The 115343-nt window shown below is 40.8% G+C and carries 101 protein-coding genes, 1 tRNA gene and 1 pseudogene (2 of these 103 running past the window's edge); 57 read left to right on the top strand and 46 right to left on the bottom strand.

Translation table 11 applies throughout. The annotated features are described in order from the left end of the window. Nucleotides 1–2043, bottom strand: partial view of an elongation factor G gene (gene fusA / locus PING_RS01910; RefSeq protein WP_011768779.1) — the 5' portion only. It extends 54 nt beyond the left edge of the window; the window shows 2043 of its 2097 coding nt (coding positions 1–2043); its start codon is at nt 2041–2043; its stop codon lies off the left edge, out of view. Nucleotides 2044–2270: 227 nt separating this feature from the next. After that, nucleotides 2271–3185, bottom strand: a complete 915-nt coding sequence (menA, locus tag PING_RS01905) for a 1,4-dihydroxy-2-naphthoate octaprenyltransferase (protein WP_011768778.1) — start codon at nt 3183–3185, stop codon at nt 2271–2273. Between the two features lie 102 nt (nt 3186–3287). On the opposite strand from menA, the gene PING_RS01900 reads away from it, so the two are divergent. The 13 genes and pseudogenes from PING_RS01900 (at nt 3288) to ilvD (ending at nt 13709) form a co-directional block, all read left to right on the top strand. Then, on the top strand, nt 3288–4586 hold the full coding sequence (locus PING_RS01900; protein ID WP_011768777.1) for an isochorismate synthase: 1299 nt from the start codon (nt 3288–3290) through the stop codon (nt 4584–4586). Between the two features lie 13 nt (nt 4587–4599). After that, a complete protein-coding gene (locus tag PING_RS21560) occupies nt 4600–4731 on the top strand; it encodes a hypothetical protein (RefSeq protein ID WP_269571556.1) in 132 nt (43 codons plus the stop codon). Then, the gene (locus PING_RS01895) at nt 4682–4888 is read left to right on the top strand and encodes a chorismate-binding protein (RefSeq protein ID WP_041765813.1); all 207 of its coding nucleotides are present in this window, start codon (nt 4682–4684) and stop codon (nt 4886–4888) included. Before PING_RS21560 ends, PING_RS01895 begins: the two co-directional genes overlap by 50 nt. 13 nt (nt 4889–4901) lie before the next feature. Beyond that, nucleotides 4902–5033 (top strand): hypothetical protein, encoded by a 132-nt coding sequence (locus PING_RS21555; protein ID WP_269571555.1) that lies wholly within the window; start codon nt 4902–4904, stop codon nt 5031–5033. Continuing rightward, nucleotides 4984–5190, top strand: coding sequence for a chorismate-binding protein (locus PING_RS01890; RefSeq protein ID WP_041765811.1), 207 nt, complete (start codon nt 4984–4986; stop codon nt 5188–5190). Before PING_RS21555 ends, PING_RS01890 begins: the two co-directional genes overlap by 50 nt. Nucleotides 5191–5204: 14 nt before the next feature. Beyond that, nucleotides 5205–6950 (top strand): 2-succinyl-5-enolpyruvyl-6-hydroxy-3-cyclohexene-1-carboxylic-acid synthase, encoded by a 1746-nt coding sequence (gene menD, locus PING_RS01885; RefSeq protein WP_011768776.1) that lies wholly within the window; start codon nt 5205–5207, stop codon nt 6948–6950. Further along, nucleotides 6937–7734 (top strand): 2-succinyl-6-hydroxy-2,4-cyclohexadiene-1-carboxylate synthase, encoded by a 798-nt coding sequence (menH, locus tag PING_RS01880; RefSeq protein ID WP_011768775.1) that lies wholly within the window; start codon nt 6937–6939, stop codon nt 7732–7734. The genes menD and menH overlap by 14 nt, the downstream gene beginning before the upstream one ends. Nucleotides 7735–7761: 27 nt before the next feature. Next, nucleotides 7762–8604, top strand: a complete 843-nt coding sequence (gene menB / locus PING_RS01875) for a 1,4-dihydroxy-2-naphthoyl-CoA synthase (protein ID WP_011768774.1) — start codon at nt 7762–7764, stop codon at nt 8602–8604. Between the two features lie 278 nt (nt 8605–8882). Beyond that, a pseudogene (locus tag PING_RS01870) lies at nt 8883–9489 on the top strand (peroxiredoxin C). 7 nt (nt 9490–9496) lie between these two features. After that, a complete protein-coding gene (locus tag PING_RS20365; RefSeq protein ID WP_157035286.1) occupies nt 9497–9733 on the top strand; it encodes a hypothetical protein in 237 nt (78 codons plus the stop codon). Between the two features lie 78 nt (nt 9734–9811). After that, complete coding sequence (ilvG, locus tag PING_RS01865; RefSeq protein ID WP_011768773.1) at nt 9812–11458, top strand: acetolactate synthase 2 catalytic subunit; 1647 nt, start codon at nt 9812–9814, stop codon at nt 11456–11458. Next, nucleotides 11455–11712 carry an acetolactate synthase 2 small subunit gene (ilvM, locus tag PING_RS01860; RefSeq protein ID WP_011768772.1) on the top strand — a complete coding sequence of 86 codons (258 nt, stop codon included), beginning with the start codon at nt 11455–11457 and terminating at the stop codon, nt 11710–11712. Before ilvG ends, ilvM begins: the two co-directional genes overlap by 4 nt. Nucleotides 11713–11870: 158 nt before the next feature. Next, complete coding sequence (gene ilvD / locus PING_RS01855; RefSeq protein WP_011768771.1) at nt 11871–13709, top strand: dihydroxy-acid dehydratase; 1839 nt, start codon at nt 11871–11873, stop codon at nt 13707–13709. 58 nt (nt 13710–13767) lie between these two features. Here ilvD and PING_RS01850 read toward each other — a convergent pair whose 3' ends face one another. The 10 genes from PING_RS01850 to PING_RS01805 form a co-directional block, all read right to left on the bottom strand. Next, nucleotides 13768–14772 (bottom strand): substrate-binding domain-containing protein, encoded by a 1005-nt coding sequence (locus PING_RS01850; protein WP_011768770.1) that lies wholly within the window; start codon nt 14770–14772, stop codon nt 13768–13770. Between the two features lie 24 nt (nt 14773–14796). Further along, on the bottom strand, nt 14797–15723 hold the full coding sequence (gene rbsK / locus PING_RS01845) for a ribokinase (protein WP_011768769.1): 927 nt from the start codon (nt 15721–15723) through the stop codon (nt 14797–14799). 163 nt (nt 15724–15886) lie between these two features. Then, the gene (gene rbsB, locus PING_RS01840; RefSeq protein ID WP_011768768.1) at nt 15887–16765 is read right to left on the bottom strand and encodes a ribose ABC transporter substrate-binding protein RbsB; all 879 of its coding nucleotides are present in this window, start codon (nt 16763–16765) and stop codon (nt 15887–15889) included. A 70-nt stretch (nt 16766–16835) separates the two neighbouring features. Further along, a complete protein-coding gene (gene rbsC, locus PING_RS01835) occupies nt 16836–17810 on the bottom strand; it encodes a ribose ABC transporter permease (protein ID WP_011768767.1) in 975 nt (324 codons plus the stop codon). After that, entirely contained in the window at nt 17807–19312 is a 1506-nt protein-coding gene (rbsA, locus tag PING_RS01830) for a ribose ABC transporter ATP-binding protein RbsA (RefSeq protein WP_011768766.1), read from the bottom strand. Before rbsA ends, rbsC begins: the two co-directional genes overlap by 4 nt. 26 nt (nt 19313–19338) lie before the next feature. Further along, the gene (gene rbsD, locus PING_RS01825) at nt 19339–19755 is read right to left on the bottom strand and encodes a D-ribose pyranase (protein WP_011768765.1); all 417 of its coding nucleotides are present in this window, start codon (nt 19753–19755) and stop codon (nt 19339–19341) included. Nucleotides 19756–20073: 318 nt separating this feature from the next. Then, the gene (tkt, locus tag PING_RS01820; protein ID WP_011768764.1) at nt 20074–22077 is read right to left on the bottom strand and encodes a transketolase; all 2004 of its coding nucleotides are present in this window, start codon (nt 22075–22077) and stop codon (nt 20074–20076) included. Between the two features lie 272 nt (nt 22078–22349). Beyond that, nucleotides 22350–22700 (bottom strand): DUF6572 domain-containing protein, encoded by a 351-nt coding sequence (locus PING_RS01815; RefSeq protein ID WP_011768763.1) that lies wholly within the window; start codon nt 22698–22700, stop codon nt 22350–22352. 153 nt (nt 22701–22853) lie between these two features. Then, nucleotides 22854–23156 (bottom strand): thiosulfate sulfurtransferase GlpE, encoded by a 303-nt coding sequence (glpE, locus tag PING_RS01810; RefSeq protein ID WP_011768762.1) that lies wholly within the window; start codon nt 23154–23156, stop codon nt 22854–22856. Between the two features lie 676 nt (nt 23157–23832). Then, a complete protein-coding gene (locus tag PING_RS01805) occupies nt 23833–24918 on the bottom strand; it encodes a glycosyltransferase family 4 protein (protein ID WP_041765807.1) in 1086 nt (361 codons plus the stop codon). A gap of 168 nt (nt 24919–25086) precedes the next feature. Between PING_RS01805 and rfaD the strand changes: the two genes are divergently transcribed. The 5 genes from rfaD to PING_RS01780 all read left to right on the top strand — a co-directional run bounded on the left by rfaD (nt 25087) and on the right by PING_RS01780 (nt 30562). Then, nucleotides 25087–26022 (top strand): ADP-glyceromanno-heptose 6-epimerase, encoded by a 936-nt coding sequence (gene rfaD, locus PING_RS01800; RefSeq protein WP_011768760.1) that lies wholly within the window; start codon nt 25087–25089, stop codon nt 26020–26022. A 14-nt stretch (nt 26023–26036) separates the two neighbouring features. After that, complete coding sequence (gene waaF, locus PING_RS01795) at nt 26037–27068, top strand: lipopolysaccharide heptosyltransferase II (protein WP_011768759.1); 1032 nt, start codon at nt 26037–26039, stop codon at nt 27066–27068. 6 nt (nt 27069–27074) lie between these two features. Further along, the gene (locus PING_RS01790; protein WP_011768758.1) at nt 27075–28325 is read left to right on the top strand and encodes an O-antigen ligase family protein; all 1251 of its coding nucleotides are present in this window, start codon (nt 27075–27077) and stop codon (nt 28323–28325) included. After that, nucleotides 28326–29570: a 3-deoxy-D-manno-octulosonic acid transferase gene (locus tag PING_RS01785; RefSeq protein ID WP_011768757.1), complete on the top strand. Its 1245-nt coding sequence runs from the start codon at nt 28326–28328 to the stop codon at nt 29568–29570. A gap of 155 nt (nt 29571–29725) precedes the next feature. Beyond that, nucleotides 29726–30562, top strand: coding sequence for a glycosyltransferase (locus tag PING_RS01780; protein WP_011768756.1), 837 nt, complete (start codon nt 29726–29728; stop codon nt 30560–30562). A 45-nt stretch (nt 30563–30607) separates the two neighbouring features. On the opposite strand, the gene PING_RS01775 is transcribed toward PING_RS01780, so the two are convergent. Further along, on the bottom strand, nt 30608–31303 hold the full coding sequence (locus tag PING_RS01775; protein ID WP_011768755.1) for a 3-deoxy-D-manno-octulosonic acid kinase: 696 nt from the start codon (nt 31301–31303) through the stop codon (nt 30608–30610). A gap of 125 nt (nt 31304–31428) precedes the next feature. Here PING_RS01775 and PING_RS01770 point away from each other — a divergent pair, with 125 nt between their 5' ends. Continuing rightward, entirely contained in the window at nt 31429–32475 is a 1047-nt protein-coding gene (locus PING_RS01770) for a glycosyltransferase family 9 protein (RefSeq protein ID WP_011768754.1), read from the top strand. A 4-nt stretch (nt 32476–32479) separates the two neighbouring features. After that, on the top strand, nt 32480–33253 hold the full coding sequence (locus PING_RS01765; protein ID WP_011768753.1) for a glycosyltransferase family 2 protein: 774 nt from the start codon (nt 32480–32482) through the stop codon (nt 33251–33253). Nucleotides 33254–33301: 48 nt separating this feature from the next. On the opposite strand, the gene PING_RS01760 is transcribed toward PING_RS01765, so the two are convergent. After that, nucleotides 33302–34321 (bottom strand): glycosyltransferase family 9 protein, encoded by a 1020-nt coding sequence (locus tag PING_RS01760; RefSeq protein ID WP_011768752.1) that lies wholly within the window; start codon nt 34319–34321, stop codon nt 33302–33304. Nucleotides 34322–34518: 197 nt separating this feature from the next. On the opposite strand from PING_RS01760, the gene PING_RS01755 reads away from it, so the two are divergent. Continuing rightward, a complete protein-coding gene (locus PING_RS01755; RefSeq protein ID WP_011768751.1) occupies nt 34519–35328 on the top strand; it encodes a glycosyltransferase family 32 protein in 810 nt (269 codons plus the stop codon). Then, complete coding sequence (locus PING_RS01750) at nt 35309–35962, top strand: DUF1919 domain-containing protein (RefSeq protein ID WP_011768750.1); 654 nt, start codon at nt 35309–35311, stop codon at nt 35960–35962. The genes PING_RS01755 and PING_RS01750 overlap by 20 nt, the downstream gene beginning before the upstream one ends. Before the next feature lie 79 nt (nt 35963–36041). Here PING_RS01750 and pgi read toward each other — a convergent pair whose 3' ends face one another. Next, on the bottom strand, nt 36042–37694 hold the full coding sequence (gene pgi, locus PING_RS01745; protein ID WP_011768749.1) for a glucose-6-phosphate isomerase: 1653 nt from the start codon (nt 37692–37694) through the stop codon (nt 36042–36044). Between the two features lie 488 nt (nt 37695–38182). Here pgi and ubiE point away from each other — a divergent pair, with 488 nt between their 5' ends. The 8 genes from ubiE (at nt 38183) to hemB (ending at nt 44644) form a co-directional block, all read left to right on the top strand. Then, the gene (ubiE, locus tag PING_RS01740) at nt 38183–38938 is read left to right on the top strand and encodes a bifunctional demethylmenaquinone methyltransferase/2-methoxy-6-polyprenyl-1,4-benzoquinol methylase UbiE (RefSeq protein ID WP_011768748.1); all 756 of its coding nucleotides are present in this window, start codon (nt 38183–38185) and stop codon (nt 38936–38938) included. An 80-nt stretch (nt 38939–39018) separates the two neighbouring features. Next, a complete protein-coding gene (locus tag PING_RS01735; RefSeq protein WP_011768747.1) occupies nt 39019–39651 on the top strand; it encodes a ubiquinone biosynthesis accessory factor UbiJ in 633 nt (210 codons plus the stop codon). Beyond that, complete coding sequence (gene ubiB / locus PING_RS01730) at nt 39648–41288, top strand: ubiquinone biosynthesis regulatory protein kinase UbiB (protein WP_011768746.1); 1641 nt, start codon at nt 39648–39650, stop codon at nt 41286–41288. The genes PING_RS01735 and ubiB overlap by 4 nt, the downstream gene beginning before the upstream one ends. Nucleotides 41289–41345: 57 nt before the next feature. Then, complete coding sequence (tatA, locus tag PING_RS01725; RefSeq protein ID WP_011768745.1) at nt 41346–41612, top strand: twin-arginine translocase TatA/TatE family subunit; 267 nt, start codon at nt 41346–41348, stop codon at nt 41610–41612. Nucleotides 41613–41636: 24 nt separating this feature from the next. Next, nucleotides 41637–42047 (top strand): Sec-independent protein translocase protein TatB, encoded by a 411-nt coding sequence (tatB, locus tag PING_RS01720; protein WP_011768744.1) that lies wholly within the window; start codon nt 41637–41639, stop codon nt 42045–42047. After that, nucleotides 42044–42820 carry a twin-arginine translocase subunit TatC gene (gene tatC / locus PING_RS01715; protein ID WP_011768743.1) on the top strand — a complete coding sequence of 259 codons (777 nt, stop codon included), beginning with the start codon at nt 42044–42046 and terminating at the stop codon, nt 42818–42820. The genes tatB and tatC overlap by 4 nt, the downstream gene beginning before the upstream one ends. Nucleotides 42821–42826: 6 nt before the next feature. After that, the gene (locus PING_RS01710) at nt 42827–43624 is read left to right on the top strand and encodes a TatD family hydrolase (RefSeq protein WP_011768742.1); all 798 of its coding nucleotides are present in this window, start codon (nt 42827–42829) and stop codon (nt 43622–43624) included. A 12-nt stretch (nt 43625–43636) separates the two neighbouring features. Then, nucleotides 43637–44644: a porphobilinogen synthase gene (gene hemB, locus PING_RS01705; RefSeq protein WP_011768741.1), complete on the top strand. Its 1008-nt coding sequence runs from the start codon at nt 43637–43639 to the stop codon at nt 44642–44644. Nucleotides 44645–44749: 105 nt separating this feature from the next. On the opposite strand, the gene PING_RS01700 is transcribed toward hemB, so the two are convergent. Together PING_RS01700 and tsaD are read right to left on the bottom strand one after the other, a co-directional pair. After that, the gene (locus tag PING_RS01700; RefSeq protein ID WP_083761710.1) at nt 44750–45847 is read right to left on the bottom strand and encodes a Wzz/FepE/Etk N-terminal domain-containing protein; all 1098 of its coding nucleotides are present in this window, start codon (nt 45845–45847) and stop codon (nt 44750–44752) included. 162 nt (nt 45848–46009) lie between these two features. Further along, complete coding sequence (gene tsaD, locus PING_RS01695; RefSeq protein WP_011768739.1) at nt 46010–47035, bottom strand: tRNA (adenosine(37)-N6)-threonylcarbamoyltransferase complex transferase subunit TsaD; 1026 nt, start codon at nt 47033–47035, stop codon at nt 46010–46012. A 266-nt stretch (nt 47036–47301) separates the two neighbouring features. Between tsaD and rpsU the strand changes: the two genes are divergently transcribed. The 10 genes from rpsU (at nt 47302) to PING_RS01650 (ending at nt 57323) form a co-directional block, all read left to right on the top strand. Further along, entirely contained in the window at nt 47302–47517 is a 216-nt protein-coding gene (gene rpsU, locus PING_RS01690; RefSeq protein WP_011768738.1) for a 30S ribosomal protein S21, read from the top strand. Nucleotides 47518–47550: 33 nt separating this feature from the next. Further along, on the top strand, nt 47551–47994 hold the full coding sequence (locus tag PING_RS01685; RefSeq protein WP_011768737.1) for a GatB/YqeY domain-containing protein: 444 nt from the start codon (nt 47551–47553) through the stop codon (nt 47992–47994). A gap of 213 nt (nt 47995–48207) precedes the next feature. Then, nucleotides 48208–49959, top strand: a complete 1752-nt coding sequence (dnaG, locus tag PING_RS01680; RefSeq protein WP_011768736.1) for a DNA primase — start codon at nt 48208–48210, stop codon at nt 49957–49959. Between the two features lie 111 nt (nt 49960–50070). Beyond that, nucleotides 50071–51924 carry an RNA polymerase sigma factor RpoD gene (gene rpoD / locus PING_RS01675; protein WP_011768735.1) on the top strand — a complete coding sequence of 618 codons (1854 nt, stop codon included), beginning with the start codon at nt 50071–50073 and terminating at the stop codon, nt 51922–51924. A 226-nt stretch (nt 51925–52150) separates the two neighbouring features. Next, nucleotides 52151–52227, top strand: a tRNA-Ile gene (locus PING_RS01670). 1158 nt (nt 52228–53385) lie between these two features. Further along, entirely contained in the window at nt 53386–53598 is a 213-nt protein-coding gene (locus PING_RS01665; protein ID WP_011768734.1) for a DUF2061 domain-containing protein, read from the top strand. Between the two features lie 205 nt (nt 53599–53803). Next, the gene (locus tag PING_RS20360; RefSeq protein ID WP_157035285.1) at nt 53804–54076 is read left to right on the top strand and encodes a hypothetical protein; all 273 of its coding nucleotides are present in this window, start codon (nt 53804–53806) and stop codon (nt 54074–54076) included. Between the two features lie 36 nt (nt 54077–54112). Then, nucleotides 54113–54532 carry a hypothetical protein gene (locus PING_RS01660; protein ID WP_011768733.1) on the top strand — a complete coding sequence of 140 codons (420 nt, stop codon included), beginning with the start codon at nt 54113–54115 and terminating at the stop codon, nt 54530–54532. A 342-nt stretch (nt 54533–54874) separates the two neighbouring features. Continuing rightward, the gene (locus PING_RS01655; RefSeq protein WP_041765786.1) at nt 54875–56029 is read left to right on the top strand and encodes a PQQ-dependent sugar dehydrogenase; all 1155 of its coding nucleotides are present in this window, start codon (nt 54875–54877) and stop codon (nt 56027–56029) included. Nucleotides 56030–56237: 208 nt separating this feature from the next. Then, a complete protein-coding gene (locus PING_RS01650; protein ID WP_011768731.1) occupies nt 56238–57323 on the top strand; it encodes an HD domain-containing phosphohydrolase in 1086 nt (361 codons plus the stop codon). A 121-nt stretch (nt 57324–57444) separates the two neighbouring features. Here PING_RS01650 and PING_RS01645 read toward each other — a convergent pair whose 3' ends face one another. From PING_RS01645 to PING_RS01635, 3 genes are all read right to left on the bottom strand, one after another. After that, nucleotides 57445–59370, bottom strand: coding sequence for an amylosucrase (locus tag PING_RS01645; protein WP_041765783.1), 1926 nt, complete (start codon nt 59368–59370; stop codon nt 57445–57447). 464 nt (nt 59371–59834) lie between these two features. Beyond that, nucleotides 59835–61430 carry an isocitrate lyase gene (locus tag PING_RS01640; protein ID WP_011768729.1) on the bottom strand — a complete coding sequence of 532 codons (1596 nt, stop codon included), beginning with the start codon at nt 61428–61430 and terminating at the stop codon, nt 59835–59837. A gap of 67 nt (nt 61431–61497) precedes the next feature. Continuing rightward, on the bottom strand, nt 61498–63666 hold the full coding sequence (locus PING_RS01635) for a malate synthase G (RefSeq protein ID WP_011768728.1): 2169 nt from the start codon (nt 63664–63666) through the stop codon (nt 61498–61500). A gap of 194 nt (nt 63667–63860) precedes the next feature. On the opposite strand from PING_RS01635, the gene PING_RS01630 reads away from it, so the two are divergent. Beyond that, on the top strand, nt 63861–65417 hold the full coding sequence (locus PING_RS01630; protein WP_011768727.1) for a DUF3612 domain-containing protein: 1557 nt from the start codon (nt 63861–63863) through the stop codon (nt 65415–65417). A gap of 128 nt (nt 65418–65545) precedes the next feature. Here PING_RS01630 and PING_RS01625 read toward each other — a convergent pair whose 3' ends face one another. Further along, a complete protein-coding gene (locus PING_RS01625) occupies nt 65546–65926 on the bottom strand; it encodes a PaaI family thioesterase (protein ID WP_011768726.1) in 381 nt (126 codons plus the stop codon). 413 nt (nt 65927–66339) lie between these two features. On the opposite strand from PING_RS01625, the gene putA reads away from it, so the two are divergent. Together putA and glgC are read left to right on the top strand one after the other, a co-directional pair. Beyond that, nucleotides 66340–70134 (top strand): bifunctional proline dehydrogenase/L-glutamate gamma-semialdehyde dehydrogenase PutA, encoded by a 3795-nt coding sequence (putA, locus tag PING_RS01620; RefSeq protein ID WP_011768725.1) that lies wholly within the window; start codon nt 66340–66342, stop codon nt 70132–70134. Between the two features lie 1002 nt (nt 70135–71136). Further along, nucleotides 71137–72411, top strand: a complete 1275-nt coding sequence (gene glgC / locus PING_RS01615; protein WP_011768724.1) for a glucose-1-phosphate adenylyltransferase — start codon at nt 71137–71139, stop codon at nt 72409–72411. Nucleotides 72412–72573: 162 nt separating this feature from the next. Here the strand turns inward: glgC and cysG are convergent, their stop codons facing one another. From cysG to PING_RS01600, 3 genes are all read right to left on the bottom strand, one after another. Next, nucleotides 72574–73992: a siroheme synthase CysG gene (gene cysG / locus PING_RS01610; RefSeq protein ID WP_011768723.1), complete on the bottom strand. Its 1419-nt coding sequence runs from the start codon at nt 73990–73992 to the stop codon at nt 72574–72576. A 266-nt stretch (nt 73993–74258) separates the two neighbouring features. After that, nucleotides 74259–75218, bottom strand: a complete 960-nt coding sequence (gene mdh / locus PING_RS01605) for a malate dehydrogenase (RefSeq protein ID WP_011768722.1) — start codon at nt 75216–75218, stop codon at nt 74259–74261. Between the two features lie 261 nt (nt 75219–75479). Next, nucleotides 75480–76262, bottom strand: a complete 783-nt coding sequence (locus PING_RS01600) for a transporter substrate-binding domain-containing protein (RefSeq protein WP_011768721.1) — start codon at nt 76260–76262, stop codon at nt 75480–75482. Nucleotides 76263–76470: 208 nt separating this feature from the next. On the opposite strand from PING_RS01600, the gene argR reads away from it, so the two are divergent. Next, complete coding sequence (gene argR / locus PING_RS01595; RefSeq protein ID WP_011768720.1) at nt 76471–76923, top strand: transcriptional regulator ArgR; 453 nt, start codon at nt 76471–76473, stop codon at nt 76921–76923. Between the two features lie 240 nt (nt 76924–77163). Next, a complete protein-coding gene (locus tag PING_RS01590; RefSeq protein ID WP_011768719.1) occupies nt 77164–77565 on the top strand; it encodes a type IV pilin protein in 402 nt (133 codons plus the stop codon). 57 nt (nt 77566–77622) lie between these two features. Here the strand turns inward: PING_RS01590 and PING_RS01585 are convergent, their stop codons facing one another. From PING_RS01585 to PING_RS01565, 5 genes are all read right to left on the bottom strand, one after another. Next, complete coding sequence (locus tag PING_RS01585) at nt 77623–79536, bottom strand: transglycosylase SLT domain-containing protein (protein WP_011768718.1); 1914 nt, start codon at nt 79534–79536, stop codon at nt 77623–77625. Nucleotides 79537–79807: 271 nt separating this feature from the next. Further along, nucleotides 79808–81400, bottom strand: a complete 1593-nt coding sequence (locus tag PING_RS01580) for an ABC transporter ATP-binding protein (protein WP_011768717.1) — start codon at nt 81398–81400, stop codon at nt 79808–79810. Continuing rightward, complete coding sequence (locus tag PING_RS01575; RefSeq protein ID WP_011768716.1) at nt 81397–82446, bottom strand: ABC transporter permease; 1050 nt, start codon at nt 82444–82446, stop codon at nt 81397–81399. Before PING_RS01575 ends, PING_RS01580 begins: the two co-directional genes overlap by 4 nt. Nucleotide 82447: 1 nt before the next feature. Continuing rightward, nucleotides 82448–83524, bottom strand: a complete 1077-nt coding sequence (locus PING_RS01570; RefSeq protein ID WP_011768715.1) for a microcin C ABC transporter permease YejB — start codon at nt 83522–83524, stop codon at nt 82448–82450. Next, nucleotides 83524–85239, bottom strand: coding sequence for an extracellular solute-binding protein (locus PING_RS01565; RefSeq protein ID WP_198134731.1), 1716 nt, complete (start codon nt 85237–85239; stop codon nt 83524–83526). The genes PING_RS01570 and PING_RS01565 overlap by 1 nt, the downstream gene beginning before the upstream one ends. A gap of 420 nt (nt 85240–85659) precedes the next feature. Between PING_RS01565 and hpf the strand changes: the two genes are divergently transcribed. Continuing rightward, nucleotides 85660–86070, top strand: coding sequence for a ribosome hibernation-promoting factor, HPF/YfiA family (gene hpf / locus PING_RS01560; protein WP_011768713.1), 411 nt, complete (start codon nt 85660–85662; stop codon nt 86068–86070). Nucleotides 86071–86156: 86 nt separating this feature from the next. On the opposite strand, the gene tyrA is transcribed toward hpf, so the two are convergent. The 4 genes from tyrA to selD all read right to left on the bottom strand — a co-directional run bounded on the left by tyrA (nt 86157) and on the right by selD (nt 90641). After that, nucleotides 86157–87284, bottom strand: a complete 1128-nt coding sequence (gene tyrA, locus PING_RS01555; protein WP_011768712.1) for a bifunctional chorismate mutase/prephenate dehydrogenase — start codon at nt 87282–87284, stop codon at nt 86157–86159. A gap of 9 nt (nt 87285–87293) precedes the next feature. Continuing rightward, complete coding sequence (locus PING_RS01550; RefSeq protein ID WP_011768711.1) at nt 87294–88355, bottom strand: 3-deoxy-7-phosphoheptulonate synthase; 1062 nt, start codon at nt 88353–88355, stop codon at nt 87294–87296. A gap of 116 nt (nt 88356–88471) precedes the next feature. Next, nucleotides 88472–89584 (bottom strand): tRNA 2-selenouridine(34) synthase MnmH, encoded by a 1113-nt coding sequence (mnmH, locus tag PING_RS01545; RefSeq protein WP_232279397.1) that lies wholly within the window; start codon nt 89582–89584, stop codon nt 88472–88474. A gap of 1 nt (nt 89585) precedes the next feature. Then, nucleotides 89586–90641 (bottom strand): selenide, water dikinase SelD, encoded by a 1056-nt coding sequence (gene selD / locus PING_RS01540; protein ID WP_011768709.1) that lies wholly within the window; start codon nt 90639–90641, stop codon nt 89586–89588. A gap of 285 nt (nt 90642–90926) precedes the next feature. Here selD and PING_RS20355 point away from each other — a divergent pair, with 285 nt between their 5' ends. The 8 genes from PING_RS20355 (at nt 90927) to PING_RS01515 (ending at nt 95976) form a co-directional block, all read left to right on the top strand. Next, complete coding sequence (locus PING_RS20355) at nt 90927–91073, top strand: hypothetical protein (protein WP_157035284.1); 147 nt, start codon at nt 90927–90929, stop codon at nt 91071–91073. A gap of 188 nt (nt 91074–91261) precedes the next feature. After that, a complete protein-coding gene (locus tag PING_RS01535; RefSeq protein ID WP_011768708.1) occupies nt 91262–91528 on the top strand; it encodes a PepSY domain-containing protein in 267 nt (88 codons plus the stop codon). Between the two features lie 42 nt (nt 91529–91570). After that, nucleotides 91571–92263: a response regulator transcription factor gene (locus tag PING_RS01530; protein ID WP_011768707.1), complete on the top strand. Its 693-nt coding sequence runs from the start codon at nt 91571–91573 to the stop codon at nt 92261–92263. Beyond that, nucleotides 92263–93690 carry an ATP-binding protein gene (locus PING_RS01525; RefSeq protein ID WP_011768706.1) on the top strand — a complete coding sequence of 476 codons (1428 nt, stop codon included), beginning with the start codon at nt 92263–92265 and terminating at the stop codon, nt 93688–93690. Before PING_RS01530 ends, PING_RS01525 begins: the two co-directional genes overlap by 1 nt. Before the next feature lie 462 nt (nt 93691–94152). Further along, a complete protein-coding gene (locus PING_RS01520; protein ID WP_011768705.1) occupies nt 94153–94800 on the top strand; it encodes an OmpA family protein in 648 nt (215 codons plus the stop codon). A gap of 257 nt (nt 94801–95057) precedes the next feature. Beyond that, on the top strand, nt 95058–95309 hold the full coding sequence (locus PING_RS21715; RefSeq protein ID WP_157035283.1) for a cation-transporting P-type ATPase: 252 nt from the start codon (nt 95058–95060) through the stop codon (nt 95307–95309). Continuing rightward, entirely contained in the window at nt 95237–95437 is a 201-nt protein-coding gene (locus PING_RS19695) for a cation transporting ATPase C-terminal domain-containing protein (RefSeq protein WP_083761709.1), read from the top strand. The genes PING_RS21715 and PING_RS19695 overlap by 73 nt, the downstream gene beginning before the upstream one ends. A gap of 332 nt (nt 95438–95769) precedes the next feature. Further along, complete coding sequence (locus tag PING_RS01515) at nt 95770–95976, top strand: cold-shock protein (protein WP_011768704.1); 207 nt, start codon at nt 95770–95772, stop codon at nt 95974–95976. 689 nt (nt 95977–96665) lie between these two features. Here the strand turns inward: PING_RS01515 and eat are convergent. From eat to PING_RS01500, 3 genes are read right to left on the bottom strand one after another with little or no spacing between them, the layout of a single operon-like run. Further along, nucleotides 96666–98057 (bottom strand): ethanolamine permease, encoded by a 1392-nt coding sequence (gene eat / locus PING_RS01510; RefSeq protein ID WP_011768703.1) that lies wholly within the window; start codon nt 98055–98057, stop codon nt 96666–96668. Between the two features lie 21 nt (nt 98058–98078). Beyond that, nucleotides 98079–98915, bottom strand: a complete 837-nt coding sequence (gene eutC, locus PING_RS01505; protein ID WP_011768702.1) for an ethanolamine ammonia-lyase subunit EutC — start codon at nt 98913–98915, stop codon at nt 98079–98081. Further along, a complete protein-coding gene (locus PING_RS01500) occupies nt 98912–100312 on the bottom strand; it encodes an ethanolamine ammonia-lyase subunit EutB (protein ID WP_011768701.1) in 1401 nt (466 codons plus the stop codon). The genes eutC and PING_RS01500 overlap by 4 nt, the downstream gene beginning before the upstream one ends. 189 nt (nt 100313–100501) lie before the next feature. On the opposite strand from PING_RS01500, the gene PING_RS01495 reads away from it, so the two are divergent. Further along, complete coding sequence (locus PING_RS01495; RefSeq protein ID WP_011768700.1) at nt 100502–101557, top strand: helix-turn-helix domain-containing protein; 1056 nt, start codon at nt 100502–100504, stop codon at nt 101555–101557. A 144-nt stretch (nt 101558–101701) separates the two neighbouring features. On the opposite strand, the gene PING_RS01490 is transcribed toward PING_RS01495, so the two are convergent. The 7 genes from PING_RS01490 to PING_RS01465 form a co-directional block, all read right to left on the bottom strand. Beyond that, on the bottom strand, nt 101702–101887 hold the full coding sequence (locus tag PING_RS01490) for a hypothetical protein (RefSeq protein WP_041765770.1): 186 nt from the start codon (nt 101885–101887) through the stop codon (nt 101702–101704). Between the two features lie 145 nt (nt 101888–102032). Then, nucleotides 102033–102209, bottom strand: a complete 177-nt coding sequence (locus PING_RS20345) for a hypothetical protein (RefSeq protein WP_157035281.1) — start codon at nt 102207–102209, stop codon at nt 102033–102035. A 31-nt stretch (nt 102210–102240) separates the two neighbouring features. Next, entirely contained in the window at nt 102241–102531 is a 291-nt protein-coding gene (locus PING_RS01485) for a winged helix-turn-helix domain-containing protein (RefSeq protein ID WP_011768699.1), read from the bottom strand. Nucleotides 102532–102734: 203 nt separating this feature from the next. After that, a complete protein-coding gene (locus tag PING_RS01480; RefSeq protein ID WP_011768698.1) occupies nt 102735–105971 on the bottom strand; it encodes a PAS domain S-box protein in 3237 nt (1078 codons plus the stop codon). Between the two features lie 586 nt (nt 105972–106557). Next, on the bottom strand, nt 106558–108780 hold the full coding sequence (locus PING_RS01475; protein WP_011768697.1) for a PepSY domain-containing protein: 2223 nt from the start codon (nt 108778–108780) through the stop codon (nt 106558–106560). An 18-nt stretch (nt 108781–108798) separates the two neighbouring features. Beyond that, nucleotides 108799–109272, bottom strand: coding sequence for a DUF2271 domain-containing protein (locus PING_RS01470; protein WP_011768696.1), 474 nt, complete (start codon nt 109270–109272; stop codon nt 108799–108801). Next, on the bottom strand, nt 109269–109634 hold the full coding sequence (locus tag PING_RS01465; protein WP_011768695.1) for a PepSY domain-containing protein: 366 nt from the start codon (nt 109632–109634) through the stop codon (nt 109269–109271). The genes PING_RS01470 and PING_RS01465 overlap by 4 nt, the downstream gene beginning before the upstream one ends. A gap of 767 nt (nt 109635–110401) precedes the next feature. Between PING_RS01465 and PING_RS01460 the strand changes: the two genes are divergently transcribed. Continuing rightward, nucleotides 110402–110725 carry a DUF1840 domain-containing protein gene (locus tag PING_RS01460; protein WP_011768694.1) on the top strand — a complete coding sequence of 108 codons (324 nt, stop codon included), beginning with the start codon at nt 110402–110404 and terminating at the stop codon, nt 110723–110725. A gap of 194 nt (nt 110726–110919) precedes the next feature. Here the strand turns inward: PING_RS01460 and PING_RS01455 are convergent, their stop codons facing one another. Next, nucleotides 110920–112047, bottom strand: coding sequence for a M14 family metallopeptidase (locus PING_RS01455; RefSeq protein WP_011768693.1), 1128 nt, complete (start codon nt 112045–112047; stop codon nt 110920–110922). A gap of 516 nt (nt 112048–112563) precedes the next feature. On the opposite strand from PING_RS01455, the gene PING_RS01445 reads away from it, so the two are divergent. Beyond that, nucleotides 112564–113445 (top strand): DUF2608 domain-containing protein, encoded by an 882-nt coding sequence (locus PING_RS01445; protein ID WP_011768692.1) that lies wholly within the window; start codon nt 112564–112566, stop codon nt 113443–113445. 94 nt (nt 113446–113539) lie between these two features. On the opposite strand, the gene PING_RS01440 is transcribed toward PING_RS01445, so the two are convergent. Together PING_RS01440 and PING_RS01435 are read right to left on the bottom strand one after the other, a co-directional pair. Beyond that, nucleotides 113540–114226 (bottom strand): exonuclease domain-containing protein, encoded by a 687-nt coding sequence (locus PING_RS01440; RefSeq protein WP_011768691.1) that lies wholly within the window; start codon nt 114224–114226, stop codon nt 113540–113542. Then, on the bottom strand, nt 114226–115343 hold the 3' portion of the coding sequence (locus PING_RS01435; RefSeq protein WP_011768690.1) for a DUF294 nucleotidyltransferase-like domain-containing protein. It continues 727 nt past the right edge of the window; 1118 of the gene's 1845 nt are visible here — the last part of the coding sequence; its start codon lies beyond the right edge, outside the window; the stop codon is at nt 114226–114228. The genes PING_RS01440 and PING_RS01435 overlap by 1 nt, the downstream gene beginning before the upstream one ends.

The following is a 115343-nucleotide window of genomic DNA, read 5'->3' as shown; positions in this document are numbered from 1 at the left end:
AACATTGTTTGGACAAGGCATATAGTTTTTAAACAGCATAGAGAACTGACCACGGCCTGATGTCATTGTACGTAGAGAACCAATGTAACCAAACATTTCTGAAAGAGGTACGTCAGCTTTAATACGAACACCACTAGTTCCTGCTTCTTGGCCGGCAATCATACCACGACGACGGTTAAGGTCACCGATAACATCACCCACGTGATCATCAGGCGTAAATACATCTACAGCCATGATTGGTTCAAGAAGTTGTGCACCCGCTTTTGGAATTGACTGACGGAATGCACCACGTGCTGCTAATTCAAATGCAACTGCAGATGAATCGACGGCATGGAAACCACCATCATAAACTTCAACTTCAACGTCAAGTACTGGGAAGCCAGCTAGTACACCGGTATCCATCATTCCCTTAAAGCCTTTCTCAATCGCCGGGAAGAATTCTTTTGGTACGTTACCGCCAACAACTTTAGAAGTGAAGACGAAACCACTACCTGGTTCACCAGGCTTGATACGGTAATCAATTTTACCGAACTGACCAGAACCACCAGACTGTTTCTTATGTGTGTAGCTATCTTCAATTTCTTCGGTGATAGTTTCACGGTAAGCAACTTGAGGTTCACCAACAGCAAGGTCAACACCGTAGGTACGCTTAAGGATATCAACTTTGATATCCAAGTGAAGCTCACCCATACCAGACAGGATAGTTTCACCTGAATCAACATCAGTTTCAACTTTAAAGGTTGGATCTTCTGCAACCATTTTACCGATAGCAATACCCATCTTCTCAGTTGAACCTTTATCTTTAGGTGTAACAGAGATAGAGATTACCGGGTTAGGGAATACCATTGCTTCCAGGATAATCGGGTCTTTAGGATCACATAAAGTGTGGCCCGTTTGAACGTTGTTCTTCATACCAACGATAGCCATGATATCACCGGCTTGTGCTGCGGATAGCTCTTTACGATCATCTGCCTGCATCTCAACCATACGGCCAACACGCTCAGTTTTACCCGTAAAGGAGTTAAGGATGGTATCGCCTTTCTTAAGCGTACCGGAATAGATACGTATAAAGGTTAAAGCACCAAAACGGTCATCCATAATTTTAAATGCTAAGGCTTTAAATGTTTCTTCTGTAGAGACAGTTGCAAACTTACCAGTTGGTTCGCCTTCTTCATCCGTAAGTGGTTGTGGATCAACTTCTGTTGGAGAAGGCAGGTAATCAACAACAGCGTCAAGAATATTTTGAATACCTTTGTTTTTGAAGGCAGAACCACAGTAAGCTGGGAAGAATTCCATAGTACGTGTTCCTTTACGGATACAACGTTTAAGTTCTTCCATAGAAGGCTCAACACCCTCTTCCAGGTACGCTTCCATTAGATCATCGTCTTGCTCAACGGCAGTTTCGATCAATTTTTCACGGTATTCTTCAGTCAATTCAAGCATATCAGCTGGAATATCAGTAATTTCATAGTTTTCTGGAAGACCAGTCGCATCCCAGATATATGCTTTACGTGTTAATAAGTCAACAACACCACTGAATTCATCTTCAATACCGATAGGTAAAACCATGACTAGCGGGTTAGCACCTAGTACTTTTTTAGTCTGCTCAATCACGCGGTAAAAATCAGCACCCATACGGTCTAATTTATTAACAAAGATAATACGTGCAACTTTTGAGTCATTCGCATAACGCCAGTTTGTTTCTGATTGCGGTTCAACACCACCACTACCACAGAATACACCGATGCCGCCATCCAATACTTTGAGAGAACGGTAAACTTCTACTGTGAAGTCAACGTGCCCAGGAGTATCAATAACGTTAAAACGGTGGTCTTTCCAGAAACAAGTTACCGCTGCAGACTGGATAGTAATACCGCGCTCAGCTTCCTGTTCCATAAAGTCAGTTGTAGATTCACCATCATGCACTTCACCGGTTTTGTGGATTGTACCAGTCAGTTTTAGGATACGCTCTGTGGTTGTTGTTTTACCCGCATCAACATGGGCAAAAATACCAATATTTCTGTATTTACTTAAATCTTTCATTTTATATACTCTTTAGTAAAAAATTGAATCAATATTCCGGCAGCATTATACAAGTATTAGCGTTAAACAGAACACGGAATTAAAAATAAAATAAAATATGTTGCTTTTTTAGCCATCTTTTTAGTGGTTTTTATAAAAACAGCTAAGCTCCGGTTAAAATAAGCGTACAAAAGCGCGCTTATCCAAGTTCTGAAAGTGGTAAGAAACTAAAAATGGGTTTAATGCATCTAAATTAATACCAGCGCAAATAAAAGACTAAAAACAAAGGTGGATAATGCCGTGTTTTTAAGCTCATCATTAAATACCTGACCGTCACGAATATCTTTGGAGATCGCCTCCTTTAATATCAGACAACTCTTGATTAGCGGACTAAAGCTAAGCAAAAAAATAAATTGCCAGGCTTGTACATTTTCAAGCTGACTAAAATAGTAAACGGCACAGATAAAAGCACCGACAATAAGGGACAAGTGATAGATAAAAGCATTTTTCAGCCCCCATAAAACCACCAAAGTTGTTTTATGGGCCTCTTTATCCGTATAAATATCACGCATATTATTAATATTTAAAACAGCTGCGGATAAAAGCCCGACACTGGTTGCCGGTAAAAGTAAGGACCAGCTAAAAGTTAAACCATAAAGGTAATAACTGCCGACTACTCCTACTAAGCCAAAAAACAGAAACACAGCAAGATCGCCCATCGCTCTGTATCCATAATGTAATTTTCCCATTGTATAGGTTATCGCAGCGACAATAGCTAATAAACCAAGCAACAAAAAAACTACCCAACTCGTTGAATTTGAACCTAATGCAATAACCAGTAAAGTGATGCCCGACACCACCACTAAACTAGTCGTTAACAGGATCGCAATTTTCAGGCTTTTTTGGCTGATAGCACCGCTCTGCATTGCGCGTAACGGACCAACACGCTTGCCATTGTCTACCCCGGAGATGGCATCACCATAATCATTGGCAAGATTTGATAAAATCTGTAATAACAAAGCGGTAATAAGCGATAAACTAAAAATCAACAGGTCAAATATTTGTGCTTGAATGGCTATCCCAGCCCCTAAAATAATTGAAGCTGCTGCAAGCGGTAATGTACGTAAACGTAATTCGCTTAGCCAAACTGAAATATTACTCATCTAAATATCCTAAAAAAGTGTGGTTATACGCGGTTCCGCTAGGAATCGGCTGTTAATCGCGCTACATTAACAAACCTTAATCCGTCAATATATCATGAGCCCATGTTAACTGCTGAGCATAATTTCAATTTAATGGTCATTTTTATTCGTGAACAATTACAACAGTTTGCAATAAAACAGGGCGACAAACCAAGCTGCAATCTGGTTATCCCGCTTACCCCGTTTGATTTACTTGGTTTATTAAAAGGGCAATCATTAGACAGCGATGCACTTTATCCAAGAATTTACTGGGAGGATATAGAGCATCTGCAAACTATTGCCTGCTTTGGTGCTATTGATGAATGCACCTATATTCCCGAGCCCATTGGCGAGGCTTGTTACTTTGGCGGCTTGGCTTTCCAGCAGCAGGGGGTGCAATGGGCAGATTTCCCCGAAATACTTTTTATTCGCCCAGCCTTAGAATTTACATTAGAACAGCAAAAATTAAGATTAACCTGTCATTTTAACGGCGCTAACAGTATTGAAAAAAGCTTATTATTAATAAATTGCCTGCAAAAGCCAGTCTCTCCCGATGCGGTCAACAATATCGTTGTCTCAAGAGAGGATCTGCCGAATCGACAACAATGGGCTGAGCTGGTTGAATCGGCCATTGAGTATAAGGCGTTAATCCCAAAAGTTGTTTTATCAAGGCAGACGGAACTTATCTGTGAGCAGAAAGTTAATCAATGGGATTTAATTAATCAATGGCAGGAAGCAAACCCAAATAGTTTTCATTTTGCCTTTCAGTTTTCTACAAACCATACTTTTATCGGTTGCTCTCCGGAACGGCTTTTTTCTCGAGAAAACAACAGACTTAAAACCGAAGCCTTAGCTGGAACAGTCAATCGGGGAAGGGAGCCGCGTGAAGATGCCATTCTGCGACAAAGTTTGTTAAGTGATAAAAAAATTGACCGGGAAAACTATTTAGTACAAGAATTTATTGTCTCTAGTCTTAAGCGTTTAAAGGCAGAGGTTACCTGTTCCGAGCCGCATGTCATGCAACTGCTTAATGTACAGCATTTACGGGTGGAAATTAATGCTAAATTAAATGCGCAAACCAAGGATGCACATCTTTTACATAATTTACATCCCACCCCGGCTGTAGGGGGCTGCCCAAAACTCCCCGCGCTGCAGTTTATTAATGATAAAGAGCATTATAATCGTGGTTGGTATGCGGGTACTGTGGGTTATTTGCGCGTCGATAAAAGTGATTTTAGTGTTGCCATCCGCAGCGCTCTGGTATCAAGCAATAAGATCAAATTATTTGCCGGTGCCGGCATTGTGGTAGGTTCAATTGCAGATCAAGAATGGCAGGAATTAGAAAATAAAATTCACACTATTTTAGATATTCTATCGGTGTAATTTAAGGTGAAAAATGATCACTACATTATATAAAGAGCCGGCTTCATTTGCTCATGAGTTTTCTAATATCAACCTGTTGTGGGTATCACTGTTTATTGAAGAGCTGGTACGCAACGGTATTTCAGGGTTATCTGCGCGTCGATAAAAGTGATTTTAGTGTTGCCATCCGCAGCGCTCTAATATCAAGCAATAAGATCAAATTATTTGCCGGTGCCGGCATTGTGGTAGGTTCAATTGCAGATCAAGAATGGCAGGAATTAGAAAATAAAATTCACACTATTTTAGATATTCTATCGGTGTAATTTGAGGTGAAAAATGATCACTACATTATATAAAGAGCCGGCTTCATTTGCTCATGAGTTTTCTAATATCAACCTGTTGTGGGTATCACTGTTTATTGAAGAGCTGGTACGCAACAGTATTTCAGGGTTATCTGCGCGTCGATAAAAGTGATTTTAGTGTTGCCATCCGCAGCGCTCTGGTATCAAGCAATAAGATCAAGTTATTTGCAGATGCCGGCATTGTGGTAGGTTCAATTGCAGATCAAGAATGGCAGGAATTGGAAAATAAAATTCACATTATTTTAGATATTTTATCGGTGTAATTTAAGGTAAAAAAATGATCACTACGTTATATAAAGAGCCTGCTTCATTTGCTCATGAGTTTTCTAATATCAACCTGTTGTGGGCATCACTGTTTATTGAAGAGCTGGTGCGCAACGGTATTTCAGATTTTTGTATTGCCCCCGGATCCCGTTCAACCCCTTTAACATTAGCGGCTGACCAGCATACAGAGGCGCATACCCATGTCCATTTTGATGAACGGGGGTTAGGTTTTTTAGCACTTGGTCTGAGTCTCTTTAGCCATAAACCCGTGGTTATTATTACCACCTCCGGCACCGCGGTCGCAAACCTTTATCCTGCCGTTATTGAAGCCAAACTAAGCGCGATTCCCTTAATAATTTTATCTGCTGACAGACCCGTTGAATTAATCGATTGTGGCGCGAATCAAGCCATTGACCAATATCGAATCTTTTCCCATTATCCGGTTTTTTTTGCACAAATACCCAGTGCTACGACACACATTAAACCTAATTACCTGTTAACCACTATCAATCAAGGGTTACAGCAGCAGCGGCAGACCCCCGCAGCGATTCATTTTAATATCGCGTTTTCAGAGCCGTTATATCCGCAAACAGCAACGCTTAATTATCAAGGCTATTTACAATCATTAAAACAGTGGCTAATAGATAAACAACCCTTTAGCCAATATTTTCAGAATAAAGACTCTTTTCAAGCGGCAAGCAATACTCAGCTTAGGGATAAAAAGGTGCTGGTTATTGCCGGTCGCGTCACTGGTATCAATCAAGCTCAAGCCATTGCTGAATTTGCTGCATTGAATAATTACCCACTTTTAGCCGATCTGCAATCCGCATTAACAGGCAATGCAAATAACCTGCACTATTATGACCTGTTATTGGTCAATAAACAGTTTACTGAAAACCTGCAGCAGGCCGATATTATTGTACAGTTTGGGGGTAAGCTTATTTCCAAACGCCTTAGTCAATTTATTGAAGGATTTGCAGGCGAGTATTTGTTGGTCGATCCAGGTAATACTAGAATCGATCCTGCTCACAGCTTAAGAAAAAGATTTGTATGCTCAGCCACGCAATGGATAAAAAGTCTACAGAATAAAATACCAGATATTGATAAACACTGGTCACAGGTACTGCAACAGCAAAACAATTATATAACGAAGCAGATAATAAGCCCTTTTTTGGACAATAATCTCATTAGTGAAATATCTGTCATCTCTGCACTGGATAAGTTGCTGCCTGCTGACAACCCGGTATTTATCGGTAACAGTATGCCGGTTCGTTTGAGTGATATGTTTTTCAGACAAAACGCAGCATTGCCCTTTAGCAATCGAGGGGCAAGCGGCATTGATGGTTTGCTGGCAACGGCAAGCGGCATTGCAAAGTCTTGCGCGAGTATTACCACACTCTTAATTGGCGACACCTCTTTTCTTCACGATTTAAATTCCCTGGCTTTATTAAAACAACTGCAAGGGCCCTTTGTGATCATTGTGTTTAACAATGATGGCGGCGCGATATTTAATCTTCTGCCGGTGCCTACCCAGCAAAAACAAGATTATTACCAATTACCCCATGGTTTAACCTTTGCCGACAGCTGCAGGCAATTTTCAATCGATTATTACCAACCCGAAAGTCTGGATCAATTTGTCGGTGATTATCAAAAATCATTACAGAATCGTCTTTCTTTAATTGAGATCTGTGTCAAAAACGACCAAACTTACAACCATCTTGAATACATCAAAGAGCAGATAAAGTATGCCACTTTTTAGCCAAACGCAGGGGTCGCCTCAATCTCCTGCTTTAGTTTTTTTGCACGGTTTTTTAGGTAGTCATCAGGATTGGTGTGAAACTATCAAGCAGCTGAAAAAATCTTTTTATTGTATCTCTATCGATCTGCCCGGGCATGGAGATTCCGCCTCAGTAACAATACCTAAAGATAAAGGCTTTGAGACAACACATCGGTTGATTAAAAATGTATTAAACGACTTAAAAATCAAAGAATATATTCTTATTGGTTATTCCTTAGGTGGCCGTATTGCGCTTGATTACGCACGCACACAACAGGATCAGCACTTAAAAGCCTTGGTCTTAGAATCTTGCCATACCGGTTATCAAACTCAGGATGAAAAAGATAAACGTTTTGCACATGATCTTAGTTGGGCGAAACGCTTTGCCACACAAAGTATTAGACAAAGTTTAAATCAATGGTATGAACAGGATATTTTCAACGATCTTTCCTGCGAACAAAAAAATAATCTGTTTAATAAGCGCAGTCGTAATTACGGTGTCTGTTTAGCAAATATGCTGCTGGCAACCAGTCTCGCTGAGCAAACCGATGCATTGCCTTTTTTACAAAAAAATACTGCACAAGCAAAACCCTTATCCATTTATTACTGTTTTGGCGAAAAAGATAATAAATTTAAAACCCTAGGCCGCGCATTAGCCAAGCTTAAAAATATCCAACCAACTGAATTTGCCGGGGCAGGTCATAATATTCACCAACAGAGTCCTGTGCAATATGCGCGCTTTATTAAGCAGCATTTTAGTCAATAATTTTTAGATAATAATTAAGAGAAAAATATGCCTGAAAAAGAGGGTTATGCACCCATTGCATGGAAAAAAAGCGCGTTAAACTTCACTGACATTCTCTACCACAAAGCCGATGGAATCGCCAAAATAACGATTAACCGTCCGCATATTCGTAACGCTTTTCGTCCAAAAACAGTGAATGAAATGATGCAGGCACTGCAGGATGCGCGTTATGATGGTGATATTGGTGTCATTATTCTTACCGGTCAAGGTCCCTTATCTTTTTGTTCTGGAGGGGATCAGAGCGTCCGTGGTGACTCCGGTTATAAAGATGAGAGCGGCGGTCATCATCTTAACGTTCTGGATTTTCAACGCCAGATTCGCACTTGCCCCAAACCTGTCATTGCTATGGTAGCGGGTTACGCAGTGGGTGGCGGTCATGTCTTACATATGATGTGCGATTTAACCATCGCGGCTGACAACGCACAGTTTGGTCAAACTGGCCCTAAAGTAGGCTCCTTTGATGGTGGCTGGGGGGCCAGTTATATGGCGCGCATCGTTGGTCAGAAAAAAGCACGCGAAATTTGGTTTTTATGCCGCATGTATGATGCGCAAGAAGCGCTGGATATGGGGATGGTCAATACCGTTGTTCCGCTTGTTTATTTAGAAAACGAAACCGTAAAATGGTGCAGAGAGATCCTGCAAAACAGCCCGATGGCATTGCGCTGCTTGAAAGCTGCATTAAATGCGGATTGTGACGGACAGGCCGGATTACAAGAGCTGGCCGGTAATGCCACTATGCTTTTTTATATGAGCGAAGAGGGGCAGGAGGGACGTAATGCTTTTAATGAAAAGCGTAAACCCGATTTTTCAAAATTTGGCCGAAACCCATAATTATTGCTGAGCACTCTTCTCTTATATTATCGTGCCCCTTGAGCGGGTAAACATAGGCAAGTCCTTTGGGTATAACAGAAAATTTTATAAATTTGCTCTAAACACCTAACCGTGTTCAGAGCAAATTGTAACTTCCCATTATTTATACCAGGCATTATTTTGATAGCCTTTTCCTATCAAAATAATTGGTAAAAACAATTCGAATCTTGTTATCATTTGACGCGTGATACCGGGTTAGCAATGTTTGAAAGCACTTTTTTTATTTTTAAAAGGAATTAATTATGGTGTTAGTAGGCCAACAAGCCCCTGATTTTACAGCAGCAGCTGTTCTCGGTAATGGTGAAATCGTTGATAGTTTTAACCTGAAAGAATTTTCTGCTGGTAAAGAAACAGTTATTTTTTTTCTACCCTCTTGATTTTACTTTTGTATGTCCTTCTGAGTTAATCGCATTCGACAAACGTTTTAGTGAATTCCAAGCACGTGGTGTTGAAGTAATTGGTGTTTCAATCGATTCACAATTCACTCATCACGCATGGCGCAACACGGCCATCAACGATGGTGGTATCGGCCAGGTACAATACTCACTAGTTGCCGATGTTAAACATGAGATTTGTAAAGCCTATGGTGTTGAATTAAAAGCTGCGGGTGTTGCACTACGTGGATCTTTCTTAATCGACAAAGAGGGTGTGGTTCGTCATCAAGTAGTCAACGATTTACCCCTTGGCCGTAATGTTGATGAAATGTTACGTATGGTTGATGTGCTGCAGTTCCATGAAGAGCACGGCGAAGTATGTCCAGCACAATGGGTTAAAGACAAAGCCGGTATGGAAGCATCTCCAGAAGGTGTTGCTAAATACTTATCTGAGCATAACGACGACCTATAAAATTTAAATGAAAAAATGGCATTTCTGTATTGCACCAAGATATAGGGATACAAAAATAGCCCGATTTCCCGATTATTATTTAAATAAAAACGGCTTTTTTATTGAAGCCGTTTTTATCTCCAGCATAAAATTCCTCATTCCAACAAGCGCTCTTTTTTTACAATATGTAAAAGTCGATGACTTTTTATCTGCATCAACAATAGTTGAGGAAGTCACTTTTATTTGTTATAAAGACACACTCTAAAATGTTACTCATTACTTGTTTTGATTTTTTATGATTAAAACAAAAACGATAAGTATTCACTAAATTCAGGAATAAACTATGAATGGTGCCCACTCTGTCGTTCAGGCATTAAAGCAGCAAAACGTAACGCAAGTTTTTGGTTATCCTGGCGGGGCAATTATGCCCTTGTATGATGCACTCTATGATGGCGGTGTGGAACATCTTCTCTGCCGTCATGAACAAGGTGCGGCAATGGCCGCTATCGGTTATGCACGCGCAACCGGGAAAACTGGAGTCTGTATAGCCACTTCAGGCCCAGGCGCAACCAACCTGATAACAGGACTTGCAGATGCATTATTAGATTCAATTCCCATTGTCGCTATCACCGGTCAAGTGGCCAGCCATTTAATTGGCACCGATGCTTTTCAGGAAGTTGATGTACTGGGCCTTTCTTTAGCCTGTACCAAACATAGTTTTATGGTACCAAGCGCAGAACAGTTAGGGCCGATAATTGAGCAGGCGTTTCAAATTGCTCAGTCGGGCCGCCCCGGTCCCGTCCTAATAGATATTCCCAAGGATATTCAACTTGCAGATGCGGTTATCCATCACTTGACACAGACCGAAAGCGACTCAAAACCCTTAGATAATTCATTGCTGAGAAAGGCAAGGTCAATGATTCGAGCGGCCGCTAAACCCCTTGTCTATGTAGGGGGTGGTGTCGGTATGGCCGGCGCTGTCACAGAATTACGCAGTTTCCTTAAAAAATCTAAAATTCCCAGTGTCTGTACATTAAAAGGCATTGGCTGTATTCCCTATAACTCCGATTATTTTCTCGGCATGGTGGGAATGCACGGCAGTAAGGCGGCCAATATAGCCATTCAAGAGTGCGACCTGCTGATTGCTGTTGGCGCGCGATTTGACGATCGGGTTACCGGAAAACTAGAAGAATTTGCTCCCCATGCAAAAGTTATCCACCTTGATGTCGATGCCGCCGAAATAGATAAGTTACGGGTGGTTGAGCTGGCCATGAGTGATGATTTGAAATTAATTTTACCGTCAATAGAAACCACCTCCAGCATACTCAACTGGCGAACTCACGTCGCCAAAATGAAAGTGGATTTTGCAAATCGTTATGACCATCCCGGAGGAGCTATTTTTGCTCCCGCCCTGCTTAGACAAATCGCAAAAATAATGCCTAGAGACACGGTTATCTGTAGTGACGTAGGGCAGCATCAGATGTGGGTTGCACAGCATATGTTTGTCGATCGTCCTGAAAACCATATTTCCAGTTCAGGTTTGGGGACTATGGGTTTTGGAATTCCAGCAGCTGTTGGCGCACAAATGGCGAGACCTGATGATACCGTTATTGCGGTTTCAGGTGATGGTTCATTTATGATGAATGTACAGGAACTTGGGACTATCAAACGTGGCAAACTACCAATTAAAATCGTTCTGATTGATAATCAGCGCTTAGGGATGGTACGTCAATGGCAGCAGTTGTTTTTTGATGGCCGCTATAGTGAAACGATTTTAAGCGATAATCCAGATTTTGTGACTCTGGCAAGTGCCTTTGATATTCCCGGCGAAACTATTGTGGCAAAATCGCAGATCCACGATGCATTGACCAGACTGCTTAACAGTAAAGGTGCCTATTTGTTACATGTGTCTATTTCAGAAACAGAGAATGTCTGGCCATTGGTGCCACCGGGCGCTGCAAATCACAAAATGATGGAGAGTTTAGAATGAAATACTTGATGATAATTCAAGGTGAGAATAGCCCTGAATTATTGGAACGACTGTTACGTGTTATTCGCCATCGCGGTTTCTTTGTGCAAAAAATAAATGCCGAATGTACCGGGAATGGTAAATTATTGCATATTACCGTGACTGTGAGCAGTGATCGCCCGGTGAGTTTATTAAGCAAGCAAATTGAAAAAATATTTGGCATTACGCAAGTTGCAGTACTCGGGCAGGCACCGCCAGTAAAAGAAAGTGCCTAGAGTCTTCGAAATTCAAGTTACCTTTTCTGTCAAAATAAGTTAATTTTTGCTCATTAAGTCACTCCATAACAGACAGTTTCTGCGCTCGATTAAACAGCTTTTATTTTCTGTAAAGCAGTACTAAAGAGCCATTAGTTATCAACCAGTAAGGAATTTAAATGCCACAGTATCGTTCAAAAACATCAACCCATGGCCGTAATATGGCGGGTGCTCGTGCACTATGGCGTGCAACTGGCGTGAAAGATGATGATTTCGGAAAACCAATCATTGCCATTGCTAACTCATTTACCCAATTTGTTCCCGGCCATGTGCATTTAAAGGACATGGGACAGCTTGTTGCAGGAGCCGTTGAAGCTGCAGGCGGTATCGCCAAAGAGTTTAATACTATTGCCATTGATGATGGTATTGCGATGGGTCACTCGGGCATGCTCTATAGTCTGCCCTCTCGTGATTTGATTGCTGATTCGATTGAATATATGGTCAATGCACACTGTGCCGATGCTATTGTTTGCATTTCCAACTGTGACAAAATCACGCCGGGAATGTTAATGGCGGCATTACGTTTAAATATTCCGGTTATTTTTGTTTCCGGTGGTCCGATGGAAGCGGGTAAAACCAAACTTTCAGATCAGATTATCAAGCTCGACTTAGTTGATGCGATGGTGATGGGACCGGATAAAAATGTTTCCGATGAAGATCTGGCTAAAGTTGAACGCAGTGCCTGCCCGACTTGTGGGTCATGCTCCGGTATGTTTACCGCCAATTCAATGAACTGTTTAACCGAAGCACTGGGGCTTTCATTACCGGGTAACGGCTCAATGCTTGCGACCCATGCTGACCGTGAACAACTGTTTTTAGAGGCCGGTGAACGTATTGTTGATATTACTAAACGTCATTATGAACAGGATGATTATTCAGTATTGCCGCGTGCAATTGCCTGCCGGGAAGCTTTTGAAAATGCAATGGCACTTGATATCGCCATGGGCGGCTCAACCAATACAATTTTACATCTGTTAGCCTGTGCTCAGGAAGCTGAACTGGACTACACAGTAGCCGACATGGATGAAATGTCCCGCCGTATCCCTCAGCTTTGTAAAGTTGCGCCTTCCACTCCTTTGTACCATATGGAAGATGTACACCGTGCGGGTGGTGTGATGGCTATTTTAGGGGAATTGGACCGTGCGGGTTTATTAAACAGTGATATTCCAACTATCCTTAGCCCGACCATGAAAGAGCAGTTGGCAAAATACGATATTATGCAAACTGACGATCCAAAAATCATTGATTTTTATCGTGCCGGGCCCGCTGGTATTCGTACGGTAAAACCCTTCAGTCAGTCTTGTCGCTGGGATACCGTTGATAATGATCGCGCAGCAGGTTGCGTACGTTCACTGGAGCATGCTTTTAGTACTGAAGGTGGTCTTGCGGTGTTATTTGGAAATATGGCCGTTGACGGTGCCGTGGTTAAAACTGCTGGCGTTGATAATGATAATCTTACCTTTACCGGTCCGGCTAAAATATACGAAAGCCAGGATACTGCGGTAGCCGCTATTTTAGGGGGTAAAGTCGTCGAAGGTGATGTAGTTGTTATCCGTTATGAAGGCCCTCAAGGTGGCCCGGGTATGCAGGAAATGCTTTATCCAACCAGTTACCTGAAATCCATGGGACTCGGCAAAAAATGTGCATTAGTTACCGATGGCCGTTTCTCCGGGGGTACCTCGGGACTGTCAATCGGTCACGCTTCACCAGAAGCCGCCGCCGGTGGTGTTATTGGTCTGATTGAGGATGGCGATATTATCGATATCAATATTCCAACACGGACAATGGACTTAAAAGTATCTGACGAAATATTAGCTGAACGTCGTATCGCAATGGATATTCATGGCTGGAAACCCGTCAGCCGTGAACGCCACGTGTCAACGGCACTAAAAGTTTATGCTTTAATGGCAACCTCTGCCGATAAAGGCGCAATACGCGATATAAGCAAGCTGAAATAGAAACTGACGGCTGTTGGCTGACGGCTATCGGCTGACAGCTGACAGCTGACAGCTGAATTTAACCTATCTGCTTTACACTGTCCCGCTCAATTAATGTCGGTTCCAGCTTTATCTCTAAATCATTTTCTCTTTTGCTTTGAATCTTATCTAACAGGGTATCAAAGGCTTTTCGCCCTAAATTAAATTTAGGTTGATGGATAGTGGTCAATGAGGGAGTGAAAAATCGGGCTATTTTTATATCATCATAGCCAATAATAGATAAATCATCGGGAATCGAGATGCCATGTTTGCTGGCGCTGTTAATAACACCCAATGCCATCATATCGTTGCAAACAAAAAGTGCGCTGGGTAAAGTGCCCCTACTCAACATTTTATCTAAGGCTTGTTGACCCCCTTCACATTCAAAATTGCCATCCACCAGCCAATCAGGATTGATAATAAGCCCGGCATCTTGCATCGCTTTTTGATAACCCGCCCAACGTTTTTCAGCCATGGGTTTATTGATAGGTCCAGTAATACAGCCAATTTTTCTATGACCTTTTTTTATCAGATACTGGGTTGCTAAGTAACCACCGAGATAGGAATTATCTTGGATTTTATCTGCCGGAAAATGCGTTTTACCACAATCCATAACAACAGTCGGCACGGCTTTATGGCGGGCAAAAATATCTAAGTTTTGACTGACGATTTCATCACTCATCAGTAATAGTCCATCCACCCTTTTTTGGAGCAGCATATCGATATTAAAACGTAAGCGCTCTAAATCGCCTTCCGTATTACACAGCAGTAAATTATAACCTTGCTCATAACAGCGGCGCTCAACCCCCTTTACCACTTCCGCAAAAAAGGGGTTCGCTGAGGTTGTCACTAACATACCAAAGGTATGTGTATATTTAAGCTTAAGGCTTCTCGCTAAGGCCGACGGCGCATATTGCAGCTCATCGACCGCCTTTTTTACGCGAGCCGTGATATCTTCGCTGACATAACGTGTTTGATTTAAAACATGGCTGACCGTTGAAGTAGACACGCCCGCATGTTTTGCTACATCTTTTATGGTTGCCATTTGCTTGTTCAAATCCTTAAATAATCATTTATTGTCCATCTGCTGTAAAAATTTCTCTACACTCTGGCGATCTGGAATCGATGTTTGTGCCCCTTTACCGGTGACCGTGATCGCGGCAGCCGCATGGGCAAAACGAATCGATTCTTCCACGCTTGCCTTTTCCAGCAAGCGGGTCAATAGCGCACCGTTGAAAGTATCTCCTGCGGCTGTTGTATCCACAGCTTTCACGGTAAAGCCTTTTATCTGCTTACCCTTACCAGCCTGGCTCAGCCATACCCCCTCACTGCCTAGGGTTATCATTACCATTTCGATACCCTTGTCATGTAACTTTTCAGCGGCTTGTTGTGCCGAGGGCATATCCTTGACTTGAACACCCGTAAGCTGCTCAGCTTCGGTTTCATTGGGGGTGATAATATCAACAAGTTTTAACAACTCATCGCTTAATGATTGCGCAGGTGCCGGATTTAAGACAACCACTGTCCCGGCGAGTTTTGCCGTTTCAGCAGCGGCCTGGATCGTTTCAATAGGCGTTTCCAATTGCATCAGTAATATTTCAGCTGCGCTAATAAGAGAGGAAAAAGGTTTTATACGTTCAGGTGTGAGGTGATTATTGGCTTCGGCTGAGATGCAAATACTGTTCTCTCCGGTGGCCGATACTTGAATCATTGCGATCCCTGTTGGGGTGTTTTTTTCAATCATCACCCCATCAACATTGATTCCATCGCTTTTAAAAGCGTCACGAATATTAATCCCGAAACTATCATCACCCAAGCAGGCAATAAATGCCACATCGGCGCCCAAACGCGCAGCTGCGACAGCCTGGTTGGCGCCCTTTCCCCCGGGAATAACAGCATAGCCTGTGCCGTGCAGAGTTTCTCCGGGACGCGGAAAAGAGGGAACTTGTAAAACATGATCGGCGTTAACGCTGCCCAGAACGACTAATTTATTCATAAATAAACCATTTTAATTAAAGTTAAAACACATTGTTTAAAATACATTGTTTAAGGCTGTTTTAAACAAGCTTAAACAATTTATTTTAGATTTTAAGAGTAAAAATACAGCCTGAGAATAAAATCATCAGGCTGCTTGATTTAATTTAAGTAAGCATTTTAAATTATTTAACAATCATCATTAATGATACTGGAATGTATTTTTCAACAGCTTCACCTTTAAGTACTTTTGCTGCAGATTCAACTCCGAGAGAACCAATCATACGAGGCTGTTGAGCAATAGTTGCGCCAAGCGATCCGCGTTTTACAGCGGCAATACCACCTTCTGTTCCATCAAAACCAACCACTAATATTTTTTTGCCCGATGCCTGCACGGCACGAATAGCCCCTAATGCCATTTCGTCATTTTGGGCAAATACAGCTTGGGTGTCCGGATTAGAGGCAAGAAGATTTTCCATTACATTCAGACCTTTGGTACGGTCAAAATCGGCAGGTTGGCTGGCTAACAAATCCATGTTGTAGGTGCTAACAGCTTTCATGAATCCTTCACCACGCTCACGCGCAGCCGATGTACCGGCAATACCTTCCAGCTGTACCACTTTGGCATTTTTGCCGATTTTATCATTAATAAATTTACCAGCCATTTCGCCACCGGCTATGTTATCCGATGCAATATGAGTAACAACATCACCGCCTGCTGCACCACGGTCGAGTGTTAACACCGGAATATCAGCTTGATTAGCAATGCGAATCGCATTGGTCACCGCATCGGAATCAGTCGGATTGATTAAGATCGCTTTGACGCCTCGAACAACAAGATCTTCAACATTTGATAACTCTTTGCTGGGGTCATTTTGTGAATCAAGCACAATCAGCTCATAGCCTAGTTCCTTTGCCTTATCCTCAGCCCCCTCTTTCATACTCACAAAAAAGGGATTATTTAAGGTTGAAACAACCATAGCAATAGTATCTTGAGCCATCGCACCGGCACTGAAAGAAGCTGAAATAACAGCTGCGGTAATCAGTTTAGTAAATATTTTCATGTTATATTCCTTTGCTTTTGTTAATAATATTACGGCGTTTTACAACGTCCGCGGGGGGTAAAATAAAATTTTATTTCTGTTTATTATCGACCAGTACAGCCAGCAGAATGACCAGCGCTTTAACAATCATCTGAAAATAGGATGAGACGTCCATTAGGTTTAATGCATTGTTTAAAACACCAATTATCAGAGCCCCAATCAGGGTGCCCGTAATTCGTCCTCTACCACCCGCTAAACTTGTCCCGCCGACCACTACCGCGGCAATAGCATCTAACTCATAGCCCATTCCGGCTGTCGGTTGTGCTGAGGATAAACGCGATGTAATAATAATCCCAGCAAGTGCCGATAATAATCCGCAAATGGCATAAACACCGATCTTAACGCGATCGACATTTATCCCGGATAATCGTGTTGCTGACTCATTACCGCCTAAGGCATAAACATAACGGCCGAAACGGGTGTGATTAAGCAGATACCAGATGGCGGCAAAAACCGCAATCATTATCCAAACTGGCACCGGAATACCAAATACATAACCCGTTCCAAACCAGGCAAAATTATCCGCAACATCGGTATACCCGGCCGAAATAGGCCGTCCATCTGTGTATACCATGGTCACCCCACGGAGTAAGGTCATCATTACCAGGGTTGCAATAAAGGCTTGTACTTTGCCTTTGGCAATTATCCCTCCCGTTGCACAACCCAGTAATGCACCACCCAATAATGAGATGGGGACGGCAATGGCAATAGGTATTTCCAAGCTGATCATACTGGCAGCAAAGGCACCACATAAAGCGAGAACAGACCCCACACTTAAATCAATACCGGCGGTTAATATGACCAATGTCATACCCGCCGCAATAATCGCGATGACCGAGGTTTGGCGCAGAATATTAAGCAGATTATTGACAGTAAAAAAATATTCATTCATAAATGCCACAACGACAATCAGTAAAATCAATGCAATCAGTGATTTTTGTTCAATAAACCATTCTTTATTGAACAGCTTACTGTTGGCTTGTGTCTTGCTCACTTTGTTGTTCATGCTGCTACCTCGTTGCTGACTTTACCAACAGCACAAGCCATTAGTTTTTCCTGATCAGCATCTGCGTGGTTAAATTCACCGCTGATTCGACCTTGATGCATTACAATAATACGATCGCTCATACCGAGTACCTCGGGCATTTCAGAAGAAACCAGAATAATACTCATCCCTTCCGCTTTAAATTGGTTAATAAGTTGATAGATCTCTTTTTTAGCACCGACATCCACACCCCGAGTCGGTTCATCCAGAATCAATACTTTGGGCTTAGTCATTAATCCCTTAGCAATCGCGACTTTTTGCTGATTACCACCGGATAAATTACCGATAATTTGATCCATTGACGGGGTTTTAATATTAAATAAACCGATGAAGTCTTCAACAGCGATTGTTTCTGCCTGGTGATCCAGCTGTATCCCTTTTGAAAACTGTTTTAATGCACAAAGTGACATATTTTCTTTAACGGATAATCCAAGAACCAGTCCATCACCTTTACGGTCTTCGGAGATATAAGCAATACCATAATCAAGCCCCTGCTGCGGAGTGTGAGCATGAATAGATTGTCCTTCTAAAAGCAGTTCACCTGAGTCGCGTTTTAATGCACCATAAATCACCTTCATCAGTTCAGTGCGTCCCGCTCCCATTAAACCTGAAACACCCAATATTTCACCGTGATTAAGAGAAAAATTAACATTATGAATATCAGCAGCCGATAAGTTTTTCACCTCTAAACAAGTAGTACCATTTACACTGTCTATACGGGGATACTGCTCATCTAATCGCCGTCCAACCATTAATTCGATTAAGGTATCCTCATCTATCTCTGACACTTTGCGCTCTACAATAAATTTTCCGTCACGTAACACGGTGATATCATCACAAATCTCAAAAATCTCTTTTAAGCGATGTGAAATATAAACAATGCCGTAACCCGCGTCCCGTAATTCGTTAATCACTTTAAACAGGGACGCCGTTTCCGTATCCGTTAATGCATCTGTCGGCTCATCCATAATAATAACTTTGGATTTAAACGACAGTGCTTTGGCTATTTCAACCATCTGCTGCTCACCGAGACTAAGATCACCGAGTAGCTGTGAGGATTTATGTTTTACATTTAAACGCTGCAGCAAAGCATCAGCTTCGTCGAACATAACAGACCACTTAATGCCGCCAAAAGCATTGGTTATTTCACGCCCAAGAAAAATATTCTCAGCAATGGTTAATTCTGGAATCAGGTTCAACTCCTGATGAATAATACCAATGCCCGCCTCCTGTGACTCTCGGGGTCCAGCAAAATTAACTTTGTTGTTTTCATAACGCACTTCACCTTGATCAAGCGCGTAAATACCGGTTAATACTTTCATTAAAGTTGATTTACCCGCACCATTTTCCCCTAATAACGCCATGACTTTACCGGGATAAACATTTAAACACGCATTATCAAGGGCTTTTACGCCTGGGAATGATTTATGAATGTCTTTTAGTTCTAAAATTGGCTGATTCATCTCAGCTCCTTAATCATTATTTGTAACTAAAAAACCACACCAGATTGGAAAATAACATTGGCATAAGGAGTACATTCACCCGTGCGAACCACCGCTTTGCTGTTCGATGTTCTTTCCTTAAAGGCTTCGTGGCTGATATAGATAAGTTCTATCCTGCTGCCAGCAAGCTTTTCCTGTTCGACAAGTTCAATTAATGCCCGGTGTAAATCAGGGCTGACTTGTTTGAATTCACTGGCTAATAAAACGCCTGTAATTTGCATTTCACTTAAGATCACGCGAACCGTATCAATAAAGGCGGGTACACCATGGGTTAAGGCAAGATCAATTCGCTGTGTCTCATTTGGAATAGGCAATCCCGCATCACAGATAGTTATTTCATCAAAGTGCCCCAGCGAAGCGACCAGGTAAGATAATTCAGCGTTGAGCAGTGCGGTTTTTTTCATGGAGTTCGCCTTAATAATTCATTGTATTTTTAAGATTATGAATATATTTAAATATTATTTTTTTGTAAATTTTTACAAACGAAACGATTGCGCAAACGTTTCGATGGCGTTAATTTAGAACAGAATAAGGTGGTTTGCACTTTAATTAAAGTAAATATGTGACCGGGATCTGACAGAAAGGCTTAATATTTCATGCGGCGAGCATTCAATATGTTATTTGGAAAGGAATCTATTATTAATCTAATCAACGCTTAAAACAAAAAAGCCGCGATAAACGCGGCTTTTATTCCCCTAATAAACAGGGTTGATTAACTAATATTATAAAGTCTGAGCGGACTCAACAACGTTTTCTACGGTGAAACCAAACATTTTAAATAACTGTTCAGCGGGTGCTGACTCACCAAAGGTGGTCATACCAATAACTTTTCCATTTAGGCCAACATATTTGTACCAGTAATCAGCAATACCGGCCTCTATTGCCAGACGTTTAGTCACAAGGGCAGGTAGAACAGACTCTTTATACTCGGCACTTTGAGTTTCAAAAATATCTGTACAAGGAAGAGACACAACACGTACCGCTTTACCCTGTGCTGTTAATTCGTTGTAGGCTTCAACAGCAAGTTGTACTTCAGAACCCGTTGCAATCAGCATAATCGACGCTGAATTTGCACTGTCAAACTCTTTACTTTCAAGTAAGACATAACCACCTTTAGCGACATCGCTGAGCTGCTGTGCATCACGCGCTTGAGGTTGCAGATTTTGACGACTGAAGACCAGTGATGTTGGACCATCGATTCGCTCAATGGCTGATTTCCAGGCAACGGCAGACTCTACGCTGTCACAAGGGCGCCAGGTGTTCATATTTGGAGTTAAACGCAAGCTGGCAATTTGTTCAACGGGTTGATGAGTGGGCCCATCTTCGCCCAGACCGATTGAGTCATGGGTGAATACTTGAATCGCACGCTGCTTCATTAAGGCCGACATACGTAAACCATTACGCGCATATTCCATAAACATTAAGAAGGTTGCGCCAAAGGGCACAAAACCTTTATGCAAAGCAATACCGTTAACAATGGCTGACATTGCAAACTCACGTACACCGTAGTGTAAATAGTTGCCCGACGCGTCATCAGCAGTAATCGCTTTAGTACCAGACCACATAGTCAGGTTCGAAGGGGCTAAATCGGCAGAGCCACCTAATAATTCAGGCAACATTGTGCCAAATGCTTCGATGCAGTTTTGTGACGCTTTACGGGTTGCAATATTCGCCTGACTCGCTTGTAATTCCTCGATATACTGCGTTGATTTAACTTCCCAGTCGCTTGGCATGTCGCCATTGATACGACGCTTATATTCAGCGGCTAATTCAGGGTACGCGCTTGCATATGCGGCAAACTGTTCATCCCATGAATTTTCAAGGGCTTGCCCCTGTTCTTTATTATCCCAACCGGCATAGATATCTGCAGGAATTTCAAAATCACCGTAGTTCCAGCCTAATGCTTTACGTGTTGCGATTATTTCATCGGCACCAAGTGGCGCACCGTGACAGCCATGTGTACCCTGTTTGGTTGGCGCACCAAAACCGATAATGGTTTTACAACAAATCATCGTTGGTTTAGATGTTTCAGCTTGAGCTGCGATAATCGCCGCTTTAATCTCTTCGCTGTTATGGCCATCAACAGAAATTACCTGCCAGCCGTATGCTTTAAAACGTGCCGGTGTATCATCCGTAAACCAACCATCAACGTTACCATCGATTGAAATTCCGTTGTCATCCCAGAATGCAATCAGTTTTCCGAGTCCTAAAGTACCCGCTAATGAGGAAGCTTCATGTGAGATCCCTTCCATTAAACAACCATCACCTAAGAAAGTATAAGTAAAATGATCAACGATATCGTGCGCTGGACGGTTAAATTGTGCTGCTAATGATTTTTCAGCAATCGCCATACCCACCGCATTAGTCAGACCTTGACCTAACGGACCTGTTGTTGTTTCGATACCCGGTGCGTAACCGTATTCAGGATGTCCAGGTGTTTTAGAATGCAGTTGACGGAACGATTTAAGATCCTCAATTGACAATGCATAACCGGTTAAATGCAGCAGCGAGTAAATCAGCATTGATCCATGGCCATTAGACAGAACAAAACGGTCACGATCGGCCCACTGCGGGTTAGTTGGGTTATGTTTTAAGAAATCACGCCAAAGGACTTCGGCTATATCAGCCATCCCCATTGGAGCTCCAGGGTGACCTGAATTGGCTTTTTGTACGGCATCCATACTGAGTGCACGAATCGCGTTAGCTAGCTCTTTACGAGGTGGCATGTCTTTCTCCTGATAGGTTGCAATTGAGTTCAATTGCTGAAAATTTAGTGATGTGGTGTAGAGCGCCGCGATTATCCCAAATATTGTGGGGTACTGGCAATGAAAAAGATGACAATTGAGTACATATTTTTAAAAAATATTTCTCATTTTTTGCCTTACGCATAAAATTACAGGGGCACGCTCCACAACTTTCTCTGCAACAGAGGAAAATTTAAAAAAAAAGCGACTTACGTCGCTTTTTTAATATTTTTTATAATAAAGTCAAAAACAGATTAACTTTGTTGTTCCACATAACCGCTATCTCGATTCGGTCCAAAAACAAAAATAATACCTTTATCGAGCAATATTTGCGTGGTTTTATCAAAAAAAGTAATGGCTGGATCGCTGGGCATATGTTTTAAAATAAGCTCAATGGCAATATCAAAACCTTTGCCATCGGGTAATGCTTTATCTAATTCGCCTGATTCAATAAAATGCAGGTAAGTATTAATTTTTTCCTGAAGGGTATAGAGATGTACATTTTCAGCATCCCATACCAGAGCATCTATAATACTTAAAAAAACCCGTTGCGCTTCTTTCTCCAACCCAATAGCATCAATAACATCAGTATCAACTACGCTCATATTTTTGCCTTTCTATAAAAATAACAGTTAAATAATTTATACCAATTCCATTAATTAGAGATTCTAACCTATAGAATAATTTTGAAAGTCAGCCTTGATTTCAACCCCAGAAACCTGATATAAAATCAATCAGTTGCTATTATTTTATTCCTACTACTCAACAAGCTGCCAGCCCTCAAATCCACCATTCACACTATACACATCTAAATAACCCTGAGTACAAAGGTATTGTGCAACACCTTTACTGCTATTGCCATGGTAACAGATGACAAAGACAGTCGTATTAACCTCTACCTCTTCGATAAAGTCAGCAATAGTATCGTTAGTAAGGTGGAAAGAGCCTTCTGCATGGGCTATTTCAAACGAATTAGCATCTCGAATATCAACGAGTTGAATATTTTCTTTTAGTGAGCGTTGTTTCGCATCATAAGCATTAATTAACTGATAGCCTGACATAGTGATTTCCTATTAAAAGTAACTTGTACAGACTCAATCTAACAAATAGTCGCAAATAGTTGCAACATTTCATTTACATGCTTGATAAATAATTATCCCTTAGCTTTTTGACTGGCATCTCTCTGAGATGTTTATAAATATATTCAAAATACATTACGATTTGAGGGCGTTAAGTTTAATCCTTTTATTGCATTGACGCTTGAAAATGCAGAGCAAACAAGGAACGATAATATTCATGGATATTATCAAGCGGCACGGCTTAGGTCGGCCAACGTTTTAAATAATGGCATAGTGTAATGTACGCTATTTTTTTGATTGCTTTTTTAATATTCCCATTAAGAAGTGAAAGATATTTATAGTGGCCTAGTGCAGGTTTTATCGGCAGCAATATCGTCAAGTTTCTTAATGAAGATATTTAAAACCGTTGCACAGGCTACTGTTCTTTATTTAGCTGAAATAAATAATTGCAGTAAATAGCCCAAATAACGAACAACGAAAAATAAAAGCCGATTACTGAAAATACCGGGTATGGGTCAAAGATCCGTTGCTTTAACCCGCGGTTCTACAATCATGATAGGTCTCAGGCTCAAAGGGGTGGGCTAAATATCCCCTAGCCCAAAATAACGTCCCAAATAGTGCTTTTTAAATCTGGAAACTTTCAAAAAATATCGATCTTTCATTCTTCTAAATTTAATAACTTTTCTTTAAACGCTAAAAATTGTTTTTTCTTTTCAAAGCGCTGTAATGCTTTTTGTTGTCCTTTCAATGCTAATTTTTCTTTTAACTCGCTGGATAAATCCAATAATTGAATCTGTTTGGACAAATCTTGAGGATCAAATACATTGAACAGCAATCCATTTTCAAGATGATCAATAATTTCAGGCACTCCGCCTGAATTGGAGCCAATAGCAACTACCCCCGCCATCATAGCTTCAATCATAATCAAGCCAAATGTTTCGCATTCAGTGGTTAATACCACAGCATCCATCGCTTGAATAAGGACTGGAATATCATCACGATGACCAAATATTTTCACTTTAAGCTGGTGCAGCTCAATATAATCTTCAAGCTGTTTTACATATTGAGGGTCATCCGTCCCACCGGCAATGACGCCGGCCACTTGAATTCCTTTATCTTTTAATTGCTTAATAGCATCTAAAAAAACATGTTGGCCTTTACCATGCTGAATGCGCGCAATATTAGCCAACCATAACCCCTGATGCTCAGAAAAAATATTATCTTTCAGTTCAGAAAGTTCAGTCTCACTGCAGCGCTCAACAACAGCAGTTCCCAAATTTATTTTATGAATTTTTTCAGGCGCGAGAGGTAAATTATTAATCACCTGTGATTTCATCCATTCTGTAATCACAAAATAAGCATCTACTTTGCCATACAGCCAGCTATGGTAAAAATCACGTTTCCCCCCCGGTAAAGACATATGGCGAGTATGCGCAAGTTTAAACGGGTAAGAACAGATTGATTTGACCAAAGCCAGCAAAGGCAGATCTTTTTTATCATGAATATGTACAACGTCAATTTTATTTGCTGATATAAATTTTGACAATCTGGCGGCATGCCATAAGTTACGGTTAGTTAAGCAAAGATCACTTTCCATTCGGCTTGCTAAAGGTGTTTCTGATCTTGTTGCAACAAAAATTCGCCCCTCAGAACTCTGTTGTTCATCTAACCAAACAGAAAAATCTCTGAAATGCAGCTCTAAGCCACCTAACGAATCTGACAAACAAAGTTCAAGAATATTCATATTTAATCCACTCATAATTAAGGTATACACATATACCTTACCTGTTTGGAAAAACATCTTTGGTATATATGAACTTACAGGTCTAAGTTGAGATCCCACTTTAAATAATTGCATGGTATAATGACAACAATTTTTATATTAAATTAGATTCCATGCGGAGGTGAGAACATGTTTATAGTTACAGGTGGTGCAGGTTTTATCGGCAGCAGTATAGTTAAATCCCTTAATGAACGTGGTATCACCGACATTCTGGTTGTTGATGACCTAACTGACGGTGCCAAATTTGTTAATCTGGTTGATTTGCAAATCATGGATTATATGGATAAAGATGAATTCATCACCCAAATTGTCTCCGGTCAGGATTTTGGTGATATTGAAGCGATTTTCCATGAAGGTGCCTGCTCGGCAACCACTGAATGGAACGGCAAATTCATGATGGAAAATAATTATGAATATTCTAAAGATCTGCTGCATTACTGTATTGAGCGTGATATTCCATTTTTATACGCTTCATCTGCGGCAACCTATGGCGGTAACGATACTTTTAAAGAAGAATTAAAATATGAAAAGCCATTAAATGTTTACGGCTACTCTAAATTCCAGTTTGACCAGTATGTGCGACGTATCTGGGAAGATGCTGCAGCCCATGATGAAACACTGCCGCAAATTGTAGGTTTTCGTTATTTTAATGTCTACGGCCCACGCGAACAGCATAAAGGCAGTATGGCAAGTGTTGCCTTCCATTTAAATAACCAGCTTAATGCCGGTGAAAATGCTAAATTATTTGAAGGTGAACATAAACGTGATTTCGTTTATATTGGAGATGTCTGCAAAGTAAATCTATGGTTTTTTGATAATAATGTTTCAGGTATTTATAATCTGGGCACAGGGCAAGCAGAATCTTTCCTTGAAGTAGGTCAAGCCGTTGTTGCTTATCACCAGAAGGGCGAAGTTGAACGCATCCCTTTTCCTGAACATTTAAAAGGTCGCTACCAGAGTTTCACCGAAGCTGATTTAACAAATTTGCGGGCAGCGGGTTATAAAGATACTTTCAAATCTGTTGCACAAGGTACTGCTGAATATATGGCTTGGCTAAACAGATAAGTTGAATAAATAAAATGAAAATATTAGTTATCGGTCCTTCTTGGGTCGGCGATATGGTGATGTCGCAATGTTTATATAAATTATTAAAACAGCAATATCCCCAGGCACAACTTGATGTTTTGGCACCAAATTGGTGCAATGCATTATTGACCCGCATGCCAGAAGTCGATAACGCCATCGCCATGCCAATCGGCCATGGCGCGTTGCAGATTGCGCTGCGCTATAAAATGGGCAAACAGTTGGCGGGCGTCTATGACTGGGCGATTATCCAGCCTAACTCGTTTAAATCTGCCTTTATTCCTTTTTTCGCGGGAATAAAAAAACGCACTGCATGGAAAGGTGAATCGCGTTATTTTATTATTAATGATTTACGTAATAATCGCGATAATTTTCCCTTAATGATTGAACGTTACAGTGCGTTAGCTTTTGATAAAAAAGAGATGACGGATAGCAAAGCGTTACCCGTCATTCCTTTTCCTTCATTAACGGTAAACCAGAAAAATCTTGATAATACCCTCAATAAATTAACCCTGTCTGTGGATCAAAAAATCCTAGGATTATGCCCTGGCGCTGAATTTGGCCCGTCTAAACGCTGGCCTGACAGTTATTATGCAAAAGTGGCGCAAGAGCGTATTGAAGCAGGCTGGCAAGTGTGGGTTTTTGGCGGAGAAAAAGACCATCAAGTCGGTGAACTTATTCGCAGTCAGCTTAGCCCGGATTTACAAAAGCAGTGCATTAATCTAGCGGGAAAAACAACGTTGTCGGAAGCGGTTGATCTGCTTTCACTGCCTAATATTGTTGTCAGTAATGATTCTGGTCTAATGCATGTTGCAGCGGCGCATAATCGACCATTGGTTGCCGTATATGGATCGAGCTCTCCAAAATACACTCCACCACTTAGCCAACATGTTCGCGTTTTGCATACTGATATAGGGTGCCGCCCCTGCTTTAAGAAGCAATGCAAATTTGGTCATCTTAAGTGCTTAACCGAACTTCTCCCTTCACGCGCTACCGCAGCGGTTCATTCATTAATTAAAGAACAGTAACAACTTATGCTAAAAAAATGCCTGTTCACAAAAGCGCAATATATCCAGTTTTTTGTTTTTATCTTTTTTTCGATGACTTTTGCCGTCCGCTCCGGCACTGGCTACGGCGCCTTCCCTTTGTTATTTATTGCACTGATAAGTCTTCCCTCCCTTTACCGATATATTAAGGCACACCCTTTAACTTTATTGGAAAAAAGCCTATTAACCGCCCTTATCGTGTTTGCTTTACTGCCCATGCTGTCCGCTTATTTTGAAGGATTGTCAGGTAGCGCCTATGATAAACCTTCCCGTTATCTGCTTTGCGCTCTGACCTTTTTGCTTTTATTGCGTTATAATGTCTCTTTACTCAGCATTGCATTAGGTGCATGGCTGGGGGCAATATTCGCCGGGACAAATGCGTTATATGATGTTTTTTATCTCGGTATGGAACGTGCCGGCGGACGTTTTACTGTCGTTATTGAATTTGGTGATATCAGTTTACTCTTAACCGCCTTTGTTCTTCTTTCCTATCAAAAACTAAAAAATAAAATACCCCAATTTCTGATTATTACCAGCATATTGCTTGGGCTTACCGCGGTTATACTTTCTCAATCTCGAGGTGGTTGGATTTTCATCCCCCTTTTAGTTATTATTATCGCCACTCATTATCGCAATATTTGCTTTGATTTAAGTAAAAAAAAGTGGCTTGGCACAGTGTTTTTATTAACCACTATTTTAGTTGCGGGTTGGTTAAGTGCCGGTGAACTGGTAAGCCAACGCATTAAGCTGGCTGAAGATGCAATTATTTCCTACCAAAAAAATGACAATGTGACACCTGCTGTTGGAGTGCGCTTTGAGATGTGGAAAGGGGGCATACAGAGTATTAAAAATGCGCCCTTATTCGGTGGTGGTGACAAAGGTATTATAACAGGCAAGCAGCAATTGATTGATCAGAATAAAATCGCACTCTCACCGGGCATTATTCAGTGGACAAGTGTGCATAATCAATATTTAGATACCTGGGGGAAATATGGTTTTTTCACTTTTATGGCTTTCTTAGCTATCTTTTTTATTCCACTGACCTTCTTTATCACCCAGCGGAACAAAGGTGATGCCGATACGCGCTGCGCATCTTATTGCGGCATTACACTCTGCACCGGTTACCTTTTCTTTGCATTGACTGAATCTATATTTACAATCAATTCAACGGTTATGTTCTATAGTTTTTCACTGATTATTTTTTACTCTTGTGCAAAAACAGCAAGAGATGAGACCTAGATGCTTTTTATTTTATACCAGCTATTACAATTTTTATTTTTCCCTTTTATCTGCTTTACGCTGATCAAAAAAGCCAAGGGAAAACTGCCCCTTAGCAAGCTGTTAGAATATTTAGGAATAGCTAAAAAACAGCCGTTCCCCGTCACCTGTTTTCACTGCGTTTCTGTCGGTGAGGTATTAACCGCACTGCCTTTAATTAAGCAGTATCAAGTCCAGTACCCTGAGCAAAAACTGCTGATCACAACCACCACTTTTACCGGTTATCAGGAAGTTAAAAAAGCCTTTGGCGATAATATTGAGCACCGCTTTCTGCCGCTAGATTTTATCCTTTTCAGCAAACTGTTTTTTTCATGCCACAATATTCAGCGTATTAATATTATTGAAACAGAGCTCTGGCCAAGTCTACTGCAACAGGCTAAACGACATAATGTACAGGTCTCTTTAATCAACGCCAGACTCTCAAAGCGCTCTGCCAAACGCTACCTTAAATTTCCCCGCAGCGCATGCTGGCTGGTTAGCCACCTTGATAAAGTATTAGCCCAACATCAAGATGATGCGGATCGTTTTATTCAGCTGGGTGTCAGTAAAGACAAAATAACCATTACCGGCAGTATTAAATTCGATATAAAGATAGATCCGGAAAAACAACAAAAAGGGGAATTATTAAAAAAAAAATGCAGCCACTTCCCTATTATTTTGGCGGCGAGCACCCATAAAGGGGAAGATGAAATAATGCTAACTGCGTTTAAAACGCTACAGCAGACGGAGAAAAATGCACTGTTAATTATTGTCCCCCGACACCCGGAACGATTTGACAGTGTTTTTCACTTGGCAGAAAAAAAACAATTTAAAACCTGCCGGAAAACAGAGTACTCCCAGCCACCTCAGGACTGCCAGGTTTATATTGGCGATACTATGGGTGAAATGATTATCTACCTAAGCCTAGCCGATTTAGTTATTATGGGCGGCAGTTTTGTGCCTGTCGGCGGGCATAATTTACTTGAACCCGCGGCCTTAAAAAAACCGGCCATAACCGGTCCTTTTAATTTTAATTTTACCGATATCACTGAACAATTGATTAATGTGAAGCACACAATAAAAGCGGAAAATCCGCAGCAATTAACCCAGTTACTACTTAAACAGTGCTGGGATCCTGATAAATTAACCGAGCAGGGTGAGCAAGGATTAAAAGTGGTCAAAAATAATCAAGGTGCATTAGAGAAAACATTAACATTGCTAATATGAGCAAGTTAATTTAAAAATTTTACGCCTGAACAAGACTATCGTCGACATTGTACTTATGCACAGATATATTTGCAGGCAACATTCAAACTATCTTTTTAACATCCGCCGTTGTTAGATATTATTTGAATACAAAGTGCAATGTAAAAAGGAAATATATGGCTAATAATCAACCTGAAAACTATAAGGCATCAATAATTATTGCTTTTTACAATAATATTGAGGCGTTAAAACTCGTTTTTAAAGCGCTAGAAAAGCAAACTGAAAATAATTTTGAAGTGATCATTGCTGACGACGGTTCAAAAAGTGAAATTGTAAAAGAGTTAAATACACTTAGCGAACAGAGCACTCTAACTATTCAGCATTTATGGCAAGAAGATATCGGCTTTAGAAAAAATAGATGCTTAAATAAAGCGGTACAAGCCTCTCGAAGTAACTACTTAATCTTTATAGACGGAGATTGTATTCCTCAATGTTATTTTATTGAAGACCATTTAAGCGAAGCTGAGCAAGGTGTTTGCCTTAATGGACGCCGAGCAGATCTTTCCCATAAAATGTCTCAGCTTTTGAGAGAGTGTGATAATCCGGCTTGCTTCATATCACAACATCGCACTAAACTGTTATTTGATTATTTGTTTGGTAATGGTAAAAATATTGAGAAAGGCTTTCGAATTACTAATACCCCATTAAGAAAGGCCATTCAAAAGAAGAATAAAGGGCTGGTTGGTTGTAATTTTTCTTTATTTAAACAAGATTTATTTAACATTAATGGATTTGATCAGCGCTATGAAGCGCCGGGGATCGGCGAAGACAGTGATATAGACTTTCGTCTAGGTATTGCAGGAATTATGATTAAGCCACTTTTTTATAAAGCGAATCAGGTTCACCTTCAACATAAAGAATTGCCAAGATCTGATGTTAATTCTGCTTTATTTAAAAAAATTAGAAAAGAAAAAAAAGCGTGGACAAATTTTGGCATAGTGCAAAATAAGTAGCTTACAACTCGTTAAGTGAACTGACGTTAAAAATCAACTTACAAGCTAATTTTGATAGCCAAAAATTAAAGAAAGCCAATCCTGTTCAGACCAATTTAAGTGGTTTTTTTTCGATTTTTCTTTGCGCAAAGAGCGTAATAAGCGCGCTAGCGTCTTTTCTTTCCAAACACCCGTTTTTATTTGCGCACATTTATCAAAATCAATTAACCAGACCTTATTGTGCTTGTCCAGCATAATATTGTGGCTGTTCAGATCGCTGTGATAAATATTATTATCATGAAATAAACGGATCACCCGGCCTATTTCACGCCATTGCGCTTCGCCTATTTTCCGCTTATTGAGAACGGCCACCAAATCATGCGCCCCGTCAATCAACTCAATAATAAGATCCGCTTGATAAAAGAGACCTTTGCGGCTAATTCTGCCCGCATAGGGCAACGGCACAGGTAAATTTAATTGTGCCATTTTATCGAGTAATATAAACTCGTTATAAGCACGAGTACGTTTTAAACCGGCATAAAAAAAATTATCAGGATTTATTTTCCCAATAAAACCGCCACGAAAATAATGGCGCAGAACATATTTTTTTTGTTGATGCTCAAAAAACCAGGTAATACCCCGCCCAACCGAATTCCCTATCACTCGATTATTTTCCTGAAGGAAGGTAAGATCAAACAGTAATGTAGAAAATTTTTCTGCATTAAAAAAGAAGCTTTGCTGATTACATTCAATAATTTTCACATTTATAACTTTATTTGGATAAATGAAGGTCTGTTATTTTACATTAGCGGCGCCCCTTTGCATAATGTATCGATTATCATTTAATTTTTTTGCTCACCTTTGTGTTTTTTCTAAATAGGTAAATTATGCCCCTGTTCACCAGCGCCCCTAACTCAATCTGTATTCTACGCCTCAGTGCGATTGGCGATGTCTGCCATGCCATTGCATGCCTACAGGCCATACAAAGACAATGGCCTAGCACCAAAATAACTTGGGTAACAGGGAAATTAGAGGCGCAACTGCTGCAGCATATTAGTGGCATTGAGGTGATAATTTTTGATAAAAAACAGGGGTGGAAAGCTTACAAGCAGTTACGCTGTCGGTTAAAAGATCGCAAATTTGATGTCCTGCTGCATATGCAGGCGGCACTGCGGGCAAGTATTGCAAGCTTAATGATCAAAGCTGATATCAAACTGGGTTTTGACAGGCCGCGCGCAAAAGACGGACAGTGGCTATTTACCAACTGTAAAATAGAGCAGGGAAAATCGGTCCATGTGTTAGATGGATTTATGGCCTTTGCCAAAAAACTTGGCATCTCTGACCTTTCGGTTAAGTGGAATATTAACATTCCGATTGCAAGCGAGGAAAAAGCCACCACCCTGATTGATAATAAACCCACTTTTATTATCTGCCCGGCGGCCAGCAAGGCTTATAAAAACTGGACTATTGAAGGTTACAGTGCACTTGCGAACCATGCTATTAAACAAGGTTTTCAAGTGCTTATTTGTGGTGCCCCGACAGAGATTGAAAAAGCACTGGCAAAAAAAATTGTCGCCAGCAGCAATCAACAAGCCAAAAACTTAATCGGGCAAACCTCTCTGATTGACCTGCTGGCCTTAATCAAGCAAGCCTCGATTGTGCTGGCCCCTGACACGGGGCCGACGCATATGGCCACCATGGTTAATACACCGGTTATCGGTTTATATGCTCACCACAACCCTAAACGTACCGGCCCGTACGCGCAGCTTAGTCATGTTGTCAGCGTTTATGATACGTTAATAACAGAACAAAGCGGCAAAACGGCCGAGGAATTACCCTGGCGGGCACGCGTAAAAGATGAAAATGCGATGCAGAAAATAGCCATAAAAGTGGTGATCACTATGTTTGATAACCTTTGCCAAAAACAGGAATAAATCAATGTCAAAAAATAGTATCAGCGCCATTATCATCACCAAAAATGAGCAAAATAACCTACCAGCTTGTTTAGACTCGCTACGCTGGGTTGATGAACTCATTATTGTCGATTCAGGCAGTACAGATAGGACTGAAGCGGTCGCTAAGCGTTACGGGGCTAAATTTTATTCACATACAAACTGGCAAGGCTTTGGTAAACAAAAGCAACTTGCGCAAAATTATGCCACCAGCAAATGGATTATCGCCATTGATGCAGATGAAGTTGTTTCTCCTGAATTACAAAGTGCGATTGAGCAAAAAATAACCACTTCCGATGAAAATACAGTATTCAAAATACAGCGTAAGACTTGGGTATTTGGACGATTTTTAGCGCACTCCGGCTGGATTGATAAAATTATCCGCGTCTATCCAAAACAGCTTGCTCATTATAACAATGCCCTAGTGCACGAAAAAATAGTAACAGAAAACCATGTTAAAATTTCCCAACTGCAGGGGGATCTTTTCCACTATTCATACGGTGATATGGAAAATTACCTGGTTAAGTCAGCAAGTTATGGAAAAGCATGGGCTGACGAGAGAGAAAAAAGAGGAAAAAAAGCAAGCCTGACCCAAGGCTTCACCCATGCACTGGGCTGTTTTGTGAAAATGTATCTGGTAAAACGCGGCTTTTTAGACGGTAAACAGGGGTTGCTGATTGCCATACTTTCAGCACATTCAACCTTTATAAAGTACGCTGATTTATGGATAAGAGAGAATGACAGCCGCGCCAAAAAATAACAGTTAAAAGGAAATAGGACATAACTCCCCTATTATTTACAATGTGCCTTAAAAATTATTTTTTTCTAAAAAAGACAACAAGTTTTGCATCACCAAATTAATATCGATAGCCGTCATATCATCCTGACTATTGTTATTAGGCGGAATAAAAGCGATATGCCTCCCAGTGCTGTTTAATGGTTGCCAACGCAGCGGTGTCGCGCTGCGTTTAGCCGGAAAAAACCCGGCCGTGGGCACATCAGCGGCTCCAGCGATGTGTAATGGCCCTGTTGAACCGGCAATAAACAGATCGGCGCAGCTAATAGTCTGACAAAAAGAGATTAACCCCTTTGTTGATTGATACAAGTAACTGCAAACATTATCTGGTAATAATGCCTGTAATTGCTTGGCTTGCACTTCTTCACCGGGACCTGCGGTTAAGATAAAGCCCAGATTGGCAACATGTTCATTTAACAGTGTAATAAGGTGTGCATACTGCGCTATCGATAAATTATTTGCACTGCCGCCACTGCCGGCATGGATAAAACAAAGCTTATTAATGGATTTACCTAATTTTTGCTGCAGCAGATTGCGCTGCGTTTGTTTAACCTTCCGATCCACATTTAAAAAGGGCGGTCTTACTTCTACTGGCGTGATCTTATTTTTTTGCAGAAAGTGGCGGATTAGATCCAGATTATATTCAGATTCAGGCTTGGCCGATTGCGAACGGCGCTGTTTTAAACGATCGTTAAATAGAAACTGGGCCCATTTGGTTGCGGGCGCTAAACGGTAAGCTATTTTAGCTTTTCGTCCCAGCTGTGCATTGCGCGTTGTCGAAAAAAGACAGATATAATCGCTATAATTTTCAGCCTTAATTTCATTAACCAGCCGTGCCTGCTGGGATTGTTCCGGATCGTCCACTATTACATTATCAATCCATGGGCAAAGCTGTGCTAACGGCTTAGTATAGGCAGGCACTAAAGCATCGATTTGCGCATCCGGTAGCGACTTTTTCAGCATAGCAAAGCTTGGCCATGCGAGCATAAAATCACCGATTTTATCATTTCGAACAACAAGAATTTTACGCACGTCTAAGTCCCCTTTATACCTTACAGCTATTGTTATAATACGCAGATTCAGATTTTTTTCTGCTGAAATTACAAATATTAATAGCACATTGTACTGTAATTATTATCTCCTTAACATTGCGATCAAGAAATTTCTAATAGAGACTTTCAGCTTGTTTTTTGCTAATATTTTAGATAATTTAGTTATAAGAGAAATTCATGAACGCATTTATTTTTTTATCCAACCGCCTTAGTAAGATTATCGGCAATATTTGCAAAATAATGTCTTACCCTTTTCATGCTGTTTTTCCTAAAAAGCGTTTTACTATTCCTGAATTTTCAAAAGCTAAAATATCATCGACTGCCAGTAAAATTCCAAGGGTAATCTGGCAGACAAATTATTCAAATCGCTCGACATTGCCTGTCTATTTAAATTATCTTTTTAATCGTCTTATGTCTTTAAATTATGACTATCGCTACGTGAGCACCGAAGAACGAATTGAGTATATAAAAAACAATGCTTCAGCAGCTGTTTATAAAAGCTATATGATATTAAATGATGGCGCAGCACAAGCTGATTTATGGCGCTTAGTCGTACTAAATAAAGAGGGCGGGGTTTATTTAGATATTGATGCTAATTTTGTGTGGCCTTTATCAAAAATATTGAAGGATGACGATCAGGCCGTTTATATCAAAATCAAAAACAACACCCATTTTACCAACTATTTTTTAGCCTGTGCCCCAAATAATAACGAACTTCAACAAGCCATCACAATTATTTGCCACAAAATACAAGAAAAAGAAGTAGATCGAGGTGTTTATTTTCTAACCGGACCCGGCGTATTAAATACGGTATTAGCGGGTAAAAAGGTAACCTCGCGGACTCACCGTGCGACCTGTATTCAAGGCAGTTTTACTAACGAGCATTTTCAATATCTGGATAAACCAAGGGGGAAATGGACCCATAAAAAGCCTTCTGAGCTATTAATAAAAGAGATGGACCAAAAAAATGAGAATAGAAATAGGTAGGAAGGTTGAGAAATACATAAAAAGCAGACTAAGTCGTTTAAAATTAAAACAAAATGATTTTACAATTATCTCTAACAATTGTTGGGGAACTTTTATGTATAAAAAATTTGCCCTTCCTTACACAACTCCCTTTGTAAATTTATTAATTTTTTCTCCTGATTATATTGAATTATTGGAAAACTTAACGCCTGAACTGTTAACCAAAATTTCCTTTATAGAGCATGAGAACTCTCAACATAAAGAGGAGATGGTTAGACTCAATATCTATAAAAAAAACTACCCAATTGGTATTTTAGATAATAAATATGAACTGCATTTTTTACATTATCAATCACAACAAGATGCAAAAGATAAATGGCTGAAAAGATTGGCAAGAATGAATTTTGATAAATTAATCGTTAAATTCAGTGCATCATTGAAATTTGAAGACAATATGGCCGAACGGTTTGATGATTTGAACTTTAAAAACAAAATCTGCTTTACAGCAACAGCGTTTCCAAACTTAAAAAGTATCGTGTCCATGCAAGCATTTAAAGGTAAAGAGACAGTGATTGATGAGTGGAAGCATACAACAAAAAAAGAATTTGACCTTATTAATTTTATTAACAATATACAAAGGGAAGATAAAGCGTAAACAGAGTTAACTTTATTTTTAGGAATAAAAAACCGCTTTAAATAAAGCGGTTTTTATTATCTGACCACAAGACTAAAAGCTATTTCCACGCTTTCCAGGCATTGATCAGACCATTTGTTGAACTATCGTGGCTATCAACCGCATTAACCGTTGTCAGTTCAGGTAAGATTTGACCCGCCAGTTGCTTGCCTAATTCAACCCCCCATTGATCAAAGCTAAAGATATTCCAAATAACGCCCTGCACAAAGATTTTTTGTTCATACATTGCAATCAGCTGCCCTAATGTTTGCGGCGTAATTTTATTCACTAAAATGGAGTTAGTGGGATTATTACCCGCAAATACTTTAGAAGGAATTAAATGCGCCACCTCTTCGGTCGTTTTACCCGCAGCAGCAAACTCGGCTTCGACTGTCTCTTTACTCTTACCAAAGGCTAAGGCCTCTGTTTGTGCGAAAAAGTTAGAAAGTAATTTAGCATGGTGATCACCCACCGGATTATGACTTACCGCAGGGGCAATAAAATCACAGGGAATTAGTTTTGTACCCTGGTGAATTAACTGGTAGAAAGCATGCTGCCCATTAGTACCTGGCTCACCCCAAATGATGGGACCTGTTTGGTAATCCACCGATTCACCGTTACGATCCACACATTTACCATTGGATTCCATATTGCCCTGTTGAAAATAGGCAGGAAAACGGTGCATATATTGATCATACGGCAGAATAGCCTCTGACTCTGCGCCATGGAAATTGTTATACCAAACACCAATAACCGCTAAAATCACCGGAATATTGTTCTCAAAATCAGTTTCTTCGAAATGCTTATCCATCTCATGCGCACCGCCAAGCAGGACTTCATAATTGTCAAAACCAATAGTTAAGGCAATGGATAAACCGATCGCAGACCAGATTGAATAACGACCGCCAACCCAGTCCCAGAATTCAAACATATTATCAACATCAATACCAAACTCGGCAACGGCGTCTGCATTGGTTGATAATGCGGCAAAATGTTTAGCAACAAAGGTTTCATCTTCGGCAAAGTTTAAAAACCACTCACGTGCGCTATGCGCATTGGTCATTGTTTCCTGTGTGGTAAATGTTTTTGAAGCCACTAAGAATAAGGTTGTTTCCGGATCAACCTTAGCTAAGGTTTCAACAATATGGGTACCATCAACGTTGGAAACAAAGTGTGCATCAATGCCTTCAACTTTATAAGGACGTAGTGCCTCTGTCACCATAAAAGGGCCTAAATCCGAACCACCAATGCCGATATTAACGATATCGGTGATAGCTTTGCCGGTGTAACCTTTCCACTCACCGGAATGTACTTTTGTACAGAAAGCTTTCATTTTTTCAAGTACCGCATTCACTTTTGGCATGACGTTTTCGCCATCAACAAATACCGGAGTATTACTGCGATTACGCAATGCGCTATGCAATACGGCACGATTTTCCGTTACATTGATTTTTTCACCCGAAAATTGCGCTTTAATGGCCCCTTTGAGATCCACTTCTTCAGCGAGTGCGAGCAGTTTTGTGAAAATTTCTTCAGTGATTAAATTTTTTGAAAAGTCCACTAATAGATGATCATCAAACTGACGGGAAAATGCCTTAAAACGCTGCGGATCATTGGCGAAAAGAGTTGATATTTTCAGATCGGCATTGGCATCAAAGAGTGTTTTTAACTCAGACCATGCGACTGTTTTTGTTGGGTTGATATTTTTTAACATAGGTAATTCCCACAAAGTTAATGTTTAAAAGAAAGAAAAGCGTTATTTAACTATAAAAAAACACTTTAGATACTGATTTGAATCTATTTTAGTGATGCCATTTCAATTGGTACAACGTTATTTTTCTTTGTTTAAAATAAAACGGAGAAAAATAGCGAATAAGAAAAAAGTAGCGGTCATTACAGGCGATAACAGTGCTCAAAAACCGTGATTGGAAACAATGCCTGATAGTGAACTATTTAAATCAAAAATAGGGCGTCATTTCGATTCCAGAAAGTAACGACAATTTTAGTCACAGCAACGGCCCGTTAATTTTTCACTACAGGCCAGCACTACCCTATTAAGTTTTTCCGATTACCGAGTACAATGTAAGGAATTAACAATAAAGATCCAATTTTCGACAAAATCAGGTATTATCTTCGATCTTATTTTAGATCTACCCTAAGCCCGTTAGGGATAGAATCTGTCACAGCATAAAGGGAAAAGACATGAGCAACCAAGCAGAAAACACAACACATTTTGGCTTTAAAACCGTGCAGGAAGATACAAAAGCAGATTTAGTTGCTGGCGTTTTTCATTCGGTAGCCGCTAAATACGATATTATGAATGATGTTTTATCAATGGGAGTTCATCGCATTTGGAAACGCTTTACTGTTGATTGTTCAGGCATACGAAAAGGTCAAAAAGTATTAGATCTGGCTGGTGGAACGGGTGATTTAACGGCTAAATTCTCCCGTATAGTCGGTCAAACGGGACAAGTCACTCTCGCTGATATTAACGACTCGATGCTCAAAGTGGGTCGCAGCAAGCTTCGCGATCTGGGGATTGTCGGCAATGTCAGTTATGTACAAGCGAATGCCGAAGAGTTACCTTTTCCTGACAACCATTTTGATTTAATTACTATTGCCTTTGGGTTACGTAATGTCACCGATAAGGACAAAGCGTTGGCCTCTATGTATCGCGTTTTAAAGCCGGGCGGTCGTCTGTTAGTGCTTGAATTCTCGACACCTCTGTACGAACCGCTCAGTAAATTTTACGATTTTTACTCGTTTAACGTTCTTCCTAAATTGGGCAAGTTGATTGCAAACGACAGTGAAAGTTACCAGTATCTTGCAGAAAGTATTCGCATGCATCCCGGTCAAGAGATCTTAAAAGAGATGATGAATAGCGCTAATTTTGAAGGCTGCGAATATTTTAATCTCAGTGGTGGTATTGTGGCACTGCACCGTGGTTACAAATATTAACCAATATGCACTTCTAGAGCTTCGGTACTAGGCTATCCCAGCTCCTACTTGCTAACATCAACGCTAAAATAGAGGATATTATGCCATTAGATAAGCTAGTTTGCGGTTTTCTTGAAACCACTGTAAATAAATTACAGCAACTTGATTCAAGCGCATTACAAAGACGTAAACAACTTAATGGCACTATTATTGGCGTCGCCCTAAAAGAGATTAATAAACCGCTCTATTTTGTGATCAGTACACAACAAATTGATATTTTGTCTCATTATGAAGGGCAGGCAGACTGTTTTATTCGCTTAAACATTTCAGCACTAAAAGAGTTACAAAATAATCATCAACTCACGCATTTAATTAAAACGGAACAACTCGAGGTAGAGGGTGACATTAAAATAGTACAGCGCTTCGCACGTTTACTCACCGAGATGGATATTGACTGGGAGGAACACTTGTCAGCTATTATTGGCGATATCCTCGCCCATAAACTTTGTTATCAATTCAAACAATGCCGGCAAAACGCCTCTTCACAAATAAAAAAAATTCAAAAACAGAGTGGCGAATATCTCACTGAAGAGCTAAAAATCGCTCCGGGGCCGCTGGAGGTTGCCTATTTTTGTGAACAGGTAAATGATATCAAGAAGCAGACAGATACCTTAGAAAAACGTCTTCAGCTATGCTTTGCCAGCAGCAACAAGTTAACGCGGAATATCCGATGATAAAAATAAAAGAACTCACCCGCCTTTATCAAATCAATAAAACAGTAATTGAATATGGTTTAATAGAACTGCTCCCTAAAGAGCATGTGCCATTAGCCTATCGTTTTATGTGTGCTTGTCTTTTTTGGATTAGCAACAAACATCAAGGTATGAGTTTACCCGAAAGATTACGTTTAAGTTTACAGTCGCTGGGGCCAATTTATATTAAGCTTGGGCAAATGTTGTCCACCCGACGTGATTTATTACCCCCCATTTACGCAGATCAACTGGCCTATCTTCAGGATAATGTTCCTCCTTTTTGTGGTGAACAGGCGATTGAACAGATAGAAAAATCCTTTAATAAGCCGATTGACAGCATCTTTGATGACTTTGATAAAGTCGCACTTGCCTCAGCCTCTATTGCCCAGGTGCACACGGCAACACTAAAAGAAGATGGTCGAGCCGTTGTGGTTAAAGTAACCCGCCCCGGCATTGAAAAAAGAATTCAGGCAGATTTACAGCTAATGAAGTGGTTAGCTTCTTTGATGCAGCGGTTTTTAAAAGAAGCGGAACGTCTGCGTCCGGTCGAAGTGATACATGAATATGAAAAAACTATTATTGATGAAATAGACCTGATGCGCGAAGGCGCGAATACCATTCAATTACGGCGTAATTTTTTAAATTCCAAGCTACTTTATGTACCTGAAATATACCCGAATTACTGCACTAAAAACGCGTTAGTCATGGAAAGAATTTATGGTATTCCTGTTTCTGATACCAACGCATTACAAGCACAAAATACAAATCTTAAGTTACTGGCTGAACGCGGAGTGGAAACTTTCTTCACTCAGGTTTTCCGGGACAGCTTTTTCCATGCGGATATGCACCCGGGCAATGTATTTGTCTCCTATGAACACCCGGAAGATCCTCTCTGGATAGGTATCGATTGTGGTATTATGGGCACGCTCAATAAAGAAGATAAACGCTACCTTGCAGAAAACTTCCTAGCCTTTTTCAATCGAGATTATCGCCAGGTTGCACAACTTCATGTTGATTCTGGTTGGGTTCCGGCAGATACACCCGTTGAAGAATTTGAATTTTCCATTCGCGCAGTATGTGAACCTATTTTTGAAAAACCGCTTGCAGAAATATCCTTTGCGCAGGTGTTAATTAACTTATTTAATACCGCGCGCCGCTATAATATGAAAGTGCAACCGCAACTGGTTTTATTGCAAAAAACATTGTTTTATGTCGAAGGATTAGGACGGCAATTATACCCGCAACTGGACTTATGGGATACCGCAAAACCTTTTTTAGAAAATTGGATGAAAGAGCAGGTTAGTCCAAAAACCTTATTTAAATCAATCAGCCAAAAAGCGCCTTTTTGGCTCGAGAAGTTACCGGAATTGCCTGAGCTTGTTTACTACAATTTATCGCAGGCTAAATCACAGAATAAGCAACTTATTTTATTAGCTGAATCTTTTAATAAACAACAAAAAAATAACCGCAAAAGTTATTTTTATATTGCAGCGGCTATCTCTCTGAGTTTAATTTCGGCACTGGCTTATCTGCAAACAGATAAAAACCTTACCTTATTAGCGGGTATCCCCGGTATTTTTGCCTGGTTACTTGCGTGGCGCTATACCAATAAGGTATAAAGTTTACTATTAATAATGACAAACAATTAACTGAACGATTAAAGAAGGAAATAAATTATGGGCGGCATTGGTATTTGGCAGTTAGCTATTATCACAGTAATAGTGATCTTACTCTTCGGGACAAAGAAATTACGCGGCATTGGCGGTGATTTAGGCGGTGCTATCAAAGGATTTAAAAAAGCAATCAAGGAAGATAACGACAAAGACTCTACGCAGGTAGACGATAAAGATTCTACGCAAGTAGATGATAACGCGAAGCAACCCTCGAATAAAAAAGTAGAGGAAAACATCAAAGAGCAGAGTAAAGAAAAAGATCGGGCATAATCATTAACTCAAGGTGTACTTTAGATGTTTGATATAGGTTTTTGGGAACTTGTTTTAATTTCTGTGATCGGTTTGGTTGTTCTTGGCCCAGAGCGTCTACCCCATGCAATCCGCAGTGTGATGCATTGGATCACAACGGCAAAAAACATGGCCAACTCGGTCAAAACAGAAGTGACACAAGAGTTAAAACTACACGAAATAAATGAGAATATGATCAAAGCAAGTAAACAAGGATTAAGCGATCTGGATCCTGAATTACAAAAATCTATTGATGAAATGAAAGAAACAGCAGAGCAATTGTCTCGCCCCTATAAAAAAGACATAGATGATATTAAAACATCTTTAGATAAAAACCCCAGCGGCACTACGCAGCAAGAAAACAGCATTCTTGATAGCAGCAAAACGACGCCCCCCAGACAGGATAAAAACGAATGAGTTCAGATCAGGATAATGGAACAAGCAGCCAGCACAGCTTGCCATTATTTAGCCACTTAATTGAACTTCGCGACCGTATTTTACGTATTGTTGCTATCGTTATCATTATTTTTTTAAGCTTGGTGTATTTCGCTAATGATATCTATCATTATTTATCAATCCCACTAACCAGTCAGCTGCCGGAAGGTGCCAGTATGATAGCGACCGGCGTGGCGACACCTTTTTTCACGCCCATTAAACTGACTCTGGTTTTATCTATTTTTATAGCCATTCCAGCTATTCTATATCAAGTATGGGGCTTTATTGCGCCGGGTTTATACAAACACGAACGCAAATTGGTCGCCCCTCTGGTGATTAGCAGCGCCCTGCTCTTTTATTTAGGCATGGCATTTTCTTATTATGTGGTCTTTCCGCTGGCATTTTCATTTTTTACTAATACCGCACCGGAAGGTGTTTTGATCGCCACCGACATCAGCAGTTATTTGGATTTTGCCTTAAAACTGTTTTTTGCCTTTGGACTCGCCTTTGAAATCCCCATCGCCACCTTAGTCTTATGCTGGACGGGAGCAACCACACCACAAAAACTCAAAGAAAAACGCCCCTATATTGTGGTTGCTGCCTTTGTCTTTGCCATGCTGTTAACGCCCCCCGATGTGATTTCACAAACCCTGCTGGCGGTGCCCATGCTGATTTTATTTGAGATTGGTTTACTGTTTTCCCGTTTTTATGTGCAACCGGCAGAAGATACAGACAATAGTGAACAGGAGAACTGATGTTAAATGATTGATATTGGCGTCAACCTGACGAATAAACGCTTTCAAAAAGATATTAATGAAGTAATTGCTAACGCAAAGCAGGCTGGTGTTAGCAGTATGATAATCACTGGAACAAATTTAGCTGAAAGTGAAGCTGCCCTGCAACTGGCTCAAAATTATCCCGATTATTTATTTTCGACTGCAGGCATTCATCCGCATGATGCGGACTCCTTTGATAAAACCAGCCTAAATCAACTTCGATCACTTGCCCAGGACCCCTCGGTAAAAGCCATTGGAGAGTGTGGTTTAGACTTTAACCGTAATTATTCAACGCCCGCTGAGCAGGAATACGCCTTTATAGAACAGCTTGAGTTAGCCGTTGAGCTGCAATTACCTGTATTTATGCATGAGCGTGATGCTAACCAGCGTTTTATCGAGCTGTTAAGCCCTTATGTCAAACAACTTCCAAATGCTGTCTTACACTGCTTCACGGGCGATCAGTTCGATTTACAACGCTGCTTGGAAATTGATTTACACATTGGCATCACCGGTTGGATTTGCGATGAACGCCGTGGTGCCCACCTGCTGGAGTTAGTTAAATTAATTCCCGCCAACCGCTTAATGATCGAAACAGACTCCCCCTATTTATTGCCTCGTTCAATGCGCCCAAAACCCAAATCAAGCCGTAATGAACCAAAATACTTACCCTATATCGCGCAAACCATTGCCCATGCCCGGCAGCAAAATGTTGAACAATTTATAGAACAAACAACACAAACCAGCCGAGCCTTTTTTAATATTGGCAGAGCGTTAACCGTTTAATAGGATTTATTCATGACCATTTCTCAGCACTTCCCTGCGCGACGCTTGCGTCGTTTGCGTAAGCATGATTTTTCTCGTCGTTTAGTTGCCGAAAACCAGCTTTCTGCAAGCGATCTTATTTATCCAATGTTTGTTGTTGAAGGGAAAAACCAACGCGAAAAGATAAAGTCTATGCCGGGTATCGAGCGGCTTTCAATTGATTTACTGGTGGCAGAAGCAAAGCAGTTAGTGGCATTAGGCATTCCAGCTATTGCCCTGTTTCCGGTGACACCGGACAATATAAAAACCGAGATGGCCGAGGAAGCATACAACCCCGAGGGGCTTGCTCAACGCGCGGTAAGAAGTGTTAAAGAGGCTTGTCCTGAATTAGGGGTGATCACCGATGTGGCACTGGATCCTTTCACTACCCACGGACAAGACGGTATTATTGATAAAGAGGGCTATGTATTAAATGACATTACAACCGAGATACTGGTTAAGCAAGCCCTTTCCCATGCGCAAGCGGGTGCCGATATTGTCGCACCGTCAGATATGATGGATGGTCGTATTGGTGCTATTCGTGAAGCATTGGAAAATGCCGGATTTATTAATACCCAAATAATGGCTTACAGTGCTAAATATGCGTCAAACTACTACGGCCCTTTTCGGGATGCCGTCGGCAGCGCCGGCAATTTAAAAGGTGGCAATAAATCAACCTACCAAATGGATCCCGCCAACAGTGATGAAGCAATTCATGAAGTTGCACTGGATATTCAAGAGGGCGCTGATATGGTCATGGTTAAACCCGGCATGCCCTATTTAGACATAGTCCGCCGTGTTAAAACTGAACTGCAGGTCCCTACTTTTGCATACCAGGTAAGTGGCGAATATGCGATGCATAAAGCGGCTATAGATAATGGTTGGTTAAAAGAGCGCGAAACGGTTTTAGAATCTTTACTTTGTTTTAAACGTGCAGGGGCAAACGGCATTCTGACCTACTTTGCCAAGCAGGTCGCTATTTGGTTACAAGAAAATAAATAATATGCTGTTGGAGCAAGATAAGCTTGCTCCAACCCACTTTTTTATTCCCTCTATTACACTATTTGTAAAGAACAAAAGATCAGTATATTTGGCATAAAGAGCAGGTTAATTTTGCTCTTTTTTAGTCATAAAATAATGTACTAAGGCAATAAAAATTGACAACATTCCCGCTAATAAGGTCGCTAAAATAACGATCAGTGCACGTTTGGGAGCAGATCGATTTAAAGGGGGCTCGACAACCTCTAAATAACGATAAGGAGTGAAGGAACTATTATCACTGAATTCCAATTTATTTAACGCATCCAGTGTGATGGTCATTATTGCCAACGAAGGCTCTAACACGCTTAAATCTTGGATAGATTTTAAAACATCAATTTTAGCTTTTAAGGCTTTTTCGCCGAGGTTAATTTGAAATAATTCCCCTTCTTTATTGAGGTTTGCCTGGTATTCAACTAAACCTGAATGGGAAGCAATCTGATAAGCATATTCTGTCTTTTGTAATAAAACAGCCAACTCCCGACGCGCTTTTTGCTCGGTCATCTGCAATGAAACCTGCAACTCATTTTTTGCAGAATCAATAAATAACAAAAACTTCTCAAGTTGATTTTCTCTGACATTTTCTCCAATAAAGAGAATGTATTCATTTAATAATTCAGCGGAAGACTCTTTTGTTGCACTGCGAAAAGATAAAGCCAGTTCAGACGTTTGACTATTAAGAGAAGCATTAATCTTGTTCATCCAATTATTTAATACGATTAAATATTGCTGGCGACTTTCTTGTGCGGATCCCTTACTTGGAACTGTTATCTGCTTTACCTGCAGATAGGCTAAAAAGGCAGGGTTTGTTTCTAAAAAGTGTTTTTTATTGATTGTTGAATTAAATGCATTAATAAAATTTCTGAATAAAGTGCTGGGCTCAAAAAGATCAACAAGCTCTTTAGACACCTGCTTTGTGTCTTGCCCGTTATTGTTACTGTTACTGTTCAATAGGTCATTACTATTGAGTATCGCACTGACTTTATTGCTTTGCGCATAAAGTGCTGCAACGTCATTAACCTGAGGAGCAATCACTTTACCTTTAGCTACCCACCATTCCTGCGCGTTTAACGCATAATAAACAGATCCTGCAATGCCAACAGCGCAGATCACAACGGTTAACCACTTGTAGTTCCAAATAATCTTAATAAGCTCATATAAATTAATTTCATCATCTTGATAGGAATCAAGATAAACAGGTGATTTCGCATCCTACGGTACTACATTGTTATTTTTCTCGACCATAGTGTTGTATTCTTTTTTTTTGAAATAAAAATAAAAGTTTCGTCATATTATACTGAATTAATGAAAATTTAAATGACTAATCCATCAGAGCTCGCTGCGCACGCTAAGCAGCTGATCAAGAGGCCATCTTGGTTTTGCCTGAATCCCCAAGCCTTCAAAATGCCCGGCTTTTAAGCGCTGCATACCCGCATAAGCGATCATTGCACCGTTATCCGTACAAAATTCATTGCGGGGATAAAAAACTTCACCACCAAGGGATTTCATTAAAACGGCCAATTGGCTACGCAAAGACAGGTTGGCGCTGACGCCACCCGCCACAACTAAGCGCTTTAATCCTGTTTGTTTTAAAGCACGCTTACATTTGATAGCAACCGTATCGATGACCGCATCCTGAAATGCCAAGGCAATATCTGCCTGAGTTTGCGGATCTTTACCTTCCTTGGCAATGGTATTAGCCGCAAAGGTTTTTAATCCACTAAAACTAAAATCAAGTCCAGGTTTAGTGGTCATTGGTCGTGGAAAAATAAAGCGTTTGGGCTCCCCCTTTTCAGCTAATTTTGCCAAACGCGGTCCACCCGGATAATCGAGTCCAAGTAATTTGGCTGTCTTATCAAAGGCCTCTCCAGCAGCATCATCAATACTTTCACCTAATACCTGGTATTCACCAATATTTTCAACCTCAACCATCAGCGTATGGCCGCCCGATACCAGCAACGCCAAAAACGGAAATTCCGGACGATTTTCTTCGAGCATAGGGGCCAGTAGATGCCCTTCCATATGGTGTACTGCAATAGCCGGTATATTCCACGCATAGGCCAGACTGCGCCCAATACATGACCCTACTAATAACGCTCCTACTAACCCTGGTCCAGCAGTATAAGCAATACCATCAAGACTCTCTTTGGTACAATTTGCAGCCACTAATGCTTCTTTAATTAACGGAATAGTTTTACGTACATGATCTCGAGAGGCAAGCTCAGGTACCACACCACCGTAGTCAGCATGTAATTCAACTTGACTATATAACTGATGCGATAACAAACCTAGTTGATCATCATAAATGGCGATACCGGTTTCATCACATGAAGTTTCAATACCTAAAATACGCATATGATAAATGTTCCTTTGATAAAAGTGACGATAGATAAAAAATGCTAGTTTAACGTAAAAAGACTATCCCGAATGCTTTTTTCATCCGGTTATAAAGAAAACATTATGAATCTGGCCTAGAATGGGGGATCTAGAAGATCTTTTGTTCTTTTACAGTAAGTTTTTCGTACTAATTCTTTACTTTAGTCCCCAAATAGGTTTAAAATCTCGCACCATTTTAAATGAACTGGTCAGTATACGACCGTAACCATAAAGGTAATAGGCACATGCCAGTAATTAAACTTCGTGAAAACGAACCATTTGACGTAGCACTTCGTCGTTTTAAACGCTCTTGCGAAAAAGCAGGTATCTTAGCAGAAACACGTAAACGTGAATTCTTTGAGAAACCAACAACAGTTCGTAAACGCGCTAAAGCAGCAGCGGTTAAACGTCACCTGAAAAAACTTTCTCGTGAAAACGCCCGTCGCGTTCGCCTTTACTAATTAAGTTATTCCTAAATTAGATAAAGGATTGTTATGTCTTTAAAAGCAAAGTTAAAAGAGCAACAAATACTCGCTATGCGAGCGAAGGATAAAGTCCGTTTGGGCACTATTCGTATGTTGCTTGCAGCTATCAAACAGATTGAGATCGATAATAAAGTTGAGCTCATTGATGATGAAGTTATGGCTGTTGTTATTAAATCAGTAAAACAGCGTAAAGATTCAATTGCTCAATTTGAAAAAGCGAATCGCATTGATCTGGCTGATATTGAAAAGGCAGAACTTGAAATATTACAAGAGTTTCTTCCACAAGCGCTGACCTCTGAAGAAGTGAAAACTTTAATCAAGCAAGCCATTGCCTCTTCGGGTGCAAACGGCATGCAGGATATGGGGAAAGTAATGGGGTTACTCAAAAAAGATATTCAAGGACGAGCTGACATGGGAGAAGTAAGTGCGCTTGTAAGAGCCAGCTTAGCTTAATCCGTTACTCGTTAAGATATCAAAAGCCCCATGCTTACTCGTAAGCTTGGGGCTTTTTCGTTTGCAGACAAAATTAATTAATTTTCACCTCACAAGTCCAGTAAGATTTGTGCTCCGGGCAGAGCGATTTAGAATGTCTATTCCCTTATAAAGTGCTATAAAGGAATAGCCAAAACGGCTTTTTTTAATTAATAGACTAAATGGTTTAAAGACATGGCAGGACGTATTCCAAGAAATTTTATTGACGATCTTATTGCTCGTACTGATATTGTTGATTTTATTGATAGCCGTGTAAAACTAAAAAAACAGGGTAAAGATTACCGCGCTTGTTGTCCTTTCCATAATGGTAATAATAACTCATCATTTTCAGTCAGTTCAGACAAACAGTTCTATCATTGCTTTAACTGTGGTGTGAGCGGAAATGTACTCTCTTTTATTATGGAATATGACGGCATTGAATTTGTTGATGCCATCGAAACTCTGGCAGAGCAGTTATCGATAGAAGTCCCTCGCGAAGAAAGCGGCTTTGGAAAAGCACACCAAAGCAGCTATGTAGACCGCAAAGATCTGTATCAGTTAATGGCTGATATTGCTGTTTTTTATCAGCAGCAACTGCGCACGCACAAAAACAGTCAACAGGTTATTAATTACCTTAAGGGTCGCGGATTATCGGGGCAGACAGTTAAGCATTTTAAGATAGGTTATGCACCCGATGGTTGGAATGAAGTGCGCAAACGATTCGCAGTGTCTGCCGATTTAGAAAAACAGTTGATTGAAGCAGGCATGTTAATAAGCAAAGAAAAAAGTGGCAGTTATGACCGTTTCCGCGATCGACTGATGTTCCCTATCCACGATAGGCGTGGCCGAGTTATTGGTTTTGGAGGTCGTGTTTTAGGTGATAATGAGCCTAAGTACCTGAATTCTCCCGAAACACCTCTCTTTCACAAGGGCAAAGAGCTCTACGGTTTATACCAGGTTAAGCAAGCCTATAAAGAAATTAAACGCGTATTAGTGGTTGAAGGTTATATGGATGTTGTGGCACTTGGTCAATTTGGTATTGATTATGCGGTGGCATCCCTGGGTACCAGTACGACGCCAGAGCATATCCAACAGCTCTTCCGCCACACCAGCGAAGTGATTTGTTGTTTTGATGGTGATAAAGCGGGTAAAGCCGCTGCGTGGCGAGCATTAGAAAATGCGCTCCCCTATATACAAGATGGCCGAACTTTACGTTTTATGTTTCTTGCTGATGGTGAAGATCCTGATAGTTACGTACAAAAAGAGGGTAAAGAAGCCTTTGAAAAACTGATTGAACAGGCATTACCTTTATCTGATTTTCTTTTTCAGCATTTATTAAATCAAGTTGATATGAGCACTGCTGACAGCAAAGCTAAACTGGCGCAATTAGCAATCCCATTAATGAGTAAACTGCCCGACACGGTATTCAGGCAAATGATGGAGGGAAGGCTTATTGCGTTATTGGGGATTGAAAAAGAGGGACTCAATAAATTATTACCCGCAGCAGCATCAAACAGTAGAATAGATAAAAGACAAAAAGTAACCCCCATGCGTTTAGCTATTTCGGTGCTTTTACAGCATCCCAACATTGCCTATGGTTTGCCTGAATTTCCTGAATTTAAGGAAATGACCTTACCTGGCTTAAGTTTATTAAATTCGTTACTTGAAATTTGCCGTACTACCCCCACTATAACAACAGGGCAATTACTGGAACATTGGCGAGAAAAGCCAGAAAGTAGTCAACTGAATAAATTAGCCGTGTGGCAAAACGATATAAAAGAAGATTATTATGAAGCTTTTTTCCTAGACACGTTAGAAAATTTTCTTAATTTTCATCTTACAAGTAAAATAGAGTTTTTAAAACAAAAATCTCGTTTAGGCCAAGCGCTAACAAGTGCAGAAACACAGCAACTTGCATTACTGCTTGCTGAACAAAAACAGCACTAATGAACTAGAAAACTTCAGAAAATTAGCGTATACTAGATCGCTTGTACTTTTTTTATATAACCCCTATTTGCAATTGATTTTTGATTTGCAATCAATTTTTGGACGGTATCTATGGCTCAAACACCTCAATCACAGCTCAAAGAGCTTATTATCAAAGGTAAAGAAAAAGGGTTTTTGACCTACGCAGAAGTTAATGACCACCTGCCGCAAGATATCGTTGAATCTGAGCAGATTGAAGATATTATTCAAATGATCGGTGACATGGGTATCCGTGTGGTAGAAACGGCTCCGGATGCTGATGATATGTTGATCGGTGCTGATGATAGCGAAACTCCTGATGAGGACGCGGTAGAAGCTGCTGCTCAGGTGTTAGCAACGGTTGAATCTGAGATTGGTAGGACAACGGATCCGGTGCGTATGTATATGCGCGAAATGGGGACGGTTGAACTACTAACACGCGAAGGCGAAATTGTTATCGCTAAACGTATCGAAGAAGGTATCAAAGAGGTACAAACTGCTGTTTCTGAATATCCTGCAACAATCTCAGGACTATTAGATAACTGGGACAGCTACGAAGCTGAAGAAATGAAATTAACTGATTTAATCAGTGGCTTTGTGGATCCCAATGATGACATGACACAGGCGGTCAGCGCTACGCATATCGGATCTGAGTTAAGTAAAAAGCAATTAGAAGATGAAGATAAAGCGGATAAAGATGATTCCGATGAAGATGATGAAGAAGAAGGACCTAAAGGCCCCGATCCTGAAGAAGCGGCTGAAAAATTTGCCGAACTTCGTAAATTAAATCAAGTTGTTGAAGATTCCATCACTAAAAATGGCCGTGCTCATGCAGAGACACGCGCAGCCATTAATGAGCAGGCAGAGTTTTTCCAACAGTTCAAATTAATCCCTAAACAATTTGACCGTATGGTAAAAGCAATTCGCTTTGCAATGAACGCTGTTCGTGTACAGGAACGTTTAGCATTAAAGATTTGTGTTGAACAATGTAAAATGCCTAAAAAAGAGTTTATTAAGCTGTTTAAAGGCAACGAAACAAATCCTGCGTGGTTAGAAGTTATTCTTTCAAATGGCACTGATTATGCAACCCGGATCAGTGAATTTGAAGAAGACTTAAGACGCTGTTTAAGAAAAATGTTAGCAGTGGAAGTACAAAGTGTATTAACCATTACGAATATGAAAGGTATCTCTCGCAACATGAGCATTGGTGAAGCCAAAGCACGTCGAGCAAAAAAAGAGATGGTAGAAGCAAACTTACGTCTGGTTATCTCTATCGCCAAAAAATATACTAACCGTGGCTTACAGTTCCTCGATTTAATTCAGGAAGGTAATATCGGATTAATGAAAGCGGTAGATAAATTTGAATACCGCCGGGGTTACAAATTTTCAACCTATGCAACTTGGTGGATCCGTCAGGCTATTACCCGCTCGATTGCAGATCAGGCGCGTACTATCCGTATTCCGGTACATATGATTGAGACCATTAATAAACTTAACCGTGTCTCTCGCCAAATGTTACAGGAAATGGGCCGTGAACCACAGCCGGAAGAGCTGGCTGAACGTATGATGATGCCGGAAGATAAAGTCCGTAAGGTATTAAAAATTGCGAAAGAGCCAATCTCAATGGAAACACCTATTGGTGATGATGAAGACTCTCATTTAGGCGATTTTATTGAAGATACAACGATTGCGCTGCCAGCTAACTGTGCGACAAGTGAAAGCCTTAAAAATGCAACTAACGATGTATTGGAAGGCTTAACAGCACGTGAAGCGAAAGTATTGCGTATGCGTTTTGGTATTGACATGAATACCGATCATACTCTTGAAGAAGTTGGGAAGCAGTTTGATGTGACACGTGAGCGTATCCGTCAAATTGAAGCGAAAGCATTGCGCAAACTTCGTCACCCAAGCCGCAGTGAACAACTGCGTAGTTTCCTGGATGAATAACCTGGATGAATAATTAAGATTAAAATCACACAATCCTGCTTTGGCAGGATTTTTTTATCTAAAAGGTGACAAATAACGAATATTATCAAGTGATCTTAACAAGAGCGTAGAATAAATAAGCAAACGCATGACATATGCTAGACAGACAAAAATTTACCTTATATACTCGCACCACAAATTTAGACCCTTAGCCTTAACTTGGTATAGTGGTTAGAGTAAAAAATTTGGCCCCTTAGCTCAGTTGGTTAGAGCATACGACTCATAATCGTCAGGTCCCCCGTTCGAGTCGGGGAGGGGCCACCATACATAGAAAGGCGTAGCAGGTTAATACCTACTACGCCTTTTTTTATCCCTGACGAAAAAAGTATAGTTGTGGGTGTAGCTAGCAATTAAAAACCTTATCAAACATTTCCTCAGAATATTTTTCTTACCCTTAGTACTCAATTTACACCATAGGTGGAAGCTATAATATTTGAGAATACTAATTCTCTTGGGTTATATTCCTAAATGCTTTTTAATAGGCTTGGAAAAAAGTTAATCACTAGGGTAGTTTTAGGCCAGGTTGTTACTTTCTTTTTCGTATAAACCTTAGGAAAGGAAATCTCAGGATTTATACTGCTAAATATTAAATAGTTCATCATCTTTGTCTTTCTGAATAATGCTGTTTATTTCGGATTCATTCTTAACATCTTAAAGTTCTGCAATTGTTCCAGCATTATGAGATGCCGTCTTGCTCATTGAATAGCTTTAGACGACTTAATGTCTCCCAAGTGTTACTTGTTCAGCAATAACCGCCTGTGCTCGTTCTATGGCCTCTTGATTAAAGACGATAATTGAGGACCGCCAAATTTTTGTATCGGTTATTTAGCACTTTTTGATTGGACTGGTCGGGTTATCAGAAATGATAACCGCGGTATGATTAGCGAGCAAGCCCCTCTACTCAGTACATTTGGTTTAGAATGTGAAGCTTGATTAGCATTAGCTTACTGTTTTGGTGAAAATTATCATGGTGCAGTTGGCTCACTTGCTGAACTTGTATTGTTTACCAAACATACGAATAAACGCAGGATATCGGGTAAAAATAAATGGCAGAAAATACTCCATTAAAAGTCATTGTTAACTATCACCCCTTTAAATTAACGCATTGCTAATAGATGCTGATGCTGTCATTCCTTCAACATCGTCATTATTTAATGCGCCCCTCTAAATTTTTTTTCTGGCGATTGGTTGTCAATCTTTATCACTCACTAAATATATCCAGCAACAAAACAGACCAGCGTAACTTTTACTGCTTCGCCGTAATACCGTAAAATATATTTGAATCATTTTCTTTCTATAATAGGATATTTGTATTGGTATACTGTTGTAAAAAGGAAAAACTTATTTTGCTGTCATTGACAACTTAAATGATAACAGTTATCATTTAAGTTGTGTTTTTAATAATAACTAAGAGGCTTTAGTATGAAAAAGACAATGAGTTTTGCAGTATTACATTTCACAGTAGCTTTTACAGTTACTTACTTATTAACCGGTAGCATAGTGATTGGCGGGACGGTTGCCTTAGTTGAGCCTGCGGTGAATACCGTTGTTTTCTACTTTCATGAAAAAGTATGGAAAAAAATTGAGGCAAGAAAGGTGGAAAAGAAAATGACCAGTGTCCATTCTGTCTGTTAATAATTTACGGATAGGAAGCGACACTCTTAGTTGTTAGGAAAGAAATTGATTAGGAAAAAAGATTGGCTGTCCAACTTTTGTAGTTTCGATAATTAACTGCGTTTGATTTTTTTTACATTGTTCATTTCTTTGTTTTGTTATTTATTCACCCCGGTAAAAATCTTATAGTCAATGGCTTATAAATATTCTAATAATAAGTCCTTAAATGATATCTAAATTACATTTTATTTTTTTCGTCATCTCCGTATGCATATCGAACACCTCAAGTGCTTTTACCAAACAAGTTGGCAAGGGATACTGCTCAATTCGGCACCCCGTTGAAGCGATAACATCTAATAGAACAGCATGTGAATCCCAGCACATAATACAGCAACAATCGAGTGGTGCAGATGGTAATAACACTATTTGGATTAATACAACACAACACGATTACCTTGATCGCTCCATTGATCAACCCTGGGGGAAAGAGCGACCTTGAGCCAATTGGAGAGATGATAATTTAGAGCGCGCTTATATGATGGGTACCTATGCTAATGGATACCACTTTATTATCTATGACCACCATGGGAAAGGCGATTTAACTCTTTTTACTTGGGACGGGGTATCTCACCTATCTTATATGGTGGCAAGTGTTGCTAACTTTGTTACCAAAGAAATGAGCTACATAGGGTATCAAATAGACAGAGACGGGAAAAACCAAGAAACTCAGTATTTAGATGCTGGGATTGGTGTCGGCATTGATTTTATTGAGGTTTTATTCGGTATTATATATGGAATTGTAGGTATCTTTGTAGGTACTATTTTAAACCCCATGAATACTCTGATTAATATTCCTGGGGGAGTTGCCCTAGCAATAGAGTCGATAATTGAAGGTGTAGCAAATACGGGTAGTGATGTAATTTCATTAGTCACACTTCGGCACATTGAATTTTAGTCATAATCTAAAGAAATAGAACATTAAAATCAATAAATTAGGTGTCGCATACTGTCTATAAGTTGGGTGATAATTAAGGACAGCCCAATTTTTTTGACGGATCACAAAGAATAGGAATGGGCAGCACACAGATTTTTACAAAGAAAAACAGTAAATCTCGATAAGGTTTCGCTGAGATCAGAACGCAATAAGATTAGAGCCCAATAATATTAAAAAACCGGTTTAAATCAATCTTGACTGCGCTTTTATTCTTCTTATACTCAAGCCGGTGCAGAGGGCTTTAAATGCATATATTTCTCAAATCGAATGCGTGTCACCTAACAGTATAAAATGGATATTATTATGCACTTACTATTTAAATCCAAGTTACTTTTAACAAGCGACTTTCTTCTCTTATTGTCTCTTCTTTCCTGTAATGCCTTTGCCGAGCCTGCTGCTCAAAAGATTGAAGGTAATGCAGGCTCAATACTTCTGGCCGAAAGTTTTGCAACATTCAATGAACCCTGGGCTATGACATTTCTACCCAGCGGTGAGCTCCTGATAACTGAAAAAAAAGGTACTTTGCTTCTGGTTGACCCGAATGACAGTTCTAAGATAGTTGTTAAGGGCGTACCCAAGGTAGCCTATGGTGGTCAGGGTGGTTTAGGTGATATCATTCTCCATCCTCAGTACAAAGAAAACCACTGGATATACTTGTCCTATGCCGAAAAAGACAGGTCAGGAAACACCGGAGCCGTCGTTGCCCGAGCTAAACTTATTCATGCATCGGCAAAGCCTCAACTGGAAAACCTTGAAGTCATCTGGCGGCAAATACCTAAAGTATCAGGCAGCGGACATTATTCACACCGATTGGCATTTAGCCCCAATGGAAAGCTGTTTATTACTTCCGGCGAACGGCAAAAACAGGCACCAGCACAGAGCTGGATGCAAAATCTGGGCAAGGTCATCAGACTAAACGCGGACGGTTCAGTCCCATCAGACAATCCATTTCAGGATAAAGGAGAACTTGCAAAAACCTTCTGGTCTCTCGGGCATCGCAATTTACTCGGTATGGCCTTTGATAAAAAGGGCCAACTGTGGACACACGAAATGGGCCCGAGGCACGGTGACGAATTCAACCTGACCATTGGTGGTGATAATTATGGTTGGCCCATTGTGTCCTGGGGTGATCAATATTCTGGTATTCCCATTCCCGATCATGATTCGCGTCCTGAGTTCAATCCACCTGAAGTATATTGGGTACCAACGGTTGCACCATCAGGTCTGATTATATATTCCGGTGTTATGTTCCCGAAATGGCAGGGTAATGCTTTTATCGGTGGGCTCAAGTCAAAATCACTGCTGCGTATTAAAATTGAAGGCTTTCAAGCCGAGGAAGTCGAACGTTTCACAATGGAAAAACGGATACGAGAGGTTGAGCAAGGACCAAACGGAGCAATATGGGTTCTTGAGGATCAAAAAGGGGGTCGTCTTCTGCGGCTCAGTGCATATGAATGAGCGATTATTAGCTAAGGGAAAAAATCCCGAGAAATTTATATAAGAGTACTTAAAATACTTGGCTTTAAAATGACCAGATGATCAGCCTTTTACCTGCAATGTCATTCTTTATCACTTTGCTGATTCCTGCATATTCAAGTGATCTTAGGTATATATCTGCTTTAAAATCATTTACATTAAACTACCAGAAAAATTATCTGAGGCTCTGATGTTAATTAATATAAGTAAAAAAGAAAGTAATCTGCGCGTATTATTAGGCGTTTTATCGATCGCGGCCGGGTCGCATGTTTTATGGTTTATATTGCTGCCATTAGGAATCATGTTAATCCATTCGGGGTTAACCTCAAAGTGCCCGATCAGCCACCTTTTAGGCAGACAAACAGAAGCCGCTAAAAAGCATTTTTTTATTAACTATTTGCCTAAATATAACCCGCAGCCTGTTTTTATATTCAAGGCCGATAATCAGCTCGCTTTTGCAAACGACCCTGCTAAAAAGTTTTTTCCCGATGTGCATAGATATCAAGATTTAATTAATACAAGCATTGACCAAGTTATTCAAAAAGAGCAGATTAATCACAACACCCTTACCCTTCCGGATAAAAAAGTTTATTCGTTGATCACGCGCGGATCGACTGAACTCAATGGTGTTGTTGTCTATGGAAATGATATCTCTGAAATTATGACCCTTAATCAAGAGATACTCGACACCCAAAAAGAGATTGTTTACGCAATGGGAGAAATTGGCGAAACGCGATCTAAAGAAACAGGCGATCATGTGCGCCGCGTGGCTAAATATTCACAATTGTTAGCCTCCCTTGCCGGCATCGACAAAACAGAAGCAGATCTTATTAAATTCGCTTCACCAATGCATGATATTGGTAAAATTGGGATCCCGGATGCCATCCTGAATAAACCGGGGAAATTAGATAAAGATGAATTTGAGATAATGAAAACACATGCCGAGATAGGTTTTAACTTACTTAATCACTCCACACGACCTGTCCTTAAAGCCGCTTCATTAATCGCCTATCATCACCATGAAAAATGGAATGGTTCGGGTTACCCGCAGCAACTGAGCGGCGAAGACATCCATATTTACGGGCGCATTACGGCTGTAGCGGATGTGTTTGACGCATTAGGCAGTGCAAGGGTGTATAAAAAAGCATGGCCATTAGAAGAGATACTGGCATTACTTAAAGAGCAACGCGGTATACACTTTGACCCGTCACTGGTGGATTTGCTGTTAGAAAACTTGCCAATGTTTCTGGAAATACGTGAAAAGCATCCCAATTAGCCGGCGCTTGGCAAAACCACCGGGACCATTAGAAAATATAAAGCCATCAGTCATTTTCCATAATCTAGACAATATGCCCTGTTGCTGGTAAATAACCAATAACAGGGCTCGCTAACAAAGCCTATTCTGCCACTAACCAAAGTACCTGATAAGCGCCTAGCTCAAGCACTGCGGTTTTCTTAACCTTAGTCGCAGTGAGTAAATCCACCATCTTATTAGAAGCCAAAATGTCGGTAATGGAAGAGTTAACTGATTGGCTTTCTTCACTGAAATTACAGATAGCCAACATTTTCTGGCCACTTTCATGAATTCGGCAATAAGCAAACAGATGAGGATTATAAGTTTCAAGAATCTTAGTTTCCGCGATGCCGAATACTTGATGCTGCTGGCGAATATTTATCATCGCCTGCAAAGATTGCTTAACGAAAAATTGTGCTGAGCCCGCTTTTTCTGCTAATTTAGTATCCTCTTCGGTAATTACCGGGCGATTAACCCAACGCGAATCCTCTTTTTTGCTGTGATCGTCAAGGTAACTGTAATCATTCAACATACCCAATTCATCCCCTTGATAAATAAGAGGAATACCACCGATGCTCATATTAATACTATTAAGCAGGCTGATCCTCTTTAATGCAAAATCAATATCGCGCTGATTATTTTGTTCAAGCCCTTTTTCCAATCCAGTTAATGAAGCCAGTGATCCACAGACTCGGCAATCTCCAGTGGCGGGGTTTTCTTGAAATGGCACACCCTGTGCAAAAGATCCTTCAAAACGCCCGGTATAAAAATTATTAAGAAAACGGCGGTGGTCAAAGCCATTAATGCCCAATTGCTGCGCAAGAGAATCATCAAAGGTCCAGCCAATATCGTCATGACAACGAATATAATTAACCCAGCTGCATTGTGGCGAGATAGCAAAGCTTTTTTTCAATGACGCGGTCAATAACTTAGTTTCCCGGGTTGCCAGACTTTCCCACATTAAGGCCATCATTAACGGGTTATAGGATAACTGACACTCATCTTTACCAATATACTTTGCCACTTCATCGGGATGAACAATGGCTTCAGATTTAAAAACAACAGCAGGTGCAACAATTTGTAAACATAAATTAAAAGCTTGAATAAGCGTATGTGCTTTAGGTAAATTCTCACATTGTGTCCATTTTTCTTTCCAGATAAAAGCCAATGCATCCAAACGGAGTCCTTCACAACCAAGGTTTGCCAGAAACAACATTTCATCGGTAATCGCATTAAAAACTGCAGGATTTGAGTAGTTAAGATCCCATTGAAAACTATTAAAAGTGGTCCATACCCATTTTTTTTGTGCTTCTAAATAGGTAAAACTGCCGCGACGCACGGTCGGGAATATTTCCCGGCAGGTTTGGTTATAGTCATCAATCTCTTGTTTCTTTTCAAAAAAGTAATAAAAATCAGTAAATTCTTCAGCGCCGACCTTGGCGGCCTCTGCCCATGGGTGTTCATCGGAAGTATGATTAAACACAAAATCCAATACTAAACTTATCCCCTCAGCTGATAATGCATCGGAAAGGGCGAGCAGATCTTTTTCTGTGCCAAGTTTAGGATCAACCTCACGATAGTCTGAAACAGCATAACCGCCATCGCTGTCGCCTTTAGGGGATTTATATAACGGCATCAAGTGTAAATAATTAATACCTAAAGATTTAAGGTAGGGAATTTTCGCTTTTAATTTCTTTAAATCACCGGCAAACAGATCTACGTAAGCGGCCATGCCGAGCATTTTGTGATCACGGTACCAATCAGGCTTATTAAGACGCAGTGTATCTTGTTTCTTAAGTTTCCCCGAGCGTGCGATAATCCCTGCTGCCAGATGGGCCACCAGTTGTTGAAGATGATAAAAGAAATCATATTTATCACCGTATAAGTGATATAGCTTGGCAAATAACGCAGGGAAATTTTTGTCTAATCGTGCTAAAAAAATGTCTAAATCATCTTTTGTCAGTTTAGATAAATCAATAAGTTCTAGAATGCGCTTTAAAGTACGCTGGCTTTCAAAGGTTAAATCCATATTTATTCTGCTCATGTTGATAATTAAAATTCACCGCAACTGGCTCCGATAGCCCATTAAAGTTATTCAACATAATGTAAAACCCAACAATTTAAAATATGAATCGATAATAACGCTGCCTTTAGCCATGTTGTTGACCCATGATTGTGATCTGGACAACATTGTCATTCCCTACAATACAAAAAAAGCCAACAAGATGACTGGTTTTCTCGCACATCATAAAAACCCTGCAACCCAAAGTGAACCACCTCAGCAGTGTAATATAAGCTAAGATATCAGGTTATATTTTGCGGTAAGAGATAAAAAGAGATTATTTACATAAGGGGAAAATTAGCGAAATATAAGCTAAAGAAACAGGATAAATTGGACAAAAATAAAAACCCAAAAAAAGCATACCGTTAACAACCCAGTATGCTTTATTCGATTATAATCAGGCAATTTTGATACCGCCGATTAGTTATCCGTTATGAAAATTGACTCATCGTATTATTTTCACCAGAAGCTTTCAGCGCCTGCTCTCCAGAGAAATATTCTTTGTGATCATCGCCCATATTAGAGCCGGACATATCCTGATGTTTTACACATGCAAGACCCTGACGAATTTCTTCTCTCTGTACATTTTTAACATAAGCCAGCATACCCATTTCACCAAAGTAATCTTTAGCAAGATTATCAGTCGACAAAGCTGCAGTATGGTAAGTCGGTAAAGTTATCAAGTGATGGAAAATACCTGCTTCTCTTGCCGCATCTTTCTGGAAGTTCTGAATTTGTTGGTCAGCTTCAAGAGCTAATTTAGTCTCATCATAGATTGGGCTCATCAAATCTGCACGGTTATAAGCTGAAACATCAATACCATCTTTATTCCAAGTATCAAAAATCTGCTGTCTAAAGCTTAATGTCCAGTTAAATGATGGACTGTTATTATAAACAAGCTTGGCATTTGGAACCGCTTCGCGGATACGGTTAACCATACCAGCAATTTGCCCAACGTTAGGTTGTTCCGTTTCAATCCACAATAAATCAGCACCATTTTGTAGAGAAGTAATACAATCAAGTACTACTCTGTCTTCGCCAGTATCAGGTTTAAAACGTACCAGGCCATTGGCTAAACGGTTTGGTATAATCAATTCTCCACCACGACTCAGTACGAGATCTCCCGATTTCAACTGATCTAAAGAGTTGATTACTTCGCCGTCAATATAGTTATTATACTGATCAGCAAGATCGCCTGGCTCTTGGGATACTGGAATTTTTTGAGTTAAACCAGCACCTAAAGAATCAGTTCGCGCAACAATAACGCCATCGTCAACACCCAACTCCATAAATGCATAACGTACTGCATTAATCTTAGCGAGGAAGTCTTCATGCGGGACAGTTACTTTGCCATCCTGGTGACCACACTGTTTAGCATCGGATACCTGGTTTTCAATCTGAATACAACAAGCACCGGCTTCAATCATTTTTTTAGCTAGTAGGTAAGTTGCTTCTTCATTACCAAAACCCGCATCAATATCGGCGATAATCGGCACAACATGTGTTTCAAATTCATTGATTTTCTTTAGAGCCGCCTGCGCTGCTACTTGATCACCTTTATCATTGGCTGCATCTAACTCTTGAAAGACATGACCAAGTTCACGGGCATCAGCTTGTTTTAAGAAAGTATAAAGCTCTTCTATTAACAACGGAACACTGGTCTTTTCATGCATTGACTGATCAGGAAGCGGGCCAAATTCAGAGCGCATTGCCGCAACCATCCAACCGGAAAGGTATAAATAAGTACCTTTAGTCGTCGTAAAATGCTTTTTAATAGAGATCATTTTTTGCTGACCGACAAATCCATGCCAGCAACCTAGAGACTGAGTATAATTTTTACTGTCGATATCATATGAATCCATATCTTCGCGCATTATCTTCGCTGTATATTTAGCAATATCAATACCTGTTTTAAAGCGGTTTTGTGAGCGCAAACGGGCAACATACTCAGGATTAATCGCCTTCCAAGCATCACCCTGTTGTGCAATAACATTGCTAGCATTAGTTTTTTCAGTATTATAGTTCATGATAAACGTCTCTCTCAGTAGTTGAATCAATTAGTGGTTAGATTAATATTCCTAAAACCTATTATTTCTAGGAAATTTTTGCGAACATTCTGTACTCATGTAATAACGGCTCTGTATATCCATTGGGTTGATCTTCACCTTCAAAAATCAACGCTTCTGCGGCCTGAAATGCGTAATTTGTTTCATAATTAGGAGACATGTTCTGATAACCAGATACCCCTGCATTTTGTTTATCTACAATTTCTGCCATATTGCGCATAATACGATTTACTTGTTCAGTGCTGCATATATTATGTTTTAACCAGTTGGCAATATGCTGACTTGAAATACGCAAGGTAGCGCGATCCTCCATTAATCCGACATTGTTAATATCAGGTACTTTTGAACAGCCTATCCCCATTTCAACCCAACGCACCACGTAACCTAAAATGCCCTGAATATTGTTTTCTAACTCTTTTTCAATCTCTTCCAACGACAAGGGATAATCACTCGGCATAATAGGAAGAGTTAACAAATCCGTCTGCTTGGCAGCCGGGCGCTTCGCTATTTTCAGCTGTTCTTTAAAAACATCCACCTGGTGATAATGTAAAGCATGTAATATCGCGGCGGTAGGCGACGGTACCCAAGCGGTATTGGCACCCGATAAAGGATGTTGAATTTTTTCCTTCATCATTTTTTTCATTTCATCGGGCATTGCCCACATGCCTTTACCAATCTGCGCTTTTCCAGAGAATCCACAGGCGAGTCCAACATCTACATTGTTATTTTCGTAAGCATCAAACCAGGGCAGGGTTTTGATCAGCGCTTTAGGATAAACAGCACCCGCTTCTTTACTGGTATGGATTTCATCACCGGTTCTGTCTAAGAAACCGGTATTAATAAAGACCACCCGTGATTTTGCTACCCGAATACACTCTTTGAGATTTGCCGATGTACGGCGTTCTTCATCCATAATGCCCAGTTTAATGGTATTAGGCTGCAGTTTAAGCATCTCTTCCACGCGGCTGAACAAGTCACAGGTGAAAGCGACTTCGTCCGGCCCATGCATTTTAGGTTTAACAATATAGATGCTGCCGCTACGACTATTGCGGATATTATTATTCGTTTTTTCCTGTAAATCGATACTGCCGATTAACGCGGTAATCGCAGCATCAATAATACCTTCGGGAGCATTGTTGCCCTCACTGTCCTGGATTAAATCGCTGCCCATTAAGTGACCAACATTACGCACTAGTAGCAAGGCTCGTCCGTGAACAACATATTTCTCACCGTCTTTGTCGATGAAGGCTTTGTCCTGATTAAGCTGCCGTGTCATCTGCTCGCCGTCTTTGCTGAAATTTGCGCTTAAATCACCTTTGATTAAACCCAGCCAGTTTTTGTAGGCTTCAACTTTATCCTCAGCATCCACAGCAGAAATCGAGTCTTCAAAATCTATGATAGTCGTCAAAGCAGATTCAACTTGAATATCATCAATGCCGGAAAGATCTGAACAGCCAATTTTACCGTGGCGATCAATCACAATGCCAATATGTAAGCCATTGTTTTTCAGCAGAAGATAACTCGGATCGCTTTTCGAACCATCCAATGCAATAAACTGAGCGGGGGTTTTTAAGCCGGTTTTACTGCCATCCGGGAAAAAAGCCAGAAGATGCTGGTAATAAACTAAATAGCTTAAAACATCATGGTGCGAGCCGCTATCCAGCGGGAACACCTCATCAAGAAAGTCTTTAGCTAAGGTAATCACACGTTGGCCGCGGGCTACATTAAAGTCAGAACCGGGTTTTAACGCGCCGGTTTTCTGGATAAGATCAGTGCCGTAATAGGCATCGTATAAACTGCCCCATCTGGCATTGGCAGCATTTAATGCAAAGCGTGCATTTTGTACCGGTACAACCAGTTGCGGTCCTGCTAATGTGGATATTTCACTGTCCACATTCTCTGTTTCGATATTAAAGGACTCGCCCTGCTCAACTAAATAACCGATTTCTTCTAAAAATTTCAGGTAGTCCTGTTGATCAAAGTTCTGATGCGACCGATGCCAATCATCAATCTGCTTCTGCATTGTTTTACGCGTGGCTAATAACTGCGAATTAAGTGGTGAAAAATCGTTGACCAATTTCATTAAGTCAAACCAGAAATCATCAGCATTCAAATTTGTATGTGGCAGTACTTCTTGATTGATGAAATTGTAAAAACCTGACTCAATTTCACTCTGTTTTTGTTGTGGTAAATTCATGGCTGCATTCCTTCTATTGATTTGACCGCTTAATCCTACGCCATATCACTTACTGAAATTGACAATTAATTTAGAAAAGTGATCTGGATTATATTTCGAACAACTTATGTCTGTTTTTTATTCTAGAGCTAGAAGTCTACACTTAAATTCCTTATAATTTCACAAAGGAAATTACACAGTGTAAATTTTACAAAATGAAAAATTCAAAAACTTTAATCAGACAATCGCATTTTCTGGGTACTAAAATCCGTAACTTACGGAAAAGAAATAATTTAACACTCGATGATTTATCTGCCCGTTGTGTGAAATTAGAGCCGGAATGCGCACCTTCAGTGTCCTACCTTTCTATGATAGAAAGAGGGAAACGTGTGCCTGGTGAAGACATGCTAGAAGTCATTGCACAGGTTTTTCAAAAAAATATGCACTGGTTTTTAGATGACGCATCGGAGCAGGCTGAAATCACCCCCGAAAAAGGGAGTCGTGGCGGTATAAACGGGATGGCGCTTGAGCCAAGTTTTCTTTTTTCAAATGAAATTCTGCAGATAGCCATTCCGGAAATGCTCTCGCAAACAGGCACCAGCGGCAGGCAGTTTGCACACTTACTGATTCGCGCTCATCAGGAACATCACCAGAATCATTTTCCTGATTTAGAGCGTGCGGCAGAAGAAGTGGGTAAAAAACGCATGCCGTTATATGTTGAAGACTTAATGGAGATTGCAGAGCAGAAAGGCCTGAAAATACGCTGGTTCAGCAAATTACCCGGTGATCGCCAAAGCCCTGCAAATGAAAAGTCGAAGCACATGGTGACTTCCTATTTTCAGCCCCCCAGCACTGTTTACCTGAACTCTATTCTGAAAAAAAATACTCCCCGCCTAAAATATGAGCTTGCCGTACATATTGGTCACCGTGTTTTACACAATAGTGATGGTGAAAAAAGCATTATGGTCGCGGGAGATAAAACCCAGTATGACGTGCAGAATTCGGTGCAAAACCAGTCCTATTCCACTAGTCTGGATGCCCAGGATATATTGCATGCATGGCACGATTTTGAATGCAGTTTTTTTGCCGCAGCCCTGCTCTGCCCTAAGGTGGCTTTTCGGCAGTTGCTGGATCGTCATGGCTATGAAGTCAATGTATGCAAACAAATAGACGTATCAGAATCTGTTGTTATGCGTCGTATGACCGCTGTTTCAGCCTATCCGAACTGGCATTATTTTGATGCTTACAGCCCGGGTCAGCTAAAGGCAGTTTACCGGGGTAACGGTATCCCATTACCCTGGGGGAATATGCGCGTCGTAAAAGATCCCTGCCAGCACTGGTCTGTATTTCGCATGCTCGGCATGAACGCAAAGGGGACTGCTGCACAAATATCGATACTCAATGAAAATGGCGCGCCCAAAATCTACTGCTGTGAATCGATTAAAGTGCAGGATTCGGCAGATGTGAACCATGTTTTGTGTGCCGGCATTGATTTAAATCCAGCGATTGACGCACAAGGTCATGATGCGCTGGCGCTGGTTCGAGAATTAAAACAAATTTGTATTGCTAACGGCGGTTCGGCGACAATCCCTGCGCATATCAAGAAAGTGTTAATCAGTGTGGCGCGGATTTTAAATATTAATTGGATTGAGCGCGGAATTGCAGGCGAGGCAAGGTTAATTTGTTCTCGGGGAGCCGTCTGTCCGCGACAGCCAAGTTGTTATATGGACAAGACGATTGAGTCTATTTTTAAAACTAAGCAGATTCAGTAAGGCCTTAATTATGAGGTTTTTTATACCCTTTCATCTGAAAACCTATTATCTCTCGGATAATTTAAAAAAAGGGCTCCTTGTAAAGAGCCTCTAATGACAAGTGAACAGTGAACTTAATTTGTAAAGGTTTAATCCTCCTTTATAAGCGCGTAAGTTCCTGTTGCATAGGCGATAAGTTCTCCTTGGTCATGAAGTTCAATAGTCACAAAAGAGGTCGTACGACCTTGCCGTTTCACGCTAGCTGAGGCTACCAGGTACTTTCCTAAAGCAGGTTTTAGGTAGTTTATCTTTATCTCCATAGTAACGGCTGTAAATCCGTTTTCAAGGTTAGAGACGGCAGCATACCAGCCGGTGTTATCCATCAGTGTGGAGATAACACCACCGTGTACAAAGCCTATATGTTGGAGATGATAAGGCTGTACATGTAATTCAACTTCCGCCTTCCCTTTGGAAAAGTTTTTTAATGAAGCCCCAGTGTGCTCAAGAAATGGTACAACAATATCCTTCATGTCTTGCTCCCTAGTTTTAAATTGAAATGATTATAGCAACTATAAAACTCTGTTTTAGCTTTATTTTGTTTTGATAGCATATAGAAAGAACAAAAATTCTCCCAAAAAAATTGTGTTTAGCAGAATATTTTATCTGTCATGTGAGATTGTGATTCGACCTGATCGGAAGTTGTTATTCTGCTTCGAAAACAGCTGGATTTCAGGTCTGTTTCCAGGCTATTGGCAGGGTCAGTCCAGCGTTGATTTGGTTAATTTTAGTGGTCATAAATTAAGGAAGTTGGCAGCGCTTTATAACTCCTTTTTATTTTATTAATTTTTTTTTATTTCGCTAAAGATTGTTCGAACAATCTGCTATATACTCGCCAATTATTCCTTTCCTTATATTTAAGTATTTAGCTTCCTGGGGGTTGCGTATGTTGTTTGATGGTAACTTAGTCGCCGATTCTACTATTCGTCAAAAAATTCGAGATTTTCATCGTATCGATGAAAACTTGGCTGTTGATCATATTTTGCCTGAGGCAGAAGTTAATATGCGAGCACGTAGCCGTGCCTGGGAGCGAGCGCGCAAAATGGTGCTGCAAATACGCCGTGAACAGGAAGGTACTGGCGTTGTTGAAGCATTACTCAATGAGTATTCTCTTTCTTCGGCTGAAGGTGTGGTGCTAATGTGCCTAGCGGAAGCATTATTACGGGTACCTGACAAAAAAACTCAGGATGAGCTGATCCGCGATAAGCTTTCAAAGGGAAAATGGAGTACGCATTTAGGTACCAGTAATTCACTCTTTGTGAATGCATCATCCTGGGGCCTGCTGTTAACCGGCAGCATGGTTAACTTCAGCGATACTCGCAAAAGCAATCAGTTTGGTTTATTGAAAAAAACCCTTGGCCGAATGGGTGAACCAGTTATTCGTAAAGCCATGAATATTGCGATGAAAGTCATGGGAGAGCAGTTCGTAATAGGTGAAACTATTGTTGCTGCGGTCAAGCGTGCGGAACAAAAAGAACGTAATGGTTATGTCTATTCTTACGATGTGCTGGGTGAAGGCGCAAGAACTGAAAAAGATGCGGAGCGTTATTTTCAATCCTATGTTAAGGCACTCGTTGTTATTGGTGAAGCCGCTAAAGGCAGAGGCCCTCGAAAAAGCCCTGGGATCTCAGTTAAATTGTCAGCGATTCATCCCCGCTACGAGTTTAGTCACAGAGACAGAGTGCTTAAGGAACTCCCGCAAAAACTAAAATCCTTATGTTTACTGGCAAAAAAATATGATATTGGTTTAACGGTCGATGCTGAAGAATCTGAGCGTCTGGATATCTCTCTTGATATTATTGAAATAGTATTTAGCGATCCTGAGTTAAGTGATTGGGATGGTTTCGGTTTGGCGGTTCAAGCTTATCAGAAGCGGGCTATTTTTGTGATCGACTGGTTGCGCGAGCTAACCGAGAAAGTGGGTCGTAAAATGATGGTACGACTGGTCAAAGGAGCTTATTGGGATACTGAGATAAAAAATGCGCAAAAAGACGGGCTTGAGCATTATCCTGTCTTCACCCGTAAGTCTTCCACCGATGTGTCTTATCATGCCTGTGCTAATCGCCTGTTAGACTATCGCGATACTATCTATCCTCAATTTGCAACGCATAATGCTTATACCGCATCGGTCATTATTGAGCTTGCCGGTGATGATAAAGAAGGCTTTGAATTCCAATGTTTACATGGCATGGGAGACAGTTTGTATGATCAAATTGTGACCACTGATAATATTCAATGTCGAATTTACGCACCCGTTGGTCAGCATGAAGATCTGCTCGCTTATCTGGTACGTCGTCTGCTGGAAAATGGTGCTAATTCTTCTTTTGTTAATGCCATCGTTGATGAAACCCGTCCAGTTGAATCTTTGCTTGAAGATCCTGTCGAAAAAACCCAGCGACTTAAAGTTACCTACAATGAGCAGATACTTAAACCGATCGATTTATTTGGTAAGGAAAGAGATAATTCCAAAGGGCTTGACCTTAACGATATCAATCAGATAACGCCATTAAGAGAATCGCTCGATCGTTGGTTCAATGATCACTTGCTCACATCAGACCAAGTGCCTGATGATTGTTTTGCGGTAAAAAATCCGGCTGACCATAATGAAATAATTGGCTTCCATCGTCATGACAGCCGAGAGGAAATGGTAGCTAAGCTTGAAAAAGCTCACAACAGTTTCGCGACTTGGTCACAAACTCCGATTGAGGAGAGAGCTAGTTTACTAAGACGAACCGCTGATATTTTAGAACGTCACATGGACGAACTCATTGCGATTTGTATTAAAGAAGCAGGAAAAATTGCTCAGGACGGCATTGATGAAGTCCGTGAGGCAGTCGATTTTTGTCGTTATTACGCGGCTAGAGCCGAAGAACTTGCCGAAGATGACAGACTAGAGCCGCGCGGTGTGGTTTTATGTATCAGCCCATGGAACTTTCCGCTGGCGATATTTATGGGTCAGGTTGCGGCAGCAATTGTAACGGGTAACACAGTAATAGCTAAACCCGCTGAACAAACCAGCCTGATAGCTTTACGCGCTCTCGAATTAATGGAGTCTGTGGGCATGCCCGAGGGCACAGTGACAGCCGTTATTGCTAGAGGTCCTGCCGTTGGTGAAGCGCTGCTTGAAGATGAGCGAATTAAGGCGGTAGTATTTACCGGCTCAACAACGACTGGAACACATATTTCCCGCATTCTGGCAAACCGGGGTGGAGATCAAATACCGCTGATCGCAGAGACTGGGGGCCAGAACTGTATGGTGGTCGACTCAACCGCCTTGCCTGAGCAAGTCATTGATGATGTCATTTCATCGGGCTTCCAAAGTGCAGGACAACGCTGTTCAGCTCTGCGCGTCTTATTTTTACAGGAAGAAATTGCCGATGGTATGACCGAGATGTTGATCGGTGCGCTAAAGGAACTTCATATTGGTGACCCTGCTCAACTATCAACAGACGTTGGACCGGTGATTGACAGCAAAGCATTAAATAGCCTGGAAGCTCATGTTAAAGATATGGAGAATAAAGCTGAACTGCTTTATGAATGTCCGGTACCTGAAAATAACGGCACATTTTTTGCCCCACGTCTTTACCAGATAGCAGACATCTCGGTATTAGAACGCGAAGTTTTTGGTCCTTGCGTGCATATCGTCCGGTTTAAGGGCGACCAACTTGCAAATACCATCGAAAAAATCAATGCCACTGGATTTGGATTAACCATGGGTATTCATACTCGCATTGAAGAGCGCGCCATTGAACTCGCTAAGTTGTCGCGCGCAGGGAATGTCTACATCAATCGTAATATGATAGGTGCGGTGGTTGGAGTACAACCCTTTGGTGGAACAGGTTTATCCGGTACAGGTCCAAAAGCAGGCGGACCTAATTATCTTTCTCGCTTTATGAATGAAAAGGCAACGCCAGCACCACATCAGGATGATAGTGTATTGGGTGACGACAAAGCGCTGATCAGTGATAAGGTATCAAATCTGGAAACGCTTGCCTTTATGAAAAATGCTATCAAAGTAGAGCCTGAATGGCGGGTAACTAATTTAAATGATCGTATTTCTGCAGTGCGTCAGCTTCTTGCCCAAATTGCGAAGGTGACCATTGTTGAAGAATTAGCCGATGATTTTAATTCAACACTCGCGGCAGCAAGATCGCAGCTGATAAGCATTGAAAAAAAGATGAGAAGACCAAAGGCACTGCCTGGGCCTACCGGTGAATCTAACGTATTGTACTTAGAGCCTCGCGGTATTCTGGTATGTTTTGCGGATAAAAATGTAACTTTCGAATATTGGACCTTAGCAATAGTAACTGCATTAGCCACCGGTAATACGGTTATTTCGGTGGTTTCTGACTTGTTTTATGAGGAAGCATTGGCATTCAGAGATAAATTTAACGCGACGGGTGCTCCTGAAGGAGTGCTTCAAGTAGCTAAATTATGTCATTTAGAAGCCTTACTGGAGCAGGATAAATTGGCGGGTGTGGTCATTGACAGTCACAGTCCACGTCGTACCTTTATGGTGCGTAAATTGGCCGAACGTGAAGGTGCAATACTGCCGGTAATAACCTCAGAATACACTGATCACTTGATTCAACGACTACTCACTGAAAAGAGCATCAGTATAGATATCACTGCATCAGGCGGTAATACCTCTCTGATGACCTTGGTTGAAGAGGAAGACTAGTTATTTTTTTGTAAAAGTAAACGTGGTTTTTTGAGCTAAAAACCACGTTTATTTATTACCTTCCGGAGTTTAATAGCGCAGGCTTTTCAGATAACCGATCAAAAACATCAGACGAATTTCAGCCTTTTATTTCAACAGCAAGCACCTATCCTCCATTTTCTGTTTTAAAGACAGACGCTGCCATTTCATTATTTTTTAATGCTCTAATACCAAATCAATTAATTTCCCGCATCTTCTACCTGACTATAGTGCTGGCACCGCAAAGAAAATGATCGAAACCAGACCACTATGGCAAACTGCAATAAAATGACAATGGACTCTTTTTAATTCACTGAATCCTGTCAATAATTCTGTGCCGCTACTATTCTTAATAGCACTCTTTCAAAAAGTATTTATTAAAGCGCGATCGCATTATGAGTATTATCTGCTAATTGCTTTCTATTTATTTTATATACAAGCTAGAAAGGGTTAGGAAATTATGTGCGCTACTATTATTAAGCGCACTCTTTCATAAAGTGTTATTAAAGCACGATCGTACCATGCGTATTATCTGCTACTACTAATTGTTCTCTATTTATTTGACCTACAAAGTAAAAGGGGTTAGGAAATTCTGTGCGCTACTATTATTAAGCGCACTCTTTCATAAAGTGTTATTAAAGCACGATCGTACCATGCGTATTATCTGCTACTAATAATTGCTCTCTATTTATTTTATATACAAGGTAGAAGGGGTTAGGAAATTCTGTGCGCTACTATTATTAAGCGCACTCTTTCATAAAGTGTTATTAAAGCACGATCGTACCATGGGTATTATCTGCTACTAATAATTGCTCTCTATTTATTTTATATACAAGGTAGAAGGGGTTAGGAAATTCTGTGCGCTACTATTATTAAGCGCACTCTTTCATAAAGTGTTATTAAAGCACGATCGTACCATGCGTATTATCTGCTACTACTAATTGTTCTCTATTTATTTGACCTACAAAGTAAAAGGGGTTAGGAATGCGGCACAATAATCACAATTCTCTTAGTCATCTTGCTCAGGATACTTATGCAGTTATTTTAGCGGGCGGCCGTGGCAGTCGACTGTTTGAGTTAACCAATTGGCGAGCTAAACCTGCCGTTTACTTTGGTGGTAACTTCCGGATTATTGATTTTCCATTATCAAACTGCCTCAATTCGGGAATTAGCCGTGTCGGTGTTGCAACTCAATATAAGTCGCACTCTCTGATTCGTCATATTAACCGTGGCTGGGGGCATTTTAAAAGCAGAACATCCGAGTTTGTTGAGATATTGCCCGCATCGCAACGCCATAATGAGGATTGGTATCAAGGTACGGCCGATGCTGTATACCAAAATTTGGATATTATTCGCAGTCAACAACCTGAACATATTTTAATTTTATCAGGCGATCATGTTTATCGCATGGATTATCGTACCCTCTTAGCTCAACATGTTAATAGTAAAGCTGAGATGACTGTCTGCTGCATTGAAACATCCGTCGAAGAAGCGACAGGTAACTTTGGTGTTATGACGGTGGATGCGGACAATAGGGTTATTGCATTTAATGAAAAACCGGCTGTTCCTAACGAAATACCGGGTAAACCAGGTCGATGTTTAGCTTCAATGGGTAATTATGTTTTTAATACTAAATTTTTATTCGAACAGTTAAAAAAAGACCATAAGAATGAAAGCTCTAGTCATGATTTTGGCCATGATCTTATCCCGTCAATCATTGATGAGTGTGATGTTTTTGCTTTTTCTTTCAAAGATCCAAATACTAACCTTCAGCCTTACTGGCGAGATGTTGGTACATTAGATTCTTTTTGGGAGGCAAATATGGAACTCGTAGAGCCTACACCGCAATTGGATTTATATGACACATCCAGCCCAATTTATACTTATCAGGAACAACTGCCACCCGCTAAATTTATTTTTGACAATGAGATAAGACGAGGCACTGCGCTTGATTCAACGGTTGCCAGCGGCTGTATAATCTCAGGTGCAACCATTTGCAAGTCATTATTATACTCAAGTGTTCATGCGCACTCCTATAGTTATATTGAATACTCTGTATTAATGCGTGGAAGCGATGTGGGTGAGCACTGTCAATTACGCCGGGTTATTGTCGATACTAAGTGTTTTATCCCGGCAGGTTTATCTATTGGTTACGATAGAGAAAAAGATATAGCCAATGGTTTTCGTGTTACAGAGAAAGGAATTACTCTTGTCACTAAAGATATGCTGGCGGCATTAGCTCAAAAACAGTCTGGTTAACCTTATCTTATACCTTGTTAAGTCAGCCTGTAAGCAAACTGCAACCCAGCCTGTCATTGATACTGTTAGCTCTTTTTTAAATAACAAATGCCCAAACGACTTGAAGATCTAGATTTCTGTATCTTTAAGTCGTTTTGATATAGTTTGCTATAACAATTAATCCTAAGCTAAGTTTACTAAAAAGGGATCCCTTGAAAGCGGGGGTTTATTATCAGACTGGTACCATGCGAGTTTATCAGCCAAATTAACGACCTCGCCAATGATCATCAGGGTTGGGCCTTGTAACCCCCCGCCCAGTTGTTCCAATTCAGATAATTGACCAATCACCACATGTTGATCTGAAGTCGTTCCCTTATTAACCAATGCGACAGGGGTTTCAGGGGCTCGCCCATGACTGAGCAATTGTGTTTGAATTTCCTGTGACTGAATCAATCCCATATAAACAACCAAAGTTTGGTTAGGAGCCGCTAATGCCTGCCAGTTAAGCTCCTCACCGTCAGTTTTGCGGTGTCCGGTCACAAAGGTCACTGACTGCGCAAAATCGCGGTGGGTTAAGGGAATACCCGCATAAGCACTGCAACCCGAGGCTGCGGTAATACCGGGAACAACCTGAAAAGCAATACCTGCTTCAACCAACTCTTCAAGCTCTTCGCCTCCCCGTCCAAAAATAAATGAATCTCCCCCTTTAAGGCGCACCACTTTTTTACCCTCTCGAGCAAATTCCACTAACATCTGATTAGTTCGAGACTGCTCTACTTCGTGATTACCGGCAGCTTTGCCCACGGAAATTAAATCTGCATCACGACGTACTAAGTCCAAAATATCTGAAGAAACCAAACGATCATATAAAACAACATCTGCCTGCTGCATCAATTGTAATGCTTTTAAGGTTAGAAGAGAGGGGTCGCCAGGCCCGGCACCAACTAAAGCCACATCTCCCTGAGTAATATCTTCGCTCAGACTCGTCTCCATTAAAGCAATTGCCTTCTCTGTTTGGCCTTTTTGCAATAGGTTAGCAAGCATTCCATTGCCAAAAAGTTTTTCCCAATAGCGCCTGCGCAAGGGAGCAACTTTAATAACTTCTTTAACACGGTGACGGAATTGTGCAGAAATAGCCGCTAATCGACCCAAATGCATGGGTAATAACGTTTCTAAACGTTCACGAATCAAGCGCGCCAGAACCGGGGCTTTACCACCGCTTGAAATAGCCACAACTAATGGTGAGCGATCGACAATTGAGGGAAGAATAAAGCTCGAAATATCAGCTTGACCCACCACATTAACTAATAATTGTTTTGCATGGGCGGCCGTGGCGATATGCTCATTGACCTGTTTCTTATTGGTCGCTGCAATGACCAACCATTTATTTTCCAGAAGCTCTTCAGTAAATGCCTGCTCAAGTATTTTCAACTCCTTATTAGCAGCTTGTTTTAATAAAGAGGGGTTAAATTCCAGCGCGCAGACTGTCACATCGGCTCCCGCTTTCAGCAATAAATGAATTTTTCGGCAAGCAATGCTTCCTCCGCCAACAACAAGGCATGGGCGGTTTTCAAGTTTGGTAAAAATTGGCAGGTAATCCATAGTCGCACTCTATTCATGTAATTTTCGATCGATATCGACACTATAGAGAATTAATTGACACAGATGAAACACTAAAATAAGATTTGTTATTTCAAAATATAATAATGGTTAACCAGAGACTGATTTCCCTGCGGCAATGATCGGGGAAAAGGTTCCTAATTATAGGGAAGAAGCGTAGGTTCTGTTGATCAATAAATTGAGGTTAAAAAAATGCCATCGACTCTGGAGTGATGGCATTAAGAAAAAATTGACTACTGACGTGCTGCTTAGCTCACTTCAGCTGCAAGCGTTTTGCTAACAAAATCAATACCCATTTCAATATCAGCATGTAATACAGATAACATTTCTTCTTTTTTGGTCTCTTCGAAAGAACTCAATTCACCATAAGGTAATACCTTATCAATGCCATTTTTACCCAATAATAGTGGTTGAGTAAAGAAAGGAGAAGCTGGATTGCCACCGTCTACATAGGCATTTTGAATAATACCCTGTTTTCCTGACAAAGCGTGAACAAGCTGAATAGCAAAGCGAGAAGCTGCACAGGCCATCGAAAGCGTTGCAGAACCACCGCCTGCTTTTGCTTCAACCACTTCTGTGCCGGCATTTTGGATGCGAGAAGTTAAGTCGATCACTTCCTGATCCGTAAATGAAACGCCCTGAATCTGCGATAAAACTGGCAAGATAGTAGTGCCGCTGTGACCACCAATAACATTGACTCGAACATCTTCAGAAGGTAAACCTTTTAACTCAGCGACAAACTCTTCGGCACGAATAACATCTAAGGTTGTAATACCAAATAATTTGTTTTTATTGTAAACACCTGCAGCTTTTAACACTTCAGCAGCAATTGCGACTGTTGTATTAACAGGATTGGTAATGATTCCAATACAAGCTTCCGGTGCGACTTCTGCAACCTTAGCAACTAAGTTTTTAATAATACCAGCATTAATATTAAATAAATCAGAACGATCCATACCCGGTTTACGGGCAACTCCTGCTGAAATCAAAATAACATCGGCACCTTCAATAGCTGCAGTAGGATCTGTACCGGCAAAACCTTCAACTTTAACACTTGTTGGGATGTGGCTTAAATCTTTTGCAACTCCAGGTGTAACCGGAGCAAGATCATAAAGTGATAAAATTGAATTTGCAGGTAAATCAAGTTTTAACAATAAAGCAAGTGCTTGCCCAATACCACCGGCGGCTCCAAGAACAGCAATTTTCATAACGACTCCAATATGTATCTAATTAATGATATAAATGTGAATGGTCATTTTAATGAAAAATCAGCAAGCATGTAATAAATATTGATGAATTGTGAGCGATATATGAATAATAATAATAAAAAATAAAATTAAGTGAGGTCACGCTATTTTTAAACAATAATAGTTTGAAAAGCAGCAAGAGTTGCTTGATAGCTGAAACTGGAGCCCCAAACAACTTTTTTTGGTGATTTGTTTATTAATTTGTGATGTGAAGTGACAGGTTTAAAAATAGCGTTCATATATTTTTTGGTAAGTACCATTTTCAGTAATAATTTTAAGACCCAAATTCAAGCGGTTTTGCAGGATGACATTTCCTTTTTGAATCGCGATACCATAGCCTTGCGAAAATAATTTCCTCTGGGAAGAATTAATTTTCTGAACGTCAAAATGAATGCGATTATCTTTTTGTTTTAAAAATTCCGATGCGACCGCTTGATCGACAAATGCCGCATCAATTTTTTCGGCACTTAAATCCGAAAGAATTTCGTAATAGGTGACATAAGAGATGATAAAACTATTCTCTTTTTCATATTTAATTAAATATTCCTGGTTGGATGAGTTGGAACGCACACCTATAAATTTGCCCACCGTTGAGAAACGTTCTTCAGCTGATTTTTTACTGATAAAGACGGGCGTATTTTCATAATAACTATTGGTGAAACCCACTGTTTTTAAACGTTCGCTGGTAATATCTAAAGCGGAAATAACCGCATCAAAACGAGCGAAAGATAATGACAGTAGCAGGCTCTCAAAACGTTGATGGTGAAAACTGCAGGTTAAATTAACGGCTTTACAAATCGCTTTAGCCATATCAATATCAAAACCTTGAATCTGTTGCTGTTCATCTAAGTATTCAAAAGGGTAATAATTTGCATCGGTCGCAAAACGAACTTTTATATTATCGTTAGGAACGGCTGTCGAGGATAAGACAGTAAGGGGCGAAAACAATAGAAATATTGAAAGAAAAAAGCGCAAAATAAGCATGTTGTTTAATATCCAATTCATTTATTAATAACAAAAAATTCACGTTGTAGACGTTTAAAACACTTATTGCAAATGATATATACTACACCGATCTTAACATTTAATGACAGTCTATTTTAAACACAGCTCTGAAATTGAATAGTTATGCATTTTAATTGTAGATTAATGGGTTGATAAATGCTTAATATTCATTACTATTACGCCCTTGAAACACTCAAAAGAATAAATAATGAAGCAATCAACAGAATTAATGACATTTTTCAAAGCATTATTAGAAAAAGAACATTTTAGCTCTCAAGGTGAGATAGTAGAAGCCTTGGTTAATGCTGGTTTTAATAATATTAATCAGTCAAAAGTTTCCCGCATGCTAAGTAAATCGGGCGCAGTACGCACACGTAATGCGAAACAAGAAATGCTCTATTGTCTACCGGCTGAGCTGGGTATCCCGATAATCACAAGCCCATTAAAAAACCTTGTATTAGATATAGATCGCAATGACAGTATGATTGTTATTCGTACCAGTCCCGGTGCCGCTCAGTTAATCGCTCGCTTATTAGATTCGATCGGTAAAACAGAGGGAATATTAGGCAATATCGCCGGTGATGATACTATCTTCACAACCCCTACGAACTCTAAAAAAATACAGGAAACGATGAATATTATTAAGAATTTATTTAATTAATTCGCACTATCGAAAACGTCATTTTTTTATGGCGATTCTTTAGGAAAATCTGAGAATATTATTCTCAGCAATTACCCGTTTTAAATTCTTTCATTCATAACCGACTTGCTATATTAACAGCTGCCTTTAGGTCTATCGTAACACTTCACATATTATCCCTTAAGCTTGAAGGACTCCTGTCGCTTTGTTGATAGCATCCTACACTTACCTGCACAGGGAATTATACAGCGAGGTGATTTTATGAAAAAAGCTCAAGGATTTACATTAGTTGAACTATTAGTTGTGATAGCGATTATCGGCATATTAGCAGGTATTGCTTATCCCACCTATAAATCCTATACGCTTCACGCAAATCGCAGTGATGCCAAAAATGAGTTGCAAAAAGCACAGTTAGTACAGAGTAGTTGGCATATTTTAAATCCAGACTATTCAATGGTCTCAGCCGATGTCGGACTACCGGATAATCATAACTATTATACTTTTACTATCATCTCAGCAGGAAGTACAACTTATGCAATGAAAGCGGTTGCTAAAGCGGGGACAATGCAGGCAAATGATAAGGCTGAATGCACCACCTTAGTGATCAACCAGGACAATGCACATTATGACGCATCGGATACAAACAATGATCAGTGCTGGTGATCATGAAAGGCTTGGATAATATTAAGCCTTTCTGATCCTGTAAAAATAACCTCTGAGCTAATAACGCGTATTAAGTTCTGTTTTATTAAAAAATTCTCGCGATTGATCTAAAATGTGTTGGTAGATAACATTATACGCTAATACATTTTTTACATAGTTACGCGTTTCTTTATAGGGAATGGTTTCAATCCAACTGTCCATCTCCAAGCTTTGCCCTGCTTTACCTTTCCAGCTATCGACGCGATGAGGACCCGCATTATAAGCCGCTGTAGCAAGGATTCGATTACCACTGTAACGTTTTAATAACATATCAAAATAGGCTGTGCCTAACTGCACATTAATAGCACCATCATTTAACTGTGCCTGATTTTTATAATCTTTCATGCCTATCATTTGCGCCGTTTCTTTTGCAGTCGCAGGCATCAGCTGCATATAACCACTGGCACCCACTCGAGATTGAGCATACTCGTCAAAAGCACTCTCCCGACGAGTCAGAGCATAAATATAAGTTGGCTCCAATTGGTATTGATTTGCCGTATTTGCAAATAAGCCAGATTTTACCTTGGGGAAACGTATATTCAACGCATCCCAACTCTTGCTGTTAATACTGGCCATCACAGACAGATGTGCCCAACCCTTTTGGTATGCGTACAAGCCTAACTGCAGTTGTGTATTTTTATCGTTATTATTTAATAGTGCATACCATTCCCGCTTTAAAAGTGCATTGTGTTTTTGGTATGCTAACTCTCCAATATAAGCAAGATCTGCTTTTTTCATCTTTAAGCTGTCACTCTTTTCACTGACTAACTTGGCATTAAGCTGATAATCAAGGCCCAGCTTTTGAGCCGCCAGAAAACTATAATAACGTCTTTGCCCGGCAATCTTAAGATAGAGTTTATCGGCTTGTTTCTGCTGTTTTTTATTTTCTAATACACGCGCTTGCCAATATATCCATTTGTCTTTTTCTTGTAACCTTTCCGGCAAGACGTTTAACCAATATTCAATATCTTTCCAATTATCCAATTTTATTGCATAGCGAATTCGCAGTTCAAACAATCCGTCATCATCTAAAGAGACAAGCTCTTTATCTAACCATGGCAGTTGACTCTCCACCTCATACAATAGGGTTCGTAATGCAAAATATTTTTTTAATGTCTGGCTTTCAGAGGCAGTAAAGGGGATTTTTTTCTCATAACGATTAAACAAATCCATTGCCGAATTCAGATCGACTCGAGCTAAGCGTTTAATACTCATTTGTAAAAATAGAAAACTAGCCTGCGTTCTACTTTGAAATAATTCACTGTTCAGCAAGCTCTCAGGTTTTTTATATAACGCATATAATTGGGTTGCGAGCACCCTATTATCCCCTTTCATCCAAGTAGTTAAATAACGCATTAATGCAGGGGAATTATTTTGATAAGCCAAGCTAAAACGTTGCCAAACTAATTTTTCTGAAAGGGTGTTATTGTCCCGGTAAACCGCAATAACATTATCACAGGCTGGCGGTAAGGAGCTTCCCGTTAACCAGGTTTTTTTAAATTCAGGCCAAATTTCTTCCGTCTTACCCTGGTTTATTTTTGCTTGGAAGTAATTACATTTGAGATCCTCACTATTAGGCAATTGCGGATAAAAATCCAAAAATTCCTTCCAGGCGTAATTTCTTGCTAAAAAGCGTAAATAATCTCTTTCTAAATCTAAAGAAAGACTGCGGTTGGGGTTGTTGTTAATAAATGCGTGCACCGCTGCTGCATTATTGGTAGCAAAATGTGCCTTAATAGTCTCGAATTCAAGCAGGTAAGTTAACGGATATTCAGCGATTAATGCTGCGGTTTTTTGTGCTTGCTCCCACTCACCTTGTGCTTGTAAAACAACAGCCTGAGAGTAGAGCTCTCTTTGCTTATCGAGATCATCAGCCGCGACAAAACTTGTCAGAGAGAAAAAACCGCAACACAGTAGTAAGAATTTATTCACAAAAGCTCTCCAAAAAGGTTAGTTATACCAAAAGAATTAATGAAGTGATCAATGATTGCGAAGGAAAAATGAGTACTAACAAGGCGTGAGTTGCATTCGATCGTTATTCTTCTTCACAAAATCGTACGGAACGATTTTGAACAGCTTTAGCTGACCACAAAGTGGTGAAGAACAGGATGTTCTGAATAAAACTCACAACGCAGTTAGGGATAATTTTAACCAGCAAGGATGATCATCTTTTTAGTTCTTTTGGTATTATGCTCTCATATCATCACAAAACAGAGGATAATAATAGTATTTTTGTGTACTCATGGCGAGGCTGTGCAAATATTTTTTTGGTGGTCCCCTGTTCAACAATTTCACCATTGTACATCACTAATACACGATGGCTAATAGTGCGGACAACAGACAAATCATGACTGATAAAAAGATAACTTAAGCCGAGTTCTTTTTGCAGTGAGATTAACAGTGCTAATATCTGTTTCTGGATACTGCGGTCTAAGGCTGACGTTGGCTCATCTAATACAATTAACTGCGGTTTTAAAATCAATGCTCGCGCAATTGAGATTCGTTGACGCTGCCCCCCCGAAAACTCATGGGGGTAACGCAAGCCACTGTCTTTTTCCAGGCCAACTCGTTGTAAAACTTGCTCAACTTGGGCATCTATTTCTTGACTGGATAATGGTTTTTTTGGTTGATGAACCTGCAGCCCTTCGGCAATAATATCGCGAACAGACATACGCGGACTTAAACTTGCAAAGGGATCCTGAAAAACTATCTGTAATTTTTTCCTTAATTTTTGTAGCTCGTTATGTTTAATTGCATTTATTTTTTCACCCAGATAAACAACGTCTCCAGTACTTTTATTAAGCTGCAGTATCGCTTGCGCTAAGGTACTTTTCCCGGAGCCGCTTTCCCCCACTATTGCAACCGTTTCACTCTGATGAATCTGTAAACTGACATTTTTAACAGCTTGTAAACTACGGGTGGTTTTTCCCCAAAAATTTTTCTTTAATGGGTAACTCACATTAATATTAGCCGCACTTAAAATAAGTTGGGGTGCCGTTAATTCCGTCATCTCACCGGCAGGTTCGGCATTTAATAAGAGTTTAGTATATTCGTGCTTAGGGTTTGAGAAAAGCGCATTTTTACTGCTATATTCTATGCTTTTCCCATCGTGCATAACTAATACTGAATCGGCAATATGCTTAACAACATGAAGATCATGGGTAATGATTAACACCGCCATATTAAGACGTTTTTGTAATGATTTTAACAGATCCAAAATTTGCCTTTGAATGGTCACATCAAGGGCAGTGGTCGGCTCATCGGCAATCAGCAGTTCTGGCTCGTTAGCGAGCGCCATTGCGATCATAACGCGTTGACGTTGTCCGCCGGATAACTCATGAGGATAGGAAGCTAAACGTGTCTCCGGCGCTTCAATGCCCACCAAATCTAATAACTCAATAATACGCGCATGGGATGCCTTACCTGTTAGTCCTTTATGGATCAATAAAGTTTCAGCAATCTGCTTTTGCACCGTATGCAGAGGGTTGAGTGAGGTCATGGGCTCCTGGAAAATCATGCCCACTTTATTGCCGCGAATAGTTTCAAGTACTGCGGCCTCTTTTCCCACTAACTGCAAACCATCTATATAGATTTCACCCGCGGGGTGGTGTGCGTGGGGATAGGGTAATAACTGCAGAATAGAGAGGGCAACCAGAGACTTACCCGCACCACTCTCACCCACAATCGCTAATGTTTGCCCTTTATCAAGGCTAAAACTTACCCCACTGACAATATTTTTATCGCCAAAACTGACCGCCAGATTTTCTATTTTTAATAATTCATTTTTGCTACTCACAAGGATCTCCTTGGATCAAATGCATCACGCGTTGCTTCTCCGATAAAAACTAATAAGACCAAAATAGTAGATAATGAAATAAATGCAGTAATAGCAAGCCAGGGGGCATGCAGGTTGTCTTTTCCCTGAGCGACCATCTCACCTAATGATGCAGAACCCAAAGGTAAACCAAAACCGAGGAAATCTAAGGAGGTTAACGTGGTTAAAGCCCCGGTAAATAGATAAGGCATAAAAGTTAAGGTTGCAATCATGGCATTGGGTAAAATATGTTTAAACATGATTTTTTTATCGCCAACGCCCAAAGCGCGGGCGGCTTTAACATATTCTAAGTGCCGCCCGCGTAAAAACTCCGCACGCACCACACCCACTAAACTTGGCCAGCTAAAAAGAATCATCAGACCTAATAACCACAGAAAAGTAGGCTCCACAAAACTGGCTAAAATAATCAGCATAAATAACATCGGCAGACCTTCCCAAATTTCTAAAAAACGCTGCCCGAACAGATCTATTCGTCCGCCGTAATACCCCTGAACAGCACCGACAATAATACCAATAACTGAGCTGACTAAGGTTAACGCTAACGCAAAAAAGACAGAAATTCTAAATCCATAAACCAAACGCGCCAAAACATCCCGTCCCTGGTCATCGGTTCCCAGATAGTTAATATCACTGGGTGGTGAGGGTGCCGGTTCGGTTAATTCAAAATTAATACTATCAAAATAAAAAGGGATCAGCGGCCAGATAATCCAGCCCGCTTTGTTAATTTGCGTCACCATATAAGGATCACTAAAATCCGTGGTGATATCAAAATCACCCCCGAGTTGATTCTCAGGAATATCCTCAACAAGGGGGAAATACCAATGCTGCTGGTAAGAAACCATAATAGGTTTATCATTTATCCACAGTTCACCCAGCAAACTGGCTAAAAATAAGATTAAAAAGATCCACAGCGACCAATAACCGCGTTTATTATTTTTGAACTGCAACCAGCGATCCACATTCACCGGATTGTTGCGCATCTCTTGCCATGTGTTTAATAATGACATCTTAACGCCCCTCAAAAGTAATGCGTGGATCAATCAGAGTATAAGTGATATCACTGATCAGTTTTAAAACCAGCCCCACTAGAGTAAACATATAAAGCGAGGCAAAAATCACCGGGTAATCCCGGTTGATAACAGATTCAAAGCTTAATAGACCTAAACCGTCTAAAGAAAAAATAACTTCAATTAACATCGAACCAGTAAAAAAAATACCAATCAATGCCGCGGGTAAACCCGCCAAGACTAATAACATGGCATTTCTAAAAACATGACCATACAAAATGCGCTTATCCGAGCAGCCCTTGGCGCGGGCAGTCACCACATATTGTTTATGAATTTCATCAAGGAAAGAGTTTTTAGTAAGCATAGTCAGGGTTGCAAAACTGCCCAATACAGAGGCAAAAACAGGCAGGGTAAGATGCCAGAAATAATCTTTAATTTGCGCCATCAAGCTTAATTCCGAGAAATTATCCGAGGTTAATCCGCGCAGAGGAAACCAGTCATAATAAGAGCCACCGGCAAAAAGAACAATCAGCATAATAGCGACAATAAAACTTGGGAGCGCATAGGCAACGGTCACAATAGTACTGGTCCAAATGTCAAAAGAATGACCATGGGAGGTGGCTTTTTTAATGCCCAGTGGGATAGAAATCAAGTAGACCAGCAGCGTCGTCCAAAGCCCCAGTGAAATTGAAACGGGCATTTTTGAAATAATTAAATCGGTGACTTTTTCATTGCGATAAAAGCTTTCGCCAAAATCAAATTTTATATAACGCCATAACATTGAAAAGTAACGCTCTACAATAGGTTTATCAAAACCATAGAGTTTTTCAAGTGCTTTAATATATTCAGGATCCACCCCTCGGGAACCCCTGTATTTACTTTCGCCACCCTGTTTTATTTCACTGTTAGTGCCTGATGCAACACGCGTTGTATTAGCATCGCCTATGCCCTGATATTGTGCAATCGCTTGTTCAACGGGACCACCGGGGGCAATCTGCACAATAAAAAAATTAATGGTCATAATGCCTAACAAGGTCGGAATAATAAGTAATAAACGTCTTAAAATATAATAATTCATTATTGACTCTCCTCCTGATCATTTTCAGCCTGCGTTGACCACCAGGTGGATAAACCCAAATCATATATTGGCGCAATATTCGGACGAGAGAATTTATTCCAATAGGCGATTCGATAGGCGGGCAGATACCACTGGGGAATAACAAAATGCTGACTAAGCAAAACACGGTCTAAGGCTTTGGTTGTCTGCACCAGCTCTTTCCGTGTATCGGCCATAATTAATTTAGTGACCAGCTGATCAATGACCGGATGACAAACCCCGGACCAGTTTGCGGTTCCGGGCTCCATCATACTATCGCAGCCCCAATGACCCGATTGTTCATTACCCGGCGATATTGATTGCCCTTTGCGCAATGATACCAAGTCAAAATCAAAATTATTTAAACGGTTGATATACTGGGAAACATCAACCAGTCGAAGCGATGTTTTTATTCCGATACGCTGCAGATTACGGCGAAATGGATGCACCACACGTTCGAAATCCTTACTATAAAGTAAAAACTCAAAGCTTAATTGCCGGCCGTTCTTATCCTGCATTTTACTGTCTTTTAACTGGTATCCGGCAAGTTCAAGTAATGCCACAGCTTTTCTCAGCCGCCCTCGAACATTGCCGTCTGCACTGCTTTCCAGGAATTTGATAGGTTCAAAAACAGCCTTTGGCAGCTGTGCTTTATAGGGCCGTAAAACAGCACGTTCAGCGGCAGAAATATTTTCTTGGGTGGATAACTCAGAGCCAGAATAAAAGCTGTTAATACGCGAGTAAGCGCCATAAAAAAGGGTTTTATTGGCCCATTCAAAATCAAATAACAAAGCAATCGCTTCACGGACATTAACATCTTTAAATTTTTCTTTACGCAGATTAAACCAGAAACCCTGCATACCCTGCGGATTTTTATCGGCAATTTTACTGGTGATAATTGCGCCTGAATCAAAGTTTTCACCGACATAACCCGTTGCCCAACGCTTTGCCGAGCTTTCCAGGCGGTAATCAAAATTACCCGATTTAAACGCTTCAAAGGCAACACTATCATCGCGATAATAATCAAAGATCATAGTGTCAAAATTATGCAGGCCTTTATTAACGGCTAAATCTTTTGCCCAATAATCTTTCACTCTTTTGTAAGTGATTCTTTTTGAAGCATCAAAACTCTCTACTTGATAGGGACCCGAACCAAGCGGAATAGTTAAGCTGCTTGTGGAAAAATCCTTATCCGCCCAAAAGTGTTCTGGTAAAATGGGAAGCTGACCAATGATTAAAGACAATTCCCGATTACCAACTTCTTTAAAATAAAAAGTGACCTGCTGGTCATTATCCACCACCACATCCTTTACCCCGGAATAATAAGAGCGATAATGTGGCGCCCCTTTTTCGACCAACAATTCAAAACTGAACTTAACATCACTGGCCTGAATACTTTTACCATCGTGAAATCGCGCCTTTTTATTGATCATAAAACTGACCGATGTAAAGTCACTCGCCACTTTCACTTTTTCCGCAATCAATCCATAACTGCTAAAGGGTTCATCTCGTGACTGAGCCAGTAAAGTATCGTAAATCATAGTGATCCCACTGGCTGCATTGCCTTTTACAATAAATGGATTTAGGGAGTCAAAACTACCAATAGCCGCTTGTCTAAAGACGCCTCCCTTAGGTGCATTTGGATTTACATATTGAAAATGTGCAAAATTTGGCGCATATTTAAAGTCTCCATACATACTAAGCCCATGCTGCCAGGCACTGGCAAATAACAAAGAACTGCAGCTACTTAAATAGCAAAATAGCAAAAGGCGTGTAAACTTAAAGAGTGAGAGTCGAAACATATAATAGATTCAGCTGTTAAATAAGAGGAGTAATGGGAACAAAGATAGCAAAAGAAAAATTAAAAAAACATTTAAATTAAAAAAGTAAGAGGTAAAAGTAATGAAGTTATCTTTTCAGGATGCCCTAAGTTTTTCCGCACAACAAGGAATGATTATTTTTATTTTAAGAAAAACAAACCTAGGTCAAATAATAATTTCATTAATAGTACAAGCCAGAAAAGTGTAAAAAATTGTGACAAAGATCGCTTTTAAAGTTGGCAAAAAAGAATAATCTATTTGTAAATGCAATAAACGTACAATCAAGAGGTGTCTTATATGAGAATTGAAATCACAAGTAAACAAATTACTATCACTGATACAATGCGCACCAAAGTAGAGGAACGGTTCGAAAAACTAGAAAAACTACAAATTCCTCTTATCACTCCCCACGTCATTATCACCAAAGAGCCTAAAGGCGTAAAAATAGAAGCCACAATTAACGTTCCTAATGATAAGATTTTTGCACATGCACAGAACGATGATTTGTATGTAGCAATTGGACAATTATTTCAAAAATTAGAACGTCAGTTGACTAAATACCTCCATAAATCTGAAGCGAGTCGCGCAAAAAATAACGGTAAAGATATGTGCCGAACAGGAGAAATTTCAGGCGAAGCGATTGAAGAACCAGAGATTGAAATTGAATCAGATGCTGAAATAAAATTAAATAAAGAGTTCGCAGCATAAAACTGATACAAGGCAAGTAAGTAAATAAAAAAGGAGGTTAAAAACCTCCTTTTTTATTACCTGGAAAAAAGGTTATAAATTGTTCTTTATTTATCTTCGTAATGGCGATTATCATGGGCCTGCTGCAGTAGCGAACGACTTTCATCAAGAAAAAGAGAAGAGTAATCCCCCATCCATTCGGTTACCGATTCAAAACGTTTAATAAACTGCTCCCGATCCGCATTTTCAAGTAACTCAATCGCCTCGGCAAAATGCTGATGATAACGTTTGATCATCACCAGATTATTTTTTTGTGAAAGAATAATATCGGCATATAAAGCAGGATCCTGCGCAAACAAGCGTCCGACCATCGCCAGCTCCAAACGATAAATTGGGGAGCTTAAATCTAACAACTGTTTTAAATCAGCATTAACTTCTTTTAAATGGCTTCCGTAGACAAAACTCGTAAAGTGTCGTAATGCTTGAATCAGGGTCATCGACTCATCGTGAACTGTCGAGTCAACGTTATAAAGATGCGCTCCCCAGATTTTCATCTGTTCGATTAACCACTGGTACTTCTCTTCACCCCGACCATTACAATAAACAACAACCTGCTTGGCAAAACTGCTAATATCAGGACCAAACATAGGATGTAAACCAACAACCGGTCCTTTATGCACCTTCAGCATTGCCTGTAACGGTCCATCTTTTACGCTGGTAATATCAGCTAATATACAATCTTCGGGGAGATAGCTCAGTTGCTCGATAACTGAGACAGTGACATCAATGGGTGAACCGACAATAACCAGACCTGCATGACTGCATATCTCCTCTGCCTTGTCCCAATTAGCACGTCCTAGAATATCAACTTCATAGCCTGATAGCTTAAACATTTCCACAAAACGCTGACCTAATAAGCCGTTCCCACCAATGATAACAATTCTTTTCATCTTTGGATTAACCGTTTTAAAGCCAGTATCATTTTCACTGGCGTAGGATTCGCGCATTGTACGGCGCAGGATATCCTCGATTAAATTGGCCGGCACGCCTTTAGATGATGCTTCCTCGCGGCGTTTAGCCAGCATAGCCGCTTCACGCTCAGGAACATAAATAGGTAAACCATGCTTGGCTTTAACCTCACCCACTTCACCAACCAAACGCAGACGCTCAGCAAGCAGGTCAATTATCTGCTGATCAACGGCATCAATTTGATCTCTTAATTTACTTAAAGGCATAAACCCTTCTTATCTTGTTTTTAAAGTATCTTTTAATACATTGACAGCTTCAGCAAGAAGTTGACTCGTTGTTTCCCAATCAATACAGGCATCAGTGACTGACACACCATATTTAAGGGACGCTTTAGGCAATGTGGCTGCTTGATTACCTTCATTAATATTACTTTCTAGCATAATACCGACAATGGATTTATTTCCTTCAGTCACCTGATGGAATACATCTTTTGCCACTAAAGGCTGCAGGGTATGATTTTTATTTGAATTTTCATGGCTGCAGTCGACAATTAATACTTCTTCTACTTTGGCTTTTTTAAGCGCCTGCTCAGCCAGTGCAACGTTGACGGAATCATAGTTTGGCTTACCACCACCACCACGTAAAATAACATGTCCATCTCGATTACCCGAGGTCTGCAGTAATGCACTTTGGCCTAACTGGTTAATACCCATAAAACGATGTGGAGAAGACGCAGATTTCATCGCGTTGACAGCGGTAGATAAACTGCCGTCGGTGCCATTTTTGAAACCAACCGGCATTGATAAACCACTTGCCATTTCGCGGTGAGTTTGTGACTCAGTAGTACGCGCGCCAATTGCAGACCAACTAAACAGATCGCCTAAATATTGCGGGCTGATAGGATCAAGCGCTTCCGTTGCAATAGGTAAACCTAATTCGGAAATCCATAGCAGTAGTTCGCGAGCTTGCTTTAATCCAGTTTCAATTTCGAATGAATCATCCATGTACGGGTCATTGATTAACCCTTTCCAACCAACTGTGGTGCGGGGTTTTTCAAAATAGACCCTCATAACAATATAAAGCGTATCCTTATATTCCTCATGTAAGGATTTTAGGCGTGTCGCATAGTCTTTAGCGGCATCAATATCATGAATAGAACAAGGTCCGCAAATCACCAAAAAACGAGGATCTTTTTTATGCACTATATTCGACACTGTTTGGCGGGCTTCTGCGATAAACTGATAAACTTCTTCTGAAGCAGGCACTAAATCTTTTAATTCTGCGGGAGTGATTAACACTGTTTCTGATTCTATATAAATATTTTCATTTTTAGGCATAGTGATTCTCTTGTTGCTTACATTTTATGAATAAAAGTATCATAGCATAGCGGTAAAATAGATCATTCGATTAAAAGCTGTGAGCGACGAACTGCGAGCTTCGAGCCGAAAGCCGCTTATTTTGTGTTAACGGTTAACCATTCTTTTACCTCTTGGAATGTGCCCCTAAATTGTACTCGGTCGGCTTTTTTCTCAAGCTGATATTGGTACATAGGATCGTAATAATCCCTTAGTATTGACGCAATCCAGTTAAGGTGCCCCTCGACGCTCCCGGTATTTTTCTGCTGCTTGAGTGCGGCCTCCAAAACAGTATTCATTACCTTAAACTTTTCTGTTCCCAAGCGTTTTCTAATACCGTACAGGCCATTCTGTAAATATTTTTCATAAGCCTGCCACCCCTGCTCAGCTCCTAATGCTAGGTTAAACTTTTCCGTCATTAAAGTGCAGTATTCATAACAGAGTCTCTGCAGGCGAATTTCAAGAGGATCATTAACGACCACCATAGGCGCGCGCGTCATACCTGCAAACAGCCGCTCAGGAACATATAATGCGCCAACAGCTTTGCTTTCATCCTCAATAACCAAGGAGCTGGCATGTTGTGAAATATGCAGAATATCAACCGCAAGTTGATTTTCATAACTAATTTGCCGCGGCTGCTCGGTTACCTGCTTACCAAAACTGGAGCCGCGGTGATTGGCCCGACCTTCGATATCCAGCCCGTTATCAAGCGCTTGGATTAACAGTGTTTTACCACAACCTGTATTACCGCCAACAATCATTAACTTTTTCTCAGACGCCTGATCGATAACGTTAATAAGATAACGGCGCAACGCTTTATAACCACCCGGCACGATATTAATATCAACGCCGTGATCTTTCAGAAATTGCGCCGATAATCGTGAGCGTAGCCCCCCTCGGAAACAGTACAGCCATGCCGTTGGGTTTTCCTCTTTAAACTGGGCCCATTTTCTAATGCGATTTTGTATATCCGATGCCACTAACTGATGCCCGAGTGTAATGGCAGCCGCTTGTCCCTCTTTTTTATAACAAGTACCAACCTGCTCCCGCTCGTTATCTGTCATTAGCGGTAAGTTACAACTTTCAGGAAAAGCACCCTGAGCAAATTCAACGGGCGCCCTAAGGTCAATCAGCGGGGTCTTTAACAAAAATAACGAGCGGTATAATTGTTGCTCTTGAAGGTCGCTTTGTTGCATTTTTAATTCACTCATTTTATAACACTGAAATAACGGGTTGCTGAGCGTTTTTTGACTCTATTTTTCCAATCTGAAATAACTTTACACCACTGTTTTTGGCGGTTGTAAGCAATATGTCAGCGCTCGACGGTGAAACAGAAATAAGCAGGCCACCCGATGTTTGCGGATCGCATAAAATAGTTTTTTGCAGTTCACTAAGGGGTGTCACTTTATGGCCGTAACTGTCAAAATTACGCATTGAACCACCGGGTACACAACCTTGCTCGACATAATATTCAATGGCATCTAAGGTGGGAATAGCCGCAAAATCAAGAGATGCAGACAAACCGCTACCTTCGCAAATTTCCGATAAATGCCCCAACAAACCAAAACCGGTTACGTCGGTCATCGCATTGACACCCTCTATATGCGCAAACTCCGCTCCGATTTTATTAAGCTCACACATAGTATCGCGCGCCAAATTTTTATGGGCCGCCTGCAGCAAGCCCTTTTTTTCTGCTGTGGTTAAAATGCCGATACCAATAGGTTTAGACAAAAACAGCAAATCACCTTCTTTAGCCTGGCTATTTTTTTTCACTTTGTCGGTCGGTACTATGCCGGTAACGGCCAATCCGAAAATAGGCTCGGGCGCATCAATACTGTGCCCACCCGCTAATACAATCCCGGCTTCATGGCAAACCGAACGACCACCGTCAATCACCTGGGCCGCTATGCCGGGAGCCAATTTGTTGATCGGCCAGCCGAGAATAGCAATGGCCATAATGGGTTTACCGCCCATCGCATAAATATCGCTGATCGCATTAGTCGCTGCAATGCGGCCAAAATCAAAAGGATCATCAACAATAGGCATAAAAAAGTCTGTGGTACTGATAATACAACTACCGTTGCCAAGATCATAAACAGCGGCATCATCTTTATTTTCATTGCCCACTAATAGATTGGGATCCTGGAAGGCAGGAAGTGCTGATACCAGAATACTATCTAAGACTTTTGGGGAGATTTTACATCCGCAACCGGCACCGTGGCTGTACTGGGTTAGACGTACATTGGTATGTTCATAATCTGCTGACATTTTATTATCTCTCACTGATTCTTGAATAAAATTAAACTTAAGTATGTGGCAGGGAAAAGCTTAGTTAATACTTTTTATGCTTTTATACCCATGATACTTCAAGATGCAAAGTCAGCAAGGAAAATTGTGCCGAGATACTAGGCTTAAAATTGAAGTATCGTTATTCTACAGAGAGATTTTATAACAACACAGATTGGTATAATTTTCCTTGCCCCACGGGGCGCTAGCTCGAAAACCAGCGCTGCATTGCACCAATCGGAAAGGGAATAACCATTTAAGATGTAAATGCTTGCATTTACATCTACCGCTAAAGGATTAACGCAGTTAATCGCTCGAAAGGTCATGTTGCGTCTTGCTCTGGTCTCCGAGCTTGCGCCTGACAGGCATCTTGAAGCAACATGGGTATATATCAACTTTAAAGGTAAAGGATAACATTTGTCATACTTATCCGTAAAAGCATTGCTGTACGGTTTTTAAAACTAACATTAGATTAGCTTTTTTGAATCTTTTCGGCTCAGAGTCTATTAGGCCCGAGGATGCATCTTGACTTGGATGACAACCAGATATTTATTAATTAGACTAGGCCTATCACTTCTCTTTTAAACAAGGCGGACACACTGATGAAAATGGCTTCTATCTTGACTCTGGCAGTCTGTTTATTTTTGCCTTTGACAGCATCCGCTAATGACGAATCATTAAAAATCAAGGTTGGCAGTACTGCTCGGGCGGTACAATTAGTTAAGCACCAATATCAAGGTAAGGTTCTCAGAGTTCAAGCAAGTAACGCTCAGGGTAACCCCGGTTATAAGGTTAAGATGATTTCCAAAGAGGGACGGGTGTTTTATCTCTTTGTCGATGCTCAAAACGGCAACATTAGCGGAAAATAGTCACTTAATCAAACAAGCCAAAATAATCAAAGGATCCTGTCAATGAGAATACTGTTAGTCGAAGACGATATCAGTCTTCAGAGCAATCTAAAACAACACTTAATCGCTTCTCATTATAGGGTTGATGCCGCATCCGATGGTGAAGAGGGGCTTTTTCAGGGAATTGAATATAATTATGATGCGGCCATTATCGATCTGGGTTTACCTAAAATCGACGGTATCACTGTTATTACTCGCCTTCGGGAAAAAAACAGAAATTTTCCAATTTTAATTCTAACGGCCCGCGACAGTTGGCAGGATAAAGTAGAAGGACTCGATGCCGGTGCCGATGACTATTTGTGCAAACCCTTTTATCCGGAAGAACTGGTGGCCAGGCTGAACGCCCTGATTCGCCGTTCAGCGGGTAAAGCGAGTCCGGTTATTAATAATGGCCCCTTCAGCATTAATACCAGTAGCCTTGAAGTAAAAAAAGAACATGAATTTATAAGCTTAAGCGCATCTGAGTACAAGATTTTTGAGTACTTTATGCTTCACCCTGGCGAAGTTAAATCAAAAACCGTGCTCACGGAACATATTTACGATCAGGATTTTGATCTTGATTCCAATGTGATCGAAGTCTTTATCCGACGCTTAAGAAAAAAACTCGATCCGGATAATGAATATGGACTTATCGAGACATTAAGAGGGCAAGGTTACCGCCTTACTCCGTTGCCAACAAGCCAGAGTGATGGCTAATGCCCAAAAGAGCGACAAACTTAAATTCCCTTAAAACGCGTTTGATCGTTAGCGCTCTGTTATTCATATTAGTGCTTATGCCCTTAATTGGATTGACTCTAAACGATGCATTTAAAGAGCAAGTAAAAAGTGCCAGCAAAAATGAACTCAGTGCTTATGTTTATTCCGTACTCGCGGTGACTGAGTTTGATAATGGCCAATTACTTATGCCGGATTTATTATTAGAGAATCAATTTAATGTTATTCAGTCAGGTTTATATGCATTAATAACGATGCCTAACGTGAAGGACAATGATCCGCGCCTTGAATCTGATTCAACAAACTTAGTCTCAGACAGAAAAAAAGAGACAGGAAATACCAGAATAGCCTGGCAATCGGACTCCTTTCTGGGCTTTAAAGCACCTGCTAACTTACCGCATCCGGCGACGGGTCAAAGTGAATTTTCTGAAATTAAACTTGAGGGAAAACCTTATCTAATCTATAGCTTTACCGCCAGTTTCGAGCAATCGGCTCAATCTGATGGTGCTGCGGCGCTGCCAATCACCCTCCATATCATTAAAGATCAGGTCGATTTTCAGCGCCAGGTTGACCTGTTTACCAAACAACTCTGGAGCTGGCTGCTTATCTTAATGGCGCTATTGGTTATTGTGCAGATAGTTTGGTTGTTATGGACCTTAAAGCCTCTGGCCAAATTCACAAAAGAGCTCAACGATATTGAACAGGGCCGAACACAACAGCTTAATGAGATTTATCCTACTGAATTACAAGCTGTTGCACGGCAACTTAATGCACTGCTTAATACCGAACAAAGTCAACGTAAGCGCTACCGTAATGCTCTGTCGGATCTGGCCCACAGTCTAAAGACACCGCTTGCCGTTATTCAAAGCCAAAAAGGGCTAAATCACGCTGCAATCGAGCAAATATCGATTATTAACAGTATTATTGGTCATCAATTAAAACGTGCTCAAACTGCGGCGGGCGCTTCCTGGCATTTAGGTATTAAGGTTAAGTCCGTGTCAGATAAATTAATCAGAACCCTGCATAAAATCTATCGGGAGCCACAAATATCAATCAGCCAAAATATCAACAGACAAGCTGTTTTTAAGGGGGATGAGGCAGATCTGACCGAAATACTGGGTAATGTATTAGATAACGCCTGCAAAGCCGCAACATCACAGGTGGCATTAACCGTCACCAGCAATAAAAAGGTTTTAATTATCACGGTTGAAGATGATGGCAAGGGGATTAGCCCCGAGCAACACATCCAAATCTTTGAGCGGGGAATGCGTGCTGACTCCTACCAGAGCGGACATGGGATAGGTCTTGCTATCGTGCGGGATCTTACGGACAGCTATAATGGTCAACTCGCGGTTTCAACTTCACAAACGCTTGGAGGGGCCAAATTTGAGTTTCACTTTCGCTTCTGAAAGTTGCCCGTCGAAAAAATACTAAGCAGGCAATAAACCGGCAAAGAGCAAATTCAAAACAAGTCAATAAACAACGCTAAAACGTTTGTTTTTCGCCCTTAGGTTTAAATATTCAGCTTACGTTCATCTTTGATTCTTTATGATTCCATATCGTCATAAAAAAGTTTGGAGAGCAGATTAAATATTTCACTAAAACCTATTCTCGCTTATTAAATATCTTAGGACTCATCTTAAGTAAAGGTTAGCTGATAGCACACTATCTTAATATAAGGTGTCAGCAGAAAGATAAAAATTCTTGCCAATATGCTAAACTTTAAGATCCTAATAACCAAGCGCGCAATTGAAATAATAACCTATATTTCTTATGTATATGGAGTATTATTAAAACGATATCAAAGTCCTATCGTTAAGAATTTTCTTATTAAAGTTCTACGCGTTATCTCAAAAAACAGGAAGCAAATCATGAACAAAAAATTAGTTACAGCATTAATGGTCGTCACACTTTTAAGCGGATGTGTGAATCGTCAAAATGCAACAACAGGTGAACAAGAAATGAATACCGCGACAAAATCGGCTATTGGTGGTGCAATTGCCGGGGCGCTTGCGGGTGCTGCGACAGGCAAAAAAAATGGCGCATTATTTGGCGCGGTTGGTGGTGCTGCCATCGGTGGCGGGGTAGGTTATTACTTTGACCAACAAGAAGCAGCACTACGCCAGGAATTATTAAATTCCGGAGTGCAGGTCAAGCGTGTTGGCGAATATGAACTGCAGCTTATAATGGCGGATGGCATTGGTTTTGATACGGGGAATTATCAGTTAAGCGGTAGTATTTTTTCAACTTTAAATGGCGTTGCAAAAGTACTTAATGAGTATCCAAAATCATCATTAAGAATCATTGGCCATACGGACAGTGTTGGCAGTTCAGAATCAAACTTAACCCTTTCTGAGCGTCGTGCTGAATCTGTGTCTAATTACCTTATGCAGCGCAACGTAAAATCGGGTCGCCTAAGCACATTAGGCTATGGTGAACGTCGCCCGATAGCAACTAATGATACTCCTTATGGCCGTGCGGCTAATCGTCGTGTTGAAATTAACATTATAGCTAACTAAGTGTTTTTGATCTTTTAGCGGTTCGCTATTCTAATTTAAAAAAACTAATTAAAACAATAATTTTAAGCTCAGCACTAAGCTAACATGTCGTCAAACCGCCTCCCTCGCTACCCCATGGGAGGCTAATTCCAGATTACAATATTTCACTTTAAGTTAGATTATGCAGCAATAATTTATTTGTAATACAGATCTAAATATAACTCTCTAATTGTTCCTTTATCCTATCTTTGTACCTTATCAAGCACCACGCCGAAGTAATGAAAAATACCCTTTCGCACTCTATTATTGTCAATCGTCCTGTTCTTCGTCTGCGTGGAGCGGAACTATTTCATTCCTACCTTGCCGCATCAAGTGGTCTCTCCGATCGGGAGTCAATTCAACGATTACATCTTTTTGGTAAAAACCAGATCGAGTTTCACCGACGCCGCTCGCCCTTATTGATGTTACTGGCAGTAATTCACCGCGCTATTTCCGCTGTTATCAATGGACCACTCTGGGGGGTGTGTTAGAACTGCTGCTTATTGTCACTATTGTGTACACGCCAGGACTGCAAAAAATATTCTCCACTACACCTATTGATATCTCTATCTGGTGGGTCTTTATTATTACGCTGATTACACTGTTTGCTATTCAATAGTTCAGGAAATAGCTGGTACGGAGGAGACTACATTGGTTAGCGGTATAAACCCCCTATTTCATACCCGAAAAATGGGAAGGCGGCGGATAAATTCTGATAATTATAGCAGCATTAAATTTATCAATTTTAATGTGTTTATTTTTTAACCTCCTATTGACTTTCAAATTAGATTCTATAAAGTACACGCCAGCAGGAAAGAAAGCCTTTTGTTTACATTCTCCATTTCGTTGTTTTATTAATAATACCTCGCTCTGTAGTTTTTAAGTTCCAGTCTGTTTTTACGCTATTCATGTCTTTTAAAGACACTTTTATTAAAATTACAGGGTATTATTATGTCTAAAGTTCAAGGTACAGTTAAATGGTTCAACGAGTCTAAAGGTTTTGGTTTTATCGAGCAAGCTTCTGGTCCAGACGTATTCGCTCACTTTAGCGCTATCTCAAGCGAAGGTTTTAAAACTCTTGCTGAAGGCCAAAAAGTAGAATTTACTATTACTCAAGGTCAAAAAGGCCCAAATGCTGAAAATATCGTAGCTATCTAGTTTGCTGTGATATTTTAGCTTCTATAAGCTGAGTAATATTTGAGAATGGTAAGCCTTCACAGGTTTACCATTTTTTTTGTCTATTCGAAAATAAAATACTTCCGTGGCCAAATATATTCAGTCCACACTACCCCCCTTTTTATAATCCTAATCCGCATAAATATCTGCTCAAGACTGCTGCACTAACATCTTTTTGCATTCTCAATAGCTGCTATTACTTAATCAAAGAGCTTGCCGGCATTTCTGATACCAAAAGAAATTGAATCGTCATGGAAAGTTAACTAATGGAATGGGTATTATGTTATTGGTAGGGTACATTCTATGCACCGCAAGTAGCATAATAGTTGCGTGGGGGTATTTCTGGGTGTTGCTTTGATCTTAGTTTAATAATAACGACCAATGACTAAGAAAAGATAAAATATTTCGCTTGGTAGATAGGTAAACAGGTAGATAGCCAGATTTTTCCTTAGCTGACGCTAGAACAAAAGCAATTACAGCTTGAGAGCTAAAATTCTTTCAAGAGATAGAAGAGAACAGGAAAGGAATACTTAATAGCAATAAGCTAACAATATGGCGCATAAAAAAAGCCCGTCACAACAAAAAAGTAAGCGGGCTATTGTCTTCTTATTTTAATTATTTAAAGAGTCAAACCTGCCCGCTTTAAGACAGATTTTGCATAAAATACTGCATTAAGCTGATACAAGCTCGTCTTCTGCTTGAGACAGTAAAGCAAACTCTTCTTCAGCGGTTGCTGCAACCAAGTTTTTACGACCAATAAAGAAATAATAAGCCATACCAACAATAAAGAGCACCAGAGTAAACAGGAATGCACGAACGTCATAGGCATAGACGCCAGTCAGTGCAACTAAAGACAGCACAAAAGAGATGCCGGAAGTCACAATACCACCCGGTGTTTTATAGGGACGTTTAAGTTCCGGCTGCTTGATACGAAGAAGAATGTGGCTTCCAGACATCATCGCATAGGATACGGTAGCGCCAACAACTGCCATTGACAGTATTAAATCACCTTCACCGGTCAATGAAATAAGGAATCCCAAAATACCCGGATAGACCAGTGAACGTACTGGTACTTTTCGCTTGCTGGTTAATGATAATCTTTGCGGTAAATATCCAGCTCTGGATAGTGCAAAAACTAAGCGGCTGTAACCGTAAATAATAGAGAAAAACGAGGCTACCAATCCTGCCAGACCCAATATATTAACCATAGTGGCAACATTATTATGGCCGGTCATATTTAGCGCATCCACTAGTGGAACGGCACTTTCACCAGTCACTTGCGCACCGGCAGCACCGGTCACCAGAACGACAACCAGAACCGCAGTAAACAAAAGGAAAATTATCGCAGCAATAATGCCTTTGGGCACATCTTTGGCCGGATCTTTTGCTTCTTCCGCCGCTAAAGGCACCCCTTCGACCGCAAGGAACAACCACATAGCAAAGGGCAGGGCTGCCCACACGCCGTAATAGCCCATTGGCAGAAACTCTGTTCCATTGAGAGCAGGTTCGATATCAAACAGACGCGCCGCATCGAATTCGGGCAGTAATACAACGGCCGTTGCAATAATAGCTAAAACAGCCAGTCCGCTGATCACCATCATTACTTTCAGGGCTTCACCCGTACCAAAAATATGAATACCCACAAAAATCAGGTAAAACAGAGCGTAGACTATTGGCCCGTCAATTCCGACCAACTCATTAACGGCAGAGCCGATAAAAATAACAATAGCAGCCGGGGCGAGTGTATATTCAATTAATACCGCAAGTCCGGTAAGGTAACCACCAGCAGGCCCGATCGCTTGACGAGCAAAACTGTAACCACCACCTGCCGCAGGAATGGCCGCCGACATTTCAGCAAGAGATAATACTAAGGTTAAGTACATAATCCCCATCAACACTGCGGCAATCACAAATCCTCCCCATCCTGCTTGAGCGATGCCAAAATTCCATCCCGCAAAATCACCCGAGATAACGTATGAAATCCCAAGACCCGCAAGCAAAATCCAGCCTGCAGCCCCTTTTTTTAATTGCCTTTGAGCAAGGTACTCTTCATTATTTGACATAATATTTCCTTTTAGTAACGACTAGATAGTTAAACAAAATTGTTGTGTTGTGGTACTTTCAAGCTGCAGATCTTCAGAGCGATCTTTCAAACTCACACCCGATAATTTCATGCGCTGCGACTCATTTAATAAATAACGGCACTTATGCGCCGCCGCCTGATATTGCAATCCCTCCGGCCTGATATTGGAGACGCAATTTCTTTGCGAATCTTCGATACCGCGTTTAGCATTCCAGGTAAGATAAAGCCCCATACTATCGGGAGAACTCAGCCCCGGGCGTTCACCAATCAGTAATACCACAGCTTTAGCGTTGAGGGCCTCACAGACATCATCACCTACCGCCACACGGCCTTGCAGAACAAGACAAAGAGGCGCAATTTTCCATTCTTTATTTGGATCCTGATTAAGACTATTTATTAATATATCCAGAAACGGTTTGGCGTGATTGCTGATAGCGTAAGAGGACAAACCGTCGGCCACCACAAAAACCACATCATAAGACTCACCTGTATTTTTCTGCTGCAGCTTGTAGATAGAGGCATCGTCGAGCTGCCGGCCAAGATCCGGCCGCTGCAGATATTCCATGCGATCGCGGACTTTGCTGTGCAGTTTTTGAATGGGTAAATAAGGTTGTAAAACATCAGACGCTGCAAATTGTTGATCCAACTGTTCAACATCTAAGGGCACATGAACTGCATCAATAGCCTGGGCATGAGAAAGCTGAAAACGCAGTAACTCAGCCGTTGGAATACTGGTTCCTACCCGGCCAAGTCCAATGCGAGCATTGGTAAATTGACGTAATTTTTCCCAGGGATCTTTATGAACCATCTCTTCACTGCTTGGCACAACCTTATTCATAAAGCTTCCTTAATCATTTCCAATGGGTGCGCAAAACTTGCCGGTAGTTGGTCACTGAGCTGAAAACGGTTATCTGCGGATGAGATGTTCATCTTTTTTAGCCATTGATCGAATTCAGGTGCAGGGCGAAGCCCCAACACCTGCCGGGCATAGAGCGCATCATGAAAAGAGGTGGTCTGGTAATTAAGCATAATGTCATCGGAGCCCGGAATACCCATGATGAAGGAGCATTCAGCCACCCCCAGCAGGGTCAGTAAGTTATCCATATCATTCTGATCTGCATAGGCATGGTTGGTGTAACAGATGTCGCACCCCATCGGTAGACCCAGTAACTTGCCGCAAAAATGATCTTCCAACCCTGCTCGAATAATCTGCTTGCCGTCAAACAAATATTCAGGACCAATAAAGCCCACCACGGTATTGACCAGCAACGGATTAAACTTACGCGCAACCGCATAAGCACGGGCTTCACAGGTCTGTTGGTCAATATTATGATGCCCATTGGCAGAGAGCGCGCTGCCCTGCCCGGTTTCAAAATACATCAGGTTATTGCCCACGGTGCCGCGCTTTAATTCCAGTGCTGCCTGGTGCGCTTCATTGAGCACATTAAGATTGATGCCAAAGCCCTGGTTGGTCGCTTCAGTACCACCAATAGACTGAAAAACAAGGTCGACGGGTGCACCAAGCTCGATCGCTTCAATAGTATTAGTGACATGGGTTAACACACAGGACTGGGTGGGTATTTCATAATGCTGAATAACATCATCCATTAACTTCATTAGTTTGACCGCTTGCTGCACATTGTCCGTTGCCGGATTTATACCGATCACAGCATCACCATTACCATACATTAGACCATCAAAAAGAGAGGCCGCGATGCCATTGACATCGTCTGTCGGATGATTTGGTTGCAGGCGTGTTGATAAATGTCCGGACAAACCAATAGTGTTGCGAAATTGAGTGATAATATGACACTTTTTAGCAACAAGAATTAAATCCTGATTGCGCATAATTTTGCTTACTGCTGCCGCCATCTCCGGGGTAATACCCGAACGAACTCTTGCCAGCTCTACTGCCGTGGTTGTTTCTTTTAACAGCCAATTACGAAAATCACCAACGGTTAAATGGGCTATTTCAGCGAAAGCACCTGAATCATGCTCATCAATAATAAGGCGAGTAATTTCATCACTTTCGTAGGGAATAAGCATTTCCTGCAGAAAATCTTTCAACGGCATATCTGCTAAGAGCATTTGTGCAACCACGCGCTGCTCAGAGGAGAGTGCAGCAACGCCTGCAAGTTGATCCCCTGACCTTAAAGGAGAGGCTTTTGCCATCACATCGGCAAGACTGGCAAATTGATAAACGTGACTGCCGAGCTGATAACGATAATTGGCCATTTTAGATACCTCGAATATTAAAGTGGGCGCGAACTTTGCAAACAAACTTTACAAAGCATCTAAGTAAGGTGAAGCGAATATCGTTCCAAGTGAATAACGTCATTGTGCAAATCTTAAAAATAGTTTTAAAACAGATAGTTAGCTAAACCATGACTCAAAGTGATGGATCAATATGGAGCACTAAAAATAATGCACTTTGTACAACAGCACCATGATAGATATGCAATTGCATTGGAAAGGTGCAAGTCATTCACTTTTGACGTTAATCAGCAGGCTGAAAGCCTGATTAAATGGGAGCAGCGCTATAACCAGCACAGTAGTGGCCGGTTTAGCGGCTATTTGGATGAATTAAAATTAGGCGGGATACATCTTTTTGAGGAGTTTACAAACCAGACACTGCTGCAACAATGCTGCGTAAAGGAAAACAGTCTATGGATTGGCTTTTCTCTTCAGGCACAAAGGCCAAAAATAAATAATAATAAGATTGCTGCCGGGCAGTTAATGATGAGGCCTTCCGGGGTTGATTTTGAGTTAATGACACCACAAGATTTTCATATTTTTGGATTAGTGCTAGATGGAAAAAGCTTGCAGGATGAAATGGTTGAATTTGATGCTGAGCGCTGGCAGAGCCAGAAAAATAAAATATTGGTGTCTGAACCAAATCACTACATGATTTATGAGCTGGCAAAATTGATTCAGTTACTGCTTGGCAATAACCATTATGCAGCTTTTCAAAACAGGCCATCAGATGAAAGCAATCGGTCGAGGTTAAACAAGTTAATGCCGCTGATACTCTCTAGAATAGCGGATCTATTAGCACAAATAGAGTCAGGCGTTAAGGAATTACAAGTCCAGCCTCAAACCAAGCAAAAAGTAATTTCAGCAGTCAGTCGCTATATTAAACAAACCAATCGCTACCCACTTACCATCACAGAGTTATGCAAAATCACCCATGTCAGCAGAAGAGCGCTGCACTATTGCTTTGAGCAGGGACTCGGTGTGTCACCAATTCAGTATATAAGGGATTGCCGGCTCAATGAGATAAGACGTATTTTATTAAGAGATGAAACAGAGGTTATTATTTCTGATCTGGCGCTTGATTTTGGCTTTTTTCATATCAGTACATTTAACGCGCATTACAAGCAGTTGTTCGAGGAAACACCAACACAAACAATACAACGGTCAGCTAACTATAAAAATGCGATAATCAGCTATCCTAAAGCAGGAACAGATGCCAGAAGCTAGAATAATAGATGATCTCCGAGAACAGTTTGACCATTCACAAAAATCATCACCGCAGATAATCACAGCTTTAAAGTAACGAGTATTAGATAAAGGAGAAAAGGTACTCGCCTATTACTAAAAATTGGCTGATATCTTTTAAAACCACTAGTTATAACCACGAATAAAGTGATCCGTTACGACATCAGTTAATGGCGTCTCATATGATCGATTAACGGTTTTATGTTGCGCTTCATTTTCCCTACGGCACTGCTTAAGTTGAAGGGATAAATGGTTGGTACAATCATTCAGCAGTTGGTTTTTAAACGTGCTGTTGATTATCTTTTTACTCATGTTCTTGTGCTCCGTTGCTAATAAAATATGTCTAGCAGGTAAAAATATAGGTCATTCTTTATCACCCGCTACTATGGTTAATATATATCCCAATTATTGCACTAGTGTCACATTATCACCGCATTATTTATTAATAATTAATTAGTTATTGACATTTACTTGCTAAAAAGACAGCAATACTCTTCTTTTTAACATGATGACTATCCGCTTTTTTTTCACCAGCTAAGAATTTCAGCTCAGCACGTGCGCTGGTAATTATTTTAGAGTTAATTGACCAATAGCTACCAGCTTCAAAAATTTCAGTATTAATGCACTCAGTCATATTAAAAAATCAAAAATTGATTCCTTAAAGATTAGATTTCTACATTTAGGTATGACAGCACTTCACAGACGTGTCTTAAATTGTTTTTTACCCAATCTTTGTTCACTGCCCCCCAATCGGTTATCCGATACTCACCTCGCGCAGATTGTTCTATTTTAACTTCAATTTCATGCAGGGCTTTGATAGTATCTTGTGCAGTTCTTCGAGGCATTCCCGTCGCATCGATGATTTTGGGTACTGTATTGAAATCATTGTCAATCAAGTAAGCGACAAGCAATCTGCGCAGAAATGAAGTTTGGGTTTTACTTGGTTTAATCGTCATGTTTTACCTTTTTAAATAAAAAATGTGCAACTCACCGCCTCTTTTGCAAGATTCTCGGAGAATGTTTTTGTTTTACCTTTAAAAACCCCGGCATAAGCAAAACACAATTCGAAGACACTGTTTCGCAGCAGCGAAAAAGACTTCATTTATGATCTAATATTGCTCAGCAGTAAATTGTTTGATAAAGCAGAGCGGGTCTAATCCTAGAGGATTTCGACGCGGTTACGCCCTTTCTCCTTCGCCTGATAAAGCGCATCATCCACTCTTTTCAAAAATACTTTAGAATCCTCATTAAGCACAAAAACGGTAATACCAAAACTGACCGTCAGGCTGCCGACTTGGCCGAAAGGGAAGTCGGAAATCTCCCTGCGCAGTTTCTCGATCGCCGCTGTTGCGGCTGAGATATCCGATTCCGGCATCAGGAGCATAAACTCTTCACCCCCCCAGCGCGCAACAATATCAACCGCACGAATATTTCTCTTTACTAATTCTGAGAGGGCCTGCAAAACATCGTCGCCCGCATCGTGTCCGAAGTTGTCGTTCACTTTTTTGAAATAATCAATATCGAACATCACCAGCGACAGTGGCGTACCATAGCGATTGCTCCGTTCGAGTTCACTCGCAAGATGCGTACTGAACGCTCTGCGGTTGGCGATCCCGGTGAGGCTGTCGGTTGTCGCCAGAAGTTTAATCTCCTCTTCCACTTTCTTACGTTCAGTCACATCATGGAAAAAACCAACCATAATGGTCCGTCCGTCTAGGATGATGGCCGCGCTGCTTATATCAGCCAAAAATATTGAGCCATTCTTACGCTTCACCGGGATATTAGGTACCACAATAATTTCTCCTTGGCGTTTTTTATTAAATTGCAGGAATACTTCAGCAAGGGCTTCAGCCGGGTGGATGTCTTCGATGCCAAGTTCGTAGAGCTCATCATCGCGGTAGCCAAGCATTTTGCAGATCGCATTGTTCCCCTGAATGAATTTGCGGGTCTGTTTATCGACCAGACAGACACCGTCAGCAGCAACATCGAGTATGGTTCTGAACTTGTACTCGGACTCCTCCAGCGCTTCCTTAGCCTGTTTACGCTCGGTAATGTCGTGTTCCGTTCCGAAAAAGCCCTGAAAAATACCATCATCGCTGAACAAGGGCACGCCGCTGGTCTCTAGAATAACTTGGTGGCCATCCTTGTGAAGTATGGTGTTCTCCATAAAGGAAAATGGCTTTTGTTCGCAGGTTAACTTCTTGAAGATTGCACCGACCCGTGCGCCCTCTTCTGGCGACATAAAATCGAAAAGCGTATTGCCATAAACTTCTTCAGGCTCATAACCAAGGAGATCGCGGCTCTTGCCGCCAGAATAGACATAGATGCCATTCTGATCGATCTGCCAGACCCAATCTGATGTCAGTTCGGTAACATTACGGAAACGCTCCTCGCTTTCGCGCAGCTTTAGCTCCAACTGTTTATACTCGGTAATCATTTCGTAAATACCCAGAATGCCGATGCTCTGATGTGCATCATTATGCAAGGGCACTTTGGAGGTGCGCAGCCAGATCTGCCTGCCATCAGGTGTGGTCTGCGGCTCATCGAAGGAAAGTTTCGGAGTACCGGAATCTACGACCTGACGGTCATCGCTGTGGTAAAGGTCAGCCTGATCCTTCCAGGCCATATCAAAGTCATTTTTGCCGATTAATTCCTCAGGTTTTATGTATCCGGCATCTTTCGCAAACAGGGTATTGCAGCCCAGAAAACGCAAATTCTGGTCTTTCCAAAAGACGCGCATCGGAATGGCCTCGATGATTAGATTGGTGAGCTCCTGCTGCTTATGACTATCCTCTTCCGCCACCTTTCGATCAGTGATATCAAAAATCAGACCATCAATGTAAAGCAGTACATTCCTATCTTCGTAAACCGGCATGCCGTACTCCACCATCCAGCAAATAGTGCCGTTTTTATGTTTCAACCGGTACTCTACAGTGAATGGGCATTGCTCTTTTACCGCCAGCATCACTTTGGCCATGACTGCCGGCCGGTCCTCGTCCAGAATCAGCGGTTTGATCGAACTGTCTGTCAGTTCATCTGCCCTGTAGCCCGTAGTTTGAAGCACCATCTCATTATAGAACTCCATTCGGTGACCTTCATCGACAAATAGCCGATAGACTATTCCCGGCAGATTCTGCGTGAGCGTGCGGTAGGCGAACTCTCTTTTACGCAGCTGCTCTTCCACCTTCTTTCGTGTAGTAATGTCCTGCCACATTCCCGCTAGATGGAGCGGTATACCATCTTCTTCCGGTATAATCCTCAGTGAATCCTGTATCCAGATGTAAGTTCCGTCAGCTCTCATCCAGCGATACTCGTAAACATGTGCTTCTTTTTCAAAAAGTAGTTCCATCTCAGAAGTCATTTTTTCTGCATCGTCAGGATGGAGGCGGGTGAGCCATAAGTCGCTTTGTTCTATAAAATCTTTAGGCTCATAATCAGTAAAAGAGAGCACATTTGGGGACATATAGATCATGGCGAAGTCGCCTTCTGCGCGGCTGCGGTAGACAGCAATGGGCAGGGAATTGAGCAGAGCCGATAGCTGTTCGTTTACATTTTTAAGCTTCTGCTTACCCAGCTTGTGCTCAACCAGCTCTTTTTCCAACTGTGTGTCCGACTCCAGAAACTGTTCAGTGCCCTGAGCCACTTCATCTTCCAAGTGTTGGCTGTTTTGTATAAAGGCATTATCGAAAATCTGCAGCTGTGCGAGCATGGCGTTGAACCCTTTCGCCAACATGTCTATCTCGACGGTACCACTCAGCTTTGCCCTGAGGGTGAAGTTGTTGTCTCTAGAAACGATCTCCATCAGCCCAACAAGGTCTTGTAGTGGTTTGGTAATGACCGGAAGCAGGCGCATCAGCATCAGTACCACGAGCAGAAATGCGCCGGCAGCAGAGACAACGATAATGAGTATATTCAGCTTGAGTTTATGGTAGACCGGATTCATATCGGAACGCACATGGATCCGGCCAATCTGCTCCTGGTCCAACAGGACGGGAAGCGATATCTCGATGTAGGCCGCATTTTGGATCTGGCTTGCACCTTTCTCTCCCTGGTGTGAATGCGCTGCTATTGTTACTCCAGGCCGCAGATAGAGAGCAAAATTATTCCCTTTTTTGTCAAGTATTCCCGCAAACTCAATGTTGTTGATATTTACCACTACCGCCACTATTTTCTGTGCCGCCTCACGGTCGTTGGAGGCCAGCTCATTCGCGCTACTTGCTGCGATAATAGATGCCTGAGCGGAAACATTCTTGATTAGGTCTTCCCGCAGCATAGACCACTGCATAAGTGTCGATAACAGTATGGCCAGGAGCGTAGCCGCTGTAATAGAGAAAAAGGAGATGACGATAAGTTTGCGGCGAATAGAGATATTCCTGAACCAGGAAGTGAGACTCATTTTGTCTCCCCCGTTTTCGAAACGAGAGGCAGGGTTAAAAAAGCAGGTTGTAAAAAAAAGAATATTTTATACATTGATAACCTCTTGAATATTATAATATATGATAACAAAATATGCAGATATTAGGATCAGATGTCAACACATGGAGCGAGAAAGAGGAAATGACAAAGAGGACAGGGCAATCGCATTAAAATGTTTACAAGAATTTTAAACAACAAATCATTATTCCGACCAGCTATTTAACGCTTTTTTTCTGTTTCTGATTCCAGTCAATTTAAAGCAATACCAAAAAATTAATGAAGTGATAAATGATTGCTAAGGAAAAATGAGTACTTAAGTTACATTCGGTCGTTATTCTCCTTCACAAAATCCTATGGAACGATTTTGAACAGCTTTAGCTGACCACAACGTGGTGAAGAACAGGATGCTTTGAATAAAACTCGCAACGCAGTGAGCGATGATTTTAACCAGCAAGGATGATCATCTTTTAGTTCTTTTGGAATATACCGATCGCCATATTCTAATCGGCATCCCCTTAAAAACAGATCACCTGATAAGTAAAATTGCTATAAACATCCCGGTGAACTTAATAAACATCTTCCAGATAACGGCCCTGCTCTTTCAGATCTTGTAAGGTGATCTGCAATGGTGAGATCACCCTCGTAATCGCAGCAGCGACACATTTACTCATTGGCCGGCCACCGCACACCAGTATTTGTGCTCCTTCACTAATTAATGCCTGTATTTTTGGCGCGTCGGCAAGCACTTTATCCTGAACATAACAAGACTCTTCAGTGCGCGAAAATGCGGTGACTAACTCGGTTAAACGCTTATCCTGCAAATATTGTTCAAGCTCGGCCCGATAGAGAAAATCAGAGTTTGGATCCCGTCCTCCCCAATACAGGCGCATTGGATGACAAGTGTGATTATTCCTTATAAATCCAATCAGCGGTGCGATCCCCGTACCCGCCCCAATTAAAATAATAGAGCTTTGCTCGAGACGTGGACGAAAAGTGGGGTTCTCCCGGATAAATCCTTTAATACACTCGCCTAATTGCAGCTTATGAAGATAGTTAGAACAGATCCCCTGCGGATGTTGATGCACACAAATTTCCAGCTGACGATTTTTCGATGCGCTGGCAAGTGAATAAAAGCGCGCGCCGTCTGACTCTGTCGGTAAAATACCCACCAGATCTCCGGCAGAAAATTGAGGTAATCGGGGTTTACGGCGTATTTTGTTAAAAAATGTAGCGGTTTTTTTCTCCGCCGGGATAAAACGCAGGATAGCAGTTGGCGCATTAACCTCAGCACCGTAATCGACACGATCCACCAGCTGTAATAACTGCGTATTAAGATGAACAGGACAATAAATAAGGTCAAGATCTAAGCCCATTAAGGATCCCACCACTGTCCCCCAACGATTAAAGGCCTGTGTTGATTGTTTATCAATAATATCGATGTTTGTAAGTGGATTCCAGCCCTTGTTAAGCAATACATTATTAACATCAAGCGCAAATTGGCCATAACTATCAAACGTACGATCGCCAAATCCCAATACGCAAAACTGGAAGTTAGGGTTATTGGCAAACCGCTTGATTTTATTCATAAATAACTTCGCGGATGCGGGCGCGTCACCATCACCATAAGTAGAAGTTAAAATAAACATCTGCTTAGCTTTAGGGTAAGTACTGGCAATGTTATTCATGCTGTTACTATGAACGCGATAACCCGACAAACTCAGGGCATCATGCAGTGTCTTCGCAAATCCCCAGGTACTGTTGCTTTCACTGCCCACTAAAATCACTATATCGGCACTGTTTGCCGTGGCATTATTCTTAATCCGTATAATACTGCGTCGACGTTTCATAAATATTTGCAGGCCGGTGACGGCAAGCAAAGGCACACTGAATGAAGCGAGGCCAACTAATAAAGCCAGCCACCAAAGCCCTTCGCCAGTGTGTAGCATATAAATAAATTCATAAATTTTCTGTGGCGTCCCGTACATCTGATAAGAGAGCAGCTCTCCGGTAGCCTGATCAATAAACCCCACACCCTGATCAGTGCGCAGTGAATAAACATCACGGATGTCGCCCGCATAGGGATAAACCAACTCTCGAAGATCTGAAAATGCAATGTCTTGTAATGCAGGCAGCGCATCAACAGCAGCGGGTTTACCGCCATTAACTGTTTCTGGAAAGGCAGGATCAACCTGCTGATAGACAGGTATCAGCTCGAATCGGTTCGCTGACATATAACCGCCAGTAATGGCCGAAAGGACTAACCCCAATACTGCAAAGCGCGAGAAGTGACCATGCAGATCCTGCTTAATCGAACCCGGCATCGACCGGAAAATTTTCCGCCAGCCGCCCTGCCGTGTACGCAGCATAAACAAGCCGGAAATACTCAAAACAACCATCAGCAGCGCACCGATACCGCCAGCCGCGCGTCCGGGAGTATCAAGCAAAAACGATCGATGAAAATTTTGCACCCAGCGCTTAAAAGGAGAAAGGGAGTAGGCTGCAATTTTTTCTCCCGTAAAAGGATCAACAAGATCCGCACCCGCCTTATTAGCATTACTGTAATAAACAATAAGACCGCCCGAAGCCTTACGCTGCAGCTGTTCTACATTTGGGTAGAAACGGGCAATATTAGCCGCCACATCCGCCACGCTAATTTGGTCAGTGCCGGATACCTTAGCTTGAGCGCGATCCAGAGCGGGATTTATCGCCAGAACAGCGCCGCTGATAGCCAACAGAACGACCAATATACTGGCCGCCAAACCTAAATAAGAGTGCAGTTTACGTAGCAAAATCAGATTCCTAACCTATTAATTAAAAGTATAAGTGAAGCTTTTCACATAACCGCGACCGGATACTGCTTTACCAGCTCCTTCACTACTAAGCGGCACAACCACATCATCACGATTTTCACGCATATCTTCAACGGCAGTATCCATTCTGAGCAGGTATCCGGTGTCGATCAAATTATCAGCAACGTCAACTGTAATTGTGAATGTCTCCCCATTTCCTCTACTCGCTCCGGTTAAGCCGTCATATCTGCTACCATTATTAGCACCGCTGCGTGCCCATCCTCTTAAATGTTTGTAGTATTTTGACTTCTCCCCCGCTACCCAGAGGGTATCTTCATAGCGACCGTTAGCGTCAGTAAGATATAACACCAGATAGGCACCATCGCCGCTATAATTGGTCATTTCAGTGGTAAAGTTAATCATGCGCGCCTGAGACGATGTCGCAAAAATAAGTGATGAAACAAAAAATGCTAACATTATCAATCTGTTCATTTAATAATCTCCTTACTGTTTTTATGTTTGATGGCTGGCAACGGTTGCGCCTCGCCGTGATTTTCCAAGAACTTCTCAATTTTCTCCGTACCGACAATCTCTACCTCAAGTTCTAAAATATCCAGCTCAGCAGGCCCAAATCGCGCCTCTATTTTATTCCCCTGATGATCTAATGCTTTTACTTCATAGCAGTTATCATCCACTTTAATGCGTTTAACCTGCCAGCCTTTTTGTTCCAGTCTCTGGCGAAGTTGTTGCTGTGGTTGCCACTTATCAACAGGATCGCGGCACTCCACCTCGGCTTGAGCCACTGCACTGCACAGAGATAATACGGTAAAGATTTTTAACCCTTTTTTATTCATCTTGAACTGCCCTCCACTAACTTGTTTAGTTAATTTAAAATATGGTTTTTTGACCCGCTCAAATACCTACTGGGCGGTTTCTTCTTTACCATTGCATCTTTTTTACACCCTAAAATCAGCTCTGCTGCAGAGAAATAACTCGAAACGATAATTGGCAATAAATCTATTATAGTTAACCTTACTTAACGTAAGCTTAGTAAAAGCCAATTTGCAGAAAAAAGATTGGGAGGCAGAAACAGGCGGTAGCGCTGAGCAATATTTTGCGCTGAATAAGCAGCCCTTCTGACCGCCATATTATGACTATTTGTAACCAATTAACTTTTAATAACAGTATGTTATTAAAAGTTAATTGAACTTCTCAACAACCTGCAGCAAAACCCGATGTCGATAAAATCAATGCAACTAATAAGGGGAATGCTCTACTTTAACTTGGATTGCCTTATAACTTTAACTTGATAAGATGTTGATGATAAAACGATTAAAGTGTTATTGTGCTAGTATATTCACCCTAATAACTACAATAAGCAGTGGCAGTATTACTTGATAAGGTCTGGATGATAGGAGGATTCTTTCTGCCGTTTTACTGATAAGTAGTCGCTTCTCCATATTGACAGGATAACTTCAGGGGTCTGGATTACTGAGGATGATATCAAAAGATAAAGGCGATACAATTGCCTTATTTCTCTTGCATATCCTTTGGGAGTAAAAAAAATTCAAGGGATAAATAGAGCCCAATAAGTGAAAGACTTAATAAAGAGGAAGTAATTATGCTAGTAACTTTTTCATGTCCTGCCTATGCAGACATAACGATGTTCGGTGACGTGGCGATCAAACTACTTAAAATAATGGGGCACAGCGGTACAGTACCCGGTGCTATCGGTGCAGAAGATGTGCAGGCCGCTCTGCTGAGCCTGGAGACTGCCACCAAGCCGTCACCAGAACCAATAACACCGATAAAACAGGAGGATGATGAGAATGACGAGAATGACGAACCGGCCATCAGCCTGTCGCATCGGGCCTTGCCCTTGATCGAATTACTAAGAGCTGCAGCCGAGGAAAAATGCAATGTGATGTGGGATGGCAATCAATAATTCAGCATGGATATGCAGTGGTTAGTTAGCTAACCGATAAATTATAGCATCACCCGTTATTTTATTGTAAAAGCACAAGTAGCAGCATAGCTATAACAGTTTAAATAGCGCCAAAATCAAAAAGCCTGACAAGTCAGGCTTTTTGATTGGCATTTATTTAAATGTTTTTCTTTAAAGGTTAAGTGCTTTATAAACTAACGTAAATCATCAACCACAGCGAGCATAGCAACTAATGATGCTTCACCTAACTTAAGCGAGCGTTCCGGTGACCATCCCATCATAGGATCGGGTAAATTATCGTTGTCTTTAAATGGCATCTCTAATGTATTAGCAAGACAATCAAATCGTTCCGCAACCCAATTTGTTGCCAGAGTCATATTCGCTTCACCGGGCGCATCAACGTCATAACCAAATTCAGACTGAAAGTCTGCACTCGCTAACATAAGTACTTCTGAAAAGCGCTTACGTAAACCCGCAAGTCGATTGTTATAACTCGGCGTACCTTCTGAACCCGCCAGAAAAACAAAGGGTAATGCCTCATCGCCATGCACATCATAAAATAAATCAACACCCGTCTCTTCCATTTTATTGATCACATGAAAAACTTCAGGGCTTTTTTCTAAACTTGGATTCAACCATTCACGGTTCAAATTAACGCCTGCCGCATTAGTGCGAAGATGTCCGCGCGCACTGCCATCGGGATTCATATTAGGCACAATATAAAAGTTAGCTTTATCCAATAATAATTTTCCCGTAGGATTATTACTATCAAGTAAACTATCCATTAATCCATCCACTAACCATTCAGCCATCGTTTCACCGGGATGCTGGCGAGCCGTGATCCAAATATTGCGTTTATTAGTATCACCATCGCCAATTTTAACCAAAGTTAAATCACGTTGATCAAGGGTTTCACCTAAGTGCTCTAAACTCACCAGCGGATGTGTTTGCACAGCCGCAAGTAAGTCTTGATGGCGTTCATAACTATAAGGCGCAAAGTAGGCAATTTGGATTGTTTCACAATCCAGATCCGCCACGATAGTTAATTTCCCCTCTTTATAAAATGTTGGCAGTCGGAACCAATGCTTACGATCATAAGAAGCCACGGCTTGATAATTTTCCCATCCTTCAAGATAGGAGGCTTCACCCGCATTAAGGATATTAAGGATATATTGCTGACCAACCTCACCTTCCAGTCGAAAGTTAAACCACTGAAAAAATTCGCCCCCGAAGTCCGGACGAATAGACAATTGGATATCTTTTTTATCCTTCAAATTAATAACGTCGATATTACCTGAATCAAAATTAGCGGTGATACGCATAGCATTTCCTTTTTTAATTAGTTATTTATTTTTTACAAAGTAAGTCGAGCATAAAGGATTGTAAACAAACAGGATAGGAAAACTAACTTGATTAAAGAAAGCACAGCATCAGGATCAAGTATTTAATATTGAACCTGTGACTTTTATTTTTTATGACTAACCATGCCACCCCTTTTTATTATGATGATCTGAGGCTCACTGCAAACAGAAACCTATGCTAAAAAAGGAAAGCTCAATACCCATTGTCGTATAGGCCCATATGGCAGAATTTAACCCACCAATAAGGCTGCACTTTCTGCCATTCGTCGTGCGCCACAACTCGGGTAAAAAACCCTACACTTATAACTGAATGCGACCACAAACTGGTTATAACAGACTTCACAGCATACAAGTAAAATTCATGATTTAGTTGGCCACATTTAAGGTATTCTTCGAATTCTGACCTTACATAGATAGGTAAACCTGCATTTTTTTGTGCCATGTGGGCCAGAAAATTTTGGATAAAAGGAGTTAACAATGAAACACATAAAACTGATAACGGCTTTTTCACTCTCTCTATTTACACTTATCGCCAATGCCAATGTATCCATCATAGAAACAGACTCATTTAATCAGGTCTCTAATACCGTCGCAAAAAAAGCACAACAATATGGCGTAAAAAACACCCTCATCGTTTTTGATATCGACAATACGCTACTAACAAGCAATGTCGATCTCGGTGGTGATATCTGGTATCAATGGCAGACAGGCAAGCTTGAGATAAAACCAACAAAAGCACAGATTGTTCCCTGTCTGTTTGAAGATGCTATTGGTCTGCTCTACAAACTGGGCACGATGGTGCCAACAGAAGCACAGGTACCTTCACTTATTAGCCAGTGGCAACTAAACGGCCATAATGTGATTGCATTAACCGCTAGGCCGCCGAATGTCAGGCCACCGACAGAGCGAGCACTTACACGCAGGAGCATCAACTTTTCCGGTTCAGCCGTCGCCCCTATTGGTGAGAAATCACCTGTTTATCGGGCAATGGTAACCATAGATAATCAAACCCGTGAAGTGAGTTACATGAGCGGTATCATGATGACCACAGGCCTGCATAAAGGAGATTCATTAAAATACCTGCTCAATCTAACTGAACGTCATTTTGATGCCATCGTCTTTGTAGACGACTCCGAAAATAACATTACTGATATGAGTCAAAGCTTTAAAAGTGAGAGTGATGTTGATCTAACCGCGATTCACTACACCTATATTGAAGAACAACGAAAAAAAAAATTTGGCGCTGTACTCACACAGCAACAAGCAAACACCATGGCATCCCAATGGAATGATTTGAAGTTAAAATTGGATACTCTTTTTCCAGGCAGAAAGAATGGTGGGAAGTGTTTGAATCAGTAACCTTAGATGTATGACTGTTTTCAAAAAACAACCATTCCACAAAAAACAATCATGCCACCCATTTTTCACAGTCTAAATTTCCTTAGCATTACTATTATCGCTTAGTGAGCAATTGCACTAAAGTGATATTATCTAAGCCACCCATCTGATTTAATTGCGCTAATAATAATTCAGCGCAAGCTAATGCATCGGTTAATGCATTATGTGCATTATAAATAGGTAAATTATAACGATCTCTACATGCGTTCAAACGTAAACTCCCTGTTTTTAAAACCTGGTGCTTGCGCAGTTCCCGCTCCTTCTCAATGATTAAGGTATCTATGGCTAACATAGAAAAGGAATGTGCTCCGGATTTTGATAATGATTGTTGCAGAAATTGTAAATCTAATTGAGCATGATGCGCGACTAATACTTTATCTTTACATTGCTCGAACAACCATTGCAGGGCTTCTTCTAGTGGTAATGCATCAGCCAGATCTTTATCTAAAACACCGTGTATAACAGCACTTTGTCCAACACTACCCTGTATTTTTATTAATTTATGCTGTGCAAATTCAGGTTGAATCTTAGCATTGATAATAGGGATAATTCCAATACTGACCATCTGATCTTTTTTAGGATCTAAGCCTGTCATTTCAATATCTAATGCTAATAACGTAGCTTCAGCAATCGGCCGATTAAGCTGTGTTAACAGATACTGATAATGTGCTTTTAGCGCGGCGAGTTTGCTATTTTTAATCAGCCGTTTTAATTTGTACTGTAACCACCATTGTTTAAACATCAAAATTGCCTTAAGAATTTTAGCCTAACGGTGTCTTGTGCTTCATGGATAACTTTAAAGGCATCCTTTAGCTGATGACGCACCAATGAAGAGAGGCTGTCGGGTAAAATATAGTTAGAGACCGGCTCCGTATTGTTAAATTGCCGCCCCTGATTGATAAGCCGTTTATGGGCGATAAACTCCCAGGAATCTAACAAACTCATTGCAATATCTTTATCTATCTTAGATTTGGCCATTAAACTTTCAAGGCGTTTAGTCGTATTTACTTCCTTGATACCTGCTGCTAGCGCATAGATCCTGACAATATCATTGATTAATGCATTGCCTTTATGTTTTAAGTCTATTCCTTTTACTTCACTGCCATCGCGTTCAATAACAAAGCTGCGGAAAAAACCGATTGGTGGTGTTGATTGCAGGGCGTTCTGGCTAAGCGCAGCGATAAATATATCGTTATTTTTGGTATTTTTTAATACGCTTAATTGCAGAGTGTTAAATAATGCTAAATCACCAAATACTCCACGCATATCAAAAAAGATAGTCGCGTTTAATAATGCACTCGGTTTTGGCGTTTTAACCCAACTTGAAAACTGTTGTTGCCATTGCTGTAATGTTAATTGCCATTGCGGATTTTGAGCCATGATATTACCCGGGCAAAATGGAAAGCCGCACTCATTTAAAGCACTGCATACATACTCTGACAATTGTTTAAAGTAGTCTTTTTCTGCCGCTGTGGTGTCTCTTGCTAAGATCAATGCGTTATCTTGATCAGAGCCTGCCATTTGATCCTGGCGGCCTTGTGATCCAAAAGCTAACCAACAAAATCCCATTGGCGCCGGACCTAATTGTTTCTGTTTTAAGGTAATTAAACGCCGTGTTAATGAGTCGGTGACTGAGGTAAGAATCCGTCCAATTTCAATAGCTTTAGCATCGCTGCTGATTAAATTGTGTAGTAGATCAGGTATTTTTTGGCTAACTTTAATAAGCGCTTCTAAACTATTTTGGCGCTCTATTTGACCAATTAACAACAATGGTTGAGAGCTTTGACTGCGGATCAAGTCAGTGCTGGTAATGATCCCTATTGGTCTGCCTTCACGCACCACAGGTAAATGATGGATAT

Source organism: Psychromonas ingrahamii 37 (genome assembly GCF_000015285.1).
GTDB lineage: Bacteria > Pseudomonadota > Gammaproteobacteria > Enterobacterales > Psychromonadaceae > Psychromonas > Psychromonas ingrahamii.
This window is presented reverse-complemented; position numbering and strand designations above follow the sequence as displayed.

What these genes read in the sequence shown, in the direction of transcription:
- PING_RS01655 (WP_041765786.1), top strand. Translation starts at nt 54,875, where the DNA reads ATGCACTTACTATTTAAATCCAAGTTACTTTTAACAAGCGACTTTCTT.
- putA (WP_011768725.1), top strand. Translation starts at nt 66,340, where the DNA reads ATGTTGTTTGATGGTAACTTAGTCGCCGATTCTACTATTCGTCAAAAA.
- tsaD (WP_011768739.1), bottom strand. Translation starts at nt 47,035, where the DNA reads ATGCGTATTTTAGGTATTGAAACTTCATGTGATGAAACCGGTATCGCC.
- tyrA (WP_011768712.1), bottom strand. Translation starts at nt 87,284, where the DNA reads ATGCCTTTAAGTAAATTAAGAGATCAAATTGATGCCGTTGATCAGCAG.
- rbsC (WP_011768767.1), bottom strand. Translation starts at nt 17,810, where the DNA reads ATGAACAACAAAGTGAGCAAGACACAAGCCAACAGTAAGCTGTTCAAT.
- PING_RS01500 (WP_011768701.1), bottom strand. Translation starts at nt 100,312, where the DNA reads ATGGCCAATTATCGTTATCAGCTCGGCAGTCACGTTTATCAATTTGCC.
- eat (WP_011768703.1), bottom strand. Translation starts at nt 98,057, where the DNA reads ATGTCAAATAATGAAGAGTACCTTGCTCAAAGGCAATTAAAAAAAGGG.
- glpE (WP_011768762.1), bottom strand. Translation starts at nt 23,156, where the DNA reads ATGTCAGGCTATCAGTTAATTAATGCTTATGATGCGAAACAACGCTCA.
- menA (WP_011768778.1), bottom strand. Translation starts at nt 3,185, where the DNA reads ATGAGTAATATTTCAGTTTGGCTAAGCGAATTACGTTTACGTACATTA.
- dnaG (WP_011768736.1), top strand. Translation starts at nt 48,208, where the DNA reads ATGGCAGGACGTATTCCAAGAAATTTTATTGACGATCTTATTGCTCGT.
- argR (WP_011768720.1), top strand. Translation starts at nt 76,471, where the DNA reads ATGAAGCAATCAACAGAATTAATGACATTTTTCAAAGCATTATTAGAA.
- PING_RS21560 (WP_269571556.1), top strand. Translation starts at nt 4,600, where the DNA reads ATGATCACTACATTATATAAAGAGCCGGCTTCATTTGCTCATGAGTTT.
- PING_RS01490 (WP_041765770.1), bottom strand. Translation starts at nt 101,887, where the DNA reads ATGAGTAAAAAGATAATCAACAGCACGTTTAAAAACCAACTGCTGAAT.
- rpoD (WP_011768735.1), top strand. Translation starts at nt 50,071, where the DNA reads ATGGCTCAAACACCTCAATCACAGCTCAAAGAGCTTATTATCAAAGGT.
- PING_RS01850 (WP_011768770.1), bottom strand. Translation starts at nt 14,772, where the DNA reads ATGGCAACCATAAAAGATGTAGCAAAACATGCGGGCGTGTCTACTTCA.
- tatB (WP_011768744.1), top strand. Translation starts at nt 41,637, where the DNA reads ATGTTTGATATAGGTTTTTGGGAACTTGTTTTAATTTCTGTGATCGGT.
- PING_RS01440 (WP_011768691.1), bottom strand. Translation starts at nt 114,226, where the DNA reads ATGTTTAAACAATGGTGGTTACAGTACAAATTAAAACGGCTGATTAAA.
- PING_RS01600 (WP_011768721.1), bottom strand. Translation starts at nt 76,262, where the DNA reads ATGAATTGGATATTAAACAACATGCTTATTTTGCGCTTTTTTCTTTCA.
- eutC (WP_011768702.1), bottom strand. Translation starts at nt 98,915, where the DNA reads ATGAATAAGGTTGTGCCAAGCAGTGAAGAGATGGTTCATAAAGATCCC.
- PING_RS01515 (WP_011768704.1), top strand. Translation starts at nt 95,770, where the DNA reads ATGTCTAAAGTTCAAGGTACAGTTAAATGGTTCAACGAGTCTAAAGGT.
- cysG (WP_011768723.1), bottom strand. Translation starts at nt 73,992, where the DNA reads ATGGATTACCTGCCAATTTTTACCAAACTTGAAAACCGCCCATGCCTT.
- PING_RS01480 (WP_011768698.1), bottom strand. Translation starts at nt 105,971, where the DNA reads ATGAGTCTCACTTCCTGGTTCAGGAATATCTCTATTCGCCGCAAACTT.
- PING_RS01660 (WP_011768733.1), top strand. Translation starts at nt 54,113, where the DNA reads ATGATGGGTACCTATGCTAATGGATACCACTTTATTATCTATGACCAC.
- ubiE (WP_011768748.1), top strand. Translation starts at nt 38,183, where the DNA reads ATGAGCAACCAAGCAGAAAACACAACACATTTTGGCTTTAAAACCGTG.
- PING_RS01785 (WP_011768757.1), top strand. Translation starts at nt 28,326, where the DNA reads ATGCTTTTTATTTTATACCAGCTATTACAATTTTTATTTTTCCCTTTT.
- menH (WP_011768775.1), top strand. Translation starts at nt 6,937, where the DNA reads ATGCCACTTTTTAGCCAAACGCAGGGGTCGCCTCAATCTCCTGCTTTA.
- mdh (WP_011768722.1), bottom strand. Translation starts at nt 75,218, where the DNA reads ATGAAAATTGCTGTTCTTGGAGCCGCCGGTGGTATTGGGCAAGCACTT.
- PING_RS01625 (WP_011768726.1), bottom strand. Translation starts at nt 65,926, where the DNA reads ATGAAGGATATTGTTGTACCATTTCTTGAGCACACTGGGGCTTCATTA.
- PING_RS01735 (WP_011768747.1), top strand. Translation starts at nt 39,019, where the DNA reads ATGCCATTAGATAAGCTAGTTTGCGGTTTTCTTGAAACCACTGTAAAT.
- selD (WP_011768709.1), bottom strand. Translation starts at nt 90,641, where the DNA reads ATGTCAGCAGATTATGAACATACCAATGTACGTCTAACCCAGTACAGC.
- menD (WP_011768776.1), top strand. Translation starts at nt 5,205, where the DNA reads ATGATCACTACGTTATATAAAGAGCCTGCTTCATTTGCTCATGAGTTT.
- tkt (WP_011768764.1), bottom strand. Translation starts at nt 22,077, where the DNA reads ATGCCACCTCGTAAAGAGCTAGCTAACGCGATTCGTGCACTCAGTATG.
- tatA (WP_011768745.1), top strand. Translation starts at nt 41,346, where the DNA reads ATGGGCGGCATTGGTATTTGGCAGTTAGCTATTATCACAGTAATAGTG.
- rfaD (WP_011768760.1), top strand. Translation starts at nt 25,087, where the DNA reads ATGTTTATAGTTACAGGTGGTGCAGGTTTTATCGGCAGCAGTATAGTT.
- PING_RS01470 (WP_011768696.1), bottom strand. Translation starts at nt 109,272, where the DNA reads ATGAACAGATTGATAATGTTAGCATTTTTTGTTTCATCACTTATTTTT.
- PING_RS01790 (WP_011768758.1), top strand. Translation starts at nt 27,075, where the DNA reads ATGCTAAAAAAATGCCTGTTCACAAAAGCGCAATATATCCAGTTTTTT.
- rbsB (WP_011768768.1), bottom strand. Translation starts at nt 16,765, where the DNA reads ATGAAAATATTTACTAAACTGATTACCGCAGCTGTTATTTCAGCTTCT.
- PING_RS01765 (WP_011768753.1), top strand. Translation starts at nt 32,480, where the DNA reads ATGTCAAAAAATAGTATCAGCGCCATTATCATCACCAAAAATGAGCAA.
- PING_RS20355 (WP_157035284.1), top strand. Translation starts at nt 90,927, where the DNA reads ATGCTTGCATTTACATCTACCGCTAAAGGATTAACGCAGTTAATCGCT.
- PING_RS01465 (WP_011768695.1), bottom strand. Translation starts at nt 109,634, where the DNA reads ATGAATAAAAAAGGGTTAAAAATCTTTACCGTATTATCTCTGTGCAGT.
- PING_RS01900 (WP_011768777.1), top strand. Translation starts at nt 3,288, where the DNA reads ATGTTAACTGCTGAGCATAATTTCAATTTAATGGTCATTTTTATTCGT.
- rbsD (WP_011768765.1), bottom strand. Translation starts at nt 19,755, where the DNA reads ATGAAAAAAACCGCACTGCTCAACGCTGAATTATCTTACCTGGTCGCT.
- PING_RS01460 (WP_011768694.1), top strand. Translation starts at nt 110,402, where the DNA reads ATGCTAGTAACTTTTTCATGTCCTGCCTATGCAGACATAACGATGTTC.
- ilvD (WP_011768771.1), top strand. Translation starts at nt 11,871, where the DNA reads ATGCCACAGTATCGTTCAAAAACATCAACCCATGGCCGTAATATGGCG.
- PING_RS01805 (WP_041765807.1), bottom strand. Translation starts at nt 24,918, where the DNA reads ATGAATATTCTTGAACTTTGTTTGTCAGATTCGTTAGGTGGCTTAGAG.
- PING_RS20360 (WP_157035285.1), top strand. Translation starts at nt 53,804, where the DNA reads ATGATATCTAAATTACATTTTATTTTTTTCGTCATCTCCGTATGCATA.
- PING_RS01710 (WP_011768742.1), top strand. Translation starts at nt 42,827, where the DNA reads ATGATTGATATTGGCGTCAACCTGACGAATAAACGCTTTCAAAAAGAT.
- PING_RS01685 (WP_011768737.1), top strand. Translation starts at nt 47,551, where the DNA reads ATGTCTTTAAAAGCAAAGTTAAAAGAGCAACAAATACTCGCTATGCGA.
- PING_RS01455 (WP_011768693.1), bottom strand. Translation starts at nt 112,047, where the DNA reads ATGCGTATCACCGCTAATTTTGATTCAGGTAATATCGACGTTATTAAT.
- PING_RS01535 (WP_011768708.1), top strand. Translation starts at nt 91,262, where the DNA reads ATGAAAATGGCTTCTATCTTGACTCTGGCAGTCTGTTTATTTTTGCCT.
- PING_RS01650 (WP_011768731.1), top strand. Translation starts at nt 56,238, where the DNA reads ATGTTAATTAATATAAGTAAAAAAGAAAGTAATCTGCGCGTATTATTA.
- PING_RS01750 (WP_011768750.1), top strand. Translation starts at nt 35,309, where the DNA reads ATGAGAATAGAAATAGGTAGGAAGGTTGAGAAATACATAAAAAGCAGA.
- PING_RS01570 (WP_011768715.1), bottom strand. Translation starts at nt 83,524, where the DNA reads ATGAATTATTATATTTTAAGACGTTTATTACTTATTATTCCGACCTTG.
- hemB (WP_011768741.1), top strand. Translation starts at nt 43,637, where the DNA reads ATGACCATTTCTCAGCACTTCCCTGCGCGACGCTTGCGTCGTTTGCGT.
- PING_RS01815 (WP_011768763.1), bottom strand. Translation starts at nt 22,700, where the DNA reads ATGAGCGTAGTTGATACTGATGTTATTGATGCTATTGGGTTGGAGAAA.
- PING_RS01520 (WP_011768705.1), top strand. Translation starts at nt 94,153, where the DNA reads ATGAACAAAAAATTAGTTACAGCATTAATGGTCGTCACACTTTTAAGC.
- PING_RS21555 (WP_269571555.1), top strand. Translation starts at nt 4,902, where the DNA reads ATGATCACTACATTATATAAAGAGCCGGCTTCATTTGCTCATGAGTTT.
- waaF (WP_011768759.1), top strand. Translation starts at nt 26,037, where the DNA reads ATGAAAATATTAGTTATCGGTCCTTCTTGGGTCGGCGATATGGTGATG.
- PING_RS01575 (WP_011768716.1), bottom strand. Translation starts at nt 82,446, where the DNA reads ATGTCATTATTAAACACATGGCAAGAGATGCGCAACAATCCGGTGAAT.
- PING_RS01635 (WP_011768728.1), bottom strand. Translation starts at nt 63,666, where the DNA reads ATGAATTTACCACAACAAAAACAGAGTGAAATTGAGTCAGGTTTTTAC.
- PING_RS01645 (WP_041765783.1), bottom strand. Translation starts at nt 59,370, where the DNA reads ATGGATTTAACCTTTGAAAGCCAGCGTACTTTAAAGCGCATTCTAGAA.
- PING_RS01530 (WP_011768707.1), top strand. Translation starts at nt 91,571, where the DNA reads ATGAGAATACTGTTAGTCGAAGACGATATCAGTCTTCAGAGCAATCTA.
- PING_RS01770 (WP_011768754.1), top strand. Translation starts at nt 31,429, where the DNA reads ATGCCCCTGTTCACCAGCGCCCCTAACTCAATCTGTATTCTACGCCTC.
- PING_RS01485 (WP_011768699.1), bottom strand. Translation starts at nt 102,531, where the DNA reads ATGACGATTAAACCAAGTAAAACCCAAACTTCATTTCTGCGCAGATTG.
- rbsK (WP_011768769.1), bottom strand. Translation starts at nt 15,723, where the DNA reads ATGAATAAATTAGTCGTTCTGGGCAGCGTTAACGCCGATCATGTTTTA.
- menB (WP_011768774.1), top strand. Translation starts at nt 7,762, where the DNA reads ATGCCTGAAAAAGAGGGTTATGCACCCATTGCATGGAAAAAAAGCGCG.
- PING_RS01665 (WP_011768734.1), top strand. Translation starts at nt 53,386, where the DNA reads ATGAAAAAGACAATGAGTTTTGCAGTATTACATTTCACAGTAGCTTTT.
- PING_RS01640 (WP_011768729.1), bottom strand. Translation starts at nt 61,430, where the DNA reads ATGAACTATAATACTGAAAAAACTAATGCTAGCAATGTTATTGCACAA.
- mnmH (WP_232279397.1), bottom strand. Translation starts at nt 89,584, where the DNA reads ATGAGTGAATTAAAAATGCAACAAAGCGACCTTCAAGAGCAACAATTA.
- hpf (WP_011768713.1), top strand. Translation starts at nt 85,660, where the DNA reads ATGAGAATTGAAATCACAAGTAAACAAATTACTATCACTGATACAATG.
- ilvG (WP_011768773.1), top strand. Translation starts at nt 9,812, where the DNA reads ATGAATGGTGCCCACTCTGTCGTTCAGGCATTAAAGCAGCAAAACGTA.
- rbsA (WP_011768766.1), bottom strand. Translation starts at nt 19,312, where the DNA reads ATGAATCAGCCAATTTTAGAACTAAAAGACATTCATAAATCATTCCCA.
- PING_RS20345 (WP_157035281.1), bottom strand. Translation starts at nt 102,209, where the DNA reads ATGACTGAGTGCATTAATACTGAAATTTTTGAAGCTGGTAGCTATTGG.
- pgi (WP_011768749.1), bottom strand. Translation starts at nt 37,694, where the DNA reads ATGTTAAAAAATATCAACCCAACAAAAACAGTCGCATGGTCTGAGTTA.
- PING_RS01445 (WP_011768692.1), top strand. Translation starts at nt 112,564, where the DNA reads ATGAAACACATAAAACTGATAACGGCTTTTTCACTCTCTCTATTTACA.
- PING_RS01525 (WP_011768706.1), top strand. Translation starts at nt 92,263, where the DNA reads ATGCCCAAAAGAGCGACAAACTTAAATTCCCTTAAAACGCGTTTGATC.
- PING_RS20365 (WP_157035286.1), top strand. Translation starts at nt 9,497, where the DNA reads ATGAAAAAATGGCATTTCTGTATTGCACCAAGATATAGGGATACAAAA.
- ubiB (WP_011768746.1), top strand. Translation starts at nt 39,648, where the DNA reads ATGATAAAAATAAAAGAACTCACCCGCCTTTATCAAATCAATAAAACA.
- PING_RS01565 (WP_198134731.1), bottom strand. Translation starts at nt 85,239, where the DNA reads ATGTATGGAGACTTTAAATATGCGCCAAATTTTGCACATTTTCAATAT.
- rpsU (WP_011768738.1), top strand. Translation starts at nt 47,302, where the DNA reads ATGCCAGTAATTAAACTTCGTGAAAACGAACCATTTGACGTAGCACTT.
- PING_RS01630 (WP_011768727.1), top strand. Translation starts at nt 63,861, where the DNA reads ATGAAAAATTCAAAAACTTTAATCAGACAATCGCATTTTCTGGGTACT.
- ilvM (WP_011768772.1), top strand. Translation starts at nt 11,455, where the DNA reads ATGAAATACTTGATGATAATTCAAGGTGAGAATAGCCCTGAATTATTG.
- tatC (WP_011768743.1), top strand. Translation starts at nt 42,044, where the DNA reads ATGAGTTCAGATCAGGATAATGGAACAAGCAGCCAGCACAGCTTGCCA.
- PING_RS01590 (WP_011768719.1), top strand. Translation starts at nt 77,164, where the DNA reads ATGAAAAAAGCTCAAGGATTTACATTAGTTGAACTATTAGTTGTGATA.
- PING_RS01755 (WP_011768751.1), top strand. Translation starts at nt 34,519, where the DNA reads ATGAACGCATTTATTTTTTTATCCAACCGCCTTAGTAAGATTATCGGC.
- PING_RS01780 (WP_011768756.1), top strand. Translation starts at nt 29,726, where the DNA reads ATGGCTAATAATCAACCTGAAAACTATAAGGCATCAATAATTATTGCT.
- glgC (WP_011768724.1), top strand. Translation starts at nt 71,137, where the DNA reads ATGCGGCACAATAATCACAATTCTCTTAGTCATCTTGCTCAGGATACT.
- PING_RS01550 (WP_011768711.1), bottom strand. Translation starts at nt 88,355, where the DNA reads ATGCCTAAAAATGAAAATATTTATATAGAATCAGAAACAGTGTTAATC.
- PING_RS01495 (WP_011768700.1), top strand. Translation starts at nt 100,502, where the DNA reads ATGCACTTTGTACAACAGCACCATGATAGATATGCAATTGCATTGGAA.
- PING_RS21715 (WP_157035283.1), top strand. Translation starts at nt 95,058, where the DNA reads ATGAAAAATACCCTTTCGCACTCTATTATTGTCAATCGTCCTGTTCTT.